96 protein-coding genes and 1 tRNA gene (1 of these 97 running past the window's edge) are annotated in these 115,343 nt (G+C 46.2%); 69 read left to right on the top strand and 28 right to left on the bottom strand.

Annotated features, from left to right (window positions below):
• The 8 genes in view from BUC30_RS00500 to BUC30_RS00465 are tightly spaced (at most 33 nt apart) and all read left to right on the top strand, a layout consistent with a single transcriptional unit that may run on beyond the window.
• Positions 1-556 carry the 3' portion of a type IV pilus biogenesis protein PilM gene (locus BUC30_RS00500; RefSeq protein WP_073422948.1) on the top strand. It extends 356 nt beyond the left edge of the window, so 556 of the gene's 912 nt are visible here — the last part of the coding sequence; its start codon lies beyond the left edge, outside the window; the stop codon is at positions 554-556.
• Positions 553-1,542 (top strand): hypothetical protein, encoded by a 990-nt coding sequence (locus BUC30_RS00495; protein ID WP_073422946.1) that lies wholly within the window; start codon positions 553-555, stop codon positions 1,540-1,542. The genes BUC30_RS00500 and BUC30_RS00495 overlap by 4 nt, the downstream gene beginning before the upstream one ends.
• Before the next feature lies 1 nt (position 1,543).
• Positions 1,544-2,086: a 16S rRNA (guanine(966)-N(2))-methyltransferase RsmD gene (gene rsmD / locus BUC30_RS00490; protein ID WP_073422944.1), complete on the top strand. Its 543-nt coding sequence runs from the start codon at positions 1,544-1,546 to the stop codon at positions 2,084-2,086.
• 19 nt (positions 2,087-2,105) lie between these two features.
• Positions 2,106-2,687: a pantetheine-phosphate adenylyltransferase gene (coaD, locus tag BUC30_RS00485; RefSeq protein ID WP_073422942.1), complete on the top strand. Its 582-nt coding sequence runs from the start codon at positions 2,106-2,108 to the stop codon at positions 2,685-2,687.
• The gene (locus BUC30_RS00480) at positions 2,674-3,567 is read left to right on the top strand and encodes a rhomboid family intramembrane serine protease (RefSeq protein ID WP_073422940.1); all 894 of its coding nucleotides are present in this window, start codon (positions 2,674-2,676) and stop codon (positions 3,565-3,567) included. The genes coaD and BUC30_RS00480 overlap by 14 nt, the downstream gene beginning before the upstream one ends.
• Positions 3,567-4,526 carry an adenosine kinase gene (locus BUC30_RS00475; RefSeq protein ID WP_073422938.1) on the top strand — a complete coding sequence of 320 codons (960 nt, stop codon included), beginning with the start codon at positions 3,567-3,569 and terminating at the stop codon, positions 4,524-4,526. The genes BUC30_RS00480 and BUC30_RS00475 overlap by 1 nt, the downstream gene beginning before the upstream one ends.
• Positions 4,527-4,536: 10 nt before the next feature.
• Positions 4,537-4,995 (top strand): hypothetical protein, encoded by a 459-nt coding sequence (locus BUC30_RS00470; protein WP_073422936.1) that lies wholly within the window; start codon positions 4,537-4,539, stop codon positions 4,993-4,995.
• Between the two features lie 33 nt (positions 4,996-5,028).
• The gene (locus tag BUC30_RS00465; protein WP_073422934.1) at positions 5,029-6,606 is read left to right on the top strand and encodes a choice-of-anchor I family protein; all 1,578 of its coding nucleotides are present in this window, start codon (positions 5,029-5,031) and stop codon (positions 6,604-6,606) included.
• Positions 6,607-6,616: 10 nt separating this feature from the next.
• Here the strand turns inward: BUC30_RS00465 and BUC30_RS00460 are convergent, their stop codons facing one another.
• Together BUC30_RS00460 and BUC30_RS00455 are read right to left on the bottom strand one after the other, a co-directional pair.
• Positions 6,617-9,229, bottom strand: coding sequence for an ATP-dependent helicase C-terminal domain-containing protein (locus BUC30_RS00460; protein ID WP_073422932.1), 2,613 nt, complete (start codon positions 9,227-9,229; stop codon positions 6,617-6,619).
• 85 nt (positions 9,230-9,314) lie between these two features.
• On the bottom strand, positions 9,315-9,779 hold the full coding sequence (locus tag BUC30_RS00455) for a hypothetical protein (protein ID WP_073422931.1): 465 nt from the start codon (positions 9,777-9,779) through the stop codon (positions 9,315-9,317).
• A gap of 98 nt (positions 9,780-9,877) precedes the next feature.
• Here BUC30_RS00455 and BUC30_RS00450 point away from each other — a divergent pair, with 98 nt between their 5' ends.
• From BUC30_RS00450 to BUC30_RS00440, 3 genes are all read left to right on the top strand, one after another.
• The gene (locus BUC30_RS00450) at positions 9,878-11,149 is read left to right on the top strand and encodes a BamA/TamA family outer membrane protein (protein ID WP_244536408.1); all 1,272 of its coding nucleotides are present in this window, start codon (positions 9,878-9,880) and stop codon (positions 11,147-11,149) included.
• A gap of 119 nt (positions 11,150-11,268) precedes the next feature.
• Complete coding sequence (locus BUC30_RS00445; RefSeq protein ID WP_014547160.1) at positions 11,269-11,859, top strand: inorganic diphosphatase; 591 nt, start codon at positions 11,269-11,271, stop codon at positions 11,857-11,859.
• 231 nt (positions 11,860-12,090) lie between these two features.
• Entirely contained in the window at positions 12,091-12,561 is a 471-nt protein-coding gene (locus tag BUC30_RS00440; RefSeq protein ID WP_073422928.1) for a hypothetical protein, read from the top strand.
• A gap of 175 nt (positions 12,562-12,736) precedes the next feature.
• Here BUC30_RS00440 and galE read toward each other — a convergent pair whose 3' ends face one another.
• Positions 12,737-13,753: a UDP-glucose 4-epimerase GalE gene (galE, locus tag BUC30_RS00435; RefSeq protein WP_073422926.1), complete on the bottom strand. Its 1,017-nt coding sequence runs from the start codon at positions 13,751-13,753 to the stop codon at positions 12,737-12,739.
• A 57-nt stretch (positions 13,754-13,810) separates the two neighbouring features.
• On the opposite strand from galE, the gene BUC30_RS00430 reads away from it, so the two are divergent.
• The 5 genes from BUC30_RS00430 (at position 13,811) to BUC30_RS00410 (ending at position 18,801) form a co-directional block, all read left to right on the top strand.
• Positions 13,811-14,974 carry a mechanosensitive ion channel family protein gene (locus BUC30_RS00430; protein ID WP_073422924.1) on the top strand — a complete coding sequence of 388 codons (1,164 nt, stop codon included), beginning with the start codon at positions 13,811-13,813 and terminating at the stop codon, positions 14,972-14,974.
• 21 nt (positions 14,975-14,995) lie between these two features.
• On the top strand, positions 14,996-15,259 hold the full coding sequence (locus BUC30_RS00425; protein WP_014547164.1) for a chorismate mutase: 264 nt from the start codon (positions 14,996-14,998) through the stop codon (positions 15,257-15,259).
• The gene (locus tag BUC30_RS00420) at positions 15,259-16,443 is read left to right on the top strand and encodes a prephenate dehydrogenase/arogenate dehydrogenase family protein (protein WP_073422922.1); all 1,185 of its coding nucleotides are present in this window, start codon (positions 15,259-15,261) and stop codon (positions 16,441-16,443) included. The genes BUC30_RS00425 and BUC30_RS00420 overlap by 1 nt, the downstream gene beginning before the upstream one ends.
• Before the next feature lie 19 nt (positions 16,444-16,462).
• Positions 16,463-17,842 (top strand): 3-phosphoshikimate 1-carboxyvinyltransferase, encoded by a 1,380-nt coding sequence (locus BUC30_RS00415; protein WP_073422920.1) that lies wholly within the window; start codon positions 16,463-16,465, stop codon positions 17,840-17,842.
• 74 nt (positions 17,843-17,916) lie between these two features.
• Entirely contained in the window at positions 17,917-18,801 is an 885-nt protein-coding gene (locus BUC30_RS00410; RefSeq protein WP_073422919.1) for an NAD(+)/NADH kinase, read from the top strand.
• On the opposite strand, the gene BUC30_RS00405 is transcribed toward BUC30_RS00410, so the two are convergent.
• Positions 18,722-19,606 (bottom strand): pseudouridine synthase, encoded by an 885-nt coding sequence (locus BUC30_RS00405; RefSeq protein WP_139260757.1) that lies wholly within the window; start codon positions 19,604-19,606, stop codon positions 18,722-18,724. The genes BUC30_RS00410 and BUC30_RS00405 overlap by 80 nt on opposite strands.
• Positions 19,570-20,679, bottom strand: coding sequence for a histidinol-phosphate transaminase (gene hisC, locus BUC30_RS00400; RefSeq protein ID WP_072827079.1), 1,110 nt, complete (start codon positions 20,677-20,679; stop codon positions 19,570-19,572). Before hisC ends, BUC30_RS00405 begins: the two co-directional genes overlap by 37 nt.
• A 177-nt stretch (positions 20,680-20,856) precedes the next feature.
• On the opposite strand from hisC, the gene BUC30_RS00395 reads away from it, so the two are divergent.
• Positions 20,857-22,554 carry a pectate lyase family protein gene (locus BUC30_RS00395; protein ID WP_073422917.1) on the top strand — a complete coding sequence of 566 codons (1,698 nt, stop codon included), beginning with the start codon at positions 20,857-20,859 and terminating at the stop codon, positions 22,552-22,554.
• 70 nt (positions 22,555-22,624) lie between these two features.
• Here the strand turns inward: BUC30_RS00395 and BUC30_RS00390 are convergent, their stop codons facing one another.
• Together BUC30_RS00390 and BUC30_RS00385 are read right to left on the bottom strand one after the other, a co-directional pair.
• Complete coding sequence (locus BUC30_RS00390) at positions 22,625-23,134, bottom strand: nucleotidyl transferase AbiEii/AbiGii toxin family protein (RefSeq protein ID WP_083555443.1); 510 nt, start codon at positions 23,132-23,134, stop codon at positions 22,625-22,627.
• Positions 23,118-23,738: a DUF6088 family protein gene (locus BUC30_RS00385; protein WP_073422914.1), complete on the bottom strand. Its 621-nt coding sequence runs from the start codon at positions 23,736-23,738 to the stop codon at positions 23,118-23,120. Before BUC30_RS00385 ends, BUC30_RS00390 begins: the two co-directional genes overlap by 17 nt.
• A gap of 208 nt (positions 23,739-23,946) precedes the next feature.
• Between BUC30_RS00385 and BUC30_RS15980 the strand changes: the two genes are divergently transcribed.
• The 3 genes from BUC30_RS15980 (at position 23,947) to BUC30_RS00375 (ending at position 25,075) form a co-directional block, all read left to right on the top strand.
• Positions 23,947-24,114 (top strand): hypothetical protein, encoded by a 168-nt coding sequence (locus BUC30_RS15980; RefSeq protein ID WP_170861476.1) that lies wholly within the window; start codon positions 23,947-23,949, stop codon positions 24,112-24,114.
• Positions 24,115-24,335: 221 nt separating this feature from the next.
• A complete protein-coding gene (locus tag BUC30_RS00380; protein WP_170861475.1) occupies positions 24,336-24,764 on the top strand; it encodes a DUF1016 N-terminal domain-containing protein in 429 nt (142 codons plus the stop codon).
• A 98-nt stretch (positions 24,765-24,862) separates the two neighbouring features.
• Entirely contained in the window at positions 24,863-25,075 is a 213-nt protein-coding gene (locus BUC30_RS00375; RefSeq protein ID WP_073422911.1) for a PDDEXK nuclease domain-containing protein, read from the top strand.
• Between the two features lie 21 nt (positions 25,076-25,096).
• On the opposite strand, the gene BUC30_RS00370 is transcribed toward BUC30_RS00375, so the two are convergent.
• Positions 25,097-25,969, bottom strand: coding sequence for an arginase family protein (locus tag BUC30_RS00370; protein WP_073422909.1), 873 nt, complete (start codon positions 25,967-25,969; stop codon positions 25,097-25,099).
• Positions 25,970-26,128: 159 nt separating this feature from the next.
• Between BUC30_RS00370 and BUC30_RS00365 the strand changes: the two genes are divergently transcribed.
• The gene (locus BUC30_RS00365) at positions 26,129-26,623 is read left to right on the top strand and encodes a nucleoside deaminase (protein ID WP_073422907.1); all 495 of its coding nucleotides are present in this window, start codon (positions 26,129-26,131) and stop codon (positions 26,621-26,623) included.
• A 77-nt stretch (positions 26,624-26,700) separates the two neighbouring features.
• On the top strand, positions 26,701-28,281 hold the full coding sequence (locus BUC30_RS00360) for an ATP-binding protein (RefSeq protein WP_073423886.1): 1,581 nt from the start codon (positions 26,701-26,703) through the stop codon (positions 28,279-28,281).
• Positions 28,282-28,479: 198 nt separating this feature from the next.
• On the opposite strand, the gene BUC30_RS00355 is transcribed toward BUC30_RS00360, so the two are convergent.
• The 4 genes from BUC30_RS00355 to BUC30_RS00340 are packed head-to-tail and all read right to left on the bottom strand — an operon-like array spanning position 28,480 to position 31,269.
• Complete coding sequence (locus BUC30_RS00355) at positions 28,480-29,367, bottom strand: radical SAM/SPASM domain-containing protein (protein WP_244536407.1); 888 nt, start codon at positions 29,365-29,367, stop codon at positions 28,480-28,482.
• A gap of 44 nt (positions 29,368-29,411) precedes the next feature.
• Positions 29,412-30,410, bottom strand: a complete 999-nt coding sequence (locus tag BUC30_RS00350) for a tRNA-dihydrouridine synthase family protein (protein WP_073422905.1) — start codon at positions 30,408-30,410, stop codon at positions 29,412-29,414.
• Positions 30,411-30,412: 2 nt separating this feature from the next.
• Positions 30,413-31,039 carry an RdgB/HAM1 family non-canonical purine NTP pyrophosphatase gene (gene rdgB / locus BUC30_RS00345; protein WP_073422903.1) on the bottom strand — a complete coding sequence of 209 codons (627 nt, stop codon included), beginning with the start codon at positions 31,037-31,039 and terminating at the stop codon, positions 30,413-30,415.
• Between the two features lie 38 nt (positions 31,040-31,077).
• Positions 31,078-31,269 carry a TM2 domain-containing protein gene (locus tag BUC30_RS00340; protein WP_073422902.1) on the bottom strand — a complete coding sequence of 64 codons (192 nt, stop codon included), beginning with the start codon at positions 31,267-31,269 and terminating at the stop codon, positions 31,078-31,080.
• A 165-nt stretch (positions 31,270-31,434) separates the two neighbouring features.
• On the opposite strand from BUC30_RS00340, the gene BUC30_RS00335 reads away from it, so the two are divergent.
• The 10 genes from BUC30_RS00335 (at position 31,435) to BUC30_RS00290 (ending at position 53,849) form a co-directional block, all read left to right on the top strand.
• Positions 31,435-33,390, top strand: coding sequence for an alginate O-acetyltransferase AlgX-related protein (locus tag BUC30_RS00335; protein WP_073422900.1), 1,956 nt, complete (start codon positions 31,435-31,437; stop codon positions 33,388-33,390).
• 16 nt (positions 33,391-33,406) lie between these two features.
• On the top strand, positions 33,407-34,129 hold the full coding sequence (locus BUC30_RS00330; RefSeq protein WP_073422899.1) for a transglutaminase family protein: 723 nt from the start codon (positions 33,407-33,409) through the stop codon (positions 34,127-34,129).
• 97 nt (positions 34,130-34,226) lie between these two features.
• Positions 34,227-37,085 (top strand): TIGR02171 family lipoprotein, encoded by a 2,859-nt coding sequence (locus BUC30_RS00325; RefSeq protein ID WP_073422897.1) that lies wholly within the window; start codon positions 34,227-34,229, stop codon positions 37,083-37,085.
• Entirely contained in the window at positions 37,075-39,855 is a 2,781-nt protein-coding gene (locus tag BUC30_RS00320) for a TIGR02171 family lipoprotein (RefSeq protein ID WP_083555441.1), read from the top strand. Before BUC30_RS00325 ends, BUC30_RS00320 begins: the two co-directional genes overlap by 11 nt.
• Before the next feature lie 40 nt (positions 39,856-39,895).
• Positions 39,896-42,652 (top strand): TIGR02171 family lipoprotein, encoded by a 2,757-nt coding sequence (locus tag BUC30_RS00315; RefSeq protein ID WP_073422896.1) that lies wholly within the window; start codon positions 39,896-39,898, stop codon positions 42,650-42,652.
• A 3-nt stretch (positions 42,653-42,655) separates the two neighbouring features.
• On the top strand, positions 42,656-45,415 hold the full coding sequence (locus tag BUC30_RS00310) for a TIGR02171 family lipoprotein (RefSeq protein ID WP_073422894.1): 2,760 nt from the start codon (positions 42,656-42,658) through the stop codon (positions 45,413-45,415).
• Positions 45,416-48,184 (top strand): TIGR02171 family lipoprotein, encoded by a 2,769-nt coding sequence (locus BUC30_RS00305; RefSeq protein WP_073422892.1) that lies wholly within the window; start codon positions 45,416-45,418, stop codon positions 48,182-48,184.
• A 21-nt stretch (positions 48,185-48,205) separates the two neighbouring features.
• Entirely contained in the window at positions 48,206-49,882 is a 1,677-nt protein-coding gene (locus tag BUC30_RS00300) for a hypothetical protein (protein ID WP_073422890.1), read from the top strand.
• A gap of 88 nt (positions 49,883-49,970) precedes the next feature.
• Positions 49,971-51,416, top strand: coding sequence for a glycosyl hydrolase family 8 (locus BUC30_RS00295; protein WP_073422888.1), 1,446 nt, complete (start codon positions 49,971-49,973; stop codon positions 51,414-51,416).
• 360 nt (positions 51,417-51,776) lie between these two features.
• Positions 51,777-53,849 carry a hypothetical protein gene (locus BUC30_RS00290; protein ID WP_073422886.1) on the top strand — a complete coding sequence of 691 codons (2,073 nt, stop codon included), beginning with the start codon at positions 51,777-51,779 and terminating at the stop codon, positions 53,847-53,849.
• Between the two features lie 115 nt (positions 53,850-53,964).
• On the opposite strand, the gene BUC30_RS00285 is transcribed toward BUC30_RS00290, so the two are convergent.
• The gene (locus BUC30_RS00285) at positions 53,965-58,398 is read right to left on the bottom strand and encodes an acyl-CoA dehydratase activase (RefSeq protein ID WP_244536406.1); all 4,434 of its coding nucleotides are present in this window, start codon (positions 58,396-58,398) and stop codon (positions 53,965-53,967) included.
• A 279-nt stretch (positions 58,399-58,677) separates the two neighbouring features.
• A complete protein-coding gene (locus tag BUC30_RS00280; protein ID WP_244536405.1) occupies positions 58,678-59,658 on the bottom strand; it encodes an Rpn family recombination-promoting nuclease/putative transposase in 981 nt (326 codons plus the stop codon).
• 159 nt (positions 59,659-59,817) lie between these two features.
• Between BUC30_RS00280 and BUC30_RS00275 the strand changes: the two genes are divergently transcribed.
• Genes BUC30_RS00275 through BUC30_RS00260 form a run of 4 tightly spaced genes read left to right on the top strand, consistent with a single transcriptional unit; the run spans position 59,818 to position 63,718 of the window.
• The gene (locus BUC30_RS00275) at positions 59,818-60,324 is read left to right on the top strand and encodes a hypothetical protein (protein WP_244536404.1); all 507 of its coding nucleotides are present in this window, start codon (positions 59,818-59,820) and stop codon (positions 60,322-60,324) included.
• 36 nt (positions 60,325-60,360) lie between these two features.
• The gene (locus tag BUC30_RS00270) at positions 60,361-62,100 is read left to right on the top strand and encodes an alginate O-acetyltransferase AlgX-related protein (RefSeq protein ID WP_073422882.1); all 1,740 of its coding nucleotides are present in this window, start codon (positions 60,361-60,363) and stop codon (positions 62,098-62,100) included.
• 23 nt (positions 62,101-62,123) lie between these two features.
• Positions 62,124-62,360, top strand: coding sequence for a helix-turn-helix transcriptional regulator (locus tag BUC30_RS00265; protein ID WP_073422880.1), 237 nt, complete (start codon positions 62,124-62,126; stop codon positions 62,358-62,360).
• A 29-nt stretch (positions 62,361-62,389) separates the two neighbouring features.
• A complete protein-coding gene (locus tag BUC30_RS00260) occupies positions 62,390-63,718 on the top strand; it encodes a TldD/PmbA family protein (protein WP_073422879.1) in 1,329 nt (442 codons plus the stop codon).
• 143 nt (positions 63,719-63,861) lie between these two features.
• Here BUC30_RS00260 and BUC30_RS00255 read toward each other — a convergent pair whose 3' ends face one another.
• Both BUC30_RS00255 and BUC30_RS00250 read right to left on the bottom strand, forming a co-directional pair.
• Complete coding sequence (locus tag BUC30_RS00255; protein ID WP_073423884.1) at positions 63,862-64,416, bottom strand: hypothetical protein; 555 nt, start codon at positions 64,414-64,416, stop codon at positions 63,862-63,864.
• An 88-nt stretch (positions 64,417-64,504) separates the two neighbouring features.
• Positions 64,505-65,845 carry a LuxR C-terminal-related transcriptional regulator gene (locus BUC30_RS00250; RefSeq protein WP_073422877.1) on the bottom strand — a complete coding sequence of 447 codons (1,341 nt, stop codon included), beginning with the start codon at positions 65,843-65,845 and terminating at the stop codon, positions 64,505-64,507.
• Between the two features lie 615 nt (positions 65,846-66,460).
• Here BUC30_RS00250 and BUC30_RS00240 point away from each other — a divergent pair.
• The 4 genes from BUC30_RS00240 to BUC30_RS00225 all read left to right on the top strand — a co-directional run bounded on the left by BUC30_RS00240 (position 66,461) and on the right by BUC30_RS00225 (position 72,390).
• Positions 66,461-67,192, top strand: coding sequence for a hypothetical protein (locus BUC30_RS00240; RefSeq protein ID WP_073422873.1), 732 nt, complete (start codon positions 66,461-66,463; stop codon positions 67,190-67,192).
• 59 nt (positions 67,193-67,251) lie between these two features.
• The gene (locus tag BUC30_RS00235) at positions 67,252-69,285 is read left to right on the top strand and encodes a hypothetical protein (protein ID WP_073422871.1); all 2,034 of its coding nucleotides are present in this window, start codon (positions 67,252-67,254) and stop codon (positions 69,283-69,285) included.
• 62 nt (positions 69,286-69,347) lie between these two features.
• Entirely contained in the window at positions 69,348-69,902 is a 555-nt protein-coding gene (locus BUC30_RS00230; protein ID WP_073422869.1) for a DUF1353 domain-containing protein, read from the top strand.
• A 190-nt stretch (positions 69,903-70,092) separates the two neighbouring features.
• Positions 70,093-72,390 (top strand): HD-GYP domain-containing protein, encoded by a 2,298-nt coding sequence (locus BUC30_RS00225; protein ID WP_073422867.1) that lies wholly within the window; start codon positions 70,093-70,095, stop codon positions 72,388-72,390.
• Positions 72,391-72,482: 92 nt separating this feature from the next.
• Here BUC30_RS00225 and BUC30_RS00220 read toward each other — a convergent pair whose 3' ends face one another.
• On the bottom strand, positions 72,483-72,890 hold the full coding sequence (locus tag BUC30_RS00220) for a hypothetical protein (RefSeq protein ID WP_073422865.1): 408 nt from the start codon (positions 72,888-72,890) through the stop codon (positions 72,483-72,485).
• Between the two features lie 26 nt (positions 72,891-72,916).
• Positions 72,917-74,029, bottom strand: coding sequence for a radical SAM protein (locus BUC30_RS00215; protein ID WP_073422863.1), 1,113 nt, complete (start codon positions 74,027-74,029; stop codon positions 72,917-72,919).
• A gap of 251 nt (positions 74,030-74,280) precedes the next feature.
• On the opposite strand from BUC30_RS00215, the gene BUC30_RS00210 reads away from it, so the two are divergent.
• The 3 genes from BUC30_RS00210 to BUC30_RS00200 all read left to right on the top strand — a co-directional run bounded on the left by BUC30_RS00210 (position 74,281) and on the right by BUC30_RS00200 (position 77,156).
• Positions 74,281-74,901, top strand: a complete 621-nt coding sequence (locus BUC30_RS00210) for a hypothetical protein (RefSeq protein WP_073422861.1) — start codon at positions 74,281-74,283, stop codon at positions 74,899-74,901.
• Between the two features lie 81 nt (positions 74,902-74,982).
• Entirely contained in the window at positions 74,983-77,043 is a 2,061-nt protein-coding gene (locus BUC30_RS00205; protein ID WP_170861474.1) for a radical SAM/SPASM domain-containing protein, read from the top strand.
• 40 nt (positions 77,044-77,083) lie between these two features.
• Positions 77,084-77,156: transfer RNA gene (locus BUC30_RS00200), tRNA-Arg, on the top strand.
• Positions 77,157-77,191: 35 nt separating this feature from the next.
• On the opposite strand, the gene BUC30_RS00195 is transcribed toward BUC30_RS00200, so the two are convergent.
• The 6 genes from BUC30_RS00195 to BUC30_RS00170 form a co-directional block, all read right to left on the bottom strand.
• Positions 77,192-77,779, bottom strand: coding sequence for an L-threonylcarbamoyladenylate synthase (locus BUC30_RS00195; protein WP_073422857.1), 588 nt, complete (start codon positions 77,777-77,779; stop codon positions 77,192-77,194).
• A 100-nt stretch (positions 77,780-77,879) separates the two neighbouring features.
• Positions 77,880-78,296: a YraN family protein gene (locus BUC30_RS00190; protein ID WP_073422855.1), complete on the bottom strand. Its 417-nt coding sequence runs from the start codon at positions 78,294-78,296 to the stop codon at positions 77,880-77,882.
• A 51-nt stretch (positions 78,297-78,347) separates the two neighbouring features.
• The gene (locus BUC30_RS00185) at positions 78,348-79,853 is read right to left on the bottom strand and encodes a serine/threonine-protein kinase (RefSeq protein ID WP_073422853.1); all 1,506 of its coding nucleotides are present in this window, start codon (positions 79,851-79,853) and stop codon (positions 78,348-78,350) included.
• On the bottom strand, positions 79,850-81,964 hold the full coding sequence (locus BUC30_RS00180; protein WP_073422851.1) for an ATP-binding cassette domain-containing protein: 2,115 nt from the start codon (positions 81,962-81,964) through the stop codon (positions 79,850-79,852). Before BUC30_RS00180 ends, BUC30_RS00185 begins: the two co-directional genes overlap by 4 nt.
• Before the next feature lie 12 nt (positions 81,965-81,976).
• Positions 81,977-83,167: a pyridoxal phosphate-dependent aminotransferase gene (locus tag BUC30_RS00175; protein WP_073422850.1), complete on the bottom strand. Its 1,191-nt coding sequence runs from the start codon at positions 83,165-83,167 to the stop codon at positions 81,977-81,979.
• Positions 83,151-85,583, bottom strand: coding sequence for an efflux RND transporter permease subunit (locus BUC30_RS00170; protein WP_073422848.1), 2,433 nt, complete (start codon positions 85,581-85,583; stop codon positions 83,151-83,153). The genes BUC30_RS00175 and BUC30_RS00170 overlap by 17 nt, the downstream gene beginning before the upstream one ends.
• Positions 85,584-85,612: 29 nt before the next feature.
• On the opposite strand from BUC30_RS00170, the gene BUC30_RS00165 reads away from it, so the two are divergent.
• Positions 85,613-87,064, top strand: coding sequence for a BamA/TamA family outer membrane protein (locus BUC30_RS00165; RefSeq protein ID WP_244536402.1), 1,452 nt, complete (start codon positions 85,613-85,615; stop codon positions 87,062-87,064).
• 110 nt (positions 87,065-87,174) lie between these two features.
• Here BUC30_RS00165 and ruvB read toward each other — a convergent pair whose 3' ends face one another.
• The 3 genes from ruvB to BUC30_RS00150 all read right to left on the bottom strand — a co-directional run bounded on the left by ruvB (position 87,175) and on the right by BUC30_RS00150 (position 89,532).
• Positions 87,175-88,212, bottom strand: a complete 1,038-nt coding sequence (gene ruvB / locus BUC30_RS00160; RefSeq protein WP_073422844.1) for a Holliday junction branch migration DNA helicase RuvB — start codon at positions 88,210-88,212, stop codon at positions 87,175-87,177.
• Positions 88,213-88,297: 85 nt separating this feature from the next.
• A complete protein-coding gene (ruvA, locus tag BUC30_RS00155) occupies positions 88,298-88,906 on the bottom strand; it encodes a Holliday junction branch migration protein RuvA (RefSeq protein WP_073422842.1) in 609 nt (202 codons plus the stop codon).
• Positions 88,907-89,031: 125 nt separating this feature from the next.
• Complete coding sequence (locus BUC30_RS00150; protein WP_073422840.1) at positions 89,032-89,532, bottom strand: type III toxin-antitoxin system ToxN/AbiQ family toxin; 501 nt, start codon at positions 89,530-89,532, stop codon at positions 89,032-89,034.
• 458 nt (positions 89,533-89,990) lie between these two features.
• On the opposite strand from BUC30_RS00150, the gene BUC30_RS15975 reads away from it, so the two are divergent.
• Positions 89,991-90,167 (top strand): hypothetical protein, encoded by a 177-nt coding sequence (locus BUC30_RS15975; RefSeq protein WP_170861473.1) that lies wholly within the window; start codon positions 89,991-89,993, stop codon positions 90,165-90,167.
• Positions 90,168-90,180: 13 nt separating this feature from the next.
• Here BUC30_RS15975 and BUC30_RS00140 read toward each other — a convergent pair whose 3' ends face one another.
• The gene (locus tag BUC30_RS00140) at positions 90,181-91,248 is read right to left on the bottom strand and encodes an acyltransferase family protein (protein ID WP_073422836.1); all 1,068 of its coding nucleotides are present in this window, start codon (positions 91,246-91,248) and stop codon (positions 90,181-90,183) included.
• 228 nt (positions 91,249-91,476) lie between these two features.
• On the opposite strand from BUC30_RS00140, the gene BUC30_RS00135 reads away from it, so the two are divergent.
• From BUC30_RS00135 to BUC30_RS00005, 24 genes are all read left to right on the top strand, one after another.
• Positions 91,477-92,394, top strand: coding sequence for an Rpn family recombination-promoting nuclease/putative transposase (locus BUC30_RS00135; RefSeq protein WP_073422834.1), 918 nt, complete (start codon positions 91,477-91,479; stop codon positions 92,392-92,394).
• Positions 92,395-92,634: 240 nt separating this feature from the next.
• Positions 92,635-93,474 carry an aldolase/citrate lyase family protein gene (locus BUC30_RS00130; protein WP_073422832.1) on the top strand — a complete coding sequence of 280 codons (840 nt, stop codon included), beginning with the start codon at positions 92,635-92,637 and terminating at the stop codon, positions 93,472-93,474.
• Between the two features lie 15 nt (positions 93,475-93,489).
• Entirely contained in the window at positions 93,490-94,719 is a 1,230-nt protein-coding gene (locus tag BUC30_RS00125; protein WP_073422830.1) for a type III PLP-dependent enzyme domain-containing protein, read from the top strand.
• Position 94,720: 1 nt separating this feature from the next.
• Positions 94,721-95,404 (top strand): sugar transferase, encoded by a 684-nt coding sequence (locus BUC30_RS00120; RefSeq protein WP_073422828.1) that lies wholly within the window; start codon positions 94,721-94,723, stop codon positions 95,402-95,404.
• A gap of 3 nt (positions 95,405-95,407) precedes the next feature.
• Positions 95,408-96,325, top strand: coding sequence for a branched-chain amino acid transaminase (locus BUC30_RS00115; RefSeq protein WP_073422826.1), 918 nt, complete (start codon positions 95,408-95,410; stop codon positions 96,323-96,325).
• 10 nt (positions 96,326-96,335) lie between these two features.
• Complete coding sequence (locus BUC30_RS00110; RefSeq protein WP_083555439.1) at positions 96,336-97,166, top strand: glycosyltransferase; 831 nt, start codon at positions 96,336-96,338, stop codon at positions 97,164-97,166.
• Positions 97,167-97,168: 2 nt separating this feature from the next.
• Complete coding sequence (locus tag BUC30_RS00105) at positions 97,169-97,588, top strand: FAD synthase family protein (protein ID WP_073422824.1); 420 nt, start codon at positions 97,169-97,171, stop codon at positions 97,586-97,588.
• A gap of 4 nt (positions 97,589-97,592) precedes the next feature.
• A complete protein-coding gene (locus tag BUC30_RS00100; protein WP_083555437.1) occupies positions 97,593-98,768 on the top strand; it encodes a Coenzyme F420 hydrogenase/dehydrogenase, beta subunit C-terminal domain in 1,176 nt (391 codons plus the stop codon).
• 1 nt (position 98,769) lies between these two features.
• A complete protein-coding gene (locus BUC30_RS00095) occupies positions 98,770-99,639 on the top strand; it encodes a LicD family protein (protein ID WP_073422820.1) in 870 nt (289 codons plus the stop codon).
• Positions 99,640-99,679: 40 nt separating this feature from the next.
• Positions 99,680-100,774, top strand: coding sequence for a glycosyltransferase (locus BUC30_RS00090; protein ID WP_073422819.1), 1,095 nt, complete (start codon positions 99,680-99,682; stop codon positions 100,772-100,774).
• 45 nt (positions 100,775-100,819) lie between these two features.
• Positions 100,820-101,467, top strand: coding sequence for a DUF1919 domain-containing protein (locus BUC30_RS00085; RefSeq protein WP_073422818.1), 648 nt, complete (start codon positions 100,820-100,822; stop codon positions 101,465-101,467).
• Between the two features lie 34 nt (positions 101,468-101,501).
• Positions 101,502-102,410, top strand: a complete 909-nt coding sequence (locus BUC30_RS00080) for a glycosyltransferase (protein WP_073422817.1) — start codon at positions 101,502-101,504, stop codon at positions 102,408-102,410.
• A 32-nt stretch (positions 102,411-102,442) separates the two neighbouring features.
• Entirely contained in the window at positions 102,443-103,486 is a 1,044-nt protein-coding gene (locus tag BUC30_RS00075; protein WP_170861472.1) for an EpsG family protein, read from the top strand.
• Between the two features lie 11 nt (positions 103,487-103,497).
• Entirely contained in the window at positions 103,498-104,496 is a 999-nt protein-coding gene (locus BUC30_RS00070; protein ID WP_073422815.1) for a glycosyltransferase family 2 protein, read from the top strand.
• Between the two features lie 2 nt (positions 104,497-104,498).
• A complete protein-coding gene (locus BUC30_RS00065; protein WP_073422814.1) occupies positions 104,499-105,611 on the top strand; it encodes a glycosyltransferase WbsX family protein in 1,113 nt (370 codons plus the stop codon).
• Between the two features lie 464 nt (positions 105,612-106,075).
• On the top strand, positions 106,076-106,732 hold the full coding sequence (locus BUC30_RS00050; RefSeq protein WP_073422809.1) for a hypothetical protein: 657 nt from the start codon (positions 106,076-106,078) through the stop codon (positions 106,730-106,732).
• An 8-nt stretch (positions 106,733-106,740) separates the two neighbouring features.
• Positions 106,741-108,288, top strand: coding sequence for an oligosaccharide flippase family protein (locus BUC30_RS00045; RefSeq protein ID WP_073422808.1), 1,548 nt, complete (start codon positions 106,741-106,743; stop codon positions 108,286-108,288).
• Positions 108,275-109,822 (top strand): Coenzyme F420 hydrogenase/dehydrogenase, beta subunit C-terminal domain, encoded by a 1,548-nt coding sequence (locus BUC30_RS00040; RefSeq protein ID WP_073422806.1) that lies wholly within the window; start codon positions 108,275-108,277, stop codon positions 109,820-109,822. The genes BUC30_RS00045 and BUC30_RS00040 overlap by 14 nt, the downstream gene beginning before the upstream one ends.
• Positions 109,819-110,985 (top strand): polysaccharide pyruvyl transferase family protein, encoded by a 1,167-nt coding sequence (locus BUC30_RS00035; RefSeq protein WP_073423882.1) that lies wholly within the window; start codon positions 109,819-109,821, stop codon positions 110,983-110,985. Before BUC30_RS00040 ends, BUC30_RS00035 begins: the two co-directional genes overlap by 4 nt.
• 63 nt (positions 110,986-111,048) lie before the next feature.
• Positions 111,049-112,005 carry an acyltransferase family protein gene (locus BUC30_RS00030; protein WP_348536611.1) on the top strand — a complete coding sequence of 319 codons (957 nt, stop codon included), beginning with the start codon at positions 111,049-111,051 and terminating at the stop codon, positions 112,003-112,005.
• 30 nt (positions 112,006-112,035) lie between these two features.
• Positions 112,036-112,956: a dTDP-4-dehydrorhamnose reductase gene (rfbD, locus tag BUC30_RS00025; RefSeq protein ID WP_073422802.1), complete on the top strand. Its 921-nt coding sequence runs from the start codon at positions 112,036-112,038 to the stop codon at positions 112,954-112,956.
• 221 nt (positions 112,957-113,177) lie between these two features.
• Positions 113,178-114,062, top strand: a complete 885-nt coding sequence (locus BUC30_RS00015; protein WP_073422800.1) for an Abi family protein — start codon at positions 113,178-113,180, stop codon at positions 114,060-114,062.
• 16 nt (positions 114,063-114,078) lie between these two features.
• A complete protein-coding gene (rfbC, locus tag BUC30_RS00010) occupies positions 114,079-114,642 on the top strand; it encodes a dTDP-4-dehydrorhamnose 3,5-epimerase (protein WP_073422798.1) in 564 nt (187 codons plus the stop codon).
• Between the two features lie 9 nt (positions 114,643-114,651).
• Positions 114,652-115,343: dTDP-glucose 4,6-dehydratase (locus tag BUC30_RS00005; protein ID WP_139260754.1), on the top strand; the 692-nt coding region annotated here is incomplete at its 3' end.

Below are 115,343 nucleotides of genomic sequence, written 5' to 3'. Positions count from 1 at the left end.
CGATGATTCCTTTGGGTATAACGAACTGATCATGGCGGTCCGCAAGGAATGGGTCGAAGCTCTGCGTAAGGGTTTCCGTTCCCGCATTCTTTCTCCGAAGTCCATGGAAGTCGATGTGCTTTCGCTCATGAACGTGATGGATGTTGGCGAAAAGATCAAGGATGCTGTTTGCGTGGTGAAGGCGGACTTCGCTGGCGTGACGCTTGCCTGGATGCGCCGCGATGAACTTCTCGCTTTGCGTTGCGTCTCGACGCTTTCGATGGTCGGTAAGACCGAAGACGTGGCTTATCCGATTCTTGCGAACGAGATTGTTGAACAGATGAAACTTGTCCAGACGGAGAATGCCGTCAATGGTGTGACTGATGTGCGCCTTTGCGGTGAGATGGCTTCGAACGAGCAGTTTGTGAATGCGCTCACGAGTAAACTTGGCGATTACCAGGTATCGTTGATGACAGGCTTGTCTCAGCTTCCGTGTGACGAAAGCGTGAACCCCGTTGACATGATTTGCTGTGTTGGTGCTGTTGGCGCCGCTCTCAATCAGATGGAGGGTGTATGATTCACATGAACCTTATTGCGGTGGCGGAAAAGAATTCCACCATCGGTAGTGTTGCCCAGCATTTGCATGTGACGAATGTTGCAGATGTGGAACGTCGCTACAAGAGAAAGTATTTGACGGTTGCCGTTGCGGCTTTGTTTGCCGTTGTCGCTTTTAGCTGCTACTTGAGCGTGATGGGTGTTCCGGCTGTTTTGGACGGCGTGTTCCCGGATTCCTACCTCAACTTGATTGGGGCGAAGAAGAGTTCGACAACCACGACGACCCCTGCCGGTCCGACCGCCGAAGAGCTTGCTAAGCAGCAAGAAGCGGTGGCTCGTGTTCGTGCCGCTATGCCTGTAAAGGACATTGTTGCCGAAATCAATCCGCAGGTCCTGTTTAATAACAAACGAACAGGCTACGGCAGTTATTTGCCGCTCGAGAAGCTTTCTTATCAGAAGACTTCCTTGCCGCAGTTCCTTTCGTTCCTCAATACCGCAGCCCCGGATGATATCGGTTTCTCGGAATGCGTGTACCAGGCTCCGAACTACTATTACTTGCGCGGTGTTGCTATGAAGGCTTCTTCGCAGCATACACTTATGGATAGACTTAAAGCTGTAAGTAAGCAGTTCCAGTCGCCGATTGCATCTGAAGCGGCTACCGAAGTGGCTGTGTTTGGACAGTTCTCTGTTCCGCAGGTGCGTCTCGATGCTGTGCGTGGTTTTGTCCCTGCTGCAGAAATTCCGGCAGAAGTCAAGGCTCTCAAGAATCTTGCCGCTTCGAACAAGGTTCAGCTGAAGGGCTTGGAAAAGCCTGTTGTTGAAGACTTCGGTGTGTTCAAACGCTATGCGTACAACGTGTCGACGACTTCGGACTTTGCTGATTTGCTGAACTTCATGAATGCATTTGCTAATTCCCCGATTCGCATGGGTGTACCGAAGGCTGACTTGAAGTACGCCAAGAAGTTCCTGATTACGAACTTGCGCGTCGAAATGTTCGTTCTCCGCTAGTATGCCGATTCGAATTACTGGCGGTTCTTTGCGGGGACGCAATATCGAGTCCCCGGATACCATGAAAACACGTCCGACAGCTTCCCGCACGAGGGAAGCTCTCTTTAACATATTGCAGGGCGTCGATGGATTCCGCATGCTGGACCTTTTTGCCGGCAGTGGCATTATGGGGCTTGAGGCGTTGAGCCGTGGGGCAGCAAGTGTGACTGCGGTGGAACTTGCTCGTCCGCAGGCGAGGATGATTGAACGATCCTACAAGTCGGTCGGCATGGATTCCAGGCTCAAGCTTCTGGAAACAAGCGTGCTTACGCTCAAGAAAGAGATTGTCTGTGCCGATGGCGGTTTTGACTTGATTTACGCGGATCCGCCGTTCAAGGACATGGATTACCCGGACTTGCGACCGTTTATCGAATGGCTGAGCCCTGGTGGTGTGGCTGTTTTTGAGGCTCCGAGCCGCAAGTTGCCTGAATGGGCTAAGGGTGATGATTTTCAGGGGCAAGTTCGCCGCTATGGCGAGTCGTCGCTGATAATTATTAGGGCGTGATTTTTGTACATTATACCACATGGTGTGGAATTCTAAAGCAAAGAAAAAATCAGTTGTGGAGGAAGGCTGCGGACACCGTGTGGCGGTGTTTGCGGGATCCTTCGATCCGTTTACAGTCGGTCACCTTGACCTTGTAAAACGTGCCGCCGGCATCTTTGATTCCCTGATTGTACTTGTCGCCCAGAATGCAAGCAAGAAAAACTTGTTTGATGCCGAAACGCGCAAGGCGATGGTGGAGGCGGCGGTCTCTGAATTCCCGAATGTATCGGTCGCCGTCCATGGTGGGCTGACGGTCGATTTTATGAAATCGGTGGGCGCGCATTACCTGGTGCGTGGAATTCGCAATTCTTCTGACTTGGATGCAGAACAGGCGGTCGCCTGGAACAATAAGGTCATTTACGGTAATGGCGATGTTGAAACGGTACTTTTGCTCAGTGCGCAGGAACATCTCGTGGTGAGCAGTACGCTTGTGCGAGAACTCCTCAAGTGTGGTGCAGAGAAGAGTGCTGCCGAACAGAAGTCGCTCATTTCTAAATATGTGCCGAAGAACATGGTCTCCATGCTTTTAAAAGAGTTTAGGAAAAATTATGAAGCCATTTAAATATTTGCCCAAGGCCTTGCAGACGCTATTGATTGCGAATGCAGTCGTATTCATTATCGCTTTTCTTGGGCGTGGACTAGAAGTTAATTTAGGGGCTGGTTATGGGAGCCTCACGGATTACATCAACTACTACGGCGCCTTTATGCCGAGAGTTCCGTTGGAGCTTTGGCGCTATGTAACGTACATGTTCATCCATTTTGACTTTATGCATTTCTTCTTCAACATGCTGATGCTCTGGATGTTCGGTTCAGAGGTCGCGGAATGGATGGGGACGCGTCATTTTGTCTCAATGTACTTTTTCTGTGGCATTTTTGCGGCGCTGTTCAGTTTCTTCATGTGCGTCCTCGGGCTCACGAACAATCCGATTATCGGTGCGTCGGGCGCCTTGATGGGTGTCTTTGTCGCTTACTACAAGTTTTTCCCAGATCGCGTTATCCTCATGTTCTTTGTCATTCCGATGCGAATCAAGAATGCCATGTGGGTGATGATTGCGCTTGATATTCTCTTTGCTAATTCGGGCGACATGATTGCGCACTTTGCCCACTTGGGCGGTGTGGTCGCTGGGTTTATTTACATGGCAATTTTCCAGAACGGAGCGAAGGTGCTTTACAATTCACCGCTTTCGGCTATTTTCCGTTTGTTCTCCAGAGACCCTGAAAAGTATAATCGAGACCGTAGTTCGGGTTCGCGTTCGAACTCGCGCCGTTCCGATGAACCGGAAGTTCTCGAAGGTGAAGTGTTCTACGTAAATGAACAGAAGCGCATGGACGAAATCCTCAAGAAGGTGGAACGCGAAGGCCTCCAGTCCTTGAGTGAATCGGAACGTGATTTTTTATTAAAAGCGGGTGACAAGTTGCGTCGCCGTCGCGGAGGATTCTAATGAAGAAAGTTCTTGGTATGGGCGCTGCCCTTGTTGATATTTTGGCTAACGTGAGCGATGAATGGATTCAAGCTCAGGGTGTACAGAAGGGTGGCATGAACATGGTCGACTGGCCGCAGATGGAAAAGTTCCTCGGCGCTCTTGACAATCCGATTCGCGTGCCGGGTGGCTCGACTTGCAATACCATGGTCGGTCTTTCTCGCTTGCATGGCAAGGCTGCTTTTATTTCGAAGATTGGCGATGACGAACTCGGCAAGCTTTTCCAGGAACACTTGATGAATAACGGCGTGGAATCGAAGCTCGGGATGAGCGATGTCGCTACAGGTTGCGTTTTCTCTGCTGTGACTCCGGATGCCCAGCGCTCCATGTGGACTTACCTTGGCGCTTCGGACTTCCTCGGTTCGGATGACTTTACTCCGGCTCTTTATGACGATGTGGGACTCCTTTACGCTGAAGGCTACCGTGCATTTAATGGCGAATGCTTCAAGAAGTCGTTTACGCTCGCGCGCAGCCTCGGTGTCGAAACAGCTCTCGACTTTAGCTCGTTCGGCGTGGTCGAAGCTTGCCGCAAGCTGTTCGATGAACTCTTCGAAGAAAAGATGATTGATATCATCATCGCTAACGAAGATGAAGCTTTTGCTTATGCCGGTGTCAAGGAAGAAGCGGCTCTCGAAGTCTTGGCGAAGAAGGCTAAGGTCGCGGTCGTGAAGATTGGCAAGCGCGGTGCCTTGATCGCTAAGGATGGCGTGGTAACTCGCGTGTCTGCGGGTGCTGCAAAGGCTATCGATACGACGGGCGCTGGTGACCTCTGGGCATCGGGATTCCTCTATGGCTACATGAACGGCTGGGATATGGAACGCTCGGGCAAGCTCGGTAGCATTGTTTCGAACGAAGTCGTTCAGGTGATGGGCGCCCAGATTCCGGAAGAAGGCTGGCAGCGCATTTACGCCCAGATGTAATTGAGGGAATATGGTTTCTGTTGTTCGTTCTTTTGTGAAGTCTTGGATTTTGTGCTCTTTGCTTGTGCTTGCTTTTGCTGTGGCTGGATATGCTGCGGGACCGAAAGCTGCTGAACGTGATGCCGAGAAGGCTGAACTTGTCGCAGAACTTGCCGTGCGCGATAGTGTGATGGCACTTCGCGATAGCGCATGCACTGTAGAAAAGCAATCGCTGCGGTCGGATCTCGAAGTGGAAAAGGCTAAGTGCGAAAACTGGGAACAGAGCTACAACACGCTCAAGAAGAACAACGAAACTTGTGCCAAGGCATTGAGCGTTGCAATGCAGGCAAGTCAGGAACAGGCTGAAAAGCAAAAAGCCAAGGATGCCAAAGCTAAGGAAGATGAAAAGAACAGCATGATGATGCAGTCGGCATCGATGCTTGGTAGCTTTGGTCTTGGCATGCTTATCATGTGGTTGATTCTTGATTAATTTTTAGTCGCGGCACCGCCGCGGGGAGTTGAAATGAAAAGAACCGCTTTCGTCATGAGCCTGCTTATGTGCGCGGGCTTTTCGTTTGCTAAAAAATCGGATGTGCCGGCAGGACCGTTCCATTTGCGTTCGACTCTGAAGCAGATTGCATCCATTCCGATGACGACGGCTGAAATCTCGGCGTACATGCCCGAAAAGAAAGTGCTGTTCGTGGTTGGCGGCGAAAATGTTTTGGAAGTGGTCGATATGGCAGACCCCGCAAAGCCCCAAAAGATAAGTGAAGTCAAGTTGCCGGGTGGCGCCTCTAGCGTGACGGTCAATGGTGACCTCGTAGCGGTAAGTCTTTTGAACAACCCCGAATGGAAAATGGGACATGTGCAGGTCATGCGCTACAACAAGAAACTTGAAGTTCTTGGTAAACATGAACTGTGCTACATGCCTGATATGATTACGTTTACTCCGGACGGAAAGAATTTGCTCGTGGCATGCGAAGGTTCTCCGGATGAAAATTTTGTGGAAGACCCGGAAGGCGGCATTGGTGTTTTGTCGATTGCTGGCGTGAATGTGTCGAGTGCTGCTGATTTGGCGAAAGCTTGGAAAAAGCCGCAGAAGACGGTTGTCGGATTTGGCGAACAGGATTCGCTTGCTCTGATGGCAAAGGGCGTTCGTAAGACGGGCGTGAAGAGTTTTGTTCAGTCGCTTGAACCGGAATATATTACGGTTTCCGAGGATTCTAAAACCGCGTGGGTGAGCTTGCAAGAGAACAATGCTCTTGTGAAGTTTGATGTCGAATCGAAAAAATTATTGGATGTGTTCCCGCTCGGTTATGTGGACCATTCCAAGCCGGGATTTGGTCTGGACATCAAGAAAAACAAAAAAATTGAAATCAAGAATTATCCGTTGCGAGGCTTGCGCCAACCGGATGGAATTTCGGCGTTCACTGTGAACGGAAAGACGTTTGTGCTTACGGCGAATGAAGGTGCTCCGGTCAATGATTACAAGGCTTGGACGGATGTGACGACTCCGATGATGCTGGCTCAGAATGGCTTGCTGGATCCTAGCGTGTTTACGACCGAAATGCTCGAAGAGGTGAAGAACATTTCTGTGAGCAATTTGGAACGCTGCAATGTGGCTCCGGATAAGACGGAGAATGGCAGATGCCCTTACATGTATAGCTTTGGAACGCGCTCGATAAGCATTTTCGATGGCGAAACGGGGCACTTGATGTGGGATTCTGGCGACGCTTTTGAACAGACGATGGCTCAGATGGCGCCTGATTATTTTAACTGGAATTCCAAGAAGGGCAAGGTCAAGATGGATGCCCGCAGTGAAGACAAGGGCTGCGAACCGGAAAACGTGACGACGGGTATTGTGGGCGATAAGCGTTATGCTTTTGTTGGGCTGGAACGCACGAGTGGCGTTGCCGTGTTTGACATTACGGGAATCGAGAGCGGGAATGCTCCGAAACTGGAAGATTTCTATTTAGACCCGAAAGATCGCGGCCCTGAAGGCATCTTGTTTATCCCTGCTGAAAAGAGCCCGAACGGTGAACCGCTTTTAGTTGTTGGCTACGAGTACAGCAAAACTCTCGCCGTGTACGCAGTAAAATAGGCGCTTCGCGCTACAGGACTGATTCTGGCCACGGGTGCTTTGGATAGCGTCCGCGGAGTTCTTTACGGACTTCGGCGTAGGTGTTCTGCCAGAAGCTTGTGAGATCCCATGTTTTTTGAATCGTGCGGAAGTTCGGTGCGAGAATGTCGTAGCGCACTTTGAGCTTGCCGTCTGCGATTTTGTGCTCGCCGCGGAGCTGCATAAAGTCTTCGATGCGTGCGGATATCTCGACAAGAACGCCGTCTGCACTTTGCACAATCTTGCCGCTGCTCTGTTCATCGGCGGTGGCGACTTCTTGATAGCTGTAACGGGCACGCTTGCCGTTGGGCAATACGTAATGATCGGGGAACGTTTTTTGCAACCATGCAAGCATGGACTTGCCGAAGTAATCTTCGACAATGTTACGGTAACGGTCTTCGTTGATGTCGCGCAAAAGGAATATGCCGTCCGTAAGCTCGTTTAGAATAAGTTCCATATCTTCGTCATTGAATTCGGGGAGACCGTATTCCGGGTAAAGCTTTGCCGCAAGGCGCATCTTGATAAGGAGCGTCTGGATGTTTTCGGTGAGGTAACGACCGGTCCAGTTTTCTTTTTCGAGTTTGTCGCGCCAAGCTTCGGCGGTAAGCTCTTTGAGTTTTTCGAGGACTTTGGGCGATGCTTCTTGCGGGAGGATTTCTTTGCGGCTTGTTTCGCGGACGTCGCCGTTGGGGCTTTCGCTTTCATGAATCTCGACACCGATAAAGCGTTCTTGACCGCTACGCCATAACAGTTCATAGCGGATGTTTTCGCTTTCGCCGTCGAGCAATTCTTTGGGCACTGGAGCGTAAAGGCTTACGCGCAGTTCGGATTTGCTGCCGCCACCAGTGCGGAGCATGGAGAGCGCGAGCAATGCGTAAGGCGGCTCTGAAACCTGCAAACGGATTGTGTTGCCGTTGCTCAACTTGTAAACGTTACCGCTTGGAGTGGCGAGTGCATCTGGGAATGCGGCGAGAAGCTGTTGCGCCATGAAATGTGAAGACGGAGAGTGAACGGGCATCTCCTTTAATGAGTCGCGGAAGTCGCGGAGCTGCTTTAGCGAGAACGAAACTTCTCGTGGAACGTTGATGGCTTTAGAAAGCGTATCGCTTGCGAGCGTGAACAAGTTGAGTGTATTTTTAGATTTCTGTACAAATTCTGTGCCGGAATGGATCCATGCCATGGCTGCGAGGAGCAAGTCGGGGAGGTCTGCGGCGCTTGTTGCTTTTGCCAAAATCAATGCGAGCGGAATGTTTGAAATCGGTGTTTGGATGGCTCGCTTGCCAAGTTCCGTGATGCTGCCTTCTTGCAACATGCCGAAGTTATTGAGCATCGCGGTGGCGACTTTTTCGCGCGCTTCTGGAATCGCCGTGGGCAGTTTTATTTGGGATTGCTTCGCCCCTTTGGGGCTCGCAATGACGTCATCATCAATTGTCTCCCTGGAGCCGTTAGGCGATAGGGCCCATGAATCTTCAAGCGCTGCCTTTTGCAATAAAAGTTCCGAGGGTTCGATTTGCAAGACTTCGGGCACGATGCCTTGTGGCATGTGCTTCTCGGCATCTTCGGTCCAGAGGCGGATGGCACAACCGTTCTGTGTACGGCCACTACGGCCACTGCGCTGGATGGCGTTCTGCAATGAAATCGGAAGTGTGCGGAGTACGTTCACTTTTTCGCTATCGTCATATTCACTGACGCGCTCAATGCCGCTATCAACAACGCCTGTCACGTTTGGAACTGTGATAGACGTTTCTGCAATGTTGGTCGTAAAGATGACGCGCGGGCGTTCCGTTTCTTCGAAAATGCGGTCTTGCGTTTCGCGGTCTTGACCGCCGTAGAGTTCAAGGAACTCGGCGACATTGTCGCCCAGAGCTTCGCTCGCGGCGGTGTGGCATTTGGCAATTTCTGCTTTACCCGGCAAGAATACGAGCGTTGTCTGCCAAACGTTATTGCGGTACAACGTGCGCAATGCACGGACAACTTCACTTTCGATTCCCTGACCTGCGCTGATGTTTGTGCCTGCGACGGGTTTCTGGTGAAGAATTTGTACGGGATAAAGCGGATGCCCGAGTTCCAGACATTTGACGCCGAGCGCTTGTTCCATTTCTTCGCGGTTGAGCTTTGCACTCATGACGGCGATTCTTGGCGCTTTGATACTTTCACTACCTGAAGTTTGGCTTGCGGCTTGCAATTTGAGCAAGTACGCAAAGAGCAAGTCCATGTCGGCTTTGCGTTCGTGGTATTCGTCGAAGATGACCCATTCCGCGTTCATTTTGCCGTGTAGAAGTTCCTGCAAAAAATTACCGTACGTTTGGAACAAAATTTGCGTAGCGCTGGATTTGCAACTGTCTTGGCGGAACTGGTAACCGACCGTCTTTCCGCAGGGTTCGTTGTGGAGTTTCGCGGAGTATTGCGCGAGGGCGAGTGCTGCAATGCGTCTCGGTTGCAATACGACAATGCGACCACTGAAGTGATTGCTCAAGAACCATGGGATGTACAAAGACTTACCGCTACCGGTGGGCGCTTCGACGAGCAAGTTGTTCGTCTTGTTGACGGCGTCTACGAGCTTTTGTTCTTCTTCGGCAATGGCTAAATCTTTGTACGTGCGCATTGTAGATGTTCTCTTTAGGTCTCTTTAAAAAAGTTGACCCCGGCGCATTGACCGGGGTATATTTAAAAGAAAAATTAACTGGATCCTAAGCCTTCGGGTATCTCAGCTTTTCACCAGTAGCGACATCCATGTAAGGCGGCTTTCCTTCGCGGAACTTCTGGTTGATGACCAAGTTCTGGAGTCTCCTCTTGATGCCTGCTTCGGTCTTGCAGAAGAAGAACACGACCTTGTTTGTACCCGGAACCTGGAACACAGCGAGTTTAAACTTCTGCGAAACAGCGCGACGGAAAAACTTCACATCTTCTTTCTTCGGGATGACCTGATCGCTGCCCGGCTTGATTTCGCAAATCATGTCGGCGTCGGCGAGCAATGCCTTGGACTTCTGCTGGAGAGCGAGGAAGTTCGGTTCGGTGCTCTTGCGGATGTTTTCCATGTTGAACGGGCTTCTGGCTTTCAGGCCCTTGAGCGCACCACGGATAACAAAAAATAAAGCGACGACCACGACCAGAATAATCAGGTAGGGCCAGTTGTTTGCTAAAAAGTCTAACATAATCACCTCAATTTGGTGCCTCAAATATAGCAATTTTTGTGAGCTTCGCAAAAAACGCTAGCGAATGCCTTTTGTATCTTTGATTCGTGAAATTTTTTGTGAAGACTTTTTTGTTAGCGGGAGTCGTTTCCGCTTTTGTATCTGCAAACGCTGCAGAGTCGGATTCGCTGCGTGTCGATTCTGACCAGTGTAGCGATGGTGCAAAAATCGAATCGATTGAGTTTGAAGGCTTGGAACATACGAAGCCGCGTGTGGTGTGGCGCGAACTCACGCACAAGGTTGGGGGCGAATTTTCGCAGAAGACTTTTGAGTCGGAAAAGCTTCGCCTGCAAGACCTGGACCTCTTTACGGATATTTACGTTTCTTGTAAAGGTGGAAACGTCGTTTATAATTTCAAAGAAATCTTCCGTTGGATTCCATCGCCGGATAGCAAGACAACTGACCGCGATGGTCTTATGCTTGGACTTGCGCTTGCGAACCTGAATGTGCTTGGCGAAGACATTCGTGCCGAAGTGCACTACCGCACGGCTATCGATCCGTTCTTTGAAAATAACGAGTATGCCTTTTACGCGAGTTCGCCATATTTGTTTGGCATCCCGCTTGGCTGGAATATTGATTTTACGCGAACCGATAGCTGGGACGATCTCCGTGAATTCAAGGACGCGAGTTGGTTGTTGAGTTTGGACTTGAATTGGAAATTTGTTCCGCATTATTCGCTTTTAGGAAAGTTGACTTATCGCTATCTTGAAAAAGGACCTGGCGTGCTACCGGAATTTGGGCTTGGCTTTGCTGTGGACTACCGCGATAGCGAACTCGATACCCGCAAGGGAATTTATTTTGAAAGCGATGTGACGCATGTGGGCGTTGGCGGAAAGCGCGGCGAAAATTTTGTTGAATTCTTGGAAGATGCTCGCGCTTACTATTCGGTCGGTCGTTTTGTTACGGGGGCAACAGCGCTTGTTCGTTTGCGTCCGGGCGATGTAAAGCGCTATGATTATTTCTATCATGGCGGTACGAACTCTTTCCGTGGTCTTAACAGTCCGGATGCGGACCATTTGGGCGTTCACGAAATGCTCTTGAATCTTGAAGAACGTTTTGTGCTATTGGAACGCCGTTCGGCTTCGTTGTGGGGAATCAACTTCTTTTACGGAATCCAGCTGGTGGCAGGTTTTGATGCAAGCGTGCTTTGGGACAAGGGCGCTCCTGGATGGAAAAATTACGAAGGGGCAGTCTATGGTGGTCTGCATATCGTGATCCCTGCACTTGACCGAATCCGTCTTGAAATTGGCTACAGCCCCGATACGGGAAAACCGAAGTTTAGTTGGGGTATCTTGGGCAAGACGACAACGCAGCGCTGGCGGAGTAGGTAATTCGGTTTTGAATATACTTTGGTAAAAAAAGACTTTACAATTTCCGAATAAATACTAAATTAGGGATTATATTTGTAATAAAAAGATAATGAGGCTCAAAGTGGGCCGACGGAGAATAAATGGCTATTAATTATTTGGATCTTCCTATTGGACGCAAGTATCCTTACGAAGTGGATTGCGTCGTGGAAATCGGCAAAGACACGAACTTGAAGTATGAATACGACGAACGCCTGCATGTGTTCCGTCTTGACCGTTGCCTCTTGAGCTCTATGAGCTATCCTTGCACGTATGGTTTTATTCCGAGTACCAAGGCTGACGATGGTGACGCTTTGGACATGCTCATTTACAGCCCGGCATCCATGATTACGGGTACGGTTTGCACTTGCCGTGTGATCGGTGCGCTTGATATGACCGACGGTGGCAAGAAGGACTACAAGGTTTTGGGCGTGCCGGTGTTCAACCCGCGTCCGTTCTGCGACATTACTGACGTGGACCAGATGTTCCTCCGCATTACCAAGAACTTCTTCCAGAACTACAAGGAACTGGAAGGCAAGGACGTACAAATTGGTGAATGGAAGGATGCCGCTTTTGCCCGTGAAAAGGTGATTGCCGCTCACAAGGCCTACTTTCAGAACCAAGTCCAAGTGCCGGAATCCTGCTACCAGGAACCCGAACACGACGAAAAGATAACCGCTGAGGAATTAATCTAAAGGCGAGTGCAGCGACCGTGCTTGCACGGGCATTGCCGAGCCGCTGATTAAAGAACCGCGAAGCGGTAAACTCATTTAGTAGCGAGAGCTGCGGTTAGCGTCGCGGGTTATAAAATTTGTCTATGGTCTTGCCTTTGAGGGCGAGGCCATTTTTTTTAGAATTTGATGGTTTTGTTACAAAATATTTAATATATTATTTTTGTTGTAACAATTAAATTATATAGAGGTCTTATGAATAAGCTTATGCTTACTTGCGCGATGTCGCTCATGCTGCTTAGCACGTCTGCTATGGCATTGACGATTAACGTTGAACCGAAGAAAGAGGAAAGCTCTCGCGTGGCTCCGCCTCCTCCGCCACCACCTCCGGCTCCGTCGATCACCTGCAAGTTTGCAGAACCGAAGTGCGACCGTCATGACAGAATCCATGCTGAACGTTATAGCAACGATCAGAAGATGTATAGCCGTGGCGAATGCTATCGTGGCGAAAAGGAACGCAAGTTTGACTTCTATTGCAACAATGGTGATGTCTGGATGCAGATTGATTACCGTCGTGACCGCGCTGACCGTATTGATTGCAGAGATCCGAGACGTGGTAAGTTCTTTGCCGCTCGCAGCATCAGCGAATGCGAAGATCTCTATCGCAACAATCGCCCGGAACCGCCGCGCAAGAAACACCACACTCATCGTGACTACCGCGACTAATTTTGCGTAAAATTTTAGCGAGCGCCTGCTCGCTTGCCAAAGTTAAAAAGCCTCTCGCTTAAGCGGGAGGCTTTTCCTTTTATAAAAGGCGACCCCGGCATCCCGGAATAAATCCGGGACAGGCTCCAGCCGGGGTGACATGCTTCGGACGGGATGACTCTGTAAAAGACAGGGCTTAGCCCTTGTATCCCTTGGGATTGTTCTTTTGCCAGTTCCAGGCGTCGCGGCACATTTCTTCAATGCCGTACTGGGCCTTCCAACCGAGTTCGTCGAATGCCTTTTGCGGGTTGCAGTAGCAAGTGGCGATATCGCCTGCGCGACGCGGCTTGATGCTGTACGGAATCTTGACGTTGTTGACCTTTTCAAATGCTTTTACGACGTCAAGAACGGAGTAGCCATGACCTGTACCCAAGTTGTAAATAGCGAGCCCGCACTTGCGTTCGATTGCCTTGAGTGCGCTCACGTGGCCAGAGGCGAGGTCGCAGACGTGGATGTAGTCACGAACGCCGGTGCCATCCGGGGTGTCGTAGTCATTGCCAAACACGCCGAGTTCCTTGCGGAGTCCGACTGCGGTCTGTGTAATGTAAGGCATTAAGTTGTTCGGAATGCCATTCGGGTCTTCGCCGATACGTCCGCTCGGATGTGCGCCAATCGGGTTGAAGTAACGGAGCAAAACGATATTCCATTCTGGGTCGGCCTTTTGCACGTCGCGGAGGATTTCTTCGAGCATGGACTTCGTCTGTCCGTAGGGGTTGGTGCATTGACCCTTGGGGCAAGCTTCTGTAATAGGAATTTGTGCTGGATTGCCGTAAACAGTTGCCGAAGAACTAAAGATGAGGTTCTTGCAGCCGTGGTTACGCATGGCGTGGAGCAACACGAAAGTGGCGTTCATGTTGTTTTCGTAGTATTCGAGCGGCTTCGCGACGGATTCGCCGACAGCCTTGAGACCTGCAAAGTGGATGCAGGCGTCGAACTTGTTTTCGCTGAAAATCTTGTCCATGGCGGCGGCATCACGGACGTCAGCCTTGACAAATGGAATGGGGGAGCCTACGATTTCTGCTACGCGGCGGAGAGATTCGTCACTTGAGTTTACGAGGTTATCGACTACGACAACGGAATGACCTGCTTTGTAGAGTTCAATAATTGTATGGCTTCCGATATAACCGGCGCCACCCATAACGGCTATTTTCATGATTGCTCCAATGATAAAAGTTCGGTGCATAATATACGAAATTTTTAGATTGTAGGCATGAACGATTACTACCAATTTGCGATACTTTCAGCTGTTGTTGTGGCTGTTTATGCTTTTTTGTATTTCGTAGTGCATCCGCTTGCGAAATGGATTGCCATAAAGACTCCGAACAAGTTTGATGACTTGCTCGTGAAAAAGAAAGTGATTTCGCGTGCGCTCTTTTTTGTGCCGGTGATAATTCTGGTGCAGTCGTTCCCATATGTGCTTGCAAAGGGACATTGGCTTTATGAATTTTGTGAACATATCGGAAATATTTTGTTCACGGTAGCGGCGTTCTTGCTTGCAAGTGCTGTGCTTGATGTCATTGAAAGCTTGAATGAACGCAATGTGAAAATGAAGTTGCGCCCGATGCGTGGCATTTTCCAGGCGATTAAACTTGCGATGTTCTGTGTGGCGACCATCCTTGTGGCGTCGCAGATTGTGAATAAAAGCCCGGTGATTATTTTATCGACACTTGGTGCCATGGCGACGGTCTTGTTGTTGGTTTTCAGGGACTCAATTCTTGGCTTGGTCTCTGGAATCCAGATAAACTTGTCGGACCTCTTGCGCAAGGGCGACTGGATTGAAATTGAACGCCATCATGCTGATGGTTCGGTCATAGACATCACGCTTACATCTGTGAAAGTACGTAACTGGGACAATACGGTTTCGGTGATTCCGGCGTACGACTTGATTACCAATTCTTTCCGTAATTGGCGTGGTATGCAGGAATCCGGCGGTCGCCGCATCAAGCGTTCGCTTTTCATTGACCAGCAGAGCATCCGCTTTTTGACGCCTGAAGAAATTGAAAAATTCATGAAGATTGATGTGCTGCGCCCGTACTTAGAACAAAAGTTAAGTGAAATCGGTGAAAATTCTGGCGTGTCGGAAAATGTCACGGTTACAAAACTGAATGGCCGCCATTTGACAAACATCGGAACGTTCAGGGCTTACTGCACGGCGTATCTCCGCAGCCGTAAGACGATTGCTCAAGACATGACGCTCATGACGCGCCAACTTGCGCCAACGCCGACCGGGCTCCCGCTTGAAATCTATGCGTTTGCCAATACGGTGGAATGGATAGAATACGAAAATATCCAGTCCGATATTTTTGATTTTCTGATTGCATCGCTCCCGGAATTTGGGCTTTCGCTGTACCAGTACGCAAACCGCGTGCCGTAATTTTTTTCTACATTCGTCAATATGGATATTAATGAATGGCGCATTCGCATTGACGAACTTAATGATGAACTGATGTCGCTTCTCAACAAGAGGGCTACATACGCTGCTGAAATTGGGAAAATCAAGAAACAGAAAGGTTTGCCCGTTTTTGATGAAGGTCGCGAACAGTCTGTCTTGAATTTGGTCGCCGAGAAGGCCGCAAAGGCCGGTGGCCCGCTTTCTCCGGAATCGTTCCAGAATATTTTCCGTGTCATCATGGAAGAAACTCGCAAGGTGGAAGAATAATGGTCGGTCGCATTACCATGGTGGGGTTTGGCCTCTTGGCAAGCTCGATTGCTGCTGCCATCAAACAGGCTAAGCTTCCGACGAAGATTCGTGCTGTAAGTTCACCTGCAACGCTCAAACGTGCTCGTGAACTTGAACTTGCCGATGAATTTTTTGAATACGATGAGACTGAAAAGTGGGCAAAGGATAGCGACCTGATTTTGCTCTGTGCGCCAATCCTCCACATTTTGAAGATGATTGATGCTCTCGGTAAAGTTTCGTGGGCTGGTGCTGATGCTGGCCGAGAAATCTTGGTGAGTGATATCGGTTCGACAAAGGTTGAAATTTGCAAGGCGGGCGTTCGCTTGCCCGCTCCGTTCCGCTTTGTCGGCAGCCACCCGATGGCGGGTTCCGAAAAACGCACTTGCGAATACAACGACCCTGCGATTTTTGAAAATGCGTACTGGTTTGTCTGTCCGCCGGATGGAACGCCTGAATCTGTTTATGCCCCGCTTCTGGAAATTATCCGCTTTGTGGGCGCAAATCCTGTCGTGTTCCCGCCGGAACATCACGACCGCACGATGGCATGGGTGAGTCACATGCCGCAGATGCTGAGCTCGACGCTTGCCGGAAACTTGCCGGAACGTTTGCTCAAGCACAACTACCAGCATTTTGCGGGCCGCGCTTTCCGCGACATGACGCGCATTGCCGCTTCGGGCTGGGGAATGTGGCACGATATTGCGGTGACCAATCGCGATGAGACTACTCGCGCCCTTTGCGAAGTCCGCGATGGCCTCGACAAGACGATTGCGGCGATGAACGGACTCAACGTCGTGAAAGACGGTAAGCCTGCTTCGGGTGATTTTGAAAATGACGAGCATAGCGTGGTTGCGGATAATTCGCAGGCGCTTGCCGATATTTTCAAGGCGGGTAACGATGGCCGTGCGAGCTTGTTTGCTCCGGGGCGCAATAACACCAACTCGTTCTACGAAATTACGGTCCAGCTCAAGGATAAGCCGGGCGCTCTGTTGAGCGTGATGCAGCCGCTTGCCGAAGAAGGCATCAACATTCGCGACATAGAACTCATGAAGGTCCGCGAAAATGTGGCGGGTACGCTTTTGCTTGCTTTCAAGACTCAAGAAGAAGCGGCCCGTGCCGTGAAGACTCTGCAATATTTGGAATACGAAGTTAAAGAAAGACGTTAATTTGCTTAAGGAATAGACGATGGAATTCTTGATGAATCCCGACCGTGAACGGATGAATTTGACGTTGGTGATGGCGCTTTTGGTGAATGGCCGCACCGTGTTGGAAAATTTTGCGTGGGCAAGTGGTAGTGAAAAGTATGCCGAGGCGCTGAAAGATTTTGGTCTCACTTACGAATTGCAAGGACATCAGCTAGTCTTGAATGGCAAGGGGTTCCAGTACTCTATTCCGACCATGCTTCCGTTCAAGTTTGGCGAAGCCGATAACGTGATGCTTTGGACGCTCGCGAGCAAGGACGATGAACAGCTTTACACGTTTGCCGCTGAAGTCGATGATGCGGGAATTGCCCGTGTGAATACAGCGAAGGAAACGCTCCAGAAGTATTTCAAGATCAAGGTGCAAAAAGATGAACCGGCAAAGTTTGTCTTTAACTTTTTGCGCGATGAACTGAACGTCAAAAAGGATTCTCTGGGGAACGTTTCGTCTGTGATGCGCAACAGGCTTTTGCTCCGAGCGCTTATCCGCAATGATTACTTGAATTTTGAAGAAAAGTCTACGGTGCATGACCAGTGGACGAAAATGCTCATTTACTTTGGTGCGGCTGTGAAATATGAAGGCCGTGGCATGGAACAGTTGAGCGAATTTGAACGCCGCTTGATGATTGCACAGGGCAAGAAGATTGAACGTACGCAGTTCACGGAACTTTCGGAGACGAAGGTGATTACCGCGCGTGAATACTATGTGCCGGGTGATACGACGGAAGCGACTGCGTTTGCGGTACTTGCGACTGTCGGTAACATGCCGAAGGACAACGTCATCAAGCTTTTGAACGTAGACTTGAACAGCAGCCGTGCAGGTGCACTCACATGCCTCAAGCGCATGGGTGCTAACGTTGAAACGGTGAGCCGTCGTGAAAAGTATGGTGACGTTTTTGGCGATGTTGAAATCAAACCGCTCGCTTCTGGAAAGCGTTTGCAGGGTCGCCGCTTTAGCGAAGACGTGATTGCGACAGCGCTCGAAGAATACCCGCTGTTGGCTGTGGCGGCTTGCTACGGCGAAGGCGAAACGATTTTGCGCGTGCCCAAGGAAGTCCGCAAGGAAATGCGCCCCAAGAATGAATTTTTGGCGGTGAACTTGCGCAAGACGGGGGCCGAAGTTGGCGTGTACGACGATGGCCTTGTGATTCGCGGCCTTGAAACGATTGTGAACGGTAGTGATTTTGACGGTGGCGATTCGGCGCAGATGGGGCTTGCCTTGAGCGTGTTGTCGCTTGCGCTCCAAAACGATGAACCGGTTGAAAATATGGACAAGGTCGAAGCGATGTTCCCGGGTGTTGTCGACAAGCTCAAGAATGTGCTTGTGGCAGAAAACGCCGAGAAGAACGCTGAAAAAGCGGGCTAGGGATTGCGCGCGGAAGGTATAAAGGCTACGCACGGAACGAACACTTTGAGTGAACGCGAAACTTGAGGATGGTTATGGAAAAGTCTTTCAGCAGCATTGGAATTGTCGGATTCAAGGACAAAAGTGCCGATTTGGCATGTGCCTTGAAGCAGATTACTTCTTGGGCGCTTGAACACCCGCAGGTGAAATTTTATGCGCTCGATTCCCTCAAGGAGCTCGTGAAAAAGCCGATTCGCGTGGTGAAAGAATCCGCGTTGCAGAAGACGGATTTGCTGCTTGCGATTGGCGGTGATGGCACTGTGCTGACGGCCGCGCACCTGGCGCTTGGTCATAACATCCCGATTCTTGGTGTGAATGCCGGACGCGTGGGATTCTTGGCGGAATCGCGTGTGGAAGGCTTGACCAAGACGCTTGATAGCTTGCTTGCGGGCGACTTCTCGACTCGCGAACGCATGATGATCGAGGCTGCGGTTTACCACGGCAGAAAGTGCATTGCAAAGCAGACCGTTTTAAACGAAGTCCATGTGCGCGCTCACGCTCCGGAACGTATGGTGAACGTGAACGTGGCTTATAACGATACTTGCCTGACGGAATACTGGGCGGATTCAATTCTCGTTTCGACGCCGACGGGTTCAACGGCTTACAACCTTGCTGCTGGCGGTCCGATTATCCATCCTTCGACGCCTGCAGTGGTGCTCACGCCTGTGGCTCCGAGCAGCCTCTCGGTGCGTCCGCTTGTGCTTTCGCTGACGGATAAAAAGTTGCGAATGGCGTCTGCGGTGAATTGCTCGCTGGACCTCGTTTTTGACGGGCGCATCACGCTTGAAATGAAACCGGATGAATATGTGATGTTGTCTGAAAGTAAACTTGTGACGACGTTTATTCGTATGCGTCACACGGGATTTGTTGGCGCTCTTCGTGAAAAGCTTGGTTGGACGGGTAAGCCGCGATCTGCTTAATTTCGCCTTGCTTTAAATCGCCCAATTCGTAATTGCAGAACTTGATGCGCACAAGACGTAAAACTTCGTAGCCGAGCTTCGCGAGCATTCGGCGAATTTCACGATTTTTGCCTTCGTCCAAAGTGATTTCGAGCCAACAGTTCTTTTCGCCTGCGCTATAGAGCTTGGCGCTGACGGCGTGCATGAACTCTTCGGGTTCGCCAAAGACGCGAGGCGGTACATTGAAGCCCGCTTCCATTTGCGAAAGTTCCGCAGCAGTTGGCATTCCCGCAACTTGAACGCGGTAGATTTTTGTGTGGGTGGGGCCGCGCGACTCTTGATGATTCAGCAAAACATCCGCCCATTGCGTATCGTTTGTAAATAGCAAAAGCCCTTCGCTGGCGGCATCGAGCCTGCCAACGGGCGATATATGCGGCGCAGGCTTGCCGGGGAACATCTTGGCGTATTGCTCACGGAAAAGGTCCATGACGGTTGTGCGCCCTTTTTCGTCGCTTGCCGTAGTGACGTAGCCACGCGGCTTGTTCATCATAAAGTAAATGAACTCGCTTGCTTTTACGGGTTTTCCGTCAACGCAAATTTCATCATTTTCGCGGGTGGGTGTGTCCGGATCGCGGACGATTTTTCCACGCAAAGAAACCCGGCCCTCGCGGACCAGGTTTTCTGCTTGGCTTCTGCTACAAAAACCGCGCTTAGAAATCACACGGGCAACGCCGTGAGCTTTGGCTTTAGTGGCGCCAGACGCGGGCTTCGCGCAGTCTCTTTCTCGGTTTACTTGCCGAGATATGCCTTGATGTTTTCGAGGCATTTCTTGTTCTGGGCTTCGGTACCGACGGTAATGCGGAGCACGTCACCCATAGCCGGCTGCGGACGGATGATGGTGCCCTTGGCCTGCAAGAACTTGAAGGCGTCCATCGGATCCTTGAATCCGCTGACGGCGATGAAGTTTGCGTGGCTGTCGACGTAGGCGAGGCCGAGTTCCTTGAAACCAGCCTTGAGCTGTTCGAGCCCCTTCTTGTTGAGTTCGCGAACCTTGTTCACGTAATCCTGGTCGTCGATAGCACCGATTGCTGCTGCCTGAGCGATGCTGTTCACGTTGAACGGTTCACGCACGCGGTTGATGAGGGCGACGATTTCCGGGCGGGTGATGCAGTAGCCCACACGGAGGCCTGCAAGACCGTAGATCTTGCTGAACGTACGGCAGCAGATGATGTTCTTGCCAGCGGCGATGCGGCTGTTGAAATCCGGAACGAGTTCCGGCGTGTCTTCGATAAATTCGGTGTAGGCTTCGTCCATCACGAGAACGCAAGTTTCCGGGAGGCTGTCGGCGAAGTCCAAAATTTCCTTGGCGGTAAGGTCAGAACCGGTCGGGTTGTTCGGGTTAGCGAGGAACACGATGCGGGTCTTTTCGTTCACGGCGTCGCGCATAGCCTTGAGGTTGTAGTTGTATCCCGGAGCCGGCATGTCAACTTCAACAATCTTGGCATTCATGGCCATCGTGGCGAGCTTGTAAACAGCGAAGCTGTGGTTGCCCATGACGGCTTCCGTGCCGGGGCCGAGGAACACTTGGGCAATCATGTCCAAAAGTTCGTTACTGCCGTTACCCACAGCAATCTGGTCGCGGTTCACGCCGCGGAATTCAGCAATCTTTCCGATGAGGTCGTAAGAACCGCCATCCGGATAGAGGTTCACTTCTTCCAAAGCCTTGCGAGCTTCGGCCATGCCCTTCGGGCTCGGGCCAAACGGGTTTTCGTTGCTGGCGAGCTTGTCGATGTCTTTCGGGTCGAGGCCGAATTCACGAGCGGTGTAGGCGATGGGTTTGCCGGTCACGTAGAGCGGCTGCTTCAAAATGTGCTGTTGTGCGAGCTGATTGATATCCATAGTTGTTATTTGCTAGTTATAGTTATTGATTATTTGTAATCCGTAAGGAATAATAGCAATTTTAGTTTCGTCGCTTGGTTTCTTTGACAAAATGTCTAGAAATTTAATTCGGAATTGCGCCCTATAATGGCTTTGGGAATATAAATTATATGTTGGAAAAATAAGGAATTTATTGAGATGTTTGAAGCTTCGAATCGAATTTTAGCGGTGTTGTGCGGACTTGCTCTGAGTGCGTCTGCGGCGGTGGATCAGTGCAAACCGATTGGCTGGGCGACTCGCTCGGGCCGCACTTCGACCGAGTTTAATGTAACCGGTGGCGGAAACGCAACACCCATTACGGTAAAAACATTTGCTGATTTGCAAAAGTACGCGAAGGATTCTTCTCCGCGTGTGATTTACATAGACGGTACGCTTGGCGATGGCTGGAGCGGGCGAACGGGGGACCGCTTGAATATCACGGGTTCCAACAAGACCATCATCGGACTTAAGCCGGGGACTGTGCTTAAAGCGCCAATTCACATCAGCAAGGCTTCAAACATTATCGTCCGCAATATCGTGATTCAAGGGCCGGGCAGTAATGCTGAGCAGGCTTGGGACAACCTCACCATTGAAAATAACGGTTCCAAAAATATATGGATTGACCACTGTGAATTCTGGGATGGTCAGGATGGCAATGCCGATGTGGTAAAAGGTGCAGATAACGTAACGTTTACGTGGTGCATTTTTGGCTACAAGAAAAAGAGTTCGCACAACCTTTCGAATCTCATCGGCAGTTCTGACAATGAACCCGAAAGCGAAGGCAAGCTGAATGTCACGTACATGTTCAACTGGTGGAAGGCCGCTAACCAGCGTAAACCGCGTTGCCGTTACGGAAATGTGCACGTGGTGAACAATCTTTTGACGGGTGACGCTAGCATCACGAATGGTACGGACGTGCTTGGAATTTCGGCAGGCCACATGTGCCGCGTGCGCACAGAACGCAATGTGTTTATCAACGAGGCAAATCCGATTTATACGGGTAACGCCAACGGCACGGGCGTAAATGAAGTTATCGACAACATCTTTACGAACTGCTCTGGCAATACAAGGGGAACGGGAACCTCTTTCACGCCGCCATATGAATACTCAAGCTTTATGCTCAAGGCAAGTGAAGTCGAAGCTGCCGTAAAAGCGAATGCGGGCGCTACGCTCAAGAGTCCGACGGAATGCGATGCAAACTATGTGGAACCGGAGCCGCCGACACCTGATAAACAGTTCCAGGCCGAAACGGGTACGATTACAGGTGGCGTTTCTGAAAGCAGCAATGGCGGTTACCACGGCGATGGCTATGTGAATTTCGATAAGGGTGGCGATGTCGTCGTGAACGTGAAAGTCGATACGGCTGGGCAATACAAGTTCGATATCGATTTCGCGAATGGCTCCAGTGAAGCACGCTCTCTAGCGATCTCTGCAGGTTTGGATACAGCAACGACATCTTTCAAGACAACTGGTGGCTGGACTGTCTGGGAAACGGCTGAAGTCTTGGTGAATCTTGCTGCCGGCGAAAATGCAGTGAAGTTTGCAACCGTTGGCGGTAATGATGGCCCGAACATCGACCAGTTTAATGTAACGCTTGTGAAGGCCGCTGAAAAAGATTCATCGGAAGAAAAGACTATATCAATTCGCTCAAAATCGATTGCTATGGTTGAACCGAGTGTTTATCGCGTCAGCATTTTTGATACGAAGGGCGCATTGGTACGCCGTATGAATGTGGAATCCGCAAAAGTCGGTGATGTCGCTTGGATAACTCGCGGCCTGCCTGCAGGGCTATACGTGATGCGTATGACCGCGCCCGGCGCAGGCGTGGATCGAAGCAAGTTTATTACCGTGAAGTAGAAATGGGGGTGCCGCGCCGAACTTCGTGCGGCATCTTTTTTTTATGTCATTGCGCAGAACGCATGAGCGCTTATGCAAATACATTTGAATCAATGATTCTTTTCAAAAAATTTTTTGTTTCTTTGTATTTTGTGTTGTCAAAAACTGCTGTAATTAAGCTTGTTTCTACCTTAACTGCAGGAACTATATGTACATGGGAGTTACATATCGGCTTGTATTCGAATATGTAATTGTTTATATCTCGGTCGCTTTGAGCCTTATCAAAATTTGTGATAGTAAGTCCCAATTTTTGAGCGATAGGTGCTATTATATTGTATTTGAGTTTCTTTCGGCGAGATGCTCCGATATGTTCCGAAAATGAAATGTCTATATCTTCCGAGAAACGGTTAATGACTTTGAGAGCTTTTGAAAGAGATGTACCACCCTTAAAAACGACTATGTCTGAAGATGTAGCGATTTCTTTCAAAATGAGTGAAACATAGTAGTCTTTTTCGACAAGATCCGCTTGTATTTTGGAAATCTTGCTGACTGATTCCAAAAAGTTAAAGAACATTTCTTTGTCTTTATGCAAATACATCATAAAGCTTCAAGTCGTAGATGTACTTGTACGTTTTTAGAGGGAAGTTCTCGATATATTTGTCCACATCGGCACGGAGAATTTTGTTGCGCAAAATATGCCTGCGGATGATGTCTGGTGCTTCCTCTTCGCAGCAGTAATCGGTGTATTCTTCCACATCCTTTAGCAAGTCCAGAAGCTGAAGAACATTGCGATTTTCTTTGGTGATAGCGATTTTGGCGCGACGTATGTAATATGGAATGTTTCCTACTTTAACTTCACGTGCGATGGCTGTTGTGTTGTTTGTTACGATTTCTTCTTTATAAGGCACTTGTAAGCACAAACCAAGCTGATTTGCGAAGGTGTAGCCTGAGTAATAGCCATAGATCTCGTCTCCATTGGTAATGTACTTGTACTCCGCAACCATATTAGATGAAATCGGGGAGTATTCATGATTGGTGTCTGGCAGAAAATAGACTCCCGGCTCATAGCGAAAAAGCTCTCCGGAATCAACAAGTTTCTTGAACTGTTGACGTAGGTTTCCTGCTGAAAGTCCTAGAGGTTCGGCATCTTCCGTAAAAATGGGTTTTCCTGGTCCGAATTTTGATTTTAAGAATTCTAAAAGCATATCAATCCTTTATTAACGGAATTTAATATATGTAATTAAATTCTGTTTGTCAATAGGGAAATTCATCCCGAACTAATTCTCTTTGGTCGCTTAGATAATTTCAAGTCACGAGTGTTTCCCTGTCGAATTTTTTGTCCGCAGAATAACGGTTTGAGGTATTGCACTTACATTGACATAGGATTAGATTTACAGAAAACGAGATAATCCTATGGCAAATGATGTTTTACAGACAAAAATCGATAAGGCTACTAAGGCCGATATTGAGATTTTTTCTAATCTCACGCTAGACGCTATCGAAGAGGCAAAAAAACTTGCTAAAAATTCCAAGGCGAAAAGATATTCTTTTGCTAGAGAACTCCTTGATGATTGTGTGTAGTGGTTTATAAGTTTCTGAAAATCACACATCTGCAGTTCATAAATCCCTAATTATGTAAAATTTTATTGCACCCCTAGCCAGATATTTTAATATTAGGTACATTAATGCATGACGTGTTTCTCTGTCGAATGGAGAAATGCGTTTTTTTATTCTGAAATTTTGGAATAAGGGAACGCCTCTAAAATCTAACAGCTGTAAAATGCGGCAAAATGGAGGCTGAAATGAAATCTAGAGAAATTAAGAAAAGAAAAACTGATAGCGAAAACTATATCGCTGATTTGCGGTCTATTGTTTCGACTGCTCGAAAAATGAGTTTTCGTGCAGCAAACTTGATGCAGGTGGCTTGTAACTGGCTACTAGGTTGGCGAATCGTGGAGCAAGAACAGCAAGGTAAAGCTAGGGCGGATTATGGGAAACGAATTATTGAAGAAGCTTCAGCTTCGTTAACCGAAAATTTTGGTAATGGTTTTTCTGAGACGCAACTTAGGAATTTTAGAAAATTTTATTGTTTGTTTAAATTTCTGCAAATTCAGCAGGCATTGCCTGCTGAATTTAAAAAAGAAATAGTAAAGATTCAGCAGGCTTTGCCTGCTAAATCCGTAAAATTAGGAAAAATGGAATCGCATGTTGCTGAATTCCGAGTTTATTAAGAATCCATTGATTGTTGAGTTCTTGGGGCTAAATCAAGATGCTGCATTGACTGAATCAACCCTGGAAAGTACAATTTTGAACCACTTATAAAAGGAATATGGGGGATAACCCGACTGTCGGTGTGATTCTTTGTTCAGAAACAAATGCCGATGTGGCAAAATTTTCAACGCTTGCAACAAATAAGCGTATGTACGCTGCCAAGTATTTGACATATTTGCCATCTAAGGAAGAACTTGCTCGTGAAATAGAAATGCAGAAGGTTCTCTATGAACACGAGCATTCAGAAAAAAAGGTAGAAAATGAAGTATAATCTTTTGACTTTGTGCTTAGTTTAAATCTTCTGCAAAAACTCGACAAGTTCGCGATTCAGCTCGCTATTGAGCGAATCTGCTTCTTGGACGGTGTGGTGCTCGTCGCCTTCGAAATCGTGGGCGCGTTCACCGCAGATGTCTACGCCGAGAATTTTACGACCTGTTACAAGGGCTGTGATGCAATCTTTGAGGGCGTCAAGTGTAAGCGAGCCTTGGTCCCAGTTGGTTGCAGCGTAGGTGGGTAAGAGTGCGTCCTTGTCGATGGAAATGTAGAGATTTGGCGAGAGGACGTTCACAAAATCGCTGCAGATTAGAGACGAGAGAATGCTGAGTTCGCTTTCTTTGATGAAAGTCACCTTTTCTAAAATGCTCGATTCCCCGGATTGCGAAAGTTCTTCGCGGACGGTTTCGACGAGTTCGTCCTTGACTCCGATGATGATGACGTTTTGGATAAACTTGTTGTTTTCAAGGACTTCTTTGATCCAGCCGCCACAGCTTAAAATTCCGCCAAAGCGGGGCGGTTGCATGTCGGGATGGTGGTCGAATACGATGAGCGTGAACGGCTCTTGGATTCTGTCGGTCCAGAGCTTGCTCATGTAATGATAATTGCCGTTGTCAAAAAAGTGAATACCTGGTTGCGGCGCAATGTCGCTTGTGGAATTGTCGCGATTCTCGATATTGCGGTCGCTTTCACTCTTGCTGTTGCTTTCTGCGTTGTCGATTAAATCGTTAATTTCCTTGATGGCGTCGTCGTCGCAGTAGCAGTCGGTTCCTACGATTTTCGTGCAGTCGAGCCAGCGAACGTCCTTGCTTGTTTCTGCGGTGGCGCGCAGTTCTTGCATAAAGGCTTGCTCGGCGTAAACGCCCGTGAAATCTTGAACCGTAATCATCATGACTCAAAAATAATTAAAATCTGCTGCCTTGGGCAAAAAAGGCGGTACCTGCTCAGTGGCTGGCATGACAGACTTTGGGAAAAATAGCGTGTTTTGAAGTTTTCCTGTTGTTGATTTTCTCCGAGTTTTTGATTATTTTAGTGAAGTCAAGGAGCTTTTATGCAAGAAGAATTGAAGAATATTACGGATGAAGACAAGCGCTTTATGCAGATGGCTATTCAGTTGTCCGTTGAAAATGTTGATAATGGTGGTGGTCCGTTTGGCGCTGTGATTGTCAAGAATGGTGAAGTCGTGGCAACGGGCGCAAATCGCGTTGTGCCGAATAACGATCCGACGGCTCATGCTGAGGTGACTGCAATTCGAAATGCTTGCGCAAAACTCGGAACGTTCATGCTGGATGGCTGTACCGTTTACACGAGCTGCGAACCTTGCCCAATGTGTTTGAGCGCTCTGTACTGGGCTCGTGTCAAGCGCATTTGCTACGCCAATACAAAAGCTGATGCAGCAGCAATTGAATTCGACGATTCCTTTATCTATGACCAGCTCGACTTGCCGTACGAAAAACGCGCCATTAAGTGCGATCATTTTATGCGAAACGAGGCTCTTGTCGCATTCAAAAAATGGGCAACAAAGACGGACAAAACCCGATATTAAAGTGGTTCTGAGACTCTCAAATGGGGTCGAAAGCGTCCCCGCTTGTTCGCTTTGCTCTCTTTTATTATATTAGCGATATGGCAAGAATGTTCCCTATAGGTATGCAGTCTTTCTCGGTTATCCGGGAGAATAATGCGATTTACGTTGATAAGACCGGTTTGGTGTATAAGCTGGTCAAGGAAGGCAAAGTCTATTTTCTGGCTCGCCCTCGGCGTTTTGGAAAATCGTTGCTTATCAGTACGCTAGACTGTTACCTTAGTGGTCGCAAGGAGTTGTTTGCTGGGCTTGCCATTGACAAGCTAGAAACGGAGTGGAAAAAACATCCAGTTTTAAGGTTCGATTTCAGCAAAATGAAATATATGAACCCCGGCATGCTGGATGAACTGATTAATCTCAGTCTTGCTGAATACGAAAAAGTTTACGGGAAAGGAATTGACGAGAATTCTCCAAGTTCCAGATTGAACGGACTCATATTGAGAGCCGAGCAAAAAACGGGGCAGAAGGTTGTTTTCCTTGTTGATGAATATGATGCTCCGCTTCTGGATACTCTTGTTGACAAAGATGCTTTTGACCAAATGCGTCAAAAATTACGCGACTTTTACAGCCCGCTCAAGAGTCTTGATGATCATCTTAAGTTCATATTCATTACGGGTATTACCAAGTTCAGCCAGTTGAGTATTTTTAGCGAACTCAATAACCTGAAAATCATCAGCATGGTCGATGATTATGCGGCTCTCTGTGGCATTACCGAAGAAGAACTGCGGACGCAGATGAATCCCGAAATTGAGGTGATGGCTCAAGCTACCGGCAAAACTTTTGAACAGGTGTGCGCGGGACTTAAGCGCAAGTATGACGGTTACCATTTTTCCAAAAAGTCGCCAGACGTATACAATCCGTTCAGTTTGATAAATGCATTGCAAGATAAAGATCTTACAAATTACTGGTTCGAAACGGGAACTCCGACATACCTCATGGATTGGATTTGCAAGTTTGGCATTGATCCGGAGCTTTTGAAAAACGGAATTGCCGCTTCTGCTGATGACTTTAATGTTCCGACAGAAGGGAATGGCAGCCCAGTTCCTGTGCTATACCAGAGCGGCTACCTGACTATTAAAGGTTATGACGAATCGCAGTTCTTGCCATACACGCTGGCATACCCGAACGAGGAAGTTGCAGAAGGCTTTACCAAGGGACTTTTAAAGTATTTTTCGGGCAAGGATTCTATGGCGTATAACGCCGTTGCGAACACAATCATCAACGGATTTAATTCTGGCGATGTGGCTTCTGTGATGGATGCAATCAAGGTTTACTTGAGCGACATCCCTTACGATGCCGCAAAGCGGGATGAACTTCTCTATAGTACTTTAATTTTCGGAGTTTTTCGTATTGCGACTCCGTTCCTAGTACATTGTGAACAGAAATCTGCTGGCGGTCGTGCCGATATAGTGTTGGAAACAAAGACTGCTGTATATGTCATTGAATTCAAATTGGACGGTTCGATTGAAGATGCTTTAGCTCAAATTGACAGCCGTGGTTACCTTGATCCGTACAGACTACATAAAACTGAACAAGATTTACCGAAGAAACTATACAAAGTTGCCGTAAACATCGATTCAAAAAAACGGAATATCAGCGATTGGAAAATGGTGGATGGGTAAATTATATCGTTGAACCCTATTATAAAGCCGTTCAAAATGGATTTCAAAAAATGCAGCGAAGTTTATGGCTATAAGTCCATTGCCGAAGTCGAAGAAGCTGCCCATTTTTCGAATCTTTCGAGAGAACGATTCAAGGAAAAATAATAACCACTCAATTTATCAGAGTATTGATCCTCTTCATTCCTTGTTGAGGATTCTTTATTTAAATCGTTTGCAAAATGTGCAATTTTGGCAAAAAGGGTGGCGTAGTTCGTGCTGCGCGAATCCTTCTTTTATATTTTGCGCTATTGGACTGTTGACAATTTCAGCAAGGTTTTGTTCGGTTATATGCCCAAGTGTAATTTGTCCGCTATGGTCAAGGCAACAGGCGACAACGCGACCGTCGTGGAGGATTGCTATGTGAGTGTCTAGCGCGCGGCAAGTGCCTGCGATGTTTTGCTCTGGATGACAATTGTTACTGTTTTCGGATTGCGCTGAAGGCCATTCAAATCTTGTGTCTTCGTGCAAATAAAGTCGCCCTGTGATGTTGAAACTCTTGTGTCGGCTGCAAAAATGCCCAGGCGTGATTTCGATACCGAATGTTTCGTGGATGCGCTTAAGCATGTAGCTGTTCCACGAGGAGGCTTCATCGGCACCGACGTTCCATAAACGCAAATTGATGTAGAGATCGGAGCGCTCGATAATTGCGAGACTGCAAAAATCAAGAACATTTTGCAAATATCGTTCAGCGGTTTCGCGGGGGAGTTCCGCGTAGGCATGCGTCGAAAAGTTGACTTGCCGAACGGCGGGCGAGGCAAGAATTTGGCGACCAGTGCGCTCAATTGTTGTGCCGTTAGTCGTGAGCGTTAGCTTTAATGGCGTTTGTTCGAGCTTTTTGAGGTAATGTACAAAGCCGGGGTGGAGCGTGGGTTCGCCGAGAACGTGAAAGTAGACGTTTGTTGCACCGATTTCTTGAGCGCCTGCGATGCATGTTTCGAACAGCTTGGAATCCATGAACGTGCGGCTCGCAGGCTCTTTGCCACATGGGCAAAAGCTACAATGCAAATTGCAAACGTTCGTGATTTCGATGTAGACGCTGTTAATCATTGGAAAAATTATGGATCCTATCGCTACGCTCCAGGATGACGTTTTCAAGGAAGATGCGATGTTATCTCGATGATAGCTGCTTGGTATTCGTTGAGTTTGCCTGCTTTCTTGATTTTTTTGAAAATCTTTTTGGGAATGCTTGGTTCGAGATATTCCCAGAAACTTTGTACGTGCGAGAGAATCTGGCTGTCGCCTTGGTATGTTTGGCAAGCATGGTCAAATATGATCTGGTGCATCTGGAGAATTTTGCCGAGGAAATCTTGTGGAGCGGCGCAGTTTATATCGCGGCAGCTCGATTGTGCGGATCCTGTTTCGTCCTTTCTGCACAATGCTTTGTATTCCGCAGCTAGACTTGGATGGGCGAGCATTCCGCGGCCGATCATCACGCCTGCGAGCTTCGGGTAGCGTCGTTCCATTTCACAGATTTGCGAGACGGTTGTGATGTCGCCATTGTAAACAAGCGGGTGGCGACATTCTGCATAAAATTTTTCGAACGACTTGAAGTCTATTGCGCCTTTGTACTGTTGCTTGCCGAGTCTGGGGTGGAGCGTGATTTGCGAGAGCGGTGTTTCGTTTAGAATTGGGAGGAGCGCAAAAGCCTCGTCGGGGGAGTCTTGCCCAAGGCGCATCTTGACGGAAAATTTTACCGGCGCAGTCCCTTTTACAATTGCCGGCGCAGTTCTAATCACGTCCATTATTTCTTGAACGGCTTGTTCGTCGCTTAAAAGCCCGGCGCCGCGATGGCGGTTGACTTGCATTGGGAAGGGGCAACCCATGTTGAAGTCGATTTCCGTGTAGCCTTTAGCGATTAGCGCGTCTGCGAGGATTTTAAATTCATCGACGCTGTTCGCGATAATTTGCGGAATCTCGCGCGCATTCCCTTCAAGCGCATTTAAATCCCGCAAATCCTTTTCGCGCGGTTTTCCGTTTTCAATTCGCAAGAAAGGTGCGTAATAAGCATCAACACCGCCAAAGATTTCAGCGTGGGCTTTTCGATAAATGCCCGTCGTGTAACCTTGTAGCGGTGCGAATAGAATTCTCAATTTTATTTCCCGAGCGCTTTCTTCAAAGCTCTGATGGCGTTTCCGCGATGGCTGATGACCTTTTTCTCTTCAAGTTCCATCTGCGCAAACGTTCTTGTTTCGCCATCTGGGACAAAAAGCGGATCGTAACCGAAGCCCATGTCGCCGACAGGAGCGTGGTTGATTTCGCCACGGCATTCGCCTTCGAAAATAATCGGTTTGCTGATGACAAATTCACCTTGTTCGTTCTTGGTCACGGTCTGGTACGAGAGCGCACAGAAATAACGTGCTTTACGGTCTTCGATACCTTCGAGCTTTTGCATCAACTTGACGTTGTTGGCTTCGTCATCGCCGTGCTTACCGCAGTAGCGGGCGCTGTAAATGCCCGGTTCGCCGTTCAAAGCGAAAACTTCAAGACCAGAGTCATCGGCGAGAACGGTCGCTTCGATGTTGCGCTTGGCGAGCCATTGAGCTGTTGTGTTTGACTTGATGATGGCATTTTCGGCAAAGGAATTCCCATCTTCGATGATATCTTCGTCAAAACCGATGTCTTTCAAAGTCTTGAATTCGTAGTGGTCGGTGCCCAAAATATGAGCGAAGTCTCTAATTTTTCCGGCACTACCGGTCGCGATAACAAATAAACGTTTCATATTAATCTAATAACTACTGACTATTGACTAATAACTAATTAGTAATGTTCCGGTTTCATGACGATCAAGATGGCGTCAACGACAACGCCTACGCCAAAGAGACCTGCGGTACAAAGCCACAAGATTCCTGTCCAGATTTTTCCTTCGTAAAAACGGTGCAGACCCAAGTATCCGAGCAGAATACAGAGGGCAAGAGCAATCCATTTGTTGTGTTCACCAGTAGAAGGCATAAAGACTCCTTGTTTTTTACGAGTACAATTTAGAAAATGTGAGGAATAGTCGCTAGTCAATAGTCCATAGTCATTAGTAAAAAAACTAATGACCAATATCTAGTAACTAATGACTAATAACCAACAACCAATAACTCAACATTTATTATTATTCCTTTTGTGAAAATGAAAAAATTATCTCTTTCCTTATTGGGTTTCGCAGGGCTTTCTGCGGGCATGTTCCTCGCTGCATCTTGTGCGGCTCCGTCTGTCAATCCCTCCGTGCAGGCTACAGAATCTGTAGCTCCGGTAGCTCATACTCCGGTTTATGCCGCTCCGGTCGCCGTTTTTGAAATGCGCGTGCTCGACAGGGATAAACAAGTCCGCGTTGTCGAAAAGCCGACGCTTGCCGCTCTTGATTTTGCGGCATATTTTTCGAATCCGATCCGCTTAGCGGGTATGGACGAAAAGCCTGAAAATTACACGGGCAAGATGGCAAATGCAAAACTTGCGGAATTCCCGTTCCCGATGCTCGATTCCCTTTCGGAAGATGAACCGGATGCTGTTGCGGGGGTAGCGCCGATTGCGTGGGAACCGTTTGCGAAGATTCTCTATGCGCAGACTGGCGATGAAACGCTTTCGAAGACATTGAATGAGATTGAAGCGGTCAAGTGGGATGAACCCGATGTGTTCCGCGCTTTCCAGACGGTAAGCCGTTTGTGGGGTGTGCCTGGAACGGGTGAAAATCAAGGGAAGATTGAATGGTGGGCAGAAGTGATGCCTGCTGCGTGGACGGGACGTGCTCCGTTCTACGGTAAGCTCAAGGTTGTTTCGGGTGGCGAATCTGCGGAAGTCTTGAATTACTACATGACTGCCGAGATGAACAGTGAAGAGGCGATGAACTGGGCTCGTACGCTTTCGTCTTACTGGTACCCGACTTTGAATACGGACTTGGAACAGCATACGCCAGGCGCTATTTGGGAAAACTCGAGTGCGAACCGCCCGTTTGCTGTGATGCGTGGTAATCCGATGGGTAAGCCCATGTGGGTTGCTTTTGAAGTCCCGGCGTTCCGCTTGACGGATGAACAGTTGCGTGCTGCCGCTGTGGCCGATTCTTTGGCGGCTGCCGGTGAAGTGGTGCCGGTGAACCGCACGCTCGATACGAGTTCCTACGCTCGCTTGGAAACGCTTGCCGCTATGGAAAATAGCTGCCCTGCAACGCCTGCGACAAAGAAGTTCCGCGATGCGCTCAAGAAGAAACTGGCGAAACTCCCGAAGGAACAGAATGCCTGGGCGGATAACGGAATGCTCTGGTTCCGCCGTAATGCAAACTACCTCGTTGCAGATAAAATTAGCGGTCAGGATAGCCTCCACAATCCGCTCCCGAGAATGATTGAACTCAAGCAGTACTTGGATTCCATGAATATTCAGCTCCTTGTGGTTCCGGTGCCTGTGAAAGAAGAAATTTATGCAGACAAGCTTGTAAAGGGTACGCCTGCGGACTTGTGCGTAAACGTAAACGGTCGTGAATTTATCCGCGAAATGCTCGCTGCCGGGATTGACGTGCTTGACCTTTATCCGTCTCTGATGGCGGCCCGCAGTGGCGATGACGCTCCGCATTACAGCTACCAGCGCTACGATACGCACTGGGCATTGCCGGGCATGCTTGCCGCAATGGAACAGCTTGCTTCTCGCGTGACGCAGTACAGCTGGTATGCCGATGCCAATCCGCAGCCGGGTAGCCTCGTGATGAAGGATACGGTAGTGCTGCGCGAAGGGGACTTGGTCGCTCATTTGCCGGATAAGGAAAAGTCCAAGTATGCCGCCGATACTCTTGCAGGCATGAAGATCTACAAGGGCGACAAGGCTTACAAGGGTGGCAAAAATGCTCCGATCCTCTTGATGGGAGATTCTTTCACGGGAGTGTTCGAATCCGTGGACCAAAAGAGCGGAGGCCCGGGTTCCTTGCTTGCTTATGCGACGGGACTCGACGTTCAGGTGCTTACAAGTTGGGGCGGTGGCCCAGGCGTTCGCGCTCGCCTCAAGAAGATGAAAAAGGACATGCTGAGCAAGCGTCTCGTGATTTACATGATGACTGCTCGTGACTACTGGCAAAGTCCGATGGAATGGGACGGCCTGTAGCGTCTTTGGCGCATTTATGCTTGCGCGAATTTTTTGGCCTTTGTTCTTCGCGACGCTCGTGATAGCACTCCCGTTTCTGCTTTGGAACGGGAAAAACGAATCCATGAGCTATCGCGAAATGGCGTGCGTTTTTGAAGAACGTGCGCCGGGTTGCCTTGATTCTATTCACGATTGGCATGCGGGACTTGCTTACTTTGATAGTAGTGTTGCGGCGACTCACGACACTTTGCAATCCCTGAAAAACCTGCTTTGGCAATTTTGGAATATCGAATTTGCCGGGGCGGGCGAGGCGGCTATTGCAAAAGAATCCGTGCTCCCGCTTCGCGTTCTTGCAAACAAAAGATCAGGTTGCATGGGACTTTCGTGGCTTGCGCTCATGGTGGCGCAGTCGCGTGGTTTGCCTCTCGACGCTATTCTCCTTCCGGGGCATGTCTTTTTGCGTTACGGCTCCTCGGACAGTTTTGTGAATTTGGAACCGAACCGTCGCGGCTTTACCTATACCGATGATGAATATCGCGAAAAATACAAAGATGGGCGTTGGACCGGTCTTGAATTTAAACCGCTTAAAACGCGGCAGTTCGTAGGGCTTGCCGCATTTGATATCGGCAATTTGTACCTTGAAAACGATGTCCCGCGAGCGCTCACGTGGTACCGCATGGCTGAAGATTTTTTTCCGGAATATCCGGGAATTACCGTAAATCAGTCGATTGCTAAAAGCCGTTTACCGGATTCCTTGTAATTTCGTTATTTTAAGGCTCTTTACGCCTGTTTTATCGGGTTTTTGAGCTAACTTGTATTTGGTTTTGTTAGGCGTAAATTTCTATTTTAGAGGGGAAATGTCGACACGTTTTAATAACTCCTCTTTTTTGATGAAGGTGCTTTTTTTAGTACCCTGTATTTTTGTTCTTTTTATTCTTTTAGGTTGCGATACATTTTTAGGGGAACATGTCTGGCTGAACGCCCCTGTTGAAACGGATAACGTTCATGACGGCTTGATTACTGTAAGAGCATCGAAGATTAAAAATTCGAGTGGCGGCGCCTTGTCTTATCTGGGGACGTATTCCACGTTGGCAAAGGCGAATGAACGCCCGCAATTGCGTGTCGCTTTGAATTACGATTTTTCCATGGGCATGCACGAAGTCACTTGTGCGGAATTCAAGAGTGTCATGGGTACAACTTTTGATGCCCGCTGCAAAAATGAAGATTCGGACATGTTGCCTGTAACGATGGTGACTTATTACGATGTGATGCTTTATGCAAATGAGCGGAGCAAGCGTGAAGGCTATGATACCGTTTATACTTACACGTCGACGACTTTTGATGCTGTAGGCAATTGCATTGCCATGGAAGGGCTTTCGTTTAATCCTGAAGTCGAAGGGTATCGAATGCCGACGGAAGCGGAATGGATTATGGTGGCTGAACGCCATTGGAATCCATCCGTGGAATGGAATGCCGCAAATTCTGATTTTGAACCGAAAAAAGTTTGTTCGTACGCTCGCATGCACGGCGATTTCTGCGATATGGCGGGTAACGTCAAGGAATGGGTCTCGGATTGGCTTGGCTATTTTAAGGATACGACGATTACCAATTACGTCGGTGCTCCTGATGGAAGTGTCGTTGGGGAGCGCGTCATCAAGGGCGGCAGTTATCGCAATGATCCTTCGGCGATTAAGCTTTACGGTCGAGGCGATGTCTACATTGTCACTTCGGCGACAAAGTCGGACTATCTCGGTTTCCGTCTGGCTTTTGGAAAAATTCCGAATGCAGTTTGGATGGGGCGTGATGGTCATGCCCGAGACAGTCGAATCATCCCGATGGCGGGGGCGACTACGGTCAAGAATAATCTGGGAACGTACCGCGCAAAGTTGGCTTTCCGAAACGATATCACTGGCAATATAGCGTATATCGATTATGTCAATGGAACTTTGTCCGTGACAGAACTTGCAGATACGATTGATTCCTATCATCCGGATATTTCTCCCGATGGTCGTTTTGTGGCGTTTAGCACTGGCACGGAAGGAACTTCCGGGAAGTCCGAGGTCTATATCCGTCCGATTACGGGCTCGAGGACTCAACCGCTAAAACTCAAGGTAAGCGGGAATGCCGCCATCCCTCGTTGGCGCATTTTGGAAAATGGCGATACAGCGATTGTCTATGTGTCTGATGCCGGGAACAATAAGGACGAGTCTGCGTTTAAGGCGAAGAGTACATGGCAGGTGACTTATGCCAAGGGACGCTTTGGTACACCGAAAAAGCTTTTTGATGGTGCTTATCATGGCGGAATTTCGGAGGATTATTCGCTTGCTGTGACGGGTGCCCGCTTATTGCGTGCTCGTATTGCAAAGGGTGGTTCTCTTGCTAATGGACGTGATACGGTTTGGTATAATGGCGAACAGGCTTGCAATGTATCCCTTGCTAATGATGGCTCCAAGCGCGTCTCCTTCCTCGATTTTGGAGGCAAGACGGGGAAGGAATTTGTCGGTAAAAGCTATGGCACGCACGAACGCTTGCTGATTACCGATAGTACGGGGCGCTTAATCAAGGCTATTGCATCACCTGAGGGGTATAGCTTCGACCATGCGGAATGGGCTTTGAATTATAAGGGCGCTCATGCGGATGACGGTTATATCGTGGCGACCCTTGCAAATGCAAATGGTGCCCATACCAAAATTGTACTTGTCAATGTGGCTGATGGTTCCATCGTGAACTTGGTGGAAGGCGATGAACTCTGGCACCCGAGCATTTGGCAGCAGAAAATTTATGTTCCTGAATCATCGGAACTTGATCCTGATAGTGCGGGCGCTTATCTGTATCCGTCGGACAAGTGGGAATCCGTCATCATGCGCTTTAAGATGGAACTCCTTTGGAGGTATCGCGATTCTGCAAACGTCGCTGTATTCGGTTCTTCAAGACCGATGTTCGGGGTGAGCCCGGCACAGTTCGATAAAAAGTTCTTTGCCGTGAATTTTGGACAAACTCCAAATTCCATTTACATGACCCGAGATTACTTGAACCATTACGTGTTCAATCACATGAAAAAACTCAAGTATATCGTCGTGTCGCTCGATATTGATTTCTGGCACAAGATTGATGGTCCGGATGGCGATAACATGTTCTACACGACGTTTGGAAATTATCCGGGATACGTGTATGACGCCAATCATGATTATTGGAAGGATGGATACCCAGAGGGTTTGCTGGAATATACGGAAAGTTCCGTGGGTTCGTCGGATGAAACCCATTACATGAAAGATCGTGGTCGCTACTTAAATGCCAGCTGCAATTCGTGGAAAGATGAGCCTGAAATCGAACAGGACAGCAACTATGTCGATGAACATTGGAATTTGATTGATGATAGCATGGATGCACTCCTCACGATCATTGAAGAATCGGCGAAGCGTAATATCCGAGTGGTCGGCGTTATTTTCCCGCAGAGCCCCGCTTATGCAAAATCAGGTTCGTTTGGTCGTTATGGCTTGCGCCGAACCTCTGCTAAAAAGTTGATTGCGGAACTCGATGGCTTAAAGAAAAAATATCCGAATTTTGTGTTGATGGATGAAAACAAAATGGGTGAGCACGATTACATAGATGCAATGGCTATTGACGAAGACCACTTGTGCTATGCGGGGGCGACGCTCCTGACTTCGCGCTTGAACAAATTGCTATTGTCTTGGGAGGAGGAAAATGAAATGTAAGTCTCTGTTTGGGTTGGGATGGCTTTCATTAGTACCTATTCTCGTTCTTTTGGCGTCTTGCACCGAAGAGAATCCACCTTGTCCTGTCATTGAACCAGCAGGTCAGTTGCCGTTGTCTTCATCATCTTCACTTTCATCTGCAAGCAAAATGGAAGGCTTTGTCAAGATTGCATCTCTTGGCAAGTCGACGTTCCTTGGAACAGATAAACCCGGCGTGCGCAATAGTGAAACGCCACAAATGGAAGTTGCTTTTTCGTACGATTTTTTCATTGGCGAACACGAAGTGACTCGTAGCGAGTACAATGCCTTGCGCCCCAATGCGGGGGCAGAATGCGAAGGCGAGTGCGATGATGAAAGCCCTGTTACCAATGTGACTTATTATGATGCGGTTCTTTATGCAAATGCTTTAAGCAAGTCTCAAAATCTCGATACTGTCTATACGTACACGGATGCGTCTTTTGATGCCGCGGGTAGCTGTGAGAATTTGTCCGGACTTGTCTTCCATGAAAATGTTTTTGGCTATCGTCTGCCGACGGAAGCGGAATGGGTCTTTGTGGCGAACCAGGGCTGGAATCCCGAAGTCAGCTGGAATAGCGAAAATTCGGGCTACGAATTCCATGATGTGGCATCGACGCTTGCAAATGATGTCGGTGTGTACGACATGGCAGGGAATGTGCTGGAATGGGTCAATGACTGGCTCACGTATTTCAAGAAGGATCCTTTAATAAATTTTGTGGGCGGAGCTGATGGCGGTAGCCTTGGTGAACGCGTTGTCAAAGGCGGGAGCTACCGAACGGAACTCTCGCAAATGAATACGTATAGTCGCGGGGATATTTACACGGTGACCTCGTCGACAAAGGGCGTGTACCTCGGTTTCCGTTTGGCTTTGGGTGCAATTCCTAAAGCGTCTTGGCTCGATGAAACCGGAACGGTCAAGGAATCGGTGGTAAAAGTTTCCATGGCGACATTCCAGATGAAACATTTGACGGGAACTTTCGAATCTAAAATGGTGTTCCGCAATGATGTGACGGGCAATTTGTCCTTTGTCGATTTTGGAAATGGCGTGAACTCCGTTATTGAAATCAAGGATACTTTGCATGCCTACCATCCAGACATTTCTCCCGATGGCAAACGGGTGGTTTTCTGTACGGGTGTTGAAGGCGTTGCGGGGCCGTCGAGTGTCTACGTGCGCAATCTGGATGCTACAGGTTCTGGGCTTGTCAAGCTCGATGTCGAGAATGCGGCTATTCCGCGTTGGAGACTTTTGGAAAATGGCGATACGTCGATTGTGTATGTGACGAGTGCTGGCAACAATAAGGATAACGATGCGTTTGCTGCGACGAGCACTTGGCAGGTGCCGTTTAACAATGGAAAATTTGGAACTCCGAAACAAATTCTCGATGGCGCATTCCATGGCGGCGTCAGCCTCGATAAGCAACTGGCGGTGACCGGGGCTAGACTTTTACGTGCTAAGATGGCGACGAGCAGCAAAATGGTGTTCCATGGAATTGACTCGGTTTGGTATAATGGCGAACAGGCTTGCAACGTTTCTCTTGCCAATGATGGTAGCAATAGAACGCTGTTCCTTGATTTTGGCGGCAAGACGGGGCGTGATTTTGTCGGACAGAATTATCGCACGCATGAACGTCTCCTGGTCATGGATTCTAAGGGCAGGCTGATTCAAAGTGTTGAAGCTCCTAAGGGTTATACGTTTGACCATACGGAATGGGTACTTGGCGGCTCGAATATGGCGGTGGCGACATTGGTCAATGTGAACGGCGCCCACGAAAAAATAGCCTTGGTCAACTTTGCCGATAGTTCCGTGAAAATCATTGCCAGTGGCGATGAACTTTGGCACCCGTGTCTGTGGCATTCCAGAAACCTTTACGATAGCGAAGAACTTGATACGGATAGCGCGGGCGTTTACTACCTCTCGAGTGCTTTCTACAGTGCCCTTGAATTGCGCGTGAAAATGGAACGTTTTTGGGAAAATTGCGATAGCATTACGGCTGTGGCATTGGGCTCTTCGAGAACGATGTTTGCGTTGCATGATAAGGAAATCACATCGTACAATCTTTTGAACATGGCGTATTCTGCAGGGCAGATGACGGGCATTAAGTACTTGTTCAAAAATTACGTGCTGAACCACCTGAAAAATCTAAAAGTCATTGTGCTTGAAATGTCTCCAGACTTTTTGTGGTATGATGGCTATGGAACTTGGCAAAATGCAATTTATGATAAAGTCCCTGGATTTAAGTACGATGAAAATCACAATTTCTGGGTCGATGGCTTGCCGGAGCATTTCGTCGATGCCGTAAAAGTGACGCCGCGCCCTGAAACGGCTTTGATGCATCCTTACAATCTTGAAGATTTCTTGCTGCCGAGTGTGCAATGGGGGGATCCTTTCATTCAAAATGATACGACTTTATTTAAGACGAATGATCCTTTTTATAAGGAAAACTTTGCGGTATTCCATTGGATTATTGAAACGGCTCAGGCAAAGGGCATTAAAGTAGTTGTGCCTGTTTATCCGCAAAATCCGGCGTATAAGAATACGGGCTCGTTTGGAGTGTATGGACCGCGTAGGAGTATCGCTAAGGATATCCTAGATTCGGTGCAAAAGCTCGACATTGTGTATTTCGATGAAAATAAATTTGGCGATCACGATTACACGGATGCGATGGCGTATAATATTGACCACTTAGGTACTGCCGGGGCAAAGCAATTTACGCATCGGTTGGATTCACTGCTTTCGACGTTGGCTCGATGATTGCATTTTTTGTAGATTAATTAAAAAATAGGTTGTCCTTATGAAGTTTTTGCTTGCTATTCTGCTTGTGTTGCTGAACGCCTGTTCTGAATCGGATGGCGGGTCGGCTGCAGGCTCAATGGAAGTCGTTGAAGATTCTCTTTCGGGAATGATGCGCTTTTTTGTATCGAATGCCGTTGTGACTCTGGGGACCGATGATGCTACAGCAAAGTCCAATGAACGCCCGCAGATGCGTGTTGTGTTGGATTACGGATTCTCGCTTGGCAAGCACGAAGTGACCTGTGGCGAGTTCAATGACTTGATGAAACCGGCGACGGGGCTCAAGTTCGATTGCGATAGCAAGGACTTGCCGGCGACTGACCTCACGTATTACGATGCCGTGCTTTTTGCCAATGAACGCAGCAAGGCAGAAAAATTTGATACCGCTTATACCTATAGCAAGGCTTATTTTGACAACGATAAGCATTGCACGAACATGGAGGGTTTTGCGTTCCATCCAGATGTAGATGGTTACCGCTTGCCGACAGAAGCGGAATGGGTGCTTGCGGCAATGGCTTACTGGAATGTATCGGATGGCTGGACTGCCGATAATTCGGATTACAAACTCCATAAGGTTTGCAGTAAAGTAAAGTCTGATAATCTAGTTTGCGATGTCGTTGGCAATGCCATGGAATGGGTCAATGACTGGCTGGGTGGTTTCCGCGATACGACTTTGACGAATTTCGTGGGCGCTCCTGATGGCGGTGCGATGGGCGAGCGCGTGGTCAAGGGCGGCAGCTATCGCAGTTCTCCGGAATCGATAAATCTTTATAGCCGTGGTGATATCTACACGGTGACATCTTCGACTCGTGCGGACTATGTGGGTTTCCGTCTTGCTTTTGGTGCAATCCCGGGAGCTACGTGGATGGGCTCAGATGGCAAGGCGGCGTCGAGCCGTGTTATTCCGCTTGCAAATTCCGCAAAGATCCGTTCTGAAACGGGAACGTACAAGACAAAGCTTGCATTCCGCAATGACGTGACGGGAAATCTCGCCTTTATTGATTACGCTAGTGGAATCTTGACCGTTAATGAAATTAGCGATTCGATTGAAGTTTACCATCCTGAAATTTCTCCTGACGGAAAACGTGTGGCGTTCTGCACGCGTATCGAGGGCGTTTCTGGGAAGTCTAGCTTGTACGTGCGCGACCTCAATGTGAATGGCTCGAATCTTGTAAAGCTCGATGTCGAAAGTGCTGCCATTCCGCGTTGGCGCGTGCTTGACAATGGCGATACGGCGATTGTCTATGTGACGGATGCGGGCAACAATAAGGATGATGCCGCTTTTGCATCAACGAGCACTTGGCAGGTGAAATTTGCAAAGGGCAAGTTCGGCAAGCCCGAAAAGCTTTTCGACGGCGCTTATCATGGTGGCATCAGCGAAGACAACACGCTTGCGGTGACGGGGGCTCGCTTGCTGCGCGCCCGCATTGCAAAGTCGGGCTCGACGGTTAAGGATAAGGCTCGCGATACGGTTTGGTATGGCGAAGAACAGGCTTGCAATGCCTCGCTTGCCAAAGACGGTAGCAAACGCACGATATTCCTCGACTTTGCCGGTAAAACAGGGAAAAAGTTTGTGGGGAAGGATTATGTCACGCACGAACGTTTGCTCATGGCAGATTCCAACGGAAAGCTTGTGAATTCGATTGCTGCCCCTAAAGGCTATACCTTTGACCATAGCGAATGGGCAACGGGTGGCGAAGACCTTGTTGTGGCAACGCTTACAAATTCCAATGGTGCTCATTCCAAGATTGTCCTTGTGAATGTCGCTGATAGCTCGATTGTGGAACTTGTCGAAAGTGATGAACTTTGGCACCCGAGCTTGTGGGTCAAGAAAACCGATGGCGCTGATTCTGATGTCAAACTCGATGCGGATAGTGCCGGTGTCTATTTTACAGAACAGGGTGGCGAAGCGGCTATCATTCTCCGTTACAAGATGGAACTCCTGTGGAAGTACATGGATACGGCGAATGTGGTCATTGTGGGTTCTTCACGCCCGCTCGATGGCATAGCACCCTCCGTGTTTAGTGACAAGTTCTTTGCAATTAATCTTGCCAATGTCCCGAACATGGTGGCTGTTTCGGATTACCTCTTGACTAATTACGCATTCCCGCATGTGAAAAAATTGAAGTACGTTATTATATCGCTGGATATTGATTTGTGGTACCACGGTGAAACGGAAACGTACAACTTCTTTAATAAGGAATATGAAAGTTATCCGGGTTATGTCTATGACCGGAACCATGATTTCTGGAAAGATGGTGTCCCGAATCAGTTGGCGAGCTTGACGAGCGAATCCATGGGTATTTACGAGTACTATGACGTCCTTATGGAATCGCGCGGTTTCAGCTATGGGGAATCCGGAACATGGGGCGGAACTCCTACGGCAGATAACGATAGCACTTGGATGGATTATGCGTCTGCCAATTTCTATTCTAGCTTTAATCATCTGAAAAATATCTTGCAGAATGCCGAAAATTATGGAGTCTATGTCGTGGGCGTTGTGTTCCCGCAGAACCCGAATTTCAAAAAAACGGGTTCGTTTGGGCGTTATGGCATTCGCCGGAGCGAAGCACCGAAATTGCTGAAAGAAATCCAGGAATTAGAAAAGGAATACCCTCATTTCGTTTTCATGGATGAAAATAAAATGGGCGACCACGATTATACCGATGAAATGGCGACGAATAAGGACCATTTGTGCTATTTGGGCGCAAAACAGTTGACCTCCCGTCTGGATTCACTTTTGAAAACTTTGAAGTAGCTTATGAAGAATTTGTTTGCTATAGCACACCTTTTCTTGATGATGGCATTCCTGGGATGCGATCATTCTGAAAGTGTATCCGGTGGAGCAAATGAATTTACTTCGGATGAATCTTTGGCGGGGATGATTCGCGTCCCTGCATCAAACCGCGCTGTTTCGCTTGGGACGAATGAGGCTACGGCAAAGTCCAAGGAACGCCCGCAGATGAATGTCGTGCTGGATTACGAGTTCTCGATGGGCAAGCAGGAAGTGACCTGTGGCGAGTTCAACGACTTGATGAAACCGGCAACAGGACTTAAGCTCGATTGCGATAGCAAGGATTTGCCGGCAACCGACCTCACGTATTACGATGCCGTGCTTTTTGCCAATGAACGCAGCAAGGCAGAAAAATTTGATACGGCGTACACTTACGGCAATGCGTCTTTTGATAAGGATCATCATTGCACGAACCTGGAAGGTTTTGCGTTCCACCCAGATGTAAAAGCCTACCGCTTGCCGACCGAAGCGGAATGGGTGCTCGTCGCTCAGACGTATTGGAACTTGTCAGAATCATGGACGGCGGACAATTCGGATTACAAACTCCATAAGGTCTGTAGCAAGACCGATTCTAGCGCTCGCGTCTGCGATGTCATGGGCAATGCGATGGAATGGGTCAATGATTGGCTTGGCGCTTTCCGCGATACGACTTTGACGAACTTTGTAGGCGCACCCGATGGCGGTTCATTGGGAGAGCGCGTGGTCAAGGGCGGCAGTTACCGCAATTCTGCGGAGTCCATTAATTTGTACAGCCGTGGCGATGTCTATACGGTTGCATCATCGACTCGTGCGGATTACGTCGGATTCCGCCTTGCATTTGGGGCGATTCCTGGAGCAACGTGGATGGGGACAGATGGCAAGGCGGCGACAAGCCGGATTGTCTCGCTCACAAATTCTGCGAAAATCCGTTCTTTGACGGGAACGTACAAGGCAAAACTCGCGTTCCGAAATGACGTGACAGGGAACCTCGCTTATATCGACTATTCCAGTGGAATTTTATCGGTAACAGAAATCGCAGATTCCATTGAAATTTACCATCCTGAAATCTCGCCCGACGGAAAGCTTGTGGCGTTCTGCACTCAGATCGAAGGTGTTTCGGGGGCGTCTAGCCTTTATGTGCGCACGCTTGATAGTGATGGCTCGAACCTTGTAAAGCTCGATGTGGAAAGTGCGGCTATTCCGCGTTGGCGTGTGCTCGACAATGGCGATACGGTAATCGTGTATGTGACGGATGCGGGCAACAATAAGGATGACGCTGCTTTTGCATCAACGAGCACGTGGCAAGTGAAGTTTGCAAATGGCAAGTTTGGTAAGCCTGAAAAGCTTTTCGATGGTGCTTACCATGGTGGCATTAGTGATAATAACACGCTTGCGGTAACGGGTGCTCGTTTGTTGCGTGCCCGCATTGCAAAAACTGGTTCGACGGTTAAGGATAAGGCGCGCGATACGGTTTGGTACGGTGGGGAACAGGCTTGCAATGTATCGCTTTCGAAGGACGGGAGCAAACGCACTTTGTTCCTCGACTTTGCGGGGAAAACAGGGAAAAAGTTTGTAGGCGAGGATTACAGCACTCATGAACGCTTGTTCATGGCGGATTCCAACGGAAAACTCGTGGAGTCTATTGCCGCTCCGAAGGGCTATACCTTTGACCATAGCGAATGGATTTTTGGCGGTGAAAACCTTGCTGTGGCGACGCTCACGAATGTAAACGGTGCGCATCCGAAAATTGTCCTTGTGAACTTGTCCGATAGCTCGATTGTAGAACTTGCCGAAGGCGATGAACTTTGGCACCCGAGCCTTTGGGTAAAAACGCAAGCATCTTTCAATGGCGAAAACGCTTTGGATTTGGACAGTGCCTGCGCTTACATCACGGAAACGACGGGTGTCGCCCCGCGAATTATGAAAGTCAAGATGGATTATTTCTGGCAGTACCGCGATACGACGGAACTGGTGGTCATCGGTTCTTCGAGAACTTTTGCGGGAATTGACCCTGAAATGATCAAGTCCATGTTTGCGATTAATATGTCTTATTCCGCACAGGACATGGGTAGCACGCTATTTTATATCAAGAATTACATTCTGCCGCTGATGCCCAAATTGAAATTTATTGTCTTGGCTTTAGATTATGACCGTTGGTATGTCAAGGATGAAAACTGGAATGAATGGTTTGCCAATATTCCTGGCTATGAGTATGACAAGAATCATGGTTACTGGCAAGATGGCTTGATTGGCGACATGTATGAGGCTTCACAACATGCGATGGGCGTTAATGATTATGAATATGAAGCTTTTGGGTACCACCGTGGCGTGATGAAGTCTCCGTCAGAAGGCTGGGGCAAAGACGTGCCTGATGTTGTCTATGACCCGTACTGGTTTGATAAGGATAAGTCGGGATATGATTTTAATCTGGGTCATTTGACCGAAATCCTTGAACTTTCTCGCAATTTTGGTGTTCGCGTTGTGGGCGTTGTTTTCCCGCAGTCGCCGAACTATCTCAAGACTAATGCCTGGGGGCGCTACGGACCGACGCGCGAGGCTGCAAAAGTCATGCAGGCTGCCGTCCAGGAACTTGTCGAAAAATATCCGAATTTCACGGTGCTTGATGAGTACCACGATGGCAATCATGATTTTGAAAGCGAGCTCTTCTTCGATGAAGACCACTTGTGTTCTGATGGCAGCCTTGTGATGACCGCTCGACTGGATTCTTTATTAAAAACGATGAGGTAAATGATGACGTACTTACGATACGGTTTAACTTTGTTCTTTATATTGTCTCAGATGACATCTTGCTCTGATTCCGATAGTGTTTCGTCGAACCAGTCTAAGGATGATCCTGCCGCCGCGCTTCCGGGAATGATGCGCATTTCTGCAGAAAACGCTGTGGTACAGCTTGGGACAAATGAAGTCTCTGCTAAGGCAAATGAACGCCCGCAAATGAGCGTAGCTTTGAATTACAAGTTCTCGATCGGCAAGTACGAAGTCACTTGTAGTGAATTTAATGATTTGATGAAACCGGCAACGGGGCTCAAGCTCGATTGCGACGATAAGGATTTCCCGGCAACGGACCTCACGTATTACGATGCCGTGCTTTTTGCAAATGAACGCAGCAAATCAGAAAAGTTCGATACCGCTTACACATATAGCAAGGCTTCGTTTGATAAAGACAAACATTGCACGAATTTGGAAGGCTTTGCTTTCCATCCCGAAAAAGAAGCGTACCGTTTGCCGACTGAAGCGGAATGGATTTTTGTCGCCCAGAAGTATTGGAAGGCGTCCGAAAGCTGGACTGCCGACAATTCGGATTACAAGCTCCACAAGGTTTGTAGCAAGGGCGATTCGAGTGCAAGTGTCTGCGATATGGTCGGCAATGCCATGGAATGGGCAAATGACTGGCTTGGAAATTTGCGCGATACGACTTTGACGAACTTTGTCGGGGCACCTGATGGTGGCTCATTGGCGGAGCGCGTTGTCAAAGGCGGGAGCTACCGCAATTCTGCGGAATCCATCAACTTGTACAGCCGCGGTGATGTTTACACGGTCACGTCTTCGACTCGTGCCAATTACGTGGGCTTCCGTGTAGTTTTTGGTGCAATCCCTGGGGCGACATGGATGGGCGCTGATGGCAAGGCGGCGACAAGCCGAATTGTCCCGCTGGCGAATTCTGCTAAAATGCGTTCTAAGACGGGAACGTACAAGGTAAAGCTTGCTTTCCGCAATGACGTGACGGGTAATCTCGCTTACATTGATTATTCTACGGGCCTTCTTTCGGTGACGGAAATTGCAGACACGCTCGAAGTCTACCATCCCGAAGTTTCTCCGGATGGCAAGCGCGTGGCGTTCTGCACACGCATCGAAGGTGTTTCTGGAAAGTCGGACCTCTATGTGCGTGACCTCAATGCCGAAGGCTCGAATCTTGTGAAGCTCGATGTTGAAAGTGCTTCGATTCCGCGTTGGCGCGTGCTTGACAATGGCGATACGGCGATTGTCTATGTGACGGATGCGGGTAACAATAAGGATGATGCTACTTTTGCGGATGCAAGTACGTGGCAGGTCAAGTTTGCAAAGGGCAAGTTTGGCAAGCCTGAAAAGCTTTTCGATGGCGCTTACCATGGCGGCATTAGCGAAGACAATAAACTTGCAGTAACGGGTGCACGCTTGCTGCGCGCCCGCATTGCAAAATCGGGTTCGACGGTAACAGGCAAGGCTCGCGATACCGTTTGGTACGGTGGGGACCAGGCTTGCAATGTCTCGCTTGCCAAAGATGGTAGCAAACGTACGTTGTTCCTCGACTTTGCTGGTAAAACCGGAAAGAAGTTTGTAGGGGAGGATTACAGCGCGCATGAACGTTTGTTCATGGCAGATTCCAACGGAAAGCTAGTCAACTCGATTGCCTCTCCGAAGGGCTATACTTTTGACCATAGCGAATGGATTTCGGGCGGTGAAAATCTCGCTGTGGCAACACTCACGAATGCAAACGGTGCTCATTCCAAGATTGTCTTGGTGGATATTTCCGATAGTTCCATTGTAGAACTTGCCGATGGCGATGAACTGTGGCACCCGAGCTTGTGGGTAAAAACGTCTGCGAATTCTGGCGAAAAAAGTGCTCTGGATCCGGACAGTGCTTGCGTCTACATGACCGAGAACACGAACATCGCGACGCGACTCATGAAAGTCAAGATGGATTACTTCTGGAAGTATCGCGACACGGCTGAACTTGTGATTATCGGGTCTTCGAGATCGTTTGCGGGCATGGATCCGACATACATTGAATCCATGTTTGCTATCAATATGGCTTATTCCGCGCAGGATATGGAAAGTACGACGTTCTTTGTGAAAAATTACATCTTGCCGTTGATGCCTAAATTGAAGGTCGTGGCGTTGACTCTGGATTATGACCGCTGGTATGTCAAGGACGAAAATTTCAAGGTCTGGTTTGCCAATATTCCAGGCTATGAATACGACAAGAATCACGGTTACTGGCAAGACGGGCTGATTGGCGACATGTATGAAGCTTCGCAGGCGGCGCTGAACCCGACCGAAGATGAATACGAACAGTTTGGATACCATCGTGGCTTGTATTATGACCCGGCAAAGGGATGGGGTGCTCCTAATCCTGAAGTTGCCAACGATTCCAACTGGTTTGAAATCGACCGTTCCGGTTTTGATTTTAACATGCAGAAGTTGACGGAAATTTTGGAACTGGCTCGCAACCATGATGTTTATGTTGTTGGTGTTGTCTACCCGCAAACGCCGAATTTCTTGAGTACAAATTCTTGGGGCCGTTATGGACCGACCCGTAAGGCGGCAAAGATTATGGAAGATGCCGTGCTGGAATTGACCGAAAAATACCCGAATTTTGCGGTGCTCGACGAATACCATGATGGCTATCATGACTTTGTTCCTGAAGACTTTGCCAATGAAGACCATCTTGGGCTTCAGGGCGCACAAGTGATGGCGACACGTCTTGATTCTTTGCTGAAGAAAACGTTGAAGTAGTATTTTGAAGGGGAGCTGAAAATGATCGCGCTTGCTATATGTGTTGCTGTTTCGCTTTTTGCGATATTCCCGCTGACAGATACTGATATCTGGTGGCACTTGGCTTGCGCACGGGAATGGGTGACGACATGGACTCCTGTACGTGAACCAGTCGTGAACGTACACGAGTATTTTCAGCAGGTCGTGGCATTTGTCTACGACATTGGCGACGCTCCGTTGTTGGTCGCATTCAAGGCGATTTTGTGGGGCGTCGTTTTTGCGCTGTTCTTGCATCGTGCGAAATGCCGCAATTGGGTAGTTGTTGCCTGTGTCGCTATTCTCCTCTTTATTTTCCGCTACCAGTTTGAAATTCGACCGGTGCTTTTTAGCATGCTCTTCCTCGGGATTTACTGGAATGTATTGCCGTGGCTCTTTTACGGATGGCGTGATGAACACAAAGTAAGCCGGAGCACACAAGCTAAAAAGTTCCATTTTGTGTTTCGCAAAGTGTTTCACGACATAACTATTTCTTACAAGTTCTTGGGAGTACTTGTCGTTCTTTTTATCCAGTGGATTTGGTGCAAATGTCAGGGGCTGTTTATTCTAGGATTGATTTTTGCGTATGGCTTTTTCTTGTATGGACTCTGGTTCCGCCGTTGGGGAAATTTTGGAAAGGTCCGTCAATGGAAGGGCGTGAGGATCCCGTTCAGGACTCTTGCATGGCAGACGCTTTTTGTGATTTTGCTCTTTATCATGCCGGTGTTCCATCGAGATGGCTTTAACTTGTTGCCTTACCCGTTTGGCTTGCTCGACCGCTTGCTTGGGCTTTCGCCTTCGGCAATGGTTTTTGCGACTGAAATTGCGGAGAACCGTTCGCCCATTACGCTTTTGCTGAACGGTGAAAATGTGTTGCAGTCTGTTTTGATGCTTGTCCTTTGCGTGGGTGGAATTGTACTTGCCGCGGTGCGGTGGCATTTGCAGCCCGCCCCTTACTTGTCGTGGCAATTGTCTTGGCAGGTAAAAGAACGCGTCGAGGCTATCTTTGTGCGTCGCTTGCAGCCCTCCTGGCTTTTCATCACGGCAGTCCTCGCTTTGCTTGCCGAGCGTAACTTTGTACTCTTTTTACCGGTGTTTTTGGCGGTGCTTTTGCAATTCTCGTGGCGTCACACAAGCTTTAAGTTGCAGGTAAAAAATCGTCATGTTAAGAATTTGCAGAGGTTGAGTTCTAAGCTTAGACTCAAGAACCGTCTTGCCGAAAAGTCGAAAAACACATCGGATACGTTGCTTGCGGCTCTCGTTGTCGCGTTCCTTCTCGGACTTTGGGTAAAGTCAGTCTTGTCTTACGATTCCATGGTCGCGTACCAGCGCGTGCCCGTGGCGGCGGCGCATTGGATGATGGAAAATCCGCACCCGGGGAGACTTTTCAACGATGACCGTGCAGGCGGTTACTTGGCATTTATGAACCCGCTAGATTCAACTTACATAGATGGGCGATTTATTTTGAAGACGGCGGAATTTTTTGAACGCTATCTCGAATATGCGAAAACGCCGCAGCTCTTTTTGCGCGATGCCGAATTGCAGGATATCGACCGCGTAGTGCTCCCGCTCCGCTATTACGCCAGGTGGGATAAATTGATTGCAGCTCTTGATTCTAGCGAAAAATGGCACGTTGGGTACCGCGATTCGCTTTTTGTCGTGATGGACCGCACACAGTACTAAAACGTAAGACTAAAAAAATTTAAATTTGGTCGCTAATAATTTATTTTTAGATAGATTTAACGGCCCTGTGTGGGCAATGGAGTTGTGTATGAATCGTTTGGTAAAAATGGGTCTTGCAGGCCTGTTTGCTTTTGGTCTTGCCCAGGCTAAGGTCAATTTCCCGTTCCCGCAGATGTCGGATTACGGTGGAAATGCGACGCTTTTGAGCGACAAGGCTAAAGCTTCCGAAGAATTGAAGTCCCAGTTTGCCTACTGGATGAAGGCTATGTACAACGAACAGGGCGATGTTGCCGGTGTCCGTTCTGATCCGGGCTCCGATACGTATTTCTCGGAAGGTGTCGGCTATGGCATGCTCCTTATGGTCTACTTTAGCGATAACACTACAAGCTATCAGCCGCAATTCGACAAGATTTGGAACTTCTACAAGAAGATGATGAACGAAAACGGTCTCATGATTTGGAAGGTCGGTAACCTTTCTCAGTCGTGGGATGCCGGTAACGGTGCAGCACTCGATGGCGATATCGATGCCGCTGCCGCTCTTGCGATGGCATACTACCAGTTTGGCGACGAAAAGTACAAGGAAGATGCCAAAAAGCTCATCCAGTCCATGAAAAAGTCCGAGTTCGAATCGAATGGTCTGCATTTGCCGGGCGACAAGTGGGGCGATGCCGCTTTCAACCGCAAGAACCCGGGCTATTTTGACCCTGCCTACATGCCGGTTTTTGCCTTGATCGATACGGACAATGCGGAATTCTGGAACAAGACCGCTTACGATGCCAACATGAAGCTTTACGAAGCTAGTTCTGCAGAAGTTACGACGGGCCTCATTGATGACTGGACTGATAAAAACGGCAAGAGCGAAGATGACTACTATAGTTACGATGCATCCCGCGCTCCGTGGCGCAATGCCAAGGCTGTCTGCTGGCATGGCGATACGCGTGCTCTCGCTCTCGACAAGAAAATGGCTGAATTTGTCTCTACCGTCAGTGCCGCCAACATGAAGGGCCCGGTCCTCAGATCGTCTGGCAGTCTTGGCAATGATCACAACAGCACGTTCGTGACCTCCCTCATGACATCTCTTATCTCCGATGCCAAGTATCAGGCTAAGCTCGATGAATACTGGAAGGAAGCGGTCGCTCTCGGTGATGAAAACTACTTCAACCAGTCTCTCAAGCTTTTGAACGGTTTGCTCGTTTCGGGTAACATGCCGAACCTCGCCGCTGCAACGCCTTCGCAGCCGACTTCTTCGAGCTCTGTGAATCCGGAATCCAGCTCCAGCAGCGGAACGACTGCCTTGACCGCCGCAATGACGAGCGCTCCGAAGATGACGCTTGCCGGTAGAACGCTCCAGATTGCCGCCAATGGCAATGTCCATGTGGATTTGATTTCCATGACGGGTAGCGTGTTGAAGTCGTTCGACAATCACGCCAATGGTGTGTTGAACGTCTCCTTGAAGGCTGTTCCGAACGGTCTCTACGTTGTACGCGTCAAGAACGCTGGTATGACGAGCCTCAAGAAGATCAAGCTCGACTAAAAGCTAAAACAGTGAAGCCCGCCCCTGCGGGAAAACTTTAAAAGTCCGGGAATTGTGAATTCTCGGGCTTTTTTTGTTATGTAAAATTATGACGAATTAATGTGTTTTTAACGAATTATTTTGAACAATCTTTACTTGTAAACATTTGTTTGCTTTTTTATAAACAGGTGCTCATAAGTAAACTAAAATTACGTTGTCAACTAGTAAAAATAAAATTACATCGTGTGTGATATTGCTCAAATTTTAAAAATTTAAGCGTTTTGTCCATATAATATATAATTTTTGTATGTTTGGAATTATTTTGTATGATTCATTTACTAAATTTGTACGACCTTAAAAACAAACTAAAAGGTCAAGTAAATGAAAACAACCAAAACAACAACCATCTTCTTGGGCTTGGCATCTGCAATGGCTTTTGCTCAGGAAGGCTCTGCTTGCATTCCGTTCGTCAATGGCGTCGGCGATTATGACAAGAACTGTTATAATTCCGGTCTCCTTGACATGGAAGAAGGCAAGTGCTACACCATGAACGCTGACCGTGTTAAGGAAGGCGTTCCTCAGTGGATCAACAACGTGGTTTCACAGACGTGGTGGTGGTCTGAAACTCCTTGCATCGCAGAAGTTTCTAGCTCCAGCGTCGAACCGGAATCCAGCTCTAGCGAAATCGTTGAGCCGGAATCCAGTTCCAGTGAAATCGTTGAACCGGAATCGAGCTCCAGCTCTGTTGAAGAATCCAGTTCTAGTGAAGAACCGCTCTCCAGCTCTAGCGAAACGCCGGTTTCTAGCTCCAGCGAAGTTATCGTTGCTTCTAATTGCATCGAATTCGTGAACGGCTCTGGCAACTACACTGAAAACTGCTACAACGCAGGCCTCCTCGAAATGGAAGAAGGCAAGTGCTACGCCATCAACCCGGATCGCTATAACGATGTCAAGAACCAGCTGTGGATCAACAACATTGCATCTCAGGTCTGGTGGTGGGTCGAAACCTCTTGTGGTTCCGAAATCTCCAGCTCTAGCGAAGAATCTTCTAGCTCTGCTGAATCCAGCTCCAGCGAAGAATCCTCCAGCTCTGTTGAAGAATCTAGCTCCAGCGAAGAATCTTCTAGCTCTGTTGAAGAATCCAGCTCCAGCGAAGAATCTTCCAGCTCTGTTGAAGAATCTAGCTCCAGCGAAGAATCCTCCAGCTCTGTTGAAGAATCTAGCTCTAGCGAAGAATCCTCCAGCTCTGCTGAATCCAGCTCCAGCGTCGAAGAATCCTCTAGCTCTGTTGAAGAATCCAGCTCCAGCGTCGAAGAATCTTCCAGCTCTGTTGAAGAATCCAGCTCCAGCGTCGAAGAATCCTCTAGCTCTGTTGAAGAATCCAGCTCTAGCGTCGAAGAATCTTCCAGCTCTGTTGAAGAATCTAGCTCCAGTGAAGAATCTTCTAGCTCTGAAGAAGTCTCTAGCTCCAGCGAAATCGTTGTGTCTACTTGCATCGAATTCGTGAACGGCTCTGGCAACTACATTGATAACTGCTACAACGCAGGTCTCCTCGAAATGGAAGAAGGCAAGTGCTACGCCATCAACCCGGATCGCTATAACGATGTCAAGAACCAGCTTTGGATCAACAACATCGCTTCCCAGACCTGGTGGTGGGTTGAAACCTCTTGCGGTACCGAAATCTCCAGCTCTAGCGAAGAATCTTCTAGCTCTGTTGAATCTAGCTCCAGCGAAGAATCCTCCAGCTCTGTTGAATCTAGCTCCAGCGAAGAATCCTCCAGCTCTGTTGAATCTAGCTCCAGCGAAGAATCCTCCAGCTCTGTTGAATCTAGCTCCAGTGAAGAATCTTCTAGCTCTAGCGAAATCGTCGTGTCTACTTGCATTGCTTATGTGAACGGCACTGGCGACTACGATCAGCATTGCTATAACGCTGGCTTGAGAAACATGGCTGAAGGCAAGTGCTACACCATGAATCCGGCTCGTGTTGCTGAAGGTGTCCCGCAGTGGATTAACGACGATGCCGCTCAGACTTGGTGGTGGGTCGAAACTTCTTGCGGTGAAGCTCCGGAAGTTGTTGAAGAACCGGTTGAAGAACCGATCGAAATCGTCTGCAAGGGTGATGTCTGCGCTGAACTCAAGCCGATTCTCGCAGAACCGAAGCCGGCTCCGGCAAAGGTTATCGGTCGCGACAATGGCACGACTGCCATCGCTACGGCTGTTGCAGCAAAGGCCAACATGGCTGTTTCCAACAACATTCTGAGCATCGCAACGAACTCCAACGGCGTCAAGTCTGTGAAGATCTTTAGCGTTCGCGGCGACATGCTCCTCTCTGAAACATTCTCCGGTGCTGCAAAGACCGTTGACATGGCTCAGTTTGCTGGCAAGGGCGCTGTGATTGTCCGCCTCGTCGAAGGCCGCAAGGTCCTCGCTACGAAGCGCGTTGCAATCCGCTAATTCCTTAACGATTTAAGTCGAATTGTGAAAGGGCTTCCTCGAAAGAGGAAGCTTTTTTTAATGCAAAAAAGGAACCCCGTCGGGGGTTCCTCTTCTAATAACTAATAGCCAATGACTAGCGATTAACGTTTACCTTATTGGCGCGTTCGAGTTCGCGAGCGTTGATGATGAGCATCTGCAAGCGGTTCTCGATGTTGGCAAAGCTGGTATCCGGATCGTAGTCCAAGCTCAGGATTTGCACGTGCGGGCAACGTTCCTTTACAGCCTTCGTGAGGCCACGGCCACTGATGTGGTTTGCGAGGCAGGCGAACGGCTGCACAATGATGTAGCTATTGATGCCGTGCTTCGAGTTGTAAAGGATTTCTGCCGGGATGAGCCAGCCTTCACCCGTGTTGTACGTCGGGTCGATAATGCCGTCGATGTAGTTCACGAGTTCGAAGCAGTCTGCGTGGTGTTCGTAAAGCTTGAACGACTGCATGACCTTATTGGCGGTTGCTGCGGCGTGTTCAAAGAGCTTTGCGGTAATGCCACCTTCGAGGCGGTCTGAAATCGGATTTGCCGAGAATCCGCGCTTGATCTTTTCGGCGCGCACAACTTCGTCGACGCGGAAGAAGTCCATCATGCCCGGGAGGTAAACTTCCATGCCGTTGTCCATGAGGTAGTCTTCGACATGTCCGTTGGCGCTCGGGTGGAAGTTCATGAGGATTTCGCCGAGCACAGCGACGCGCGGCTTGCGGATGCCCTTCTTGCGGCTTTCCGTGATTTCGACCTTGTTGAATTCCTCGATGCACTGGCGCAGCATTTCGACAAGGCGCTTGGCAGAGCCGAGTTCCGTCTTCTTGAGCGTTGCTGCGGTTTTCATCAGTTCCGGCATCCACTTGCTGTAAATCTTCTTGGTTTCACCCTTGTTGATTTCGTAGGGGCGGAGTGCGCGGTACGCTGTTTCGATGGCGTCCATGAAGGCAAGGCCCCAGAGCGTGTGGAGGCGGAAGTCGAGCCCGAGCTGGAATCCCGGATGCATGCCTTTATAGTCGATGCCGGTCGTGATGATGGAAACGTCCTTGTAACCCGCTTCGTCAAGAGCTTTACGGCCAAGCACGGAGTACTGCACGGCGCGGCAGTTTTCGCAGTTCTTGGCAAGGCACATCGAAACTTCGGTCTGCGGAACGTTCGGGTGTTCTTCGAGCCACTTGAGGCATTCGCCGATGTTGATTTGGCAGGGGAAGCAGATGTCGTTGTGCACGTACTTCTTGCCGAGTTCAATAGCGCGCTTGTCTGCAACTGGGAGGTAATCCGAGAGGTAGCCCTTGCCCTGGATGTAACTACTTGCGAGAATGGCGAAAGCGGGGGAGAGGTTCGGCGTCAAGATGATACGCTTTGTCTTGTCGCTTGCCACGTACGGCGTGTGGAACTGCGGTTCGTTCGAAATCGGCTTTTCCGGGAGGTTTGCCGCACGGCGGGCCTTCACGGTTTCGATAAAGCTCTTGATGCGGATGCCGACCGGGCCGCGTGCGTCACCTTCGTCGAGCTTGAGCATGAGCATTTCCTTGTTGGAATCGCGGTGCATCATGCGCATCATTTCATCGGTCAACACGGAGTCGTGTCCGCAACCGAAGCTCACAATCTGGGCAAGTTCAACATGCGGGTCTCTCGAAGCAATCATCGTTGCACCGAGCATGCGCAAGTGGAACGTGTTCTTGATTTCCACGCGGGTGTGGTTCGGCACATCCTGGTCGTAAACGCCCGGGAGTGATTCGGTGGTAAGCACCGGAATGCCCATGGCAGTAAAGTGGCTTGCAATGTTGTGGTTGATGAGCAAGTCGGCATGGTAGGGACGGCCTGCAATCACAACGGCAAAACTGTTGTTTGCCTTCACGTCGTCGAGAATCTTCTGGCCTTCTTCGAGGAGCGTGGTGCGGTAGTTGTTGAGTGCCTTTTCGCCTTCCGTGACGGCCTTGTCCAAAATCTTCTTATCGATGTTCCAGTTGTCGTGGAACCAGTCGATGGTCTGGCTTCTGCGGAGCTTCGTGTTTGCCCAGTGGAAAATCGGCTGGTCCATCGGGATGCCGTAATTCTTTTCGGGTTCGTCCGTGTTCTGGCAAATGTTCGGGTAGCCTTGCACGACCGGGCAGACCGTTGTGGCGTTAAACTTGGTGTGGTCGCTGGGGAGCGAAATCATCATCGGGAAGAAGATGCGATCGACCTTCTTTTCGATGAGGCTCAGCACATGGCCGTGGACGAGCTTGGCCGGGAAGCAGACTGTATCCGAAGGCACGCTGTGAAGACCTGCTTCGAACATCTTGTAGTCGCTCTGACGACTTACGACAACGGTGTAGCCAAGGGCGGTGAAGAATGCTTTCCAGTAGGGGAGGCTGTTCCAGAATTCGAGCACGCGCGGAATACCGATGGTCTTTCCGTTCTGCGGCAAGAGAATCTGCGGAGCGTAGTCCTTGACCAGGAGCTGGTTCGTGCGCTTGATCATGTCTGGCACAGCCTGCATCTTCTTGTTGATTTCGGCAATAAGCTTCTTCGTTGCCGGATCGTTCGGGTCGGCGGTGACTTCGCCGCGTTCGCAACGGTTGCCCGTCACAAAGCTCTGGCCATCGCTAAAGGTCACGATAGTGCGGGAGCAATGGTTGGTGCAGTACTGGCAGAGCTGACCCGGCTGGTTGTGCCAGCTGAAGGTCTTCATGGCTTCAAGCCCGATAAACTTACTTTGCACGTTCGGGTCGGCGGCACGCTTTTCTTCCATGAACTTCTTGGTCAAAAGTGCGATACCGATAGCGCCCATTTCGCCCGGGCGTTCCGGACGGATGGCCTTGAGGCCCGTGTACTGTTCGAAGGCGCGGAGAACGGCGTTGTTCTTGAATGTACCGCCCTGCACCACGACTTTTTTGCCCAGCGTGTTCAGGTTGCGGATGCGGATGACCTTCGTAAAGACGTTGTTGATGATGGAACGGCAGATGCCAGCGATGATGTCTTCGGGCTGCTTGCCGTCGCGCTGTTCCGTGATGATGGAACTGTTCATGAACACGGTGCAGCGGCTGCCGAGCTGAGACGGGCTCTTGGAGTTGAATGCGAGTTCCGCAATCTTTTCCATCGGGATGCCGAGGCTGCGGGCGTAGGTTTCGATAAATGAACCGCAACCCGAGGAACAGGCTTCGTTGAGGATGATGCCCGTGACGACACCGTCTTGCACGGAGATGGCCTTCATGTCCTGACCGCCGATGTCCAAGATGAACGAGACGTCGGGGCAGAGGCGCTGGGCCGCGTTTGCGTGGGCGACGGTTTCCACCGTGTGGTAGTCCGCGTGGACAGCCTTTGCAAAGAGTTGTTCGCCGTAACCGGTTGTACCCACGCCCAAGATGTTGAGCTTCACGCCGTATTCTTCGTAGCGGTCGGCGAGGTCCACCATGGCACGCTTCAAGACGGCGAGCGGTTCACCGTCGTTACTGGCGTAGAAGCCGTCGATGACCTTTTCGTTTTCGTCGATGAGCACGAACTTCGTTGTGGTAGAACCTGCGTCAATGCCCAAGTAGGCGTTGATGGTCGTGCCGGAAGGCGGCTGCGGGTAATGGTTGTCCGCCATCTTGTGTTCTTCGAGGAACAGCTTGTATTCTGCTTCGCTCTGGAAGAAGAGGTCGGAGGCTGCCTTTGCCTTGTTCTCGGCCTGGCGGATTTCGTTAAAGTGAACGAGCGCGTCGAGAGAACCCTCTTCGCGGTACATGCATTCCTGGTTTGCGAACATGGAACCGTTAGCGAGTGCGGCGCCCATGGCGACGAGCACTTCGGAATGTTCCGGAACAATCGCCTGTTCGTCGGAGATGCCCAAGCGTTCCTTGAATGCGCGGACGAGAGTCGGGTTAAATGTGAGCGGACCACCTTCAAAAATGACAGGCGGCTTGATTTCCATGCCCTGGGCAAGGCCACCGATGGTCTGCTTTGCAATGGCGTGGAAACTCGAAAGGGCGATGTCTTCCTTCGCGATGCCGTTGTTGAGCATCGGCTGGATGTCCGTCTTGGCGAACACGCCGCAACGGCCCGAGATTTCATAGACTTTTTGGCCACGCTTGGCGTAGCTTTCGAATACTTCTGTCTTGATGCGGAGGAGTTCCGCGACCTGGTCGATAAATGCACCCGTACCGCCGGCGCAGACACCGTTCATACGCATGTCCGAGGCGATGAGTTTTCCGGTGGTCTTGTCCTTTTCGAAGAAGACGACCTTGGCATCCTGACCGCCAAGTTCAATGGCGACCCTGGAATCGGGGTAGGTGGCACGCACGGCAAGTGCGTTTGCGACTACTTCTTGCACAAAGAAGGCGTGAGTGGCCTCGGCGAACGGCTGACCGCCGCTACCGCAGAACGTGACCCTGAAGTTCTTGCCTGGGAAAAGGGCATGGGCTTCGCGCAGGACCTCGTAGACCTTTTTCGCCTGCATGGCGTTATGACGCTGATATGTATAGTGTAAAAGCTTAGATGTCTCGGGATCGACTACAGCAATTTTCACAGTGGTGGAGCCTACGTCGACACCCACCCATAAATCGTTCATAGAAGTATTCATAGTGAAGCCAAATTTAGTTTTTTTTCATTATTTGAAAAAGTCATTTTGCGTTTATGGCGATAAAACGCGCAATTTGGGGAATTTTGAGTAATTGCTCGCATGTGCAGATTATTGTATGGGACCGCGCAAAACAAAAAGAGGCCCAACGACCTCTTTTTATATGCACTTCACCTTTCTAAAAACTTTCACCGAATTGCAGTCCAATTCTGAGTAGCGAAACAGCCCCGCTTAGTGAAATTGCTACGCTGAAGCGGGGCGAAAAGAAGCTCATTTCTCTACGTGACGATTTTGTCGAAGGGCTTCAAGCTCGGATTGTATTTCAGTAATCAACGATTCAGAAAGACCCTTGGCTCGCAGAACGGCTTCTGTATCGACTTTATTTTCTGCACGTTCTTGTTCTCGTCCTTTAGCTTCTGCTTTGAGCCAAATTTCGGCTTCGATAGCTTCATCAGCGTGTTTATCGAACATATGTTCCTCCAAGGCTTTAAGCAGTTCAGGGCTTATGCGGCTTACGCGCAAACGGTTGAGGGCATCCCTAAAGATCGGGTCCTTCGATTCGGGAACTTCAAGCGGCCCCTGCGACAAGAGTTTCAGCCAGTAGTCCTCGCGTGAACTGATGTTTTTTCGCAGTTTCTTGAAATTCGGAAGGTCTACTATAATATATCTATTTTTACTGAAAATGGGAAGCGCCCGATGTGTTGAGTCGCTGTGGTTGACGTTGTCCTCGCTATAGACAGCCCAAGTGTCTTTAAAAATATCCTTTGACTTGAGAATTTGAAAATTACAGAGCCAGATAGATACCGTTTCAGGTAGTTCATAAAAATGAACCTTACGCTCCTTTTCGTCCATCAATTTGAAATACGTCGACCTGTTATACTCGTACTTGCCACGCAATGTTTGATAGGAATTGTAGAGTTGGAGACGGTCAAGAAAGAATGGATGGCTTCTATTCTGCATCTCTATGTTGAAATAACGGTGATCCTTTGTAGTTACCCACACGTCAAGTCGCGCGGAATCATCTTCCGGCATGAAGACGTCAATGGGCTTTTCGAATTCGTAGTCGAGATCAATGATTTCGTGGTCGCGGTCTAGCCCAAGCAGGCAGTTGAGCATGTCGCGGATGGTGTCCTTGTCATCCATCAGCACACGGAACGTTTCGCTGTAATAAGGGAGCAAGAACTCTTCGCCCTGTTCGTTCGTAACGATGTAGTAGGCTTTCTTTTCTGAAGTTGTGTTGTTTTCGGTCATTTACATTTCCTTTAGGGGTTTGGTTATGATTTGGCCCCTATACTATTAACACGCATAAGCAAGCCGTTTGTTTCAAGAAATCATTGTAAAATATTTTTAGACAGGAGCGGGGCATGCGCTGACAATTGCAAAAGACGCTACTTTTGTATATTCTGTTGTATGAGAAAGATTTTGTTGCTCCTAACGATGTGCTTTGCGTTTGCGAATGCACAATTCTATTACGACAAGCATGGAGAATGTCGCGGTGCGTATAAGGACAGCTTGGAGTATTCAAAACTTGTCGGTCTCGCCGAAAGATTCCATGGTCCGATTCTGGTGAAAAAGCCGGTTGAAAGCGTCAAGCCAAGAAAGAATTTGGAAAAGATTCCTGAAAATAAAATTCAAAGAACATTTAATGTAAGCCGCAATACATTGAACAAAGAAAAGTGGCTTGAAGTCGAAAAGAACGAAATCGTCAAGATTTGTGTTGACGCGCCTGTTGTCGCGTGGGAAACATCATTAAAAGCGATTATATCTAGCGATTCGTGCCTTGCATTCCAAACGCCGACTCTTATTGGTGTTGATACACTTAGGGTGCATTTCCGTAAAGAAAACACACCTTACTACATTAATTTCTATAACGACACATATTCTTACGATATATCACTAGTAACTACTAACTATTAACTAGTAACTACTTCACAAAATTCTATCTTATCTCCCGTGAATAAAAAGTATATCATCCCCGTTGTTATTTTTTCGATTTTGTTGTTGCTCCCGTTTGGCGTGCAGGCGGTTGTCGACCTGCGTGGCGAAAAGCGCTTCCAGCCGTTTGACATTTTCAAGGACGTGGTTTACACTCCGATTGTGCGCGAGAAAAAGGTCGCTGCGGCTGCGGACTCGCTCGATGTGAAGTGGCGTGCGGCGCGTGAGGCGATTGCTGCGGGTGCTGAGGTCGCTGATGCTTTGGAACCTGTGACGTCTTCGCTTTCGGACTTGGAGGCGGCGGTGCTTTCGGTGAATACGTATGCCGAACTCGATACGGCTGAAGCTCGTTACAAGAGCCTCAAGTTGGCGGATACGCTCCTCTCGAAGTTGGAGGATGAACCGGAATCGTTCCTGCAAGCGGATTCTTGCATCAAGGCTCTCGTGGCTGACCTTGGTCATGTGTCGCTGTGGCGCGCGTTCTTGGACGTGAAACATTACGGCGTGTGGACGAGCCGCTATTTGCGTGCTTTTGAAAATAAGATTGACGACGAGAGTGCTATTGTGTTGGCGTTGCGTCCGAAGTACCAGCTTGCGGTTTGGAACATCTTTAGCGATCCGGGCGAGAAGGTCGTTCTCGGCGCTGCTGGCGATTGCATCGGCAAGTCTTGCGGTAGGGAAGATGCCAAGCCCGAAGACAAGTGGCTTTTCTACCGCCAGGATGTGGAATTCCTGGTGCAGCCGTCTCCGCTTGATGTGCGCAGTGCAAAGCTTGACAATCCGGTGAAGGCTATTGAAAGGTTCCGCGACCAGCTCAAGGCGAAGGGCGTGGAACTCTTGGTGGTGATTACTCCGGGCAAGCCGAGCATCTATACCGAACGTTTGACAGGGCGCGATTCACGAGTCGCGGGTGCTGAAAACGCCGCAGTTGGGAATGCAACTGCTGTCGAAAATGCCGCCGGGCTCCAGTCGCATGGCAAGAAAATTCTCGATTCGCTCACGCGTGCAGGCTTTAACACTGTAGATTTATATACGCCGCTTTTGGCTGCGAAGGCTGACGATGACAAGCTGGGGGCACTCTACCTGAACGATGATACACATTGGACTCCGCGCGGGGCGGAAATTGCCGCCGACGTGATTGCAAAGAAAGTCGGCGAGATGGTGGATGTTGGAACTGTCAAATTCCGCGGAAAGGATGATGTGCGCTATATTGCTTCTGATTCCGTGGCAGACCGCATGGGCGATGTGGGCGAGATGAGTGGGCTTAATAAGTTCGGCGTGTTCAAGGTGCAACAGGTGACGGGACACGTGGTTTCGCAGCAGAATATCAAGGAACGCACCGAAAAGCTCCCGGTGGATTCGACTTGTGTCGAAACTGCTAAGATCGCTTGCAAAAAGAACGATTCTTGCTTTACGGCTCAGTCAGCGCTTTGCGAGCGTGACACGGTGCTTTATGACACCACAGTCACACCCTTCAAAGACGATTTCCGCAAGTCCGAAATCTTGATTCTCGGCGACAGCTTTAGCCGCATTTACCAGACTGATTCGCCGGTGAACGCCGGATGGATCGCGCACTTCGCGAAGAACATGAACGCCCGCGTCGCAAGCATCGTGAGTGACGGTGGCGCCTCGACGCTCGTCCGTGAAAAGCTCGCCCGCAAATCTAGCGTGCTCAAGGGCAAAAAGCTCCTCATCTGGGAATTTGTGGAACGCGACCTCCGCTTCGGCGCCGAAGGCTGGAAAGACGTTGAATTTTAGAATTTGGAATTAGGAATATAATTATGCCAAGACATGGAACACCGACGCCGGGACAGGCGATCCTCGAAGGAATTGAATGGCTTAAGATCGACAAGCCGGAATTTGCCCGCAGGGTGGGCGTTTCTGTAGAAATGCTCGACCAGCTGATTGCGGGTGAAATCAGCATCTCGACCGAAATAGCGAATGCTCTTGAATCCGTGACCGGCAGCCCCGCCGCCTACTGGAAAATGCTCGAACGCAAAAGCCGCGCTTCTCGATAAGCCTTACCTAAATTAATTATACTTGCGATATGAATATTAAAGATGCCGTTTCTTTCATGTGTGACCTCGCCAAGGGCGAAGCCGAACAGTTTGATGTTATCGCTTCTAACACCCATTCCGAAGGCTTGTCCGTCTTCCAGGGGCAGGTCCAGAGTACTGAAATTTCGGATTCTGTAGGTCTCGGGGTCCGCGTCATCAAGGACGGTCGTCCGGGTTACGCCCATACGGAACGCCTCACCGACGAAGCCTTGCGCCAGACGCTCAAGGATGCTCTTTGCCACACGCAGTGGACCGAAAAAATCGACATTACGCTTCCGCAGGCTATTGAACTCCCGAAGGGCGAACCGAACTACAACCCGGCGCTCGAATCGCTCGACCTTGCAACGGTGAAGGACTTCTGCATCGAGCTCGAAAAGGCTACATTCGCAAAGTCCAAAGAAATCGAGAACATCCCGTACCTCGGTGGCGACATCGAGCATGACTATTCCATTGTCGCAAACAATACGGGACTTTTCTACGAAGCCCGTTCGAACTGCGCTTCTGCGGGTGCAGGAGCTGTCGCAAGCCGCGATGGCGTCAAGAAACTTGGCAACTTTGTCAAGAACGGTCGCAACTGGAACGAATTCTCTGTCGATGAAATAGCAAGCAAGACCGCCGAATATGCGACGGAACTCTTTGGCGCAAAAAAAATCGAAAGTGGCAAGATTCCGGTGATCCTTTCGGAACGCGTTTCTTCTCGCTTCATCGGCATGTACACTCGTCCGTTCTTTGCCGAAGCCATGCAGAAGGGACAGTCTCGCCTCGACGGCAAGGAAGGCGAAAAGATTGCCAGCGATGTGTTCTCGATGTGGAACGATCCGACCGGCGAAATGTTCGAACACAAGAGCTATTTTGATTCCGAAGGTTGCCCTACCAAGCGCGTGAAGGTCATCGAAAATGGCGTGTTCAATTCTGCACTTTACAACCTCGAAACGGCTGCAAAGGCAGGCCGCGAAACGACCGGCAATGGTGACCGTGGCTTTGGCAGCAAAATGTCGACGAGCTTCTATAACTTGCTCGTGCCGCCTGGAAGCATGACCACGATGGAACTCCTCAAGCTCTTCCCGAAGTGCCTGCTTATCGTACGCCTGGAAGGCAATTCCGGTTGCAGTTCCGTGAGTGGCGAACTCAGTATCGGGGCACACGGCTTCTGGTGCGAGAACGGCATCATCCAGCATCCGGTGGATGGCGTCACGCTCAGCGGTAATTTCTTCGACATTCTCAAGAACATCGTGGCGGTCGGTAACGAATACCGTGACCCGTTTGCAAGCTACAAGGTGCCCGCCCTAGCTGTGAGCGAACTCAGCGTAAGCGCTTAAGGCTCGGCTCTTTGGCTGGCATCTTGATGAATATGGCAGGCTTTTGCCTGCCTTTTCTATATACAGAAATGCTGCAAGGTCGAGAATCCGGAGGTGGCCAAATTCAGGTCCTTGCAGCACTATGTTTGAGGTGTCAATCTTTTTTACGCTTGCAGGCTTAGCTCGTCTGGGATGACAAAGGAGGCTTGTTGCCTTTTCGCGTTTTCTATCAAATCCTTAATATCCTTGACGAAGATTCCGCAGGCTTTCATCATCGCTTTCAAGAATTCTTCGATGGCATGGCTCAAGGCATTCCCCTTGACTAAACCCACGTGGTTTGCGTTGCTCTTATCGATGAGACTTTTGAGAAGTTCTGGAACAGGCTCCATTACCGGTTCATCGCTTTCTGTCGCAAAACGTGAAGTCTTGAAATTGTATTCGGCGGCGTGTTCTGCGTAGAGGTCGAGCAGTGTTGCCGAACGATTTGACGAATTTTGCGGTAAAACCGCTACTTTGAGCTTGCTTTTTAGCTTGGTTGCCTTTAATTCGGATGCCGCCGCCTTTAAAAGCTTGATGACTGTCGCTTGCCGGAGGTTTATGCCGGAGACGTCCTTGTAAATGAGGACCATGGCCAAAAAGACGAGGCCGGAATATGGGCATAAAAGCCTTGCCGCCTGCGGTTTATCGATTATTTCGATAATTTTGTCTATTATCGTCATTTTGGTCCTGCACTCCGTGAAAAGCATAGACCAAAGATATATTCCCCATGGGTTATATTGCAATAGCCCATTTGGGTAGTTTTATGGGTTATTTTTGCACAAAAAGGTTCTGGAGGTTGTCCATGAACAGCTTTTGTATCTGCGGATTGACCCCTTTCAGGATTTGTTCGAGGTACGGCTTGTCAAAATCCGGGTGTTGCTCGTAGAGTTCCTTGATTTGAACTTCGCTTTCGACCTTTTTACCCAGTTTATTGTTGCAGAAAATGATAAACAGGCGCAAAACGGTCGCTTTGGGGGTGTAAAGCAAAATCTGGTTTGCAAGGTTGATGCATTCCTCGTACTTGCCCTGTAAAAGCAGGATGAACGCTTTGCCTTGCTTGATGGAGGTTTGTGCCGCAGTTGCTGGAATCAGGCGCTCGCACTCGTCAATGAGCTCGAGCGCTTGGTCGTTTTGCCCGGTAAGCATGTAAATCTGGATCAGAATGGTTCGCGCGATGATGGTTTGCGGGTTTGCCTCGATGACCTGCTTGAAATAAGCAATTGCTTCGCTCTTGTTGCCGATAACGATGTTGTAGAACGCCATGACCATCTGGGAATAGATGGAGTAGGGGGCGTTGAACATGGTCTTGCGGGCAATCTCGGCGAGCTGCTTTGTGTAGGCGGCGGAATTGCCCCAGTTGTCAAGAATCGCAATATAGTAGACCAGCGCAAGCGTGTATGCCGCCTGTTCGCTGTAGATTTCACCAGTGGCAAGAGGCGTGAGCATGTCCTTGCAGTAGTTGAATGTTTCCTTGCTGCGGTTTTCGAACTTGATGTTGCAATGCGCGGTCGCGTACCACCAATAGGGAATGGGACTTTGGGGAGTATACTTTATATTGGCCGTCGCAAGCACGATGTGTCGGAACAAAAGCATTGCCGCTTTCTGGGCAATCTCTAGAATGTTGTCTGAGCTGATTTTGACAGAGGTTGTCCAAAGTATTTCGTGTGTCGAGCCAATTCTGATAGATAAGAATAAAGCTTCGTCTTTGTCTTCGGCGGCGGAAACATCAATGGAAAATGCGGGTTCTATGGTTGCCTCGGCCGTGTCTGAAATGCGAAAAATATGGTACTGATGGAGCGATTCTACGAGCGCGTAGTAAAGCCCGTTGGCTTTTGGAAACGCAGAAATGTCGTTTTTCTTGAGAAAAATGATGTTGAGGTCTTTTTTGATATCGTCGCTAAAATTTTTTTCGTCGGCTTTTGTAGAAACGGCCTCAGTTCTATTTGTAACTTCGAGAATTTTATAGATGTTGGCGAGGTGCGCTTTGACGGTATTCGCCGAAATATTCAAAGTCTTACAAATTTCGTTATTGGTGAGTCCCTTGCGTAGTAGAGACAATATCTCTTTTTGGCGGGATGTTAACTCAGATTGCTTATTTTGCTCAAACATGGCTATAATTTAATAAATGTGGGTTCTATTATTATGGAATATGCTGTAATTAATGTGTTATTTTTGTTACAAAAAGGTAAAGATGGCGCTTTAGGCTTAAAAAAACGCGTTTTTGAGCCGTTTTGGGCGGTTTTTTCTTCAAATTGTATTATAGGGCTGTATCATAACATGATACGTATAGTATTTAGCTATACTTTTTGGATTTTTATGAGGCCTGTTTTGCCTTTGAATATGTTCTTTTTATAGCTGTTTGAAAACTTTTATTTACTTAAAATTGTCTTTTTGTGAAAAATGTTGTTCTAAACTTCGTTTTGTGATAAATTTCTTCTAGCTTGTCTGCTCTATTACAATATTTTGTCTTTAAAAACAACTGAAAACTAGAAAAATAAATTTTACAATCTGCAAAAGTCTGTACATATAATTATATTGCGGCGATGGGTGTATGTGATGCAGATAAACTTATAATACATAAGGGAATTTGTATAAAATGTAAGGGATGCTAAAAATGTTTGAGGTGTTGAATAAAATACCAAAGAAGCACGCTCTTGGTAGTTTTGGATTGTATCAAAAAGTCGGCATGCGGCAATCTCTTAGGCCCCCAAAGGAGGTTGTTTAGTGGAATACGCAAGAATTGTAGATGTATCGCTTTGTCACGAATATTATAATGGGAGTTCTTGTGGCTTTAAGGTTCTCGCTTCTCCTGAGACCGCTGAAATCTTAAAAAGGGAAGAAGCCTTGTGCCGCATATACGACGGAAAAGTTCGTATAATGGCGCCTGCAGCTGCTTTTTCGCAAGAGACGACGCTTTTCTTTTACGTCAAGGCCTCCATTGCCGAAGTCTGGAACGTGACGAACTTCGATTGCATTGCGCATGACGAGTTTCCGGTAGCCGTGGTTTCTGGAAATGGAACGTGTTTTGAAGGGCGCAAGAAGGACTCCATGCCCGAATTGCAACGAATGTTTGGCGTTATTTTTGCACTCGAACTCCATTTGACTCCCCGCAAAATGCTGACCTGCACCGTGAAAGTTCCAACAAAGAAATTGAGGTGGTGTTACTGCGTCTCGGGCAGTTTTGCCGAGCGTGACTTGCAAATAAACGATTCGCTGAACGTCGAACATCCTGTACAGTTTGATTGCGTGGAAAAGTCCCCGCGTCTATCGCTATATGTGTCGCGGACGGAAATCCCGATTGTAAGCGGGGCGCCTCCACGATTCCAGTTGCTCGATTCTGCAACATCGAAAGTCCTTGTGAAAAGCCTCCCGAATGCAAGTGCGAAGTCTATCGCGAAGGCTAGTTTGGATGATGGCTCAAGGGCGATTGTCGCCGAATGCTTCGTTAACCCGTGATTTTGTTTGAGAAATACTATATTTAGTATGTTCGTATTTTTGATAGGAAGGGAAATCCCATGAAAATGAAGTATTTCTTTGCAAGTCTTGTTTTAGGACTTGCTTCTGTTTTGTCGTTTGCGAATGAATCGCGAATGGGTTACTACACGATTTCTCCCGAAAAAGTGGAAAAGTATGCAGAACAGGATTTGCTAAAAGACTCCACTAAGGTGTTTAAAATTCTTGAAGAACAGAAGGCTTTTATATATGAAAGCCGAACGCAGATGAATGAAAAATTTATGGAGCTGCTTAAGGCGTATCCTCAGCATCAAAAAATTGTGAATAATTTTATTCAGACTTCATGGACTGTTCGAGAGGATACTGCTACAGATGCGATGGGAATGCTCAATACGCGGACCTATTTGGATGATTATGCTATTGATTCATTAAAATGGTATATTATTGATGATGCAAAACAACAGATGGTGTTTTCTCAACAAGCGTATGATTTTGTTTTGAAAATGCGAAACGTAGATTTTTTGGATTCTATACAGCTTCATCGTTATGCAAAAAATCTTCTGGCTTCGAGTTTTAAACTTTGTAGCGGGCATGTACATAATCAGAGTGAGTATATTGATGCTGCTCTCGAATCTTTTTTTGCTAAGAAGAGAAAGAATATTGTGGATTCTACAAGAGAAGCCTGTAGTGAAATATGTAAGAATCAGGAACTTAGGAAAAGGGAAAAATATGGCGCATGTATGGAGAGAAAATGCAACATGCGTCAGATATATAGCAATGTTGGAAAAAAAATAATATCTGATATTCAACGTGAAAAGAAATTTATTGATAGGTATAGTGGCCGAATCTGCTCGGATGATCTTTGGAAAAAATCTTTCGATAGGCTTGATTCTCTTTATTCTCTTTACTTTAAGGAAGTCGTAGACTTTTCGCTTGATAAGGTGTACAACAATGATGATGCTTCGATAATTTTAAACGGCAAATTTAGTGGAGCTAGCCATAAAGAAGAATTGAATGGCGAAATCGTAGGTTTTTATCCGTACTGGTATGCTGGTGATACAACTAAATGGGTGGACTTTGAAGGGATTACTCGACTTGCTTATTATGGTCTGAAGGCTGATAATAACGGTTCTCTTGTGACGCCTTCAGGAAAATCTGCGCTGACGCATTTTGACGAAAAAGATAATTATGAATTTGTCAATGAAGCTCATCGCCACAATGTAAAGCTAGATTGGGTTGTTTTTAAAGATGATTGGAAAAATGTTAGCTTAGAATCGTTCTTTGCTAAACTTACTGGTGAAATTGATGAATTTTTAAACAAGAAAATTAATTCATCTTTTCAGCGTTTCGTAAACGCGGTTACATTCAATACCGATGAATTGGAAAATCGTGGTGACGGAGTAACTTTATTCTTTAAAAATTTCCCGAAGGATAGTAGTAGCACATCGAAGTTTAATAATTTCTTTGGCGAATTGAAAAATAAGCTTGCTGAGAAAAACGAGTCTGTTTATGTAAATTTGATGATGAATCAATTCGATTTATCTGTAGATAATCATCAGTTGATTGCTGATACTGTGGTGCAGGTTTTGTCTAGCGGAATTTATAGTTACAATAATTTCTTGAATCTGCTCAAATCTGAAAAAAATGAAACTAAAAATTACTTGTACGTTGTGCTGAACGAACCTGTGTCTCGGAATAAACAGATTCTCTTGAATGATATGAGTTTGCAGTTGGACGGTCTTGATCGTCGCAATGTGTTAAATTCTTTGGTTCCTGTCGTTTGGTTTGATAATGTTGGATGGGATAAGTTTAGTAACGATGCCTTGTATTATAACGACTCGTATTACAACTTCGGTGTAGGTCCTTACGCCACGGATATCTCTGCAAAGGATTCTTGCGTTGTAGGTGGAAATCTCGGTGCATGCATGCTCAAGTATTTCGAAAATGAAAATGGTGATGGCTCGCGCCAAGGAAAAATTGCCTCCTTCATCTGTATGCATCGTTGGGGAATCCGCTTTGTCTGCTTTGTTGCATGTGTATTATTAGTTGCTAGTGTAGCGATTGTTGTGGTCGTGGTGCGCAAAAAGAAAATGTAATCCCGATAAATTTTATATCTTTTACTTCGTGTGCACAATAGCGTTGCACCGTGAAGGAGTTTATGGCTAACTTAAAAATGTATATCGACAAGGTAAAGAGTCGAACCTATCTCGAAAAAGAACGCAATTCCATTACCGTGGATGATGTTACGATTGATTTCCCGCTCATGTTCGATGGCAACGGCAAAATGTATTTCTTCAAGCTCGACCGTTACGTTTATGTCAAGGGCACGCGCTACACCAAGGCCGATGGTAAGACTCGCGACTTTTTGCTGACTTGCCTGTTCAAGCGTGGCTTTATGTCCGATGGCGCTTCGGCTCCGTCTTTTGCCCAGTTTGTTGTCCCGGATATCAAGGCCGGTAACGATGTCTACAACTCGGCTCCGTTTATCCACGATGGCTTGTACATGTGCAAGGGCGTTATCGATGGGGCAGACCTCACTCGTGAAGAATGCGACGATGTTCTCCGTGGCATCTGGCGTATCGCTGGCATGAGCCGTCTGGTGGCAGGTGCAGCTGACCTTGGCATCCACGTTTTTGCTGGCTCTTCGGACCACTGGGGCAACGATTCCAACAATTGCAAACATTTGTTTAAGGCCAAGTTCGAATACCGCTAAACATCTCGTCATCCCGAACGTTTTTCGTCGTCCTGAACGAAAGTGAAGGACCCAGTTAAGTCTAGAGTGCCCGCCCGGTAAATAAACCGAGCGGGCATCTCCTTTTATATGATGTTTTTTTATTGCAAGCTCGTGATAGTGGCCTGTTTTTTTATTTATTTTATGTAAGTTAAAAGGAAGAATTTTGGGTATGAGAAAGTATGTTTTGAAATTAAAATTAAAACTGAAAGCGATATGGGCATCCGTCGAGGGCTTTTTCTCGCGGTCGAGGAATATCCTTTTGTTGATGCTCGTGGGCTTGCTTCTGAACGTCATCCCTGCCAAGCTTGCTATTTTCTTTGGAATCCCCTTGTTTTTGGACTGCCTGGGCACCGTGCTTACGGCTATGCTCGGCGGTTACTTGCCTGCGGTTATCGTCGGCTTTAGTGTGAATGCTATCAACGGGATTGCTGAACCGGTCGCGATGTATTACGGCGTCTTGAGCGTCTTGATAGCGATGCTTGCGACTTTCCTTTTCCGTCGTGGATTCTTCAAGACTATTTGGAAACTCCTTATAGTCATCTTGCTTTTTGCGTTGATTGGTGGCGGCATTGGCTCTATCTTTACTTACGCTTTGTATGGGTTCAATTTTGGCGAGGGCATCTCTGCGCCGTTTGCTATTGCGTTCCATGATGTTTTGCACTGGAGTCGTTTTTATTCACAGTTTGTTGCCGATATCGTGATTGACATTTTTGACAAGAGTGCCATTGTTCTTTTGTCTGCTCTCATTTTCCGTTTTATCCCAAAGAACATCAAGGATGAACTTAAAGATGTTCAGTTGTTCCATCATAAAGGTCCCGAAAAGGTTTTTTCTTCGAAAAAAAAATCCTTGCTGAACAAGGTTGTAATCATGGTGATTATCGCGGAAGTCCTTTTGGGAGGGCTTGCGAGCATGATCGGCTTCTATTTGTATCGTGATAATTGTGTGAATAACTTTGTTAGTATTGCAAGGGGCGTGACCGAAGCGGCGTCGATTGCTATTGATGCTGAAAAGGTGGACAATTACATAGCGCAGGGGTATGATGTTGATGGCTATGCGCATACCCGTGATGTACTTGGTGGCATCCGTGAAAGTTTCCCGCAGACAAAGTACGTGTATGTGTACAAAATTTTGCCGGATGGATGCCATGTGGTGTTTGACCTAGATACGGATGGCGTGCCGGGTGGCGCTCCGGGCTCCTTGGTGGAATTTGACCCGTCTTTTGAACCCTATTTGCCGAAACTCCTCGCCGGCGAAGAAATCGAGCCGATTATTTCGGATGACCAGTTTGGCTGGCTCCTCACGGTTTACAGGCCGATCAAAAATGCGGCAGGGAAGACCGTTGCCTATGTGGCGGCGGACATCTCGATGGAATCCATCGTGCGCGATGAGGCCGTGTTCTTTATCAAGCTTCTGTCGCTGTTCTTTGGGCTCTCTCTGATTATCATGATGGTGATTATCGAAGTGATGAAGCATGGCTTTGTGGTGCCTGTGAACAAGATGTCGTATGCTGCTATGAAAATTTCTGGGGCTACGATGCGTGCTAACTATGCGTTGGACATGGGCGATAATTTGGACTTGTCCAACATGCGTAAAGCGGTGAATGATGTGGCGAGCCTCGGGATTAATGCTAAAGATGAAATTGGGCATTTGTACGAATCTCTCTACACGATGGCAGAAACGGCTTTTGACCTAATCAAAAACGTGCATGAACAGAGCGAGAACATTCAAGAACAAAACAAACGTATTCAGCGAATGCAAGAAGTCCTCATTATGGAATTCGCCGAGATGGTTGAAGCCCGCGACAAGAATACGGGTGACCATATTAAAAAGACCGCTGAATATGTGGAAGCCATCGCGCAAGAGCTCAAATCCGAAGGCAAGTTTAAAGCGGAACTCACTGATGGCTATGTCCGCAAACTCAAGCAGGCTGCGCCGCTCCACGATATCGGTAAGATTGCGGTATCTGACTTGATTTTGAATAAGAACGGCAAATTGACTGACGAAGAATTCGCTATCATGAAGAGCCATACGACCGAAGGCGGCAAAATTCTCCAGAAAATCGTCGATGATGGTAAAGATGCTTTTGATGCCGATTACTTGACGGAATCTATCGAAATGGCAAGCTACCACCACGAAAAATGGGACGGCTCCGGTTACCCGAACCACCTCAAGGGCGAAAAAATCCCTCTCTCTGCGCGAATCATGGCTGTTGCCGACGTTTTCGATGCTCTTATTGCCGAACGTGTGTACAAGAAGGGGTTCCCGTACGAAAAGGCGATGGCGATTATCACCGAAGGGGCGGGCAAGCACTTTGACCCTGTTGTCGTCGAAGCGTTTACGCATATTTCCAGGAGCCTGTACGATGCCCGCACAAGAGTCACACCGGATGCCGGCGAAAATGCAGAAAAAGCTGCGAGTGGCGCGGTTGCAGAAAATGCAACGGAAAATGCCGCGCCGGGTGCTTAAATTTTCATCCTGAGCGAGCGTAGCGAGTCGAAGGAACTAAAAAACAGCCCTCAGTTGCCCGAGGACTGAAATGGCTAGTTTTTTTTGGAAGTTTATTTAGCGTTCTTGGCTGCCGTTTTCTTCTTTGCGGTGGCTGCCTTCTTTGCGGCTGCGCTTGCCTTGACGTTCTTCTGAACGTTCTTCTGCACAGAATTGGTCATCTTGTTCAAGCTGCTGCTGAGAGCCTTGAGCTGTGTGTACAAGCTTTTTTCGTTCGAAATGCCAGATTGTCCGTCATCGTCGCGGAGTTTGGTTGCCGGAATCTTGACTTCGGGCTTGACGATAGTCGTCTTGCAGTTGTAAACGTTCTGAATGCCCGTGCCTAACTTGTTAAGAGCGGTGGCGAGGTTCTTCAATTCATCGAAAAGGGCTTTTTCTTCGGGGATGCCGCCGAGTCTGCCGTGGATGCTGTTGACTTCGATTACCTTGTTTGTTGAGGCTACTTTCTTTTTGTTTGCCATAGTGGTTTTCCTTTTGTGTTTTAGAGTTAGAAAAGATTTCCTGAAGCCTGGCGCTTTGCCAAAATTTCATCGCAAATGGATGTGAGCATGCGCTCGTGCGCACAAACTTCTGGAGAGACTCCGTAAATAGAGCCTGTTGTGTAAAATGACGTGCAGCCGCATTCGTGTGCGGTGCAGCGGTATCTGATTAAGCAGTTCTTGCATTCCGGCTTGTCGTACTTCAAAAAACGGCAAAGGTCTTTTGCAACGAAGCCTGTGAAAATTTTATTGCTCTTATCGAGAACGTTCCCTAAAATGTATTTGGCGTCTTCTTTGCTGGTGATGAACCTGCTGCAAGGGAAAACGTTCCCGTTGGTGGCGACTCCAATCGCGCCCTTGAAAATAAAACAGTTGCTATGCCGCTGTCTTTTGTCAAGAAGCTTATATGAAATTTTATCCTGAATGGTGCTTAAATAAACGTCTTGTCCATTTCTTTGGTATTTGTCCCATAGCAAGGCTAGCTTCTCGTATTCAATCGACAAAGCCGCCATATCTTCGCCAGTCCATTTTCCATCGAAATCGACTGCAGTCGCCACGTTACAAAAACCTTGATCGATAATCCACTTGATGGATCTGCTGAGCCCTCGAACATGCTTACGTGTTATGACAGACATGACAAGTACATCCATTTTGACTAATTCAGGAATCCATTGTGCGATGTCTTGAAAACTCCCGGTGCCGTCGACTTTCTTTCTAGAAATGTTGTGCTTTCTTTCGGGACCATCTAGCGATAGGTAGATTTGAATCCGTTCTTTTTTGATGTAATCGAGAATACTTTGTGTGAACAAAGTTCCGTTAGTGTTGATGAAAAATTTTAATTGAAAATCTTCAGCGAGTTCTTCGTGCCTTTCTTTGACCGTCTTTTTGGCGAGTTTCACGCATTTTTTGATGGATGGCAAACGTAAAAGTGGCTCGCCTCCGAAAAAGGTGATGTTCAAAGAATTCTGTTTAAGTTCGATAGCGCGATCGAATGCGGCTCGTAGCGATGCTTTCAAAATTTCATCGCTCATGACATTTTTTCTGTCAACTTGACTTTCTTTGTAGTAACAATAACTACAACGTAAATTACATTGCTCTGTAAGACTTAATAATAAATTCATGATTAGTTTATATATGCTTTAATTTCTATATAATAAAATTGTAGCATTTTGTATTGTTGTAAATTAAAGTTTGCTTTGATGTTTGCGCGTAACTCGTGTGCTTGCTATCCCTTTATTTATAAGGGCTTTCGCTTGTTTTGAAATTATTTTATTTGTTACTTGTAAAACGAATTTTTCAATTTGTTGCGAAATTACTTTTTTGATATGTTAATGATACAAAGGAAACTTTGTATAACAAAAGGAAATAAAATATGGCAAATTTAAACAATGATTTCAAAAAAGACACCTTGGCGGGTGCTAAATTGAATGTCAAAGATTCTGTTAAAGCGGCTGGTACGCGTATTGATGGAATTAAAAAAAATACTGCGGAATCTCATTCTGAAGCTTGGATGCAATGTGGTCCGGCAACGCATGTCGAGTGTGAAGGCGGTGGTAGCTGCTTCTCTTATACGTTCGATGGCGCTTTGAATAAAGACCAGTTGAAGGATTTGGCTGCTCTTGGTGGCGTGTTGTCTGGCAATTCCATTTCTTTTAAGAATGTTGATAAAGCTGCGGTCGATAAAATCCTTAATGTTAAGGCTGTTGACAAACTGAATGTCGGAGCCTCTCTCAAAGCAGCAGGTAAGCGTATTGACGGATTGAATAAACAAGATGCAGATTCTCATACTGAAGCTTGGATGAAATGTGGACCTGCAACACATGTCGAATGTGAAGGTGGTGGAGGCTGTTTCTCCCATACGTTTAATGGAAATCTGACTAAGGGGCAGTTGTTGGAATTGGCTGCTCTTGGCGGAAAGTTCTCCGGCAGTTCTATAACCTTCAAGAATGTTGATAAGGCTGCTGTTGAAAAGGTCTTGAAAACAAAATTTTAAGCCTTGAATCAATCTGTTGTTGTGAGGGCTTGAAAAAAGCCCTCCTTATTTTTGGAAAATTTTAAGATGGCGAGAAATGAAATGTCTGCTATTAAATGGTTGGAATTGAACAATAGGCTGTTGGCGATTAATCCTCAAACAGGAGGATGGTTGCTACTAGATAATTTATGCAAAGAAATTGTTTCGCTGATTGAATCAGGGCTTACTACTGAAGAAATCTCGCATCAATGCGCTGGTGTTCCTTTTAGTGAAATTGATAGACTGAAAAATCTCTTGTATATTCACAACTTGATTGTAACTAAGCCTTCAAAAAAACAAAAATGTTCTTCTTCGTGTCAACGAAAACATTATCCATCGTTAGCTGTTGTTAAGGTGACGATGGCGTGCAATTTTAAGTGCACGTATTGCTATGCAGATGCTGGGCTTGATCAATCATCGTATATGTCGTCTGAAACGGCTCATAAAATTGTAGATGAATATGTTCGAATGAATCCCGATAATTGTGTGACAATGCTGATGCATGGTGGCGAACCTCTGTTGAATTATAAGCTAGTTAAGGATATTACTGAATATTCAAAACAATATGGTGATAAAGTTAAAGTTATAATTCAGACAAATGCATCATTGATAAATGATGAAATTGCAGAATACTTTAAAGCTAATAATATTATTGTTGGCATAAGCCTTGATGGTCCTGCACCGTACCAAAATGCAACAAGATGTCTTCAAAATGGAAAAGGTTCGTTTGATCAGGTTTTGCGGGGTGTTCGTTGTTTGCAAAAACATGACGTTTCGTTTGGCGCTCTAGGTGTGATGACTGCGAATGTCGCGGAACATATTGACGAAATTTTAGATTTCTTCCTTGCGAATGACATATATCAGTTCTCGTTTATTCCGCTGATGAAGTTTGGGCGTGGTGGAGATGATTGCTCGTTATATGTTTCTGGGGAACAAATTTTTAATGCTTATAAAAAGATTTATTATAGAATTATAGAGAATAATACGCATAACGATAAAAAAATACAGGAACGGACTCTTGCAAATATGGCTTTAAGCGTGTTTGCAAATGAGAATACTTTTATGTGTACTCAGACCCCGTGTGGTGCGGGAAGAAGAGTCCTTGGCATTTCTAATAATGGCGATATTTTTACATGTGACGATTTTCTGGGCGACCCTGAATATAAAATCGGAAATGTTCATGATGGACATTTTGATGAAATGCTGGATAAAAGTGATGTTGTTGCAAAAGCAATGTGCCGATCGAAGGATTCTATAAAAAGATGTAAAGATTGCGTCTGGAAAGTCCTTTGTGGTGGTGTTTGCCATTCTGTGGATCATTATTCTGCGAAAGATGGTGAACTTGAAAATGAAATTTGTGTTTTTAACAAATTAATGTTGAAATTCTTGATTGAAGAATTTGATAAAAATCCGTTGTTGCCTGAGTTGCTTAATAATGAAATTCCTTCGTCAGACCCGAGAGATGTTTTTATTGCTTTAGATGATTGTAAGAGCGACGATTCGATAGATGCTGAAACTTTTGAAAGTATCTTGAAATTTCATGATGTAAAAAGGTATGAGAAGGTTGTTTTGTGCGGAGTTGATTTTTCTCAAAATTTAGATGTCATCAAAATGCTCCAAGTATTGAAGAATAATAGAAACCATACTTCGGTTCTTCTTGAAAATTCAAAATTAGATTGTCCGGAATACAAAAAATATCTTGATTACGATATCGACGAAATTTGGGTAAAACCGGATGTTGAAGAGAATGCTTTTGAAGTTCAATTGAACCAAATAAAGGACTTGATTCAATATCGTTCAAATCAGAATCTCAGCACATCTGTATCTGTGCTTTTGCCGATAAAAGAAGACGCGTGGACTGCAAATCTTGAAAAATGGATTCAAGAGAATTTAACGTCAGAAGATAAAATTCTTCTTTATGAGGCTTCTGCGGATTCAAGGTGCGTTCTTGAAAAAATACGTGGGCTTAATTTGAAAGCTTTTGTATCTGTTGTGTCGTACTCGGCAGAAACTTATGAAAGCTGTAAGGACTTGTTCGTTTTTGAAAAACAGAATGTATTCTTTATCGATAAGGATACGTTAAAGGGACGGAGCGACCTTTCATTGAAAGATGTTATGGCTTGATAACTTCCTGAATATTTACTATATTCGTCTGCGCTTACTCGCCTGGTTAGTTCAGATGGATAGAACGAGTCCCTCCTAAGGATTAAACTCGCGTTCGACTCGCGAACCGGGTATAGCAAAAAGGCCGCTTCATGCGGCCCTTTTCTCTTTAAACCAGTTCGCCGCGGATTACGTCCACGCAGTCGCCAACGAGACTTACGACGTTTGTCGGGTTGATTTCGATATTGCCACAGTCGACCATCATGTTCACGGAGTGTTGGAACGTTTTCCAGAGCTCGTCCGTCTCGTAGATGTCTTCGTCGCTGAGCTTGGCGGCAGTGCTCAAGATGGGCTTGTCAAAATGCTGGAACAGTTCCTTGAAAAACGGGTGCGTTGGAATGCGGATGCCGATTTCCGGGCGCTTGACGTCGAGCTTGCGAGCAATGTGCGGGTCGGCGGGGAGGATGAACGTGTACGGACCGGGCACGCGCTGCTTGATAATGTTGAACGCGAAGTTGCTTACGTGGGCGTAGCCGGTGGCGAAGCGAATGTCTGGGACGATGAGCGCCATGAAGAATTTTTTCATGGGCTTCTTGAGGGCGTAAAGCTTGTGGATTGCCTTGGTGGATTCGGCGTTGCAGCCGATGGCGTAGCCGGATTCGGTGGGGTAGAGGACGAGTCCGTCGTCTTCGAGGATCTCGGCGGCCTGCTTCACGATGCGGGCCTGCGGATTTTCTGGATGTACTTCGAGTCGCATATTATTCTATCTGTATTTCTCGTTTTTTGAGGGAATAATATACAAAAAAAGTCGGGAAAAAGCTGTGACGAAAATCGCGTTAATCGCGATGATGCTATCATCAAATCCTCGGGAGGACTTCGCTTGCTTCGAAGGCGTTTTTAAAGTGTGCGAATAGGAGCGGTTCCTGGTAGGCGCGGGTGCTCAGGACGTCGAAACGGCACGGCGTGTTGAAACCTTTGGGCGCGATTGCTTTTTGCGTTGATAAAAAATGGCAAGCGGTTTGCCAAATCTTCTTTTGCTTGAGACTGTTCACGCGGGCAGCGGGATTCCCTTCCTGGTTGTTCCAAACAGACTTGACTTCAACAAAAACGAGCGTTCCGTTATCGCGGGCGACAATGTCGAGCTCTCCGCCATGGTAAGCGTAATTACGGGCGACAACTTGGTAGCCTTTGCGCATCAAGAATGCCACCGCCTGCGTCTCGATAAAATTTCCTTTAGCGCGGTTGCATGTTCTTTGCACAACCTTTTTTTGCATTATCCCCTCTCGTCTTTCGTCTGTAGGCTCTCTGAGCCCGTTCTCTCGTCTCTATTTCACTTCCATCCCGAGCAATCTAATCTCGGAAATAGCGTAGTCGTCGTTGTCGGCTTCGTGCACATCTTCGAGGTAGAACCTGAGCTCCGTCGTTTCAACCGCCTGAATGTTCGGGTACTGCATCCCCTTGATGTTCTCAAGCTTAACACGTTGTTTGAACCCATCCTTCGTCTCGATGGTGAGCGTGCGCGGTTTCTTGAAAATGCGGAAGCGGTCACCGAATGCGTCATCCACGGACTTCTGGTAGCCAACGGCAATGCCGATGTTCGTGATGAGCGTGTTCTGGTCGAAGTACATGGCGAGCACCGGGTTCAGCGGCTTGAGCGGCATCTTGTTGAGCCATGCCGTGGTGAGGTCGCCGTCGGTCAAGTTTTCGATCGGGTAACCCTTTTTCATCTCAGGCTCAATCGCTCTCGTTTCGTAGTTTGCGATGACCTCGTTCCATTCGACTTCGTGCAACATATTCTGCGGCTTGTGCGTGAACATGAGGAGCATGAGCAAAATTACGATGAGCGGGAACAACACCGAGAACGCGACAATGATGAGTTTGTGCGGAGTGAGGTTGCTGCTGAATCGCTTGGCTGCTTCTGCAATGGAAGGAACGCTGCGGTGGCTGCCGGTCTTTCGTCCGACAGAAGAATTCTGATAAGGCGTGTCGTGCTGCGGGAACACCTGGTCGCATTCGTCCAAGAATTCCTGCATGTCGTGGAAGCGCTCGTTCAGCTTTTTCTTGAGGCACTTGAGTATCAGCGCCGAAAGTCCGTCCGGGATATCTTCGCGGAAAAGTTCCGGAGCCGGAGGCGGTTCCTGCACGTGCTTGAGCGCAATTTCCACAGGGCGGCTGCCTTCGAACGGCAAACGTCCGCAAGTCATTTCGTAAAGGATCACGCCCATGCTGTAAATGTCGGACTGGAGCGTGACTTCGTCACCGTGGCACTGTTCGGGCGACATGTATTCGGGCGTACCCATCGTCATGCCGGTGCGGGTGAGGCGTTCCTTTTCCATCTCCTGGATGTACGAAATGCCAAAGTCCATGATGTAGACGCGGTTGTCGCGCGTGAGCATGATGTTCGAGGGCTTCACGTCGCGGTGGACAATGCCCTTGCTGTGCGCATAAAGTAATCCGCGTGCAATTTGCCTGATGATGACTTCGATAGCTTCGAACGAGAGCTTGCTCTTGTTTTGCAAAATTTCGGCAAGTGAAATACCTTGCACGTAAGTCATCGAGATAAAAAGCTGGTTCCCTTGCTGTCCAAAGTCGAACACGTGAACAATGTTCTGGTGGTCGAGTTCCTTCATGGCCTGCGCTTCGAGATAGAAACGCTTGATAGCTTCGACATCGGAGGTCGAGTCGAGAATCTTGAAGGCTACTTCGCGGTTTAGCCTTTTATCGAGAGCCTTGTAGACATAGCCCATTCCACCTTTGCCGAGCGTTCCCAATAGTTCGTAGTTTTCGTTAAAGGGGTACGGAAAATTTAGCGGTTGTTCTGGACGTATCATCTTGGCTTCTTTAATTTGTGTAGTAAAATTGCAGTTACAATATAGAAACTAAGCGCGATGGCGATGGCGAAAATCGCGTTGAAAATGTCGTCTTTTCGTTCCAGCAAAATGTTGAGGAGCGAAGCTTGGTTGTAGCGCGACCAGATTACGCTCGAAAGCGCGCGGCCAATGGGCTGCATTTGGTCAAGCGGCACGAGGGCTCCGGCGAGGGCGACTTGCGGAATAATGAGTAGCGGCAAGAAGGCATTTGCCTGGCTCGTGTTCTTGGTGAGCGTACTCGTGAAAAGCCCGACGGTGGTTGCGGGGACGGCGATGCAGGCGAAAACGCAGGCGATAAGTGTAATTTTTGGGGTGGGGCTAATGCGACTACCGATAAACGCATATACAATGGCGGTCTGCATCATCGTGAAAATGATGGGGAGCGTGCATTTTGCAGTCAGCGTCGAAAGTGCCGAAACGCCTCGGCGGAACTTGTCGCGGAGAATGTCTTTCTCTTGCACGATTTCACGGATGGAAAGCGAGAGCGCAAACCAGTTCGCACAAAGGATAATCGCGAAAGCGACTGTCCAGAGCGAGCTTTGATCGGAGAATATTTGCGAGAGCAAAAATCCTATAATCGCGGGTTGCACAAAAAGTGCTGCAATGCGGCCTTTGTCGCGGAACCACTGCTTGGCGGTGATGCGCACGGTGTAGGCAAAATTGCGGGGGAGCTTGGTGCGTTCAAAGTAATACTTGCTGTCGCGCACTTTTTGCTCGTGCTTGTAGCTCTCGTGAAATTCCGCCGCCTTGCTTTGTGTGATGCTCGTGAGGAGCGCTTGCGGGTCGTTCGTATTGAAGTGCGTGTATGCGGCTTGAACGGTCCCGAAGAAAGCTTCTTCGCCCTGGTGCAGTACGAGAACTTTATTTGCAATTTGCAATGCCTCGTAGCTGTGAGTCGTGAGGATAATCGTATGACCGAGGAACGCTAGCTGCTTCAAGTGCGTACAAAGGATTCTCGAATTGTACGGGTCAAGACCCGAGAGCGGTTCGTCGAGAATCACGAGGCCTGGATTGCCCATGAGCTCACGTGCGAGCGCGACGCGGCGCATTTCGCCGCCGCTGAGCGTCTTCACGAGGTTATGCTTGCGTCCGCTCAGCCCGAAAAGTTCGCAGAACTTTTCGAGTCGCGCAAGTGCATCTTGCTTGAAGTTCCGCACGTCCATCGACGAACGCGCACCGTCGAGAATAGTTTCCTCGACGGTCAGCTCCGGGCGGAGCGGCGGGTCTTGCGGTAATATTGCAATGCGCCTGCGAATCTCGTTTTTGCGATAATCGACACCGCCAATGCGCACAATGCTTTGCTTGTCGCAACTGTTGATGCCTTGAATCATCTTCAGGAGTGAAGATTTACCTTGACCGGAACGCCCGATAATTGCGAGAATCTCGCCTGCGGGGAGTTCGAAATCAATCCCTTTCAGTAATTGCTTTTTACCAGCAAAAACATTCACGTTTTGCGCGAAAACATCAAAGCCCGAATTTTGCGCTTCAATCAGCAAATCGTTGTTGCGGAACCCGACTACGGCCGATTCAAATCGACAGGCGTCACCGCTTGCAATTGTAATCGTGCGTGTGCGCTTGCCGCCCTCGTCCACAATCGCTTTCGCGAATTTTATCTCGGCACGATTTTCGCGGGCATTACCAGAATTCCCGCCAGCATTCCCTGCATCTCGCGCATCTCGGCTCACAATTCTGCGGCACTTCGCTTTCCCGATTCCAGAAATTTCAATTTCTCTCCATTCCGTCGTGAGCGTTACGGTCTGCATATCGCTTTCCGCTTCTCGCTCCATAATCAAAAGCGTCAAATCTGCGCCACGGAGTGTCGCTCGCAATTGCCTCGGCCCAATGAGAATCACGTCGCCATCATTCAAAATGGCGGTCGTCACGTCTTTCCCGTTCAGCATCGTGATGCTGTTCTGGGTCAAGCTTTGCAAAATCCATTTGCCGTCCGTAAAATTCAGAACCGCATGATACCTCGAAACCATCAGGTTGTCAAATTGCAAAACGTTATCCGATTTGCGTCCGATGGTAAACGGTTTCGATGGGTCTGGATTGACGAGGCGGAATGGAAACATCGCGTTTGTCCGTTATTGTAATTCTTTCACGAACGCTTCAAAGCGGTCGCAAGCCTTCGCGAGATTTTCGTCGCTTGCGGCGTACGAGAATCGAACGCATGTGTCGTCGCCAAAGGCGGCTCCCGGCACAATCGCAAGTCCCTTGCTTTCCAAAAGTGCGCTGCAAAAATCAATCGAGCCTGCAATCACCTTGCCGTCCGGAGTCTTTTTGCCGTAGTAATCGCTCACCGGTGCAAACAGGTAGAATGCACCTTCGGGGGCGCGCGGCTTGGTCTTCAAAAATGAAGTGCGTTCAAGCATGTAAGCTCTGCGCTTGCGGAAGGCTGCCTGCATGGCGTGTACATTGCTCTTGTCCATGTTGAGTGCGCCGAGGGCTGCATACTGCGCGACATTGCTCGGGTGGTGCGTGGCCTGTCCCTGGATTTTGCCGATGATCTTTGCAATCGGAGCGGGGGCGGCATCGTAACCGATTCTCCAACCGGTCATGCAATGCGATTTCGAAAAACCGTTAATTACAATTGTGCGTTCTGCCATGCCGGGGAACACTGCGGCGCTTGTAAATTCTGTATCGTAGACAAAGTATTCATAAACTTCGTCCGAGATGCAGTAGATGTCCTGTGCGACAATTTCTTTGGCTAGTGCTTCAAGTTCGCTCTTGCTGTAAACGGCGCCAGTTGGGTTGCACGGATTGTTCAAGAGAATGGCTTTCGTGCGCGGCGTGCATGCCTTGCGCAAATCTTCGGCGTCAATCTTGAAGTTCTTTTCGATGCCCGCTTCAACAAACACCGGCGTACCGCCAAGCCACTTCACAAGTTCCGGGTACGTGACCCAGTACGGGGCGGGGATAATCACTTCGTCGCCAGGGTTAATCAAGGCGGCGAGTGCGTTGAACACAGCGTGCTTTGCACCGCTCGTCATGATGATTTGCGATGCGTCGTAATGGAGCCCGTTTTCTTCTTCCAGTTTTTTGGCGACTGCCTTGCGCACGTCCAAAATCCCGACGGGTGCGGTATAGCGCGTCTTGCCTGCGCGGATAGCTTCAATTGCCGCATCTTGAATGGGAGGGGGCGTTCCAAAGTCGGGTTCGCCTGCGCCGAGACTCACGACGTCCTTGCCGTCTGCGATCATCTGTTTTGCCATCGTGTCGATGGCGACGGTGAGCGATGCTGCAATATTTTGCGTTCTATCAGAAAGCGTTTTCATTTTTAGCTTCCTTTTTCCTTTTCTGTCTCAGACGGTATTGGTCGAGCGATCCTGCGATGAGGGGGAAGATGGTGAATTGAGAAATGAATATGCAGATAAGGCCCGTCAACGAGACGTAACCCATGCTGCGAAGCCCCGGATGGGACGAAACGAGCATGCCGTAAGTACCGATGAACGCAGCCATCTGCGAGAGGAAAATCGTAAAGAACTTGTCCCTTAGAATTGTGAGCGCCGTCCCTTTTTGCTTCTCGTAATAAGCCGTGAAAAACTGGAGAGAACCATCGATGCTTGCTCCAATGAGAATTGGGAAGGTGAGTGCGCTGTAGGCTGAAATCTTCACGTCAAAAAAGTTGAGCGCCGCAAGGAACCAGCTTGCTGCAAATACAGACGGGAGCGCGGTAAACAGGGCTCGGCTAAAGCGGTTGTAATAAACGAGCATGAACAGGAATACCAAAATACCACCCACTTGCAATGGCCTACTAAAGTTATTTGTAATCCTGTCCAAGAAAATAGCGCGTGTAATCGGGATGCCAGCCACCAAGTATTTCCCGTTATCAATCCCTTCAATCTGGTGGAGTTCCTTGTACAACTTCACGCATTCACTGCCGTAGTTTTCCTTGATGTCCGTAAAGATGAATGCAAAACGCCCTTGCTTGCCGTGCTTGTCGCGGAATTTTTTGGCGATGTACTCAGGCGGTTCAAAATCGTCGGATTCGTCGAATTCCAGAGCCTGTTCCACCTTCTCAAGATTTTCAAGTTCGCTCTTGGAGAGCGCTTCACGGAATTCCTTTGTGACCAAGCTATGCAGCTGGCGGAGCTTTTCCATTTTCTTCTGCTGCAAGTTGGGGGAGAACTGCGCGAGCGTAAACAGTGAATTGACGGTCGAAAGTTCGCCGTTGTTCTTGAGCTTGGTGAATTCTTCCAGCAGGTTTTCGCTTTCGGCACTTTCCGGGAGCATCACGATGACCGGTGTCTTGTTCATGAATCCCGTCTCGGCAATCAGGGAATCAATCGTCGCGTCCTTGTAGTTGATTTCTGTTGCCGAAAAGTCGTTGCGGATGTGCAAGCGCGTGCCGCCGATGTAAAGCCCGACGAGGCTTGCTGCGATGATAATCGAGAAAATCGTCCAGTTCAGACGGTTCGAAAGCATCGAAATTTTGCATTCAGGATGGATTTGCGAATGCCTGATGGAAAACGGTTTTTTGCGCTGTGCCATCTGCAAAAGTGCGGTCGAGAAAAGCAGCGTAATTGCCCAGTTCAAAATGCAGCCCGTCGATCCGAGCACGCCGAGTTCCTGGAGTCCCGGCAGCGGAATCAAGATGAGGCTAGCGAACAACGTGGCGAATGCAAAAGTTGAAACAGCGGTGGAGGGACCAATGCCGAGCAGCGCACTTTCAATGCAAAGTTGTGGACTCAAGTTCTGTTCGCGTTCCAAGAAGTATCTGTTCAGAACGTGGTTGATAATCTGCAGCGCTTGCCCCGGAAGCACAATTGCAAGCAAAAGCGTAAACAGGTTGATGCGCCCGTAGAACAAGTACGAACACGCCATTGTCGTGACAATCGGCGTTGCAATCGGCAGTGCCGAAATAAAAATCAATTGTGGCTGCCTAAAGAAGTTGAGAATCAAAAGCAGAATGATCAGCCCCGCCGTGACGTAGCCCACCATCTTCGCTTCGGGCAAAAGTCGCTTGCCGGTCTGGATAGATTCGTAGACCTTGCCCGCGTAATGCACCTGGAAATCGCTAGGCGTTTTTTCGTTTTTCAACTGCTCGGTAACTTCATAGAACAAGTTACGGTTCGCCTGCAAATCCGAGATGGAGTGCGTCGGGTAAATCTCGACAATGCGGATGGTCCCGGTCTTGTTGGAATGGCTCACGGCGAGCTTGTCAAAGTACTTCTTTTCGAGGTCGCTCAAAAGCTGTTCGCGCTGTTCCGAAGTCGTCTGCGTGATGGAATCAATCGCGCTCTTGAGGTCGATGAACAGCGGGTTGTTCTTCATGATGTAGTCGTGCTTGAGCTGCTCGATACGATGCACCATGATGTCAATATCGTTTTCACTAGCGTACAAGAACTTGTTCTTCTTGTAATAATCGATGTCGGTCTCGAAGTCCGCAAAATGGACCGCCGGACTCGTCTGCATCTTTTGTGCGAGGTCTTTGGCGATGCGATAGTTCGCGCTCGAATCCGCCGATTGCAAAATGACGATGAGGCTCCCGAGCCCGCCAAATTCGTCTTCAATTTTCTGGACGTTGCTCGGTTCACGCGCACTCGTAATCGTGTCTTGCAGCTGCAAATCCCAGCGCAAGTGCATGATGGGGTAAATGCTCAAGATGCCTACCGCAAGGAACACCGTAAGGATGATCTTCGGGTAAGTCGCTAATTTTTTGATAATTTTTGCAAAAAGTGAAAACATCATACTCAATATAACTATATATTAGGGTGGAAATGATTCGTTTGGTAACATTACTGGTACTTGTGGGCGTGCTGTGTTTGCCTGCGCGTGCAAATGAGTCTAGCGAAGCGGTGCAGGACACTTCTTCGAGTTCTTCGTCGTTCTTCGAGATCATTTCTTGGCCCTTCGTCCATGTCATCCAGCCGTTTTTTAGCTCGCTCGTTTACCCGATTGCGGCTCCGATGCTCTATGCGATTGACAATGGCGTTGCCGACAAGGCGGTGGAGCTTATCACGTTCGGAAGCAAGCGCAATATCCTCATTTACCCGTTGTTTAACCTGAAACCGGGGAGCTCCACGATGATTGGCGTGTGCTACCGACACAGGAACCTATTTTTGCAGAGTGACTATACCGTTGTCGAAGAGCATTTTTACGCCAATAGCGACGTCGATGTCAAATTGCGCTATTCAAAGCAGTCACTTTTCGGGAAAAAATTGTACGGAGCGACGAATTTGAACCTCTATATGGACCGTGATAACGGTTTTGTTCTGCCGATGACCAAGGAATCGTTCAAACAGGCAGATACGACATTGAATTGGGGCGTGCAATTGGGTTTTCCGTTGACGGAATCGCGAAATTGGAACTTTAGCTTTGGTGGCGAACTCTATTACCATTGGGCGGATTTTACGGATACAAAGGACTCCGTGCTCGATGACCCCAAGTACCTGATTGAAGACCGTGGTTTGTACCAGACCCACTATGAATTCCCGATTTTCATGAACCTCGTTTACGATAATTTGGATTTCCCGTACGCGCCGTCGAGAGGTCAACGTTTTAGCTTGAGAGCGTCTTATGTGGCTGTAAGTGAGTACGAGGGGATTAATTCCGATGACCTTGCGTTGGTAGGTCTGAAACGTGAGGGCGGTTTAAAGGATGGTGGCAAAAACCATGACTTTATCAGTATCGACGCCTTTTATCAAATCTATTTCTTCATCGGAAGTGCGGATAAGTATGTGCTTACGGCAAAAGAAGGCCGCAAAACGAGAAAATTCTATACAGATTTCTCGTGGAGCGAAGCGCTTCGTGTGTGGCGCCCAGAAAATCTAGTGGAAACACTTTTTGAACGCCGTGTTTTTGCATTCCAGTTCCGTTTCCAGGGCGTTTGGGAAATGGAAAAGGGTGGTGCGCCGTATTCGGCTTTCCCGGCATTGAATGCAAGGTTCCCCCTGCGTGGTTACACGAACGCGTGGGTGGCTCCGTTCTTGATGGGACTTTCGGCGGAATACCGTTGGCCGGTGGACCGCTTGGTGGATGGCGTTGTGTTCGACGAATATGCAATGATTAGCGATAAGGTGAATAGCTGGTCAAAGGATCATCTCTACAACTCGTGGGGGTTTGGTGTCCGCGTGCGTAAGCCCGATATGTTCTTGCTTCGCTTGCAGTTTGCCTTCCATAGCTGGCACGGCATCAGCCTTATTTTCACCATCGCCCCAGAATTCCGTTAATGACGCTGTCATGCCCGCCACCGAGCCGTAATGCTGTCATGCCGGCCACTGTGCCGGCATCGCCATTCTCGAAGCACCGTAGGTGCGTAGTCGAAGGATCCAGTTATTTTTTATAGCATCAGTTCCATCTGCTCGCTCATCAGCGATTTTGGTATTGTCTTGTGTAGCATCCTGTACGCGTTTGGCGTTGCGACGCGCCCGCGCGGCGTCCTGGAAATAAGCCCTTTCTGGATCAGGTACGGCTCGTAGACCTCTTCGAGCGTGTCCGGCTCTTCACCCATGGCAGCACTGATCGTTCCTAGACCGACCGGACCTCCGTTGAACTTGTCGATCATCATCGCAAGAATCTTGCGGTCGGTCGGGTCCAGCCCTTCGCTATCGATTCCGAGCATTTCGAGCGTCTTGAGTGCTGCGCGTTCGTCAATTACGCCTGTTCCGCGCACTTGAGCCACGTCTCGACAACGCCTAAGTACACGGTTTGCCACACGAGGCGTCCCGCGGCAGCGTCCGCCGAGAATCTTTGCCGCTTCTTCCGAGAGTTCAACGCCTAAAATGCGTGCGCTACGCATGAGAATCTTGACGATGTCCTTCTCGTTGTACAGCTCCAGTCGGTATTGCAACCCGAAGCGGTCGCGGAGCGGTCCGGTCAACAGCCCGCTGCGGGTGGTAGCGCCCACGAGCGTAAAATGCTTGAGCGGGAGGTTCACGCTCCTTGCTGCCGGACCGGAATCCAACATGATGTCGAGCCTGAAATCTTCCATAGCGGGGTAGAGGTATTCTTCGACCACGCGGTTTAATCGGTGAATTTCGTCGATGAACAAAATGTCGTTCTCTTGCAGGCTCGTGAGGAGCCCTGCAAGGTCGCTAGCCTTTTCGAGCACGGGACCGCTTGTGATGTGGATGTTCACGCCCATTTCTTTGGCGATAATGCTCGAAAGAGTCGTCTTTCCGAGACCTGGAGGACCCGCAAACAAGCAGTGGTCGAGCGCATCGCCGCGCTGTTTCGCGGCTTCAATCGCAATCGAAAGGCTTTCCTTGATATCGTCTTGCCCTGTAAATTCGCTCAAACTAGGCGGTCGCAAGTTGCGGTCTGTATCGCCCTCGTCAAAAGAACACTTCTGCGGTGAAATTATACGCTGATCTTCCATATTTTCCCTGCACTGTCACCCCGGATTTATTCCGGGGCCACCATTCCTTCCTTGTTACCCCGGATTCTGTGTCGGGGGCGCCAATTTATAAATACTTTAAAGCCTCCGGTATGAGGGCTGCGGCATCCGCCCCGTCCCCAAGAACCTCGACCGCCTTCACAACAGCCTTTTCCGCCGCCGGATCCTTCACCCCGAGCGTATGCAGTGCCAAAACAGCCTCGAGCTTTGCTCCCGTCAACGCACCGACACTTGTAATCCCGCTGCCCTCGACATCGCCGAGCGCCTGCAACATATTTGCCGCTTTTTCCTTAAGCGTAAGCGTCATCTGCTCGCAAGTTTTTTTGCCGAGCCCCTTGATCTTTCCAAGAGAAGCCTTGTTGTCGCTTGCAATCATGTTCAGCAAGTCTGCAGGCGTGCTCCCGCTCAAAATCCGCTGTGCAAGCTTCGGGCCGACTCCGTTGACCTCCAAAAGCATCAAAAACAGGTTCTTTTCGGTCGTATCCGCAAATCCGAAAAGCGTCATGGAATCTTCGCGCACCACAAGATTCGTGTGCAGCGTGACTTCAGCACCTTCATCGGGCAGCTTGCCCGCCGTAAAAGCCGAAATATTGATGCCGTAACCGACACCCGCACACTCCACAACCACAAACGTGGGGGATTTCTGCACCAAAACGCCTCGAATCCGCTCGATCATAAAATCTCCAAAATATGCACTTTTGTGCTACTGCACGAATATACACTATTTTTTTTCGCGTGTCAAGAGAAAACGAAAAACTTTCACCAAAACCTTTGTGGTAGGATCCTCTGAATTTGGGTGGTTTATTTTTCTTTGCGAATGCTTTGAGTCCATTCTGAAAGAATCGCTTCCAGCTTTTTGAAATTACAACACCAAAGCTCTGCGAATTTGTTTTTTCCTTCTGTTCTGCTTAGGTACACTTTTAGGGCTTTTTCTACAATGGAATTTAGATTTTTTCGAATGAAAATCCATTCGTCTTTGAGAATCTCGTTGTTTATAACGCAGGTGTTGATTAGGCTTTCGTGAACGGGAACCATGTTGCCAAACAACAAAACTGCAATCTCGTTTCCTTTGGGTCCAGATATCGTCATCGTGAATGTGTTGGGACGTTTGCTTCGTCCCTTCTTTTGCCGTACGTCGTTTGTTTGCGAGGTAAGCGGAATGCAATAGAATTGTTCTGCAATCTTGACTGCAAGAAAGACATAGGGTCTTTTCTTTGTGCTGACTTTAGGTTCCGACAAACGAAGTGTGTCTAGATATTCTTCCTTGACAAAAACTAATCGTGATTGATTCGTTATCTTCATTGCGACTCCTTAACAAAAAAGATTACAACCCCCAAGAAGGGATTGTAATCTTTTAAAAATGTCCACTAAGGCAGGACCTCGCACCTTTTGAATCTGTCCACTAAGGTAGGACCACACACCTTTTGTTTCTGTCCACTGAGGCAGGACCTCGCACTTGTTGCCGATATCTCGACAATAATTAATATATATAAATTTTACTAATAAGTCAATGTTTGAAATCGCTATCAAGGTTGTTTGCGGTATTTTGATTGTTTTCATGTCAACTCCTTCTGCTTACATGCGGAAAAAACAGAAATTACAATATGTAATATACATTTGTTCACTACTTTTGTCAAGCCTTTGCCTGTTTTTTATGCGTTTCTTGGAAAAATCCAATCACTTGCGCCGTTCATATAGAATAGGTATATTCTTAATCGAAAAAAAAGAAACCTGAACTTTTGAAAGCTTTGGAGGCTAACATGTTTGACCATCATGAATACGAAGCTCTTGAAGCCGAAGCCTTCCTTAAGGGCCAGGCTAGAGGCAGGGATAGTGAGCGCAAGAAAAATGATGTTCTGACATCAAAACGTGCAGATTTTCTGCGTTCGCAGAACGTGCCGGATAGTGTGATTGCGGCTATGCTTGCCCTGAAGTAGCTAATTTGTGGGGTCAAGAGAATACTTTCCTCTTGACCTTTTTGTACCCCTGATTGATCAGCAGCGGCGCCCCAACACCGACGACCGTGTACGCCAACCACCAGAACGGCCTATCCGCCAAAACCGGGAACACGCTCAGAGTCTCGTGCGGCAAATTGTACAGGCAAACCTGGATGTACGTCACAATCTTGAACGTCAGAAAGTGCAGCCCAATGATGCAGACCGTATTCTGCCCGAGATAACTGAAAAAGCTCGTCGCCCAAGAAAAACGCGACACCCCGACCGAAACGGCGTAAATCAGGAACCACCCCGCGACTGCGCATAGCAAATAGAAAGCGGGGGAGGTGTAGACCCCCATGCTAAGCTCCACCGACCCGAACTGGTTGCAAACGAGCAAAATCGCAAGCGTCACCACGATAACCGACGCCCAAATCCGTGGCGAAATGGCGCTAAACGGCAATTTTTTCAGCAGAACCCCGATGGCAAACATCACGTAAGCCCCTGCGATGTGCTCGAAAATGCTATGAATTCGAATGCCTCGCTGAATCAGGTAGAACGAAACCAAAAAAAGCGCGAGCCCCAGCGCAAAGTTCACAAATTCTCGGAACCGCACGTGCAGACGCTTGAGCAAATAATCCACAAACGCGTAAAGAATCGTGACCTCGAACAACGTCCCGAGGAACCAGCAGGCACCCGCCAGCGGCCCGCCCTTCATGTACAAAAGCGCGTTGAACAGAATCCCGCTTGCAAGAGTCGGAGCCGTCTTCACGTCGATGGGGTAGATCTCGTACCTGATGAACGCCCCGGAGAGCAAAAGGAACAGCGTGTTGAAAAAGAAACACGGCAACCACAGGCTCTTGAACCTCTTCCGGAGCAAATCCAGAAACTTGGGAAAGTTATCGCTGTAGACCGAATTCAGAACGTAGCCCGAAGCCATGAAGAAAATCGGCATGTGGAACAAGTAGATAAAATTCTTCGCCGCGCATTCGCAATGCCCAAGAACCACAAGGACAATCCCGATGCCCTTGATAATGTCCAAGTTCCTTGAACGTTCTAACTTGTGCGGTCCCGCCGAATCCATCCAAAACCTTGAAAAAGTCCCTGTTACGTACTCATGAAAATTTAATATAAAATGAGACGAATAAATGTTTTATTTCTTTGACAAACCGTAATGGGTTGTTTTTGGGACTAATTGCAATGTATCCAAAATTTAACCGAAACTTTTCCGGGAAAATCGCGTGTTAAATAGAGTGGTATGGGGAAATCCTACTGCTTTACGGGGGCGTTCCCGAGAGATAAACATGTTTAAATGAAAAAGAAGAAAACAAATCGCAAACACGATCCGTTTTTCCGATATGTCTATGCTGTTCCTGAAAATACTCGGGCACTATTGCGACTTGCTCAGCTTAAGAATGCTGAACTCCGTCAGATGCTTTCCGTTGTGGACATGCAGAGCCTTGAGTTGATTCCTGGCAGCTTTAGTTCCGTCAAGGAATGGGGCTATTCAGACCTTGCTTTCACTGCAAAATACAAGGACGGCTCCGAGTTTTTTGTGGGGATTCTGCTCGAACACAAATCCTACCGTGAAAGGGATGTGCTTTCGCAGATTTACGAATACACCTTCCAGGTCATGGTTAACAAGAACGCGACGGATTTTCGGTGGCTTCATACGAAGGCTATTATCATCTATAACGGGCAAAAGAATTGGGATCCGCTGGCGGAGTTCCGCAAGAAACATGGGGGAAAGCTTAGTGGCAAGAAGTTGCCTTTTGAATGTGTCTTCGTTAACCTCGCAGATGTCCCTGACAAGGCCTGCTTTGCGGAGCAAAATATAGAGGCTGCTGTGGGTGCTTTGGTGATGAAACACGCTTTTGATGCCGACGGTTTGAAAAAGATTTGTGGCGAGTTGGTAAAAATGCTCTTGAAGATGGAGAACAGCGCGAGGGCTACTCTTGCCGAAAAAATTGTAGTATATTTAGGAGAGTACCTCGACAAGGATGTCGTGGAGGAGTTGCGTATGCAAATTAGTATCGGACAGGCTTTAGGCATCAAGACCGCAGGGGATCGCCTGCGTGCCGCAGAACGTGCCGCACTCCGTCGTGGGAAAAAGTTAGGCGTTGAGCAAGAACGCGAAAAAATCGATGAACGTGATTCCAAACGGGTCGAGTATCTTCGTTCGAAGAACATTCCGGATGATGTGATTTCGGCGATGCTCGCCATCAAATAATCCCTCGAACATCCTCGAAAACGTTTAAAACCGGTCCATTTGGGCCGGTTTTTGCTTCCGAAACGTCATCTTTTAAAGAAAAAATAAGAAATCTGTCATTTAATGGGCAGTAACCCTACAAAATTACAATAATATTACTTATATTTGCCACAATTAGTTCCACATCCGGTCTGACCAGGAATGGCGGAGGTCGCTATGAACAAAAGATGACCGGAGTAACCCTGAGGTTGCGGTAATTAAATGCCACTAAAACTGATGTACATCACGAATCGGTCTGATGTGGCTGAGATCGCCCAGAAATACGGTGTTGACCGCATTTGGGTTGATTTGGAAACCCGTGGTAAAGAGGAACGACAGAAAAATTACGATTCGGTCAAGTCTCAACACACCGTTGCAGATATCAGAAGCATAAAGCCGCATCTTACGACTTCAGAAATGCTCGTCCGCATAAATCCTTGGTACGACGGTAGCCTTGCTGAAATTGATTCAGTAATAGACGCTGGAGCCGACATCATCATGCTCCCGTACTGGAAAACGCCTGAGGAAGTCTCGAATTTTATCAAAGCGGTTAATGGACGCAGCAAAACAACACTGCTTCTCGAGACCAAGGAAGCTTTGGAATGTATAGACGAAGTTCTTGCACAAGGCTGTTTTGACGAAATACATATCGGGCTTAACGACCTGCACCTTTCGTACGGCATGACTTTCATGTTTGAACTCTTGTCGGATGGAACTGTCGAAAAACTTTGCGACAAGTTCAAGGCGGCAAAGGTTCCATACGGCTTTGGTGGTATTGCAAAGCTTGGAAGCGGAATGTTGCCGGCAGAAAAGGTTGTCATGGAACATTACAGGCTTGGATCGACCCGTGCAATCCTATCTCGCTCGTTCTGTGACTGCGCCAAGATTACGGATATTACTGAAATAGAGCAGACCTTCTGTGAAAACTTGAAGACGCTTCGTGCGTTCGAAGCATCTCTTGCGAATAAAACTCCCGAAGATTTTGCACAGAACAAAGCCGAAGTCGCAACAGCTGTTGCCGATGTTGTTGCCGCTATTAAACGTGCGAGAAAATGTGCTTAGAGGACTAGTTTAAGTATGCCAAAGGTTTTAACGACAGAACTTTTAAACAATCTTTCTGAAAGATTCGGAAACGCCTTTTATCTGTTGGAATCGGCAACTTTCGAAGAAAATTACAAGGACTTGACGGCCGCATTCAAGGCTTATTATCCTAAGTTCAATATCGCTTATTCCTACAAGACTAATTATACGCCGAAGTTGGTTCAAATTGTCAACCGCCTTGGTGGTTATGCCGAAGTAGTTTCGGACATGGAGATGGAAATCGCCTTGCGTTCTGGAGTTCCTGCGTCCCGCATTATTTGGAACGGTCCGGTAAAGAACGCTAACAAGGTCAAGGAACTGCTTCTGACGGGTGGAACGGTAAACATCGATTCTATTTACGAAATAGAAAACATTCGTGAAATTGCCGCGAGCCATCCGGAACATACGATAAATGTTGGTGTGCGCTGCAACTACGAAGTTGGCGATGGCGTTGTATCTCGCTTTGGTTTTGATGTTGATGGAGAAGACTTTGATAAGGTGTTGCACTTTATCGTGGATACACCGAACGTCCACTTGGTCAACCTTCAGGCTCATTTTGCCAAGCGTGCTCCTGAATTTTGGACGGCAAGAGCCCTGGGCATGCTGAAAACCTACGACAAAGTGGTCGGAAAATACGGTTTAAAACCCGAGCGCCTCGATATCGGTGGCGGCATTTATGGAAAAATGCCTGACTCGCTACGTGAACAGCTGAAAATTCACGAAATCACGTACGATGATTACGCTTCAAGAGCGGCTAGACTGTTTGCGGAACATTTCAAGGGTAATCCCGAAGCTCCGTACTTGTTTATTGAACCCGGTTCTGCCGTTGCGGGCGACTGCATGCGGTTTGTGAGTCGTATCGAGACCATCAAGAATGTTCGTGGTAAGATCATTGCAACCGTTATCGGTTCACAAAAGAACATCAGCATGTCGGGAATTAACCCGCCGATGGAACTAGTTGCTGGCGGTAACGAACAAGCCGAATACACCGATCTTGATATTGTGGGATTTACCTGCATTGAGGGTGATGTCCTTCAGAAAAATTTCAACGGCAAGCTCGCTGTTGGCGATTACATCGTTATTGGCAACTGTGGCTCGTATTCCCTAGTGATGAAACCGCCGTTCATTCTTCCGAATTTTGCAGTGCTGGACATTAACGGCGAAACTGTCGAAGTGATTAAACGAGCCGAAACTTTTGACGACCTTTTCCACACCTTCATTTTTTAGCATGCACACGATTCACTGTTTTATAAAGAGATTGTTCGACATTTTGTCCGCGAGCGCGTTGGCGCTTGCGCTGACTCCGCTTTGGATTGTCGTAGCGATTGCTATTAAACTGGACTCAAAAGGTCCCGTATTCTTCAAGCAGGGACGCAGAACAAAAGATGGCAGAATCTTCAACATGCTCAAGTTCCGTTCCATGGTCGTGAACGCAGAACAGATGGATGTGGGCTTGTTTAATTACGAGAATGACCCGCGTGTGACAAAAGTCGGTCGTTTCCTCCGCAACTCGAGCATCGACGAGCTGCCGCAACTTTTCAACATCATCAAGGGCGACATGAGCGTGGTTGGTCCGCGTCCTAGCGTTTCGTATGAACTGGGCGATTTCGACACGCTCAACAAGCGCTACAAGAAAAGGTTCCAGGTTAAGGCCGGGCTTACCGGGCTTGCACAGACCAAGGGGCGCAACGATATTTCCTGGGATAACAAGGTTGAGTTTGATAACCAATACGTTGATGAATTTAACAGAATCGGCATCTTTGCTGATATTAAGATTCTTTTCGATTCCGTAATCAAGGTTTTTAAGAAAGAAAACATCTACGAGAACAAGGCCGACGAATCGATGACCGATGCTGAGGCTGCAAAGTTCGAAAATGACGAAATTATCAGAATAGCTCATTTACCGGATTAAAAAATGAAATACCCTGTTTCTGAAAGGCTTATATGGTTCAAGGGAGAACTACTCCATGTGAACGATGCGAAGGTGAATGCCCTTGCACCTACGGCTCAGTTTGGTTTGAACGTATTTGAAGGAATCCCTTGCTATTGGAACGATGACGAAAAGCAACTCTACGCTTTCCGCCTGGATGACCATTATAACCGTCTTATCCGTTCTGCAAGACTGATCCAGATTGATTGTCCGTTTAGCAAAGACGATTTCAAGAAGGCTTTGGTCGATGTCGTGAAGGCTAACGAATACGAAGAAAACCTTTCTGTTCGCCAGACGCTGTTTGTCGATGGTTTTGGATCTTGGGGTTCCGATGGTCCGACAGATATGTTTGTGGCTCCGATTCCGCGTGGAAAGACGAGTGCAGAATACAACAAGAAAGGACTCAAGGTTTGCGTGACCTCTTGGCGTCGCATTAGTGAAAATGCTTTAAGCCCGCGAATCAAGTGCGGTGCAAATTACATTAATAGCCGTTATGGTCAGCGTGAAGCCCTTAGAAACGGCTACGACACCTGCCTGTTCTTGAACGAATTCGGCAAGGTTTCCGAAGGTCCGGGAAGTTGCTTCTTTATGGTTCGCGACAAGAAAGTGATTACGCCAACCTTTACGGATGCTGTTTTGGAATCGATTACTCGCGACACCGTGATCGCCCTTGCAAAGAGCTTGGGATACGAGGTTATAGAGAGGACGATTGACCGTACGGAACTCTATACCGCTGACGAAGCTTTCCTTTGCGGTTCTGCAATGGAATTGACCCCAGTTCTGAGCATCGATAAGTACGAAATTGGCGAAGGCGAAATTACTAAGCAACTCCACAAGGCGTACGTTGATGCAGCCAGAGGAATGAACGAACAATTTAAGAATTGGGTGACACCTATTTATTAAGGGATAAGTGATGGATTTTTCTGTACTGATGGCAGTCTATGGAAAAGACAATCCTGATTATTATCGGATTGCTCTTGATAGTGTTACTATTGGACAGACATTAAAGCCTTCTCAAGTCGTAATTGTATTTGACGGTCCTGTACCACAAGAAATCGAATCAATAACATACGATGCCGAACAGAAGAATCCTAACATAGTTTTTACAATTGTAAAACAAAAGGTTAATCAAGGTCTCGCGGCAGCATTAAACGCTGGATTAGAAAAGTGCTCTTTTGAATATGTCGCACGAATGGATTCTGACGATTACGCTATTCCCGATAGATTTGAAAAACAGATTGTATTTCTTACATCTAATTCACAAATTGATGTGCTTGGTGGAAAAATAGCCGAGTTTATAGATAATCCTCAACAAACTACATCCGTGAGAACAGTTGGTACATCCCATGAGATGATTGTTGAAATGGCTAAGCACAGGACACCACTAAACCACATGACTGTTGTTTATAAAAAAAGCAAGGTTCTTGCTGTTGGTGGCTATAATGTTGAATTTGGAAAGTTAGAGGATTACAAGCTCTGGGTTGATATGATTGCGAATGGTTGCAAATTTGCGAATCTTAATGATGTATTAGTTCATATGCGTGTCGGGAATGGCTTAATTCTTAGGCGAAGTAATAAAAGAGAGATTCACGATTGGGATAAACTTCAAAAAGATTTGCTTGATGCACATATTATTAATCGTTTTGACTCTTACGCAAATCGCTTGTACATAAGAGCTTTTACCTATACTCCGTCATTCTTAAAAAAAATTGCTTATCACGTTTTGTTAAGAGCTAAGGCATAAAGATGAAAAAATACAGGATTGGCTATACTACAGGTGTTTTTGATATGTTTCATATCGGACATCTCAATATATTAAAAAGAGCAAAAGATCAGTGCGATATCTTAATTGTCGGTGTGTCAACCGACGAGCTTGTTGAAACATACAAACATAAAACGCCAATAGTTCCATTTAAAGAAAGAATTGAAATTGTAAAAGCGATTAAGTATGTCGATCAGGTTATTCCACAAACTTCTATGGATAAATTTTTGGCATGGACAGAAATTCATTATGACGCCCTTTTCCATGGAAGTGATTGGAAGGGGTCGTCAATGTATAATGAGATTGAAAAAAAATTGCATAGTGTAGGTGTTGAAATGGTTTTCTTGCCTCATACGGAAGGAACATCATCTACAATGTTATCTGAAAAGCTTAGTAAAATATAGAGGAATGATGCTAGTCGATAAAGAAAAGTGCTGTGCATGTAGAGCTTGTGTTCAAACTTGCCCTAAACAGGCTATTTCCGTTGTTTTCGACAAGTATGGTTTTGAACGTGTTTCGATTAATGAAGAAAAGTGCGTTAAATGTGGAATATGCGAATCTGTATGTCCGATAATTAACCCAAAGAAAAATGAAGGCAAAAGGCTATGTGGATCTGCCTACAGCAAAGATCAAAGAATAAAATATAGCTGTTCTAGTGGTGGATTGTTTGGTGTCTTCGCAAAAAAAATTATTAATGAAAATGGGATTGTTTATGGGGCCGCATTTGATGAAAATCTCCATTTAAAAACAACAAGAGCAGAAAACTTTGAACAGCTTAAAAGGCTATACAAATCAAAATATTTGTTATGTGATACTACAGGCGTGTTTAAGCAAATCAAATCTGATTTAGTTAGCGGAAAGAATGTTTTATATTGTTCAACACCTTGCCAATTAAACGCTTTAAAAAATTATTTAAAGAAAGAATATGAAAATCTTCTTTGTGTCGAATTTGTCTGTCATGGCGTTGGCGCTCAAAAGCAATTCGATGATTCTATATCGTATGTTGAACAAAAGAAAAAAATCAAGATAATGGATTTTGGTTTTAGAGAAAAATTTTCTAAAGCATCATCGCATTATTATTATTATTATTACAAAGATTTGCGTACTGGGAAAGAACGGCACTTACGTGATATTTACATGACTTTCCCATATTACTTCGCATATTGCGATAGATTGACATGTAGAGAATCTTGTTATTCATGCACTTACGCAACAGAAGATAGAGTTGGCGATATTACTATAGGTGATTTTCACAACATAGGCAAATATGAGCCCAATATCGATCGTTTTGCTGGCGTATCGATGTTTGTTTGCAATACAGATAAGGGACAAAAATTTTTTGATTCGGTAAAAAACGACCTTGTTGTAAAAGAATATGATTGGCAAATCATAAAAAACAACAATAGATTTGACGGAACTGAAAAGCCACCTGCCAAAAGAGATTCTTATCTTGAAATGATCGCAAATGACGAGTACATCAAATGTGTTAAAACTTTCTTTGCGTATTGGAAAGATTGGCGGTATTATTACTACCATATGCCAAAGTTTTTGAGATATTTCGGCAATAAGTTATTGAGGAAATAAAATGAAGTACATGCGCCCAAATCTTGAAGATAAATACGGATTTCTTGAATTACAAGACAAAATTCTTGAAATTATGGTTGATATTGATCATTTTTGCTTTGAATACAGTATTGAATACTGTTTGATGGGTGGTTCTGCACTAGGGGCCGCTCGTCATGGCGGTTTTATACCTTGGGATGATGATTTGGACATATTCATGACTCCTGATAATTATGAAAAGTTTAGGGAACAATTTCAAAAGAATGGAAACAAAGACAAATATTATCTTCAAGAATGGGGAGCAACCGATGGAATGGTGACTACCGCAAAAATTAGGCTTAATGGATCGTCCTATATAGAAGAAAATTTAAAGGATTGGGATATTCACCACGGCATATTCATTGATATTTTTATTCTGCATACATGCCGCAACAACAAACTTCAGCAAATCCATCAATTCTTTTGGGCGAAATATGCTATTACTATGGGCCTAGCGTTTAGAGAGAATGGGCGTCATTCTGGAATTCGGGGCTTTGTTATAAAAATTGCTCAATTGTTACCGGAACGTTTTCTTTTAGAACATGCGTTAAAACAGGTCTATAAATATCGAAACAATAAAACAGATTATTATTGCAATTTCCTCGGGAAAGCCGTGTTTAAAAAGGGTATTTACAAAAGAGAGTGGTTTGACGCCCCTGTTTACGCCCCTTTTGAAACGGTCCAATTAAAAGTTCCTGGAAAACTTCATGAATTTTTATCGGAACGTTTTGGTGATTACATGAAGATTCCTTCGGCAGACCGAATTAAGTACGAACAACACGCTGAATATTGGAATTTGAATACCCAAAAGAAAATCTCTAACGATTACAGGGATGAAATTAAACTGATATAAAATGTTAAATCGTTGAATATTGCAATAGGATGTATTTTTAATGAATATTTTGTATATTACAAAACTTACCGGTAATCCATGGGATGGTACGACTTACTGTGTCCCGTATCAAATACATGCTCAATCTAAATTAGATAATGTTATGTGGCTGAATCTTAGTCATGTTCAAAAAGATGAGTGGAATAAAGAAAGTTATTTTTTTAAAAGCAATGATTCTGCTGAACCACAAATATCACAATTGCCGTCCCCATTTAATAAACCCGATTTAGTTGTTGTTCAACAATTTTATTGCTATCCGTTTTCTTCTATTATAAGAAAATTGCAAGGGATGAAAATTCCTTACATAATACAACCTCATGGAGAAATGAATAAATCTGCACAAAAACAAAAAAGAATAAAAAAAATTATAGGCAATCTTCTATGGTTTAATAAAATGATAAAAAGAAGTTTTGCTATTGAATATTTGACAGATAATGAATTAAAAAATACAGCATGGCCACAAAAAAAATCCTTAGTAATACCCAATGGAATTACATTACCCGATTTTTTCAGACAGAAAAGGCCTTTGGAAGGAATCAATGCAACATTTATTGGCAGATTGAGAATTTATCACAAAGGGTTGGATGTTCTTTTAGATGGAATTTTTTTAGTCAAAGATAAATTAAAAGAAGAAAAATTCAAATTGAATATATATGGTCATGATAAAGATGGTAATAAGGAGCGAATTCAAAAAATAGTATTAGAAAAACAGTTGCAAGATATCGTTTCTGTTAATGATGGAATTTATGGAGAAGATAAAGAGCATGTATTGAAAAAAACGGATTTGTTTGTTTTAACATCACGATTTGAGGGGCATCCGATAGCTTTATTGGAAGCATTGTCCTATGGAACACCATCTTTGGTTACTCCTGGTACAAATATGGATAAAATGGTTTCTCAATTTGATGCAGGATGGTGTACAGAATTTGACGCAACAGCTATATCAAAGGTTTTGTTGAAAATTGTGAAATCCAAAAACGAGTGGGCGAATAAATCAGTTAATGCTCGGAATTTGGCTTCAGTATATTCATGGGATGCTATTGCTCAAAAAGCTCATGCGGAATACGAACAACTGTTGAAAAGTAAAGACTCTTGACCTTAATTTCCCTTGTAAAATAAAAAAATCTCTTTAGAGGATGATATGTTCAAACCAACATCTTTGGAAAAGATCTTCAAAAAAATTGAACACAAATCAAGATGCTTTTTGGCTCCATTTAGACGTAGACGTTTGTGCCAAACTGACTTTACAATTATTTCTAATAATTGTTGGGGTGGAAATTGCTATGAGTATTTTGGTTTGCCTAAGCAATCGCCTACTGTTGGACTTTTCTTTTTTGCTTCGGAATATATTTTATTTATAAAAAATTTGCGATATTATTTAGCAAAGGAGATGAATTTTATAGACATTGCAAAAAGCAAACATTACAATTTTTTGAAAGAAAAGAACATTTGTTGTCCTGTAGGTTTACTAGGTGATGTTGAAGTCTTTTTTCTTCATTATCCAAGTGAAAAAATTGCAAAAGAAAAATGGACTCGGCGAGTTAAAAGAGTAAATTGGAATAATCTTGTTTTCAAATTTTCTCAGATGAATGAGTGCTCGTTACAAGATTTGGAAAATTTTGATAATCTTGATTTGCCTGGAAAAAAGTTGATGTTTGTTAATAAGCCCGGTATGGGGTTTAAATCGGGAGTTTATTACCCTGGTTATGAAGATGATTTGGAAATTGAAAACGACACATTTTATTGGAATAAATACTTAGATGTTGTCAACTTTTTGAATGGAAAATGAGTCTCATAAAAAACAAGTTTCTTGAGGTTGAATAATGCGTGTCTCGGTAGCAATGACTACATATAATGGTTCAAAATATATAAAAGAACAATTGAATTCTATTTTGAATCAATCGAAATCTGTTGATGAAATATTGATTTTTGACGATCAATCGACTGATGATACCATTTCTTTTGTAGAAAAAATTATCAAAGAAAAAAATGTTGATAAGTGTAAAGTTTATTTGAATAAATCCCGTATGGGATGGAAAAAAAATTTTATACAAGCCATTAGTGCGACTACTGGAGATATTGTTTTCTTGGCTGATCAGGACGATGTTTGGCATCGTCAAAAGGTTGAATTACTATGTGCTGTATTTGAAAAAGAAAAAGACGCAAATTTGGTCGTGTGTAAGTATCAGAGTTTTTTAAGAAACAATGAAGCTGATATTGGTTCTTTCGAAACTTTTTTTTATGATAAATTAAAATATGGCCGTATGTCAAAAAAAAATGATTGGAATATACATTTCCCGGGATGTACATATGCTTTTAGAAAAGATTTTTTTGAACAAATTAAAACCGCATGGTTCGAAGATGTCCCTCATGATTTGCTAATCTATGAAGCGTCTTTTTTGTGTAATACAACATTTGTATGCGATGCTGTATTACATTTCTTTAGACGTCATGAAGATAGCGTGACTACAAATGCTCCGCCAATTTTGGAAAAAGAAAATCGTGTTGAATTATTATCGAATTTATTGAAATTGCTTACTAATCTTGTATCTTGTGGTTTCCCTTTCAATTCACCATTGGGAGATGATTTACGAAATTTTCTTTCTTTCCGAATTCAGTGGATAAAAAGACGTTCCTTGTTTGCTTTCATTAACATTTTAAAAAATATTTTCTTTTATAGAAATGTGAGAACTTTTTTGACCGATTGTTTTGTGGCTTTGAAATTAAAATGAGTACAATAATAATTTATAGTGTAGTCCTTTTGATGACTATTGTGTTGGGGCGAATTTTTCAAACGTCTGGCAATAATGCGTTAAAAGCACTCAATTCTCACGGGGTGTTTTGTGGAATCGTTTTTTCTGCTCCAATCGTTTTATTATTGTCATTTCGGTATGGTATAGGTACAGATTTTTATAACTATGAAAAGTTCTATATGCATTACGTCAATAATGGAATTTCTCGCTATGGTGTTGGAATTATATTCACTTATGAATTTTGCAAATTTTTTTCCCCCACATTCCAAAGTTGGATTGTTCTGACCTCTATAATGACGGTTGTTCCGCCTTTAATTATATTAGTACACTCATCCAAGTCTTATTTGTGGTTGCAGTTGTTGGCTTTGTTTTGTTTGTATTTGGGGCTATGGTGTAATGTGATTCGGCAAGCCATAGCAATATCCTTTATTACAATGGCTTATTATTTTATGTTAAAAAAGAGTAAATTTCTTTTTTCTATATGTGTTGTTTTTGCGGGGACATTTCATACAAGCGCTTTTTTACTTTTACCTTTTGCTCTTTTGATAAACAAACGATATGTTTCTTTTGAAAGAAGTAAGTGGATTTTTTTGTTTACGATATTTTTAGAGTTGTTGATTGTTGCTTTTTTCCTTTTATGGGGAAAGGAATATTCTTTTATATATTCAAGTTATGTAACTTCAACAATGGATTTGGGGTTGACTAATAAATTTTTATTATTGTCGATCCCCTTTTATATTCCGGAAATATGTTATTTAAAAAAAATATGTTCTATAAATATTCATAATTTGACTCTATATCTTTTGTTGTTTTGTGATTTTCTTTTTAATTGTTTATCCATTTGGGTTCCGTATACTTTTAGAATGGGACATTATTTTGCAATTGCACACATTTTTTTGATTCCTCAATTGCTTAAATATTGTGAAAATAGGGAATGTCAATTCCTTTTAACCTTGTATTATGTTTTCTTTTTCGTTTTTTATTTTTACATAACAACATTTGTTTTAGGGTTTAATGGGATTAATGTATATCAATCAATATTTGAACAACTATAGAAGGTGAAATAATGATTTGCATAGAAAAAAATGTTGAAACATTAGTTTCTGTTATTATACCCGTTTATAACGTAAAAGATTATTTGAATGAATGCTTGGATAGCATTCGTCAACAGACGTATAAAAATATTGAAGTACTCATGATTGATGATGGTTCGACTGATGGTTGTGATACCGTTTGTGATGATTATATGAAAAATGATGCTAGATTTTTTGCAATCCATAAAAAAAATGGAGGGGTTGCTTCTGCTAGAAATGAAGGTCTTAGGATTGCTAATGGTGAATTTATTGTATTTGTTGATAGTGATGATTCCGTAGAATCTAATTATATAGAAACTATGGTAGAGGCTATGGAACACCAAAATGTGGATTTTGTTAGAACTATGTTTAAAAAAAATGGCGTAGTGTCACATTTCTATTCGCAATATGAATTTTTATCAGATTCTGTAATTGAGATGAATTCACTTGTAAATTTAAATCTTCTTGTTTACATATGGGGTTTAATGATAAGAAAAGATTGTGTGAAAAACGTTTTTTTTGATGAAAATATTCATTATGGGGAAGATGCTCTATTTGTTATACAGGCTTTTGTGAATTCAAAAAACAAAAAAATTTACTTGTTGAAAAACTCTTTTTATAATTATGCGGTGAGAAAAGGCTCTGTAACTAATTCGACTTTCAATGAAAAATGGTTGACGTTGCTGGATGCAGGAAATAAAATCTATAATGTACTAGTTTCAAATTCTTCCATGGCTCGTTTTGCAAATGATTATAAAAAGTTTTGCTATAGAACTGTACTTGAACAACTTTTTAAAATTGACGGAAAACATTCAAATATAGAACCAATTCGTCGAGAAATCATACAAATGCGAAAAAATGGAGCTCGTCCTCATAGTCAACTTGGAAATTTATATGAAATTCTACTAGTTTATGTAGGAAGGAACTTTTATCTTTTCTATTTACAGTGTCTAAAATTAAAAAATTCATGTATGAGAAAAAAGGATTTTTAACAATGAAAGTTATCGCTTTGTATTTACCCCAATATCATCCCACAAAACATAATAATGAATGGTGGGGCGAAGGTTTTACTGAGTGGACAAATGTTGCGAAAGCGGAAAAGTATTTTCGCAATCACTACCAACCTAAAATACCTGCTGATTTAGGTTTTTATGATCTCCGTTTACCAGAAACTCGTGAACAACAAGTCGAATTGGCGAAAAAAGCAGGTGTTGACGGTTTTTGTTATTACCATTATTGGTTTGGCAACGGTCATCGTGAGTTAGAACGGCCTTTTGAAGAGGTTTTGAAATGCGGAAAACCTGATTTCCCATTTTGTCTATGTTGGGCAAATGAAACCTGGGCTAGAAAATTTTGGAATAGAGAAGGAAATGTTGTTGGTCGAGACATTTTAGCGGAACAAACTTATCCTGGCGAAGATGATTATCGACATCATTTTGAGTCTGTTTTGCCTGCGTTTAAGGATAATCGATATATAAAAATTGATGGCAAACCTGTTTTTATGATATATAAGCCGCTTGATTTCAAGGATATCAAGGTTTTTATTGATTTGTGGAATAAAATGGCAAAAGAAAATGGATTCCTTGGAATATATTTTATAGCGTTCACTCAAGATATTTGTCATCAGTATTCCAAAATTATGGATTGTGGCGTTGATGCAATTTGTTCTTGTAGGTTGGCGTATGCGTGTAGCCCTCATTCCGTAAATCGAGGCGTTAAGGGGTTTCTAAACAGAATGTATCAAAGATTCTGGTGGAATTTGACGCATTCTCCAAGACGATTTGATTACAAAAAGAGTATTCCTATTCTAATTGGAAAAGAGGAAATTGAAAATGAGAATGTTTTTCCAACAATTATGCCAAATTGGGATCATACTCCTCGAAGTGGAAGGAGTGGCTTTCTTTTCACGGACTCTACTCCAGAATTATTCCAAAAGCATTGTGAGGATGTGTTTTCTAAGATTTCATCAAAGAAAGAAGAAAATCAAATCGTTTTCTTGAAATCTTGGAACGAATGGGGCGAAGGAAATTACATGGAACCTGATTTGAAGTATGGGCATGGGTATATTGATGCGTTGAGAACTGCTTTGAATAAGTTTCAAAAATAAATAATTTATAGGGATTTGAATATAATATGTTTAGACGAAGAAGAATTGCTTTTTCTTTAGATGTTTTTTATCATGTCATAGCAAGTTACAACCAAGAGAGAAATGGTTCTATAGCGTCCATTTTGATGTATTCTACTAATGCCCCGGTTCCTGAAATCAGACATACCTTTGTTTATGGAAACAATCTAGATATGGCCTTATCAAAAATGGAAAAAATTTTAGAACATTTGAATGGTAAAAGAATCATCAGCAGAGTCGATTATTGATGAGCAATATAGTTTTATTTTTTTACTGTTTTTTGTTTCTTGTGCTTATAGTGGTGATTACTATTCGTATTATTCAATATGCTGGACTTATAAAAACAAAAGAAGTTTTTCTTATGTTTCTCCCCATAATCGTTATAACAGTCATTTCAGTTCTTTTTATAATCCTTTTCAAATTTTTAAGAAATATGGTTCTTTAATATGGATTCGACACAAATTGATTTCTATCGCAATATGTTCTCTGATTTTATAGCATCGTATACGGCTCTGTTTGGGGTTCTGATAACAACAACGTGCTGTATATTTGTACTGAAGTATTGGTTTGATGCGAAAAAAATAAAAAAGATAGCATCTGCAGAAGCAAAAAAAGCTGCTAAAATTGCATCAAAAAAATCTGCTCGTATAGCCGCAAAAAAATCTGCTGAAGAAGCTGCCAATAGTGCAGTAAAAAATACAGAAGAAAAAATAATTCAAATGCTTTACAATCAGATCGATTTTTATCGTGAAATAATAAAAATGCAGTCGGATGACAAAATGGTGATAATTTTGTCTTCGAAATTAATTTGCTCCATTGTGACAATGATTCTGTTTACTCCATCCCCGCAATCATTTATGTCTTTTCTTGATAAAATATATGATTTATTGCATAATATGCTTGCATACCAGTTTAATGCAAATTACACTCAACTTAATTTGAAAATAAACGAACTAATTAAAAGCTATGACGAATGCTCATGGACATCATATGGTTTGGCTATTGAGTCTCAGTTGCCCTTTAATAATGTGATTGATTCAATAAAGGGGGATCTTCAAAAATTAATGTTGAGTCATAGCGATGATGGATTGCTTCTGTCATAAAGGTTATTATGAGCAACAATGTTGAAATACAAAATAGTAAGCGTCTAGTCAAGAACACAATGTTCCTGTATTTTAGAACATTGCTTGTTATGGGGGTAGGCTTATATACGAGCCGTCTTGTATTACAGGTGCTTGGCGTTGAAGATTTTGGTGTTTACAATGTTGTTGGCGGTTTTGTTTCAATGTTTTCGCTACTTAGCGGCTCTTTGACTGCAGCAAGCCAGAGATTTTTGGCATTTGAATTAGGGAAAGACAAATCAGACATTCAGAAAGTTTTTTCATCAACAGTTACAATTCATTTTTCCCTTGCTATAGTTTTATTTTTATTACTTGAACTTATTGGATTATGGTTCTTGAATTATAAAATCAATATTCCTTCAGATAGGTTGAATGCCGCTAATTGGGTGTTTCATTGTTCTGTTCTGACTTTTTGTATAAACATAATTAGCGTTCCTTATAATGCGGCCATAGTGGCATACGAGAGAATGTCCGCATTTGCTTATGCAAGTATTTTCGAAGCTATATCAAAACTTGCTATGGTATTTGTTCTCTTCAAAATTCAATATGATTCATTGATTTTATATGCGTTGCTTGCAATGTTAATTTCTCTTGCAATGCGTTTTATTTACAGCATATATTGTCATATAAATTTCAAGGATTGCCGTTACAAATTCTTTATTGATAAAGACTTGCTTAAATCATTGTTGAATTTTTCTGGATGGAATTTTATTGGATCCTCTGCAGGTGTTCTTAATAATCAAGGAATCAATGTGCTTACGAATTTGTTTTTTGGAGTTACGTTGAATGCTGCGAGAGGAGTGGCTGCTCAAGTTGACAATGCTGTAAATACTTTTGTAAGTAATTTTATGATGGCGTTGAATCCTCAAATTATAAAAGCATTTTCGTCAAAGAATTATGATTACTTAAATAAGATGATTATTTCTGGAACAAAAGCCGCTTTTTTCTTGTTTGGAATTTTTTGTTTGCCCGTATTTGTCAATACGGAATACATTTTGAAAATTTGGTTGAAAAATGTTCCTGAATATTCGGCATTATTTGTTAGGCTTGGATTCGTTTTTATGTTATCTCAAAACTTGTCTCAATGCCTTTATACAGCAATGCTGGCAACAGGGAAAATAAAGAAGTACCAAATTGTTGTTGGCGGATTGTCGTTAATGGCTTTCCCTGCGGCATGGATATTCTTTAAGATAGGTTTGGGAGGTGAATGGGGATATGGTGCTATGATAATTTTCTCCGTAGTTTGTTTAGTTGCAAGATTATTTCTTTTGCAAGAAATGATTCCTGGTTTTCGAGCATGTTTTTTTCTAAAAAACGCTGTTTTGCCGATATTACTTACGACTATCCCGGTTGCATTTATGTCGTACATAATTCACAGGCAAATTTCAGATCCGAGTATTGTTTCTTTTTGTGGCGAAAGCATTCTATGCTTTTTGTTGAGTATTGTGCTGATATACTTTATTGGATTGTCTGCATTTGAAAAGATGAACTTAATCGAAATTGTTAAGAAAAAAGTGTCTCATTATGTTAAAAAATAGTGAATATTACATTGGCTTTTCTAAAGATGCAGATGACAGATTTAAGGCTTCGTCTGGTGGCATAGGCACTACCATTATGCGGTACTTGTTGTCTCAATCTGAATATGGGACTGGAATAACATTTGTTTTTAATGCCAATCTCTGTATGTATGTTCCGAAAATGATATACTCGGAAAAGGAAATTAATGTTTGTGGAAGCGTATATCAAGATATAGATTTGGTTCGTTTTGTTAAGGATAATCTTGAAAATATTAAAGATGGTATTGTTCTTTCTTGCGGCCCTTGTCAAGTGAATTCGATTCGTGCAATGTTGAATAGAAAGGGCATAAAGAATTTTATTATTTCTTACTGCTGTTCTGGGCAAACAACTGTTCAAGGAACGTTGTGCTATTATAAATTTCTTGGAATTAATAAAGATGATGTTGTTAATATGCAATATCGAGGAAATGGCTGGCCTAGCGGAATACAAATTTGGCTAAAGGATGGTTCTGTCATAAAAAAAGACAATTGGACAGAGCCTTGGAGTACAATTCACCAATCAAATATATTCAAACCTAAGAGATGCCTTTTTTGCAAATTAGATTTAGGAAAACAAGCAGATATAAATCTTGCAGATCCATGGCTAGAGAAATATAAACAAAACGAAAAAATCGGCGCAACGCTTTGTGTTTTAAGTTCCGAGCACGGGAAAAAAGTATTCAACGAAATGCTGGCGGAAAAACTAATTGAAGCGATTCCATCTAACTATGATGAATATGCTATTGCTGAAAAACCTAATGTTCATAAAGAGATAAGGATTAAATCAGAAAGGTTGTTCAAAAAACGACTCGCAAAGTTATTGGAATTCAAAATTTATAAAAAAATGGCTTCGTTATGTCTTTTTAATATGCGTCTTCACATCAAGTTGCAAAATGTAATACGGTTATTATCAAAACAAAGGAGTTTTATGGGTTTTCTTATGGGAATTGTAAAAAGGATCAAAAATAAATTCCGCAACCATTATTATAAAAAACGCCTCGGGGGAGGGACTAATTTCTCTATGGGTGAAAATATAGTGATGAATAACCCCCAGTGCGTGTTTCTTGGCGATAAAGTTGGTGTCGGAGCAAATACATATTTGGGCCCCGTTACAAGTTATATGGGCGTTGCATACAATCCTAAAATTATAATTGGCGACGGAACTTGGGTAGGAAAGAATTGTAGCTTAGCCGCAATAGATAGGGTCGAAATAGGGAAAAATGTCCTTTTTGCCGGACATGTTCATATAACGGATCATTCTCATGGGTACGAAGATATAACGAAACCTATGAATGTTCAACGTTTGACATCCAAAGGTCCTGTTATTATTGAAGATGATTGTTGGCTTGGTTTTAGTAGTGAAATCTTGAGTGGAGTCCATATTGGGAAACATTGCGTTGTTGCTGCCAGAGCTGTTGTAACGAAGGATGTCCCTGCATACAGTATTGTTGCGGGCAATCCTGCAAGAGTTATAAAGAAATACGATATGGAATCAAAGAAATGGGTCCGAGTATGAAAAAATACATTCTGATATCTGATTTTTGTTTGACATCTCGCAATCGCGGTACAGCAGCTTTGGGTTATGGTGCACTAGCCTTTTTGCGTGAAAAAGGCTATATGAAAGAAGGGCAAGAGGTTATACAATATACCATTTACCGAAACCCTTTCCGTAAGCAGACTCTGAGCAAATTGCTTCAAAAGAAACGAAGAACCGAGAATGTTCAGGGGGTTCCTGTTACGTTTAACTACGTTATGGTAAATGCTTTTGAATATAAGTTGTGGGCTAAATTCGGCATATCTCTTCCGTTTCGTCCGTGGGGTAAATTTGTAAGGAAAGTTGCGCTTGTTGCAGCCATCAATGGTGGCGATGGTTTTTCTGACATTTACGGTGAACGATTGTGGAATTCTCGACTTCCTGAAATCAAATTTGCGATGAAAACGAATACTCCGCTGATTCTTTTACCGCAGACAATTGGCCCGTTCAAGGATTCAAAAATACTGGCAGAAGCCAAGCAAATTATGGAATATGCTGATAAGGTTTACGTTCGCGATGCCCAGTATGCAAAAGAACTTGATGAAATGGGTATCAAGTATGAACTAACCAATGATCTCTCTGCGTATATGAAACCGGAATCATGGGATATTGATATTAATCCAAATTCTATTGGTATAAATGTCAGCGGACTTGCTTATTCAAACAACTTCCGCGACCTTGCAGGGCAATTCTCTGCTTATCCTGAATTGATGACGAAGTTGGTTCAGCATTTTCAAAAGAAGGGCAAGACGATCTATCTCATTCCTCATGCCTATGGCTATAACAACCCGGAATGGGATAATGACGATATGATTTCTGGTCGAGAATTTTATAATTCGCTAGAAGATAAAACAAACGTTATTCTTATAGACAAGGACTTGATATCGCCTCAAGTTAAGTTTGTGATTTCGAAAATGTCTTTCTTTATCGGAACTCGAATGCATGCAAATTTTGCCGCAATTTTCACCAAAGTTCCTGTTTTCGGCTTGGCCTATAGTTTTAAGTTCCAGGGAGCCTTTGAAAATAACGGCATTTACAACAGAACGGCGATGATAAATAATATCACTCCTGCGAATATTCCTGGAATTATTGAGCAAATTGAACAGGCGTATCAAGAAGATGTTGTTCAAAAGAAAAATGGATAGTGCTTATTATGATAAAACGTAACCAAAAATTTACCTCCCCACGCACAAGGCGTTCAAAATAAAATTGTACGCGATAACACTCTTGATATAGTTGCTGGAATTTTCATTGTTCGAATAATTCTTGGACACTACATGTCTTTACTCCATTTGAATGAATCCTTGCTATACAGATCAATGAATATTTTGTTCTTTTTTATGCCATGGTTCTTTTTTAAGTCGGGCATGTTTTGTTCGGAACAAAGAAAGGATGTAAAATCCTTATTGTTGCCCTATGTATTTTTCTCAATTGTAGGAATTGTAATTGCAGCTTCTGTTGCATTGATAAATGAAAGCTCTTTACCGAGTACCCTGCTTGGCGAGTGTAAAACATTAGTTTTGAAGCAGGCTATTCATTTTAATGCCCCTCTTTGGTTCCTGTTGTCGTTATGTTTTGTGAGAGTATTTTTTAATTGTATTCGGAACGCAATCAATCATTATTTGCTTTTGGGCTCGTCGCTGCTGTTTGCTTTTTTGCACTACTTATTTTTGGCGAAACACGGCTTGTATTGGCCAGGGAACCTTTGTAGTGGACTTGCTTTTTACATCTTAGGTATGAAACTGAAAGATTTACAGTACAATAAAAAAATTGTAATCAGTTCGTTGATTGTTCTTGTCACGATTGGAATTTTTAGACCAACTATAGTAACAATGTATGGAAACATTCTTTTGTACGAAAATGGAATTTACTTGCTATGGTATCCGTTCTGTCTTGCAGGAATTATAGCGTTCAACAATTTAATCAAATATGCAGGCTTTATCTTGGAGCATTTTCATTTTGATGACATCGGTCACCATTCAATGATATACTATGTTATGCATTGGCCAATAGGACTCTTGATTATTGCTATTTACCAGAAAACAACTCCTGCTCCGAATAATTGGGAATTGCTTATCTATATGTTTTTGATAAATCTTGTTGTTTTACCTTTATTGACTTATCTTTTCAATTTAAGAAGAATGGCAAAGTTTATTGGGAAATAGATGCTGAAAAGAAACGAGGCTGAATAAATCATGAAATTCTTCGTAACAGGTGTAAATGGCCAGCTGGGCCACGATGTGATGAATGAACTTGCAAAGCGTGGCCATACGGGTGTCGGTTCCGACATGGCTCCTGCGTACAGCGGGGTGGCTGACGGGTCGGCCGTCACGAAGATGCCCTATGTGCAACTCGACATCACTGACAGCGCCGCGGTCGACAAGGTGCTTTCTGAAATCAGGCCCGACGCGGTGATCCACTGTGCCGCATGGACTGCGGTCGACATGGCCGAAGACGATGCGAACGTGGCGAAGGTCCGTGCGGTGAATGCGGGCGGCACGCAGAACATTGCCGATGCCTGCCATCACCTGGGCTGCAAGATGACCTACATCAGCACCGACTACGTGTTCGACGGTCAGGGCACGGAACCCTGGCAGCCCGACTGCAAAGATTACAAGCCTCTCAATGTTTACGGTCAGACCAAGCTCGAAGGTGAACTTGCTGTTGCTAATACGCTTGAGAAGTATTTCATTGTGCGAATTGCCTGGGTGTTCGGCCTGAACGGCAAGAATTTTATCAAGACCATGCTTAACGTGGGCAAGACTCACGATACCGTGCGTGTGGTGAACGACCAGATCGGCACTCCGACGTACACGCTCGACCTCTCGCGCCTGCTCGTGGACATGAACGAAACTGAAAAGTACGGCTACTACCATGCCACCAACGAGGGCGGGTACATCAGCTGGTATGACTTCACCTGCGAAATCTACAGGCAGGCAGGGCTTTCGACGAAGGTGCTGCCGGTGACCACCGCCGAATATGGCTTAAGCAAGGCCGCGCGCCCCTTTAACAGCCGCTTGGACAAGAGCAAACTGGTGGAAGCCGGTTTCAAGCCGCTCCCCACATGGCAAGATGCCCTAGCGAGATATTTGAAAGAAATAGGAGAATTTTCCTGAGAAATTCCATTTTGACACTTTGTGACAAAATATGGATTGTATATTTGTCAGAAAGGAATGCTTTTGAAAAAACTGAACGCCAAATATATTGCAAAATTTCGTATTTCCCTGTTGACAATAGGGGCGTTTTTAGTTATATTCATTAACAATAGTACTCGCCACGCGATCCCGTTCTTCGGGAGCGGACCACGGCGAGTCTTTTTTGTTTTTAGGGAGGATTGGTGAAATTCAATAAGAAACCGACTTCCCTCGAAGAGCAGGTCGCCCTGCTGAAAAGTCGTGGTGTCACGATAGATAATGATTCTGCAACGCAGGTTTTATTGCAGGTCAATTATTACCGTTTCTGCGGCTACGGACTTTATTTTGAAGAATTTGACGATGACGGGAATCGCTTGGACAAATTTTTGCCCGGTACATCGTTTAACCGAATTTTGGGGCTATACCGGTGGGACGAAAGGCTTAAGACTCTTCTGCAAAAATATCTCAGCCGTTTTGAAATAATGTTCCGCTCTGTCCTGAACTATGTCTTGGTGACGGAAACGCAGAATCCGTTTTGGTTTCTAGATGAAGAGTTGTTTACAAATTCCATTGATTTAAGCAATTTGAACCAGGAATGCGTCGATGCCTTGGAGCGGGCGATAGATAACAATGAACTCTCCGCTGTACATTTTAAGGCTGCATATACAGAATCCGATGTTCCGCCTTGTTGGATTCTTTCTGAATATCTTTCGTTCGGGAAATGGTCAAAGGTCTTCGGGGCGTTAAAATACCAATCGCATGTAAAAAAAGTCGCTTCTGCGCTAAAGGCCCCGCCTAATGATGTGGTGTCCTGGGTGCGAAGCTTGGTCATTCTCCGCAATCGTTGCGCCCATCATGGACGCCTTTGGGGATACCGCTTCAAAATAAGGCCGTCCCGTACTCCTGCCATGCATCGGCTGCAGTTGGGGAACGATTCTGTTGGCGCCTTGATATTCATTTTGCATGATCTTCTTTCTACGGATGTGCCGGCCCAGAAGGAAATGACCGCTGCCTTCAATGAATTGATTTTGGCTTGTCCAGAAGACTTTGAAAATGCTTTGGGTTTACCGAAGGGCTTTAAGTTTTAAAAATGAATGTATCGCTATGTCTAAATTCAATTTCATCAAGACGTCCATCGAGGGCGTGACGATTGTAGAACCGACGGTCTTTGGCGACCATCGCGGCTACTTTATGGAAACCTACAACAAGGCAGAATTCGACGCTGCCGGCTTGAACATGGTTTTCGTACAAGATAACGAATCCAAGAGCAAGAAGGGCGTGCTCCGCGGACTCCACTTCCAGAAAAAGAACCCGCAGGGTAAACTCGTTCGCGTAATCGAAGGCGAAGTCTTTGACGTGGCGGTCGACCTGCGTAAGGGTAGCCCGACGTTCGGCAAGTGGGAAGGCGTTGTGCTTTCTGCCGAAAACAAGAAGCAGTTCTACATTCCCGAAGGCTTTGCCCACGGTTTCGTGGTGCTCAGCGAGATGGCGACTTTCGTGTACAAGTGCACTCGCCTTTACGACCCGAAGGATGAAGGCGGCCTCATGTGGAACGATCCCGAAATCGGCATCGAATGGCCGGTGGGCAATGGTTTCGAACCGCTGCTTTCTGAAAAGGATACCAAGAATCCGGCGCTCAAGGATTTGGGATTCGCTTTTGAACTATAAGGAATCAATATGGAAAGATCGATCGTAATTACTGGCGGAGCGGGCTTTATTGGGAGCCATGTCGTTCGTCTATTTGTCAACAAGTACCCTGAATACAATATCATCAACCTCGACAAGCTCACGTATGCGGGCAACCTTGCTAACCTCAAGGATGTCGAAGGCAAGCCGAACTACAAGTTCGTGAAGATGGATATCTGCGATTTCGACGCTTTCTACAAGCTCATGCAAGATGAAAAAGTTGATGGCATCATTCATCTCGCTGCCGAAAGCCATGTGGACCGTTCCATCAAGGATCCGTTCACATTCGCCCGCACGAACGTCATGGGTACTTTAAGCCTCCTCCAGGCGGCAAAGCTCTACTGGGAAAGCCTCCCGGAAAAGTACGAAGGCAAGCGTTTCTACCACATTTCGACTGACGAAGTTTACGGCGCCCTCAAGATGAACCATCCGGAAGGCATCACGCCTCCGTTTACGACTACGGCTTCTAGTTCGGAACACCATTTGGCCTACGGAGACGACTTCTTCTACGAAACGACGAAGTACACGCCGCACAGCCCGTATTCCGCTTCGAAGGCTGGCTCCGACCACTTCGTGCGCGCATTCCACGACACTTACGGCATGCCGACGATCGTCACGAACTGCTCCAACAACTACGGCCCGTACCAGTTCCCCGAAAAGCTCATCCCGCTTTTCATTAACAA

The organism is Fibrobacter sp. UWB7 (genome assembly GCF_900142945.1).
Taxonomy (GTDB): Bacteria; Fibrobacterota; Fibrobacteria; order Fibrobacterales; family Fibrobacteraceae; genus Fibrobacter.
The sequence above is the reverse complement of the archived record's forward strand: the minus strand, read 5'-3'. Positions and strand labels throughout refer to the sequence as shown.

What these genes read in the sequence shown, in the direction of transcription:
- BUC30_RS15980 (WP_170861476.1), top strand. Translation starts at nt 23,947, where the DNA reads ATGGCAAATGATGTTTTACAGACAAAAATCGATAAGGCTACTAAGGCC.
- rsmD (WP_073422944.1), top strand. Translation starts at nt 1,544, where the DNA reads ATGCCGATTCGAATTACTGGCGGTTCTTTGCGGGGACGCAATATCGAG.
- BUC30_RS00100 (WP_083555437.1), top strand. Translation starts at nt 97,593, where the DNA reads ATGATGCTAGTCGATAAAGAAAAGTGCTGTGCATGTAGAGCTTGTGTT.
- BUC30_RS00325 (WP_073422897.1), top strand. Translation starts at nt 34,227, where the DNA reads ATGTCGACACGTTTTAATAACTCCTCTTTTTTGATGAAGGTGCTTTTT.
- BUC30_RS00300 (WP_073422890.1), top strand. Translation starts at nt 48,206, where the DNA reads ATGATCGCGCTTGCTATATGTGTTGCTGTTTCGCTTTTTGCGATATTC.
- BUC30_RS00120 (WP_073422828.1), top strand. Translation starts at nt 94,721, where the DNA reads ATGCACACGATTCACTGTTTTATAAAGAGATTGTTCGACATTTTGTCC.
- BUC30_RS00385 (WP_073422914.1), bottom strand. Translation starts at nt 23,738, where the DNA reads ATGCTTTTAGAATTCTTAAAATCAAAATTCGGACCAGGAAAACCCATT.
- BUC30_RS00065 (WP_073422814.1), top strand. Translation starts at nt 104,499, where the DNA reads ATGAAAGTTATCGCTTTGTATTTACCCCAATATCATCCCACAAAACAT.
- BUC30_RS00080 (WP_073422817.1), top strand. Translation starts at nt 101,502, where the DNA reads ATGCGTGTCTCGGTAGCAATGACTACATATAATGGTTCAAAATATATA.
- BUC30_RS00220 (WP_073422865.1), bottom strand. Translation starts at nt 72,890, where the DNA reads ATGGCAAACAAAAAGAAAGTAGCCTCAACAAACAAGGTAATCGAAGTC.
- BUC30_RS00370 (WP_073422909.1), bottom strand. Translation starts at nt 25,969, where the DNA reads ATGATGATTACGGTTCAAGATTTCACGGGCGTTTACGCCGAGCAAGCC.
- BUC30_RS00320 (WP_083555441.1), top strand. Translation starts at nt 37,075, where the DNA reads ATGAAATGTAAGTCTCTGTTTGGGTTGGGATGGCTTTCATTAGTACCT.
- BUC30_RS00365 (WP_073422907.1), top strand. Translation starts at nt 26,129, where the DNA reads ATGCAAGAAGAATTGAAGAATATTACGGATGAAGACAAGCGCTTTATG.
- BUC30_RS00275 (WP_244536404.1), top strand. Translation starts at nt 59,818, where the DNA reads ATGAGAAAGATTTTGTTGCTCCTAACGATGTGCTTTGCGTTTGCGAAT.
- BUC30_RS00405 (WP_139260757.1), bottom strand. Translation starts at nt 19,606, where the DNA reads ATGCCTCGAAAACATCAAGGCATATCTCGGCAAGTAAACCGAGAAAGA.
- BUC30_RS00210 (WP_073422861.1), top strand. Translation starts at nt 74,281, where the DNA reads ATGGCAAATTTAAACAATGATTTCAAAAAAGACACCTTGGCGGGTGCT.
- BUC30_RS00355 (WP_244536407.1), bottom strand. Translation starts at nt 29,367, where the DNA reads ATGATTAACAGCGTCTACATCGAAATCACGAACGTTTGCAATTTGCAT.
- ruvA (WP_073422842.1), bottom strand. Translation starts at nt 88,906, where the DNA reads ATGATCGAGCGGATTCGAGGCGTTTTGGTGCAGAAATCCCCCACGTTT.
- BUC30_RS00455 (WP_073422931.1), bottom strand. Translation starts at nt 9,779, where the DNA reads ATGTTAGACTTTTTAGCAAACAACTGGCCCTACCTGATTATTCTGGTC.
- BUC30_RS00305 (WP_073422892.1), top strand. Translation starts at nt 45,416, where the DNA reads ATGATGACGTACTTACGATACGGTTTAACTTTGTTCTTTATATTGTCT.
- BUC30_RS00135 (WP_073422834.1), top strand. Translation starts at nt 91,477, where the DNA reads ATGAAAAAGAAGAAAACAAATCGCAAACACGATCCGTTTTTCCGATAT.
- BUC30_RS00375 (WP_073422911.1), top strand. Translation starts at nt 24,863, where the DNA reads ATGGGGGATAACCCGACTGTCGGTGTGATTCTTTGTTCAGAAACAAAT.
- BUC30_RS00185 (WP_073422853.1), bottom strand. Translation starts at nt 79,853, where the DNA reads ATGATACGTCCAGAACAACCGCTAAATTTTCCGTACCCCTTTAACGAA.
- BUC30_RS00070 (WP_073422815.1), top strand. Translation starts at nt 103,498, where the DNA reads ATGATTTGCATAGAAAAAAATGTTGAAACATTAGTTTCTGTTATTATA.
- BUC30_RS00090 (WP_073422819.1), top strand. Translation starts at nt 99,680, where the DNA reads ATGAATATTTTGTATATTACAAAACTTACCGGTAATCCATGGGATGGT.
- BUC30_RS00310 (WP_073422894.1), top strand. Translation starts at nt 42,656, where the DNA reads ATGAAGAATTTGTTTGCTATAGCACACCTTTTCTTGATGATGGCATTC.
- BUC30_RS00130 (WP_073422832.1), top strand. Translation starts at nt 92,635, where the DNA reads ATGCCACTAAAACTGATGTACATCACGAATCGGTCTGATGTGGCTGAG.
- BUC30_RS00425 (WP_014547164.1), top strand. Translation starts at nt 14,996, where the DNA reads ATGGATATTAATGAATGGCGCATTCGCATTGACGAACTTAATGATGAA.
- ruvB (WP_073422844.1), bottom strand. Translation starts at nt 88,212, where the DNA reads ATGGAAGATCAGCGTATAATTTCACCGCAGAAGTGTTCTTTTGACGAG.
- BUC30_RS00225 (WP_073422867.1), top strand. Translation starts at nt 70,093, where the DNA reads ATGAGAAAGTATGTTTTGAAATTAAAATTAAAACTGAAAGCGATATGG.
- BUC30_RS00265 (WP_073422880.1), top strand. Translation starts at nt 62,124, where the DNA reads ATGCCAAGACATGGAACACCGACGCCGGGACAGGCGATCCTCGAAGGA.
- BUC30_RS00250 (WP_073422877.1), bottom strand. Translation starts at nt 65,845, where the DNA reads ATGTTTGAGCAAAATAAGCAATCTGAGTTAACATCCCGCCAAAAAGAG.
- BUC30_RS00085 (WP_073422818.1), top strand. Translation starts at nt 100,820, where the DNA reads ATGTTCAAACCAACATCTTTGGAAAAGATCTTCAAAAAAATTGAACAC.
- BUC30_RS00340 (WP_073422902.1), bottom strand. Translation starts at nt 31,269, where the DNA reads ATGCCTTCTACTGGTGAACACAACAAATGGATTGCTCTTGCCCTCTGT.
- BUC30_RS00330 (WP_073422899.1), top strand. Translation starts at nt 33,407, where the DNA reads ATGCTTGCGCGAATTTTTTGGCCTTTGTTCTTCGCGACGCTCGTGATA.
- BUC30_RS00495 (WP_073422946.1), top strand. Translation starts at nt 553, where the DNA reads ATGATTCACATGAACCTTATTGCGGTGGCGGAAAAGAATTCCACCATC.
- BUC30_RS00050 (WP_073422809.1), top strand. Translation starts at nt 106,076, where the DNA reads ATGGATTCGACACAAATTGATTTCTATCGCAATATGTTCTCTGATTTT.
- BUC30_RS00390 (WP_083555443.1), bottom strand. Translation starts at nt 23,134, where the DNA reads ATGATGTATTTGCATAAAGACAAAGAAATGTTCTTTAACTTTTTGGAA.
- rfbD (WP_073422802.1), top strand. Translation starts at nt 112,036, where the DNA reads ATGAAATTCTTCGTAACAGGTGTAAATGGCCAGCTGGGCCACGATGTG.
- BUC30_RS00440 (WP_073422928.1), top strand. Translation starts at nt 12,091, where the DNA reads ATGAATAAGCTTATGCTTACTTGCGCGATGTCGCTCATGCTGCTTAGC.
- BUC30_RS00195 (WP_073422857.1), bottom strand. Translation starts at nt 77,779, where the DNA reads ATGCGACTCGAAGTACATCCAGAAAATCCGCAGGCCCGCATCGTGAAG.
- BUC30_RS00260 (WP_073422879.1), top strand. Translation starts at nt 62,390, where the DNA reads ATGAATATTAAAGATGCCGTTTCTTTCATGTGTGACCTCGCCAAGGGC.
- BUC30_RS00115 (WP_073422826.1), top strand. Translation starts at nt 95,408, where the DNA reads ATGAAATACCCTGTTTCTGAAAGGCTTATATGGTTCAAGGGAGAACTA.
- BUC30_RS00110 (WP_083555439.1), top strand. Translation starts at nt 96,336, where the DNA reads ATGGATTTTTCTGTACTGATGGCAGTCTATGGAAAAGACAATCCTGAT.
- BUC30_RS00125 (WP_073422830.1), top strand. Translation starts at nt 93,490, where the DNA reads ATGCCAAAGGTTTTAACGACAGAACTTTTAAACAATCTTTCTGAAAGA.
- BUC30_RS00045 (WP_073422808.1), top strand. Translation starts at nt 106,741, where the DNA reads ATGAGCAACAATGTTGAAATACAAAATAGTAAGCGTCTAGTCAAGAAC.
- BUC30_RS00235 (WP_073422871.1), top strand. Translation starts at nt 67,252, where the DNA reads ATGAAAATGAAGTATTTCTTTGCAAGTCTTGTTTTAGGACTTGCTTCT.
- BUC30_RS00295 (WP_073422888.1), top strand. Translation starts at nt 49,971, where the DNA reads ATGAATCGTTTGGTAAAAATGGGTCTTGCAGGCCTGTTTGCTTTTGGT.
- galE (WP_073422926.1), bottom strand. Translation starts at nt 13,753, where the DNA reads ATGAAAATAGCCGTTATGGGTGGCGCCGGTTATATCGGAAGCCATACA.
- BUC30_RS00215 (WP_073422863.1), bottom strand. Translation starts at nt 74,029, where the DNA reads ATGAATTTATTATTAAGTCTTACAGAGCAATGTAATTTACGTTGTAGT.
- BUC30_RS00480 (WP_073422940.1), top strand. Translation starts at nt 2,674, where the DNA reads ATGAAGCCATTTAAATATTTGCCCAAGGCCTTGCAGACGCTATTGATT.
- BUC30_RS00290 (WP_073422886.1), top strand. Translation starts at nt 51,777, where the DNA reads ATGAAAACAACCAAAACAACAACCATCTTCTTGGGCTTGGCATCTGCA.
- BUC30_RS00150 (WP_073422840.1), bottom strand. Translation starts at nt 89,532, where the DNA reads ATGAAGATAACGAATCAATCACGATTAGTTTTTGTCAAGGAAGAATAT.
- BUC30_RS00470 (WP_073422936.1), top strand. Translation starts at nt 4,537, where the DNA reads ATGGTTTCTGTTGTTCGTTCTTTTGTGAAGTCTTGGATTTTGTGCTCT.
- BUC30_RS00360 (WP_073423886.1), top strand. Translation starts at nt 26,701, where the DNA reads ATGGCAAGAATGTTCCCTATAGGTATGCAGTCTTTCTCGGTTATCCGG.
- BUC30_RS00180 (WP_073422851.1), bottom strand. Translation starts at nt 81,964, where the DNA reads ATGTTTCCATTCCGCCTCGTCAATCCAGACCCATCGAAACCGTTTACC.
- BUC30_RS00415 (WP_073422920.1), top strand. Translation starts at nt 16,463, where the DNA reads ATGGAATTCTTGATGAATCCCGACCGTGAACGGATGAATTTGACGTTG.
- coaD (WP_073422942.1), top strand. Translation starts at nt 2,106, where the DNA reads ATGGTGTGGAATTCTAAAGCAAAGAAAAAATCAGTTGTGGAGGAAGGC.
- BUC30_RS00460 (WP_073422932.1), bottom strand. Translation starts at nt 9,229, where the DNA reads ATGCGCACGTACAAAGATTTAGCCATTGCCGAAGAAGAACAAAAGCTC.
- BUC30_RS00190 (WP_073422855.1), bottom strand. Translation starts at nt 78,296, where the DNA reads ATGCAAAAAAAGGTTGTGCAAAGAACATGCAACCGCGCTAAAGGAAAT.
- BUC30_RS00315 (WP_073422896.1), top strand. Translation starts at nt 39,896, where the DNA reads ATGAAGTTTTTGCTTGCTATTCTGCTTGTGTTGCTGAACGCCTGTTCT.
- BUC30_RS00465 (WP_073422934.1), top strand. Translation starts at nt 5,029, where the DNA reads ATGAAAAGAACCGCTTTCGTCATGAGCCTGCTTATGTGCGCGGGCTTT.
- BUC30_RS00175 (WP_073422850.1), bottom strand. Translation starts at nt 83,167, where the DNA reads ATGAAAACGCTTTCTGATAGAACGCAAAATATTGCAGCATCGCTCACC.
- BUC30_RS00410 (WP_073422919.1), top strand. Translation starts at nt 17,917, where the DNA reads ATGGAAAAGTCTTTCAGCAGCATTGGAATTGTCGGATTCAAGGACAAA.
- BUC30_RS00335 (WP_073422900.1), top strand. Translation starts at nt 31,435, where the DNA reads ATGAAAAAATTATCTCTTTCCTTATTGGGTTTCGCAGGGCTTTCTGCG.
- BUC30_RS00430 (WP_073422924.1), top strand. Translation starts at nt 13,811, where the DNA reads ATGAACGATTACTACCAATTTGCGATACTTTCAGCTGTTGTTGTGGCT.
- hisC (WP_072827079.1), bottom strand. Translation starts at nt 20,679, where the DNA reads ATGGATATCAATCAGCTCGCACAACAGCACATTTTGAAGCAGCCGCTC.
- BUC30_RS00420 (WP_073422922.1), top strand. Translation starts at nt 15,259, where the DNA reads ATGGTCGGTCGCATTACCATGGTGGGGTTTGGCCTCTTGGCAAGCTCG.
- BUC30_RS00395 (WP_073422917.1), top strand. Translation starts at nt 20,857, where the DNA reads ATGTTTGAAGCTTCGAATCGAATTTTAGCGGTGTTGTGCGGACTTGCT.
- rfbC (WP_073422798.1), top strand. Translation starts at nt 114,079, where the DNA reads ATGTCTAAATTCAATTTCATCAAGACGTCCATCGAGGGCGTGACGATT.
- BUC30_RS00040 (WP_073422806.1), top strand. Translation starts at nt 108,275, where the DNA reads ATGTTAAAAAATAGTGAATATTACATTGGCTTTTCTAAAGATGCAGAT.
- BUC30_RS00140 (WP_073422836.1), bottom strand. Translation starts at nt 91,248, where the DNA reads ATGGATTCGGCGGGACCGCACAAGTTAGAACGTTCAAGGAACTTGGAC.
- BUC30_RS00075 (WP_170861472.1), top strand. Translation starts at nt 102,443, where the DNA reads ATGACTATTGTGTTGGGGCGAATTTTTCAAACGTCTGGCAATAATGCG.
- BUC30_RS15975 (WP_170861473.1), top strand. Translation starts at nt 89,991, where the DNA reads ATGTTTGACCATCATGAATACGAAGCTCTTGAAGCCGAAGCCTTCCTT.
- BUC30_RS00255 (WP_073423884.1), bottom strand. Translation starts at nt 64,416, where the DNA reads ATGACGATAATAGACAAAATTATCGAAATAATCGATAAACCGCAGGCG.
- BUC30_RS00280 (WP_244536405.1), bottom strand. Translation starts at nt 59,658, where the DNA reads ATGACCGAAAACAACACAACTTCAGAAAAGAAAGCCTACTACATCGTT.
- BUC30_RS00380 (WP_170861475.1), top strand. Translation starts at nt 24,336, where the DNA reads ATGAAATCTAGAGAAATTAAGAAAAGAAAAACTGATAGCGAAAACTAT.
- BUC30_RS00475 (WP_073422938.1), top strand. Translation starts at nt 3,567, where the DNA reads ATGAAGAAAGTTCTTGGTATGGGCGCTGCCCTTGTTGATATTTTGGCT.
- BUC30_RS00105 (WP_073422824.1), top strand. Translation starts at nt 97,169, where the DNA reads ATGAAAAAATACAGGATTGGCTATACTACAGGTGTTTTTGATATGTTT.
- rdgB (WP_073422903.1), bottom strand. Translation starts at nt 31,039, where the DNA reads ATGAAACGTTTATTTGTTATCGCGACCGGTAGTGCCGGAAAAATTAGA.
- BUC30_RS00205 (WP_170861474.1), top strand. Translation starts at nt 74,983, where the DNA reads ATGTCTGCTATTAAATGGTTGGAATTGAACAATAGGCTGTTGGCGATT.
- BUC30_RS00170 (WP_073422848.1), bottom strand. Translation starts at nt 85,583, where the DNA reads ATGATGTTTTCACTTTTTGCAAAAATTATCAAAAAATTAGCGACTTAC.
- BUC30_RS00165 (WP_244536402.1), top strand. Translation starts at nt 85,613, where the DNA reads ATGATTCGTTTGGTAACATTACTGGTACTTGTGGGCGTGCTGTGTTTG.
- BUC30_RS00230 (WP_073422869.1), top strand. Translation starts at nt 69,348, where the DNA reads ATGGCTAACTTAAAAATGTATATCGACAAGGTAAAGAGTCGAACCTAT.
- BUC30_RS00445 (WP_014547160.1), top strand. Translation starts at nt 11,269, where the DNA reads ATGGCTATTAATTATTTGGATCTTCCTATTGGACGCAAGTATCCTTAC.
- BUC30_RS00035 (WP_073423882.1), top strand. Translation starts at nt 109,819, where the DNA reads ATGAAAAAATACATTCTGATATCTGATTTTTGTTTGACATCTCGCAAT.
- BUC30_RS00285 (WP_244536406.1), bottom strand. Translation starts at nt 58,398, where the DNA reads ATGAACGATTTATGGGTGGGTGTCGACGTAGGCTCCACCACTGTGAAA.
- BUC30_RS00095 (WP_073422820.1), top strand. Translation starts at nt 98,770, where the DNA reads ATGAAGTACATGCGCCCAAATCTTGAAGATAAATACGGATTTCTTGAA.